The following is a 101527-nucleotide window of genomic DNA, read 5'->3' as shown; positions in this document are numbered from 1 at the left end:
CATTCATCACCGGCCAAACCATCGCCTGCGACGGCGGCTACACCCACAGCAGCTAACCCCACCCCACACGCCACTCACAGGAGAACCCCAATCATCTTCAGGGTGCTGAATTTGGCTGTTCTTGTACATATCTCGTTCTCATTCGATTCTGCACCACGTGCAGAATCGAATGAGCGCTTCAGTCGCATGCTGGTTCAGGGTCCGTCAACGCGTACGGCAGGCATCAAAATGCCATGACCGAGCGGAGCCGGCGGCGGCGTGGGGCGTTGATGCTTCCGGTTTACGAACTCTGCTGGTTCTCCACCAGGCGTTCGGATATGATCGCTGCCGCCTGCTTGACCGCGAGGACAGCTTGCGGGACCTCGACGTCGCGCCGAGCTTTTTCATCCCATGCGACACCGACGCTGCCCAGGGCTGTCTTTTGTTCGTTGAAGATGGGTGCTGCGAGGCCGTAAACGCCTGGGTTGAATTCTCCCATGGTCAGCAGGTGGCCGTCTTTCTTGATCTCGCCCAAGGTCTTGCGGAAGACGCTCCATGTGCCACCCAGTCCGGCCTCCTCGATTTCGGTGCTGTGGCGGGCGTAGATGGCTTTGAGCCGGTGGTGGGGGAGATGGGCGAGGATGACTTTCGATACTGCCCCTTGGAACAAGGGGCGCCGCTGGCCGCGGCTAAACCGGTTGGCCGGGCTCTGCGGGGCGCGTGCTTCTCCGATGCACAGGACGGAGTCACGGAACGCTGTACACAGAAGGGCCGAGTGCCCGATCTTGTCCACCAGGTCCTCGAGGACGCCGTGGCTGGCCAGGAGCAGGGGGTCCGTCTGGCGGATCTGCAGGTCCATCTCGATGATCCGAGGGCCGAGACTGTAGTACCCGTTGCGCACCGTGGTGAGCAGCCCTGCATCATGAAGGGTCTTGATGTACCGGTACCCCGTTGATCTGGAAGTCTCCAGAGCCTCGATAATGTCCGCTGTTGACCAAACAGGCTCGGCTTCGCTGAACAGCTCCAGGACGTTCAGCATCCTGGCCAGACTGCCAGCGCTGTCTGGAGCCGCAGTAGCCTCCGCAACGCCATCCAATGAACCGCGTCCTCCCATGACGTGACTCCCATCCCTTTCCTTGTGTCACCCGGACAACGGGCGATCAGAGTCCACGTTGGCGGGCTACCAAGCAAGCCGACGCGCCAGCTAACTATTGTTCTAAGAGCTCTTAGACGATCGGCGGCTTATACGACGGGTACCGGTAGTGCTGACCATTATACTGCGTAGCTGCGTGATGCCCGCGGACACGGGGACGGGCGATGCCTGCTGCCGCAAGCGAATTGAGGCAGCAGGCATCGGTAGGCCCGCTTGTATCCGCAAGCCCTATGCATGAACCTGCATCGGTAGGTCCGCCCGGTGCCTACAGCTGCATGTAGACGCTTTTGGTGTAGAGGTAGTTGTCCATGTGCGCGGTGGTGCCTTTGTATCCGTAGCCGCTCATTTTGGTGCCGCTGAATCCGACCAGGGGGTCGATGTAGCCGTAGCAGTTCACCCACATGGTTCCTGTGTGCACGCCGTGGACCACCCGAAGGGCGGTGGAGAGGCTTTGTGACCATACTGCTCCGCCGAGGCCGAAGTCGCTGTCGTTGGCGATGGCGATGGCCTCGTCGATGTCGTCGAAGGGCAGGATCGACAGGACCGGGCCGAAGATCTCTTCGCGGGCGATCCGCATTTGGTTGGTCACGCCACCGAAGACGGTGGGCTGCACGTAGTATCCGTTTCCGAGTTCGTCCCCGAGCCGTTGGCCGCCGTGGAGCAGTTCGGCCCCTTCGTTCTTGCCGATATCGATGTAGGACAGGACAGTGTCCAGTTGCTGTTGGGAGATGACCGGGCCCATGGTGGCGGTGTCGTCGAGGCTGTGGCCGACCCGTTGGGTTTTCATGAAGTCCAGCAGCCGCGTGGTGAACTCATCGACGATGGATCGCTGAACCAGCACCCTGGTCCCGGCGAAACAGATTTGCCCGGAGTTGGCGAAAACGCCCATCGCGGCGCCGGGCACGGCTTTGTCCAAGTCCGCGTCGGCGCAGATGATGTCCGCGGACTTGCCGCCCAGTTCCAGCTGCAGCTTTTTGATGTTCGTTGTGGACGCCTCGATGATGCGCCGGCCAGTCTCGGTCGAACCGGTGAAAGCGATGCGGTCCACGTCGGGGTGGGCGGCCAGCGCGTTGCCGGCATCCCTGCCCGGGCCGGTGACGACGTTGACGACGCCTGCCGGAACGCCGGCTTCGTGGAGGATCTCGGCAACCCGCAGCACTGACAGGGAAGCTTCCGAAGCCGGCTTGAGCACGGTGGTGCAGCCGCTGGCCAGAACAGCGCCAATGATCCAAAACTGGCCGCCGAGCGGGCCGTTCCAGGGGATGATGCCGCCAACCACCCCAACGGGTGCCTTCAACGTCATTGTCGCGACGTTGCCGGGGATGCCGTTCATCAGCGTTTCGCCGGAGATGTTGGTGGCCTGTCCGGCGAAGAATGCCAGCATCTTCATCAGGGCGGGTTTGGAGTTGCGCAGCCTTGAGATCGGCGCGCCCATGTCCAGCGCCTCGATCTGGATCAGTTCCTCGAATCTTTCGTCAAGGACCTGGGCGATGCGCGTCAGCAACCCCTGGCGCTCATAGGGTGTCCAGGTGCTCCATGGGCCCTTGAACGCCTTTCGTGCAGCGAGGACCGCACGGTCGACGTCGGCCTCACCGCCGGCAGCAAACCGTGCCAGGATCTCGCCGGTGGACGGGGTGGTGGTGGTCAGTGTCTTCCCCGACGCCGCCGGGACCCGCTGTCCATCGATAAAGAGGTGGTGCACATCGCGGGACAGGAACTCTTGCGCCTGCTCGCTCAAAGCGAAGTTCTGCTCGGTTACGGTCATGATTTTCCTCTCAGATGACCCTTTGGCATTCCGTCAAACAAAATGAAAACGCCGTGGTGATGGGTTCCGGCCGCCGGCCGGAGGGCATGTCAGATTCCTGCTGTTTGGCCACCGTCGATGACCATTGCATGACCTGTTGCAAATGAACCGAGATCAGAAGAGAGCCAGAGTACGGCCGAAGCGATTTCCTCAGGGCTGCCCATCCTGCCGACAGGTTCCTGACCGATTACGTGGGCCCGGCCTTCCGGGGTGCCGCCGGAAAATCTGTCCATCATCGGTGTTTCGATGATGCCCGGGCAAATAGCATTGACCCTGATGCCCTGCGCGGCGTAGTCGAGAGCCGTTGATTTCGTCAGGCCGATCAGGCCATGCTTTGCGGCGACGTAGGCAGCCTGTCCCCGGATTCCGATGACGCCGGCACCTGATGAGGTGTTGACGATGGAGCCACCGCCGTGTTCAAGCATCGCGGGGATCTGGTACTTCATGCAGAGGAAGGCGCTGCTCAGGTCGATGTTGATGATTCTCGACCACTCGTGCTCGGAGATGTCAACGAGGGGTGCTGCGGGTTGTTCGATACCGGCGTTGTTGAATGCAACATCGAGGCGACCAAACTGTTCAACGGTTTGGTTGATGGCGGCCTGGATGTCACTGGAAGAAGTAACGTCGCATTTCACGGCCAGTACTTTCCCGCCATGCTCGGCGGCGAGTCGAGCGGTCTCGTCATTGCCGGCCGTATCGATGTCGGCCAGCACTACGTTAGCGCCTTCGGTCGCGAAGGCCAGCGCTGTGGCACGGCCGATGCCGCTGCCGGCGCCAGTCACGAAGGCAACTTTTCCGGCGAACCTGGGTTCAGTCATTTTAAGAATCACTTTCTGTTGGTGACGTGGGTGAGCTCGGGCGCCGGCTGATTCGACGGCGGGATCGACAGGAGCGAAAGGGGTGGTTAAGGCGTTGCTACCTCACGGCTGTTAGTAGCCGCGCCGCTGTATCGGTCACGCAGCTCCACCTCCAGCTCTTCCAGAGTGCGTCCTTTGGTCTCCGGGATATAGCGGAACGCGAAGAGCGCCGCCAGCACGTTGAGCACCAGGAATCCGGAGAACACGGCGACAGAGCCGAACTGCTCAGCGAGAATAGGGAAAAGGAACGAGATGAGAGAGTTGGCGATCCATAGCCCACCGAGGGCAGCGCCCATGGCGAACCCGCGGATTGGCAAGGGGAACAGTTCCGAGAGCACGAGGAAGCCCGTGGTTCCCAAGAAGGTCACCATGAACGCCGTCACCAAGAGCATGAACAGCAGGATCAGGTACGAACGCAGGTTCGACTCGGGCAGCAGGTAGGTGAAGAGAAGTCCAAGGTGCGAGGCTGCAACGCCACCGAACCCGAGCAGCATCATTTTGCGACGTCCCATGAGCCCGAGAATCCACATGCCGATTACGGTGAAGACAATCATCGCGATTCCGACGGTCACTGAGGCGAGCAGCGAGGCGGAGCGCGTTAGGCCGGAGTCCTCTAGCACCGTCGGCGCGTAATACATGACGACGTTGATGCCTGTGGTCTGCTGGGCGATTGCCAGGATGATCCCGACAAGGATCAAGCGCTTCATCCAGGGTTCACTGCGGAGGGTTGAGAGGATGGAGACTTTGCCCTCGAGGTGGTCGGCTTTGACGATGTCCGTGATCTGCCTGTATTCGTCTTCGACCCTGTCTGCGAGGTGTGCCCGCTGCAGGGTGCGCTTTGCTTCAGCCCACATCTGCTTGCTCGCGTACCACCGGGGCGTATCCGGCAGGGCAAGCATGCCGAGGAGGAGCCCGATGGCCGGAATAAGAGCAATACCAAGCATGTAGCGCCACACGACGGTGTCGTTGATCAGGTTGGCAAGTACTGCGTTAATAACGAAGGCCAGGAACAGGCCGATGACCAGCATGAGCTGGTTCACCGTGACAATGCGACCGCGCTGCGAGGCCGGTGCCATCTCGGCGAGATACAGCGGAACGACGACGGATGCGACTCCGACGGCATAGCCGAGTGCGATGCGCCCGACGACAAGGATGGCGATGTTCGGCGCCAGAGCACATACGACCGTGCCGATTACGAAGATTGCACCGGCAATAACCAGCGATTTCTTTCGTCCAATCCGGTCAGCAATGGGCCCACCCAGGAGTGCACCTGAGGTTGCACCGGGGAACAGCAGTGAAGTAACGACCAGTCCCTCGGTAACGGGGGTCAGTTGGAAGTCCTCTTGCAGATACACCAATGCTCCTGCGATCACCCCCGTGTCGAAGCCAAATAGCAGACCGCCCAAGCTGGCGATCATGGTTAGCCGGAACAGGAACGTCCTCGGGTCCTCCTGGCCGCCCTTTGCGGTTAGACCCTTTGCGGAGAGTGAGCTGTTAGACACAAGATCTCCTAGCGGCTAGCCGGGCTAAGTGCCCGCGTTCCACGCGGGTTCGATCGACATTGTTCGTTCATGCCTTATTACCTTAGGTTTGGGTGTTCCATGCGCAGCGGCGCGAACACGACGGTGTGTTGAACTGGTCCTTCTCGACCCGGGTCGACCGTTTCGATCAAGATCAGCGGTGTGGGCTGCTAGTGCCCGCCAGCTCAATGAGCCGGACAGGTGGGCTGTGACGGTGCACACAGCTCCATGTAAGAATTGACGATATCCTGTAATCTGGGACATAGTCAATTCCGGAAGGTGCGCGTGACCATGCCAGGCCACTCAGCAGGGGGACCTCAACCCCCAATAGGGCAAGGTGGGCCCTTTGCCGGAAGGTTCGCAAAGCCCTCCTTGCGTTAAAAGAACGAGAACACCTCTGGAAAGGACCATCATCATGGTTGGAGAACATCGAGAATTTCAGTCCCGCCTCATCGTTACCGGGCTCGATTCCGATGGCCGGTCGACGTTTGTCAGCGACAGTCCGACGACTGACCGCCTCGTCGCCGACGGTTATACCCGGAACCACCTGTGGCAGGCGACGGAGGTGCCGACGCCGGTGATGGCACCGAACGGCCCCGGTGACGCCTCCATCATCCCGCCACCTCCAGCGGGGTACAACTACGTAATCACTGCCTTTGCTCCCGACAGCGAATGGGACTACGAAGGGGGCTACGCGCGGATTCTGGCCGAGTCGGGTGCCGGCGACGCAGTTGACCCCACGGACGCCCCTGGCATGCACACAACGGACACGGTCGATATCGTCACCATCATCTCCGGGGAGGCGATTGTATTGCTCGACACGGGCGAGACGACCATGAGGCAGGGTGACACCATCGTTCAACGGGGCACCAAACACGCGTGGCGGAACCGGACTGATAAGCCCTGTGTGGTCTCAGCGGTTCACGTCAGCGTGATTCGCTGACACTCTACGTGCGGCAAACAGAGAGGAAGATCTTATGCAACACGAGAGTTTTGACCTGCTTATGGCCCGTCGAGTAATCGTCGGCCTCAACGACAGCTCAACGTCAACGGTTACCTCTGACGACCGTAACCTCCCCTCCACCCGTCTCCCCAACGGAATTGTGCTGCAGGAGTTGTGGCAGCAGCGGAGTATCCCCGCCAAGCCGAACGATCGACCGGAGCCGGGGTGGACCTTGGGGCCGGCGGCGCCGACGGAAGGAGCGGTTGTTCGGATCCTCACCGTACCGGCAGCGGACGGCAAGGAGCCGGCACGACCGGACCTGCATACCGACCCCTCTTTGCACGTGATAACGATGCTCGACGGTGAACTCGACTTCATACTTGAGGACGGCGAGGTGACGCTGGGCTTCGGGGACTCGATCGTTCTGCGTGGCAGTATGCATGACCTGCGAAACCTGCAGCCCCGACCTGCCACGTTCGTCTACACTTCTTTCCCTCTTGCTGAGGGCGAGTTGAAGCACCCCTGAGGTATAGATTCCTGGCCGCACATAGGGGCCGCCCGTTCCCCCAAGCCAACTGGACGCCTTGGGGGAACGGGTCTTTGCCCGTATTATCGCCGGCTACCTTGAGATGGTCTGCGGCGATGGAAGGGCACTGACCACCGGCGGCCCTTCCGGCTCAAGATGAGTGCTGTTCTCCAGGAGGCGTTTGGATATGGTCGTTGCTGCCTGTTCAACAGCAAGCACTGCCTGCTGGACGTCGACGTCGCGCCGCTCCTTTTCATTCCACGCGACACCCACACTGCCCAGGGCTGTTTTCTGGCCGGTGAGAATTGGTGCTGCGACGCCGCAGACGCCGGGGTTGAACTCTCCTCGGGTCAGGAGGTAGCCGTCTTTTTTGATCACGCCCAAGGTCTTGCGGAAGACGCTCCATGTGCCACCCAGTCCGGCGTCTTCGATTTCGGTCCTGTGGCGGGTGTAGATGGCTTTCAGTCTGTGGTGGGGGAGATGGGCCAGGATTACCTTCGACCCTGCTCCTTGAAACAATGAGCGCCGCTGTCCGCGGTTGAAGCGGTTGGCAGGACTAAGTGGGGCGCGGTACTCTCCGATGCACAGGACCGAGTCACGGAACGCTGTAAGCAGAAGAGCGGAGTGTCCGATCTTGTCCACTAGATCCTCAAGCACGCCTTGGCTTGCCAGGAGAAGTGGGTCGGTCTGGCGAATCCGCAGGTCCATCTCGATGATCCGCGGGCCGAGGCTGTAGTAGCCGTTGCGCACGGCAGTGAGCAGGCCGGCGTCATGCAGGATCTTGATATATCGGTATCCCGTCGAGCGGGAGGTCTCGAGAGCCTCAATGAGGGCAGCTGCAGACCAGACGGGCTTTGTGTCGGTAAACAGCTCCAAAACATTGACCATCCTCGCCAGACTGCCAGTGTTGTCCTGGCTTTCTGCCAACTCGTCGGTACTGGTCAGCAAAACGCTTCCTGCCATGACTGCGTCCTATTCCCCTTTTCGTAGTAGCCCGGCTTGGCGTGGTTAGAGCTGCATGTAGACGCTTTTGGTGTAGAGGTAGTTGTCCATGTGTGCGGTGGTGCCTTTGTATCCGTAGCCGCTCATTTTGGTGCCGCTGAATCCGACCAGGGGGTCGATGTAGCCGTAGCAGTTCACCCACATGGTTCCTGTGTGCACGCCGTGGACCACCCGAAGGGCGGTGGAGAGGCTTTGTGACCATACTGCTCCGCCGAGGCCGAAGTCGCTGTCGTTGGCGATGGCGATGGCCTCGTCGATGTCGTCGAAGGGCAGGATCGACAGGACCGGGCCGAAGATCTCTTCGCGGGCGATCCGCATTTGGTTGGTCACGCCACCGAAGACGGTGGGCTGCACGTAGTATCCGTTTCCGAGTTCGTCCCCGAGCCGTTGGCCGCCGTGAAGCAGTTCGGCCCCTTCGTTCTTGCCGATATCGATGTAGGACAGGACAGTGTCCAACTGGCGCTGGGAGATGACCGGGCCCATCGTGGCCGCGTCGTCCAGGCTGTGCCCGACCCGCTGGGTTTTCATGAAGGCCAGCAGCCGCTTGGCGAACTCATCAACGATGGACCGCTGAACCAGCACCCTGGTCCCGGCATAGCAAACCTGCCCTGAGTTGCCGAAAACGCCCATCGCGGCGCCGGGAACGGCTTTGTCCAGGTCCGCGTCGGCGCAGATGATGTCTGCGGACTTGCCGCCCAGTTCCAGCTGCAGCTTTTTGATATTCGTTGTGGACGCCTCGATGATGCGCCGGCCGGTTTCAGTCGAACCGGTGAAAGCGATGCGGTCCACGTCGGGGTGGGCCGCCAGCGCGCTGCCGGCATCCCTGCCCAACCCAGTGACGACATTGATAACGCCTGCCGGGACGCCGGCCTCGTGCAGGATCTCGGCAACCCGCAAAACCGACAGAAAGGCCTCCTCCGACGGCTTGAGCACGGTGGTGCAGCCGCTGGCCAGAACAGCGCCAATGATCCAAAACTGGCCGCCGAGCGGGCCGTTCCAGGGGATGATGCCGCCAACCACCCCAACGGGTGCCTTCAACGTCATTGTCGCGACGTTGCCGGGGATGCCGTTCATCAGCGTTTCGCCGGAGATGTTGGTGGCCTGTCCGGCGAAGAATGCCAGCATCTTCATCAGGGCGGGTTTGGAGTTGCGCAGCCTTGAGATCGGCGCGCCCATGTCCAGTGCCTCGATCTGGATCAGTTCCTCGAATCTTTCGTCAAGGACCTGGGCGATGCGCGTCAGCAACCCCTGGCGCTCATAGGGTGTCCAGGTGCTCCATGGGCCCTTGAACGCCTTTCGTGCAGCGAGGACCGCACGGTCGACGTCGGCCTCACCGCCGGCAGCAAACCGTGCCAGGATCTCGCCGGTGGACGGGGTGGTGGTGGTCAGTGTCTTCCCCGACGCCGCCGGGACCCGCTGTCCATCGATAAAGAGGTGGTGCACATCGCGGGACAGGAACTCTTGCGCCTGCTCGCTCAAAGCGAAGTTCTGCTCGGTGGCGGTCATGACTTTCCTCTCAGATGACCTTTGGCATTGCGTCAATCAAAAATGAAGACGCCTTTGCCGATCTTGCGTTGATCGAACAGCTCGTAGGCCTGCTCTGCTTCGGCCAAGCGGAACTCGTTCGTGAACAGGGATTCAACGTCCAGGCCTCGTTCGGCGATGAACTGGGCGCAGTCTTCCTGCTGGTTCTTGCTGAACGTGAGTGAGCCGAGCACTGTTTTATGCAAATGGATGAGTTCTTCGCTGTCCAGATCGATTTTGCCGAAGACTCCGACCATGCACGCGGTGCCCCAAGGCCGGACTGCTTGTATCGCTTGCCGGCGTACGGCGGGAATGGCACTGCATTCTATTGATTTGTCCGCCCCTTCACTGCGCCGGGTCAGCTCACGTACAGCGGCAACGGGGTCCTGCTCCAGGGAGTTGACCACGTGGTCCGCTCCGAGTTGCTTGGCCATGTCCAGCCGTGAAGGCTCGACGTCGATGGCGATGACCCTGGCGCCGAAGGCTTTTGCCAGCATAGTGACGCTTAGTCCAACCGGTCCTTGACCAAAGACTGCTACGGTCTCGTCGGCGGAAAGTTCGACCCTCTTGATCGCTGCGAACGCCGTTCCGGTGCCACACGAGATGGCCGCTCCGGTTTTGAACGAGAGATTGCCGGGCAATTTGATGAGCGTGTGCGCAGGAACCTTCATGAAGTCCGCATGCCCGCCATCTCCGTTCAGCCCGCCGTAAACGATGCGCGCATTCGGGCAGTACTGCGTCCAGCCTGAACGGCAGTACTGGCAGGTACGGCACCCGTCGTAGTGATGGACCATGACCCGGTCCCCAACCACGGCCTCGGTAGGCCGTACAGCGTCGCCGACAAGCTCGACAACTCCACAGGGCTCATGCCCTTCAATCACCAACTCACTTCCGGTGCGCAGCGGACCGTGAAGGTGATGAAGATCGCTCCCGCACATACCGGAGGCCTTCATACGGATGACCACTTCATCCGGTCCGGGTACCGGGTCCGGATAATCGCGGATCTCGAGCCTGCCCTCGCCCTGGAAAACAACAGCTTTCACAGTTACTGCCCCTCCCGTCGCGGTTGCGTCGGGCACGGGGCGCTGCCGGACGTGGCTCGGGCAGGGGGAGCGACAGGCAGCAATGCCCGTTCCGGGTTGACACCTGAAATACGCGCGTGGCTGGCTGGGCCGAGAGTGCACGTTTTGCACTGGTTCGATCGACATTGTTCGGTCATGCGTCTTACTACCTTCGGCTTGCTGTTCGATGGGCGCGGCGTGAACACTGGGGGAACGTAGCTCAACTGGCTTCTCACGACCTGGACAAATCGTGTCGATCTGAAGTTGCAAGCGGCTTTTTTAGCGGCGTTAGTTCGCAGCTTTGGCAATGTTGTGCATGGTCCCGTTGTGCGTTTTGATGATATCCTGCATTGTGGGACTTGGTCAATGACTGGCTGTTACTCCTAATTCATCATCGAGGATGAAAAGGGAAGACGCGGGCCAGCCAAATCGTCGACGCGGTCGGCGGTAACAAGAGCGCCTTCCCGGCATCTTGTCCACCACAGCTGCGACCTTGTCTTTCCCATTCCTGCGTTTTTATAGCTTCCAAAACGAAAGGTGTCCCATGCCCTTGCTTTCCAGTGATTTGGTTGAACACTTCGCGGACTTCGTCGCTGAGACTAGTTGCGCAAAAACGCCTCCCGATGCAGTTGAGGCGGCAAAGAAGAGCATCCTGGACACGTTCGGGGTCATCCTTGCCGCGAGTGGAACCGAACCGGCCGTTCGCGGGTTGGTGGAGATTGTCCAAGAGAGCGCCGGTCGGCCTGAATCCTCGATACTCGCTTTCGGCGGCATGGCCCCGGCCATCATGGCTGCATTCGCGAACGGCGCCATGGCGCACTGCCTGGATTACGACGATCAAACCCCCTGGGGCCAGCATTCGTCCAGCTCCATCGTCCCGGCGGCGTTCGCCGTTGCCGAACGCATCGGGGGTGTAACAGGTGAGGACATGATCGCCGCAGTCGCCGCCGGACAGGATATCTTCGCCCGCCTGCGCTGCAATGTTGGATGGAAAAAGGACTGGAATCTTTCACCCGTGATAGGAGTCTTCGCCGCTGTTGCTGCCGCGGGCCACCTGCTGCACCTGACGCGGGAAGAGATGATCAATGCCTTTGGCATCGCTACTATGCAGTCGTCCGGGCTTATGGAGCTTGTCGCCGGAACGGGCGGTAATGTCCGCGGAATGTATGCGGGGTTCTCAGCTAAAGGTGCCGTTCTCGCTGTACTGCTCGCCCAGAAAGGCGTGACCGGTGTCCCGACCGTCTTCGAGGGCCAATATGGATTCTTTAACACCTACTTCGACGGCCGATACGATCGCGAAGCCATCCTCGAGGGCTTGGGGAAAGACTTCAAAGGCAGCGGAACCCTGTATAAGCTCTGGCCTACCGTGGGCACAGCCCATAGCCACATCCACGCCACTATTGAGCTGTTGAACGAGAACAACCTTCTGCTCGACGACGTTAGGGAAATCCGTCTCTACGTCGGCGACTATCACGATCTGATGTGTCGGCCGCTGGGGGAGAGGCGCGCTCCGGCAACGCTGGTGGACGCCAAGTTCAGCCTTCCCTTCCTGGTGGCCGTAGCGGCCGTTCATCGGGGCGTGCAGGTGTCACATTTCACTGAAGAAGCGCTGAAAGATCCCAGAGTCCTGGCCGTGGCACAGAAAATTGTCCCCATCGACGACGCAAGTCTTGACTGGAAGCTTGAGCTGCCTCCAGGTCGCGTAGAGCTCGAAATGACCGACGGCAGGAAATTCCACAAGGTGGGGACTGGTGTCCCCGGCAACCCGGAAGCCCCGTTGGACTGGCAGGCCATTACGAAGAAGTTCAAAGACTGTGCAACTGCCTCTGTCACGCGCCCGACAGCCGATCAGCTCGCCGCCGCAGAACGCATCGCGCGAAATCTTGAGACTGTTCCCGATGCCGTTGAATTGGTACGCGCGCTGGCCCCCCGTGGCTAGCCCTTTCTATTTCCAAAGGCAGCACCCCGGGTCCAATGGACCCGGGGTGCTGCCTTTTTTCTTGATCAGGTTCAAGGACGGCCAGCCGTCCCGTGGACACCGCTTAGTTTGCGATTGCACGAGCCGCGGGTCCGGAAGGGTGGGACCCGCGGCTTTGTTAAACTGAACCTGCTTACGGTGCTGCCAACGCGATATTCATATGCTCAGGGGTGAGCAGACTTGAAACAGGGACGCTGGAGGGGATGTCCGGGCTGTTGGTATCAAGCACCGAATCGCTTGAAACGGTTGGAACCCGCACAGGCACCTGGGCGGGAACGTCGCGGCCTTCCCTGATCTTGATCCCGGCGGTGACGCCAAACCGACCAAACCAGACGTGGCTGCTCGCGAGCCAGGACTTGGGCGTGATTCCAGCGTCCTTTGCCTGCTGAATCATGGTGAGCCAGGAGTGGTTCATCACGTCGCTCAGGAAGGCTGGAGGTGTCTTGCGATCGTCGATATAGGGCTTCAGGAAGTCATCAGTCGTGTAGTCGTAGATGATAGCCGCAGGCTCCTGTCCCGAGGCCAGAAGGGCGTTCGCAGCCTGCGCTGCGCCTTGAGCTGTCCATTGCGTAAAGCCCTCCGTGGTTTGGGTCCAGCCGGCACCGTCGAGAACCTTCTTCAAGCAGGGCTGCCATTCCGCGGCGTTGCTGTTGCCGGGTATGCCGGTATACAGCGCGTAGGACTTGTCATTCCCGAGCTCATCGACCAAGGCCTGGGCGCCTTCCGTGTAGAGCTCGCAAAGGGCCAACGGGACCTGGGCAGACACGGACGACGCTGCGTCACCTGGTAGAGGTGTGTTTACCGTGACAACGGTGATCCCTGCCTGCTTTGCCTGCTGCAGGGCGGACGCGATGGCTCCGCCAAAGACAGGGTCGGTCACGATGATGTCGACCTTCTGGGCGATAAGGCTCCGCAGGTTCGCCAGAACCGCCGCCACGTCACCGTTGGCGTTGTTGTAGACGATCCTCTTGACCTGCGGATAGGCCAACGCCTGTGCCGTGGCTTCGCCACGGAAAATGTTGCCCCACGCGTTGCTGCTCTGCATTGCCAGGGCAACAGTCAGGGAGCCGCGCCCGGTGTCGCAGGAACCCTGTTGCAGGCAGGTTTTGAACAGTTCATTCTGCTCGGGTGTCAGCGGCTTCGAGGCAGCTGCCATGGCGTCGGCCACTACCGGATCCAGATCGGAAACGGGGATGTCGGTCAGAAAGGTCTTCTTGATCGTGGCCGCGAGGGCCTGCTGGTCCACACTCTCTGCAGTGATGTCCTCGCCGGAAGCCGTCGCAGGCGCGTTTGCACCGTCGGAGGACCCGGTCGTGGAGCATGCTGCCAGCGACGCTGCCAGCACGAACGCTGACAGTAGCTGTAGAACCGACCGGTTCTTGGGTGGCCCTGAGCGGGCCGGGGATGCCATTTTCATTGGTGTGACTCCTCAATGGATGGGGGTAGCGGCGCACACCGTTCTCCTTTGATGTGGGCGGCCATAACAAGCTGGACACGGGCAGTGCCGGGTAGTGCCTAAGCAATAGGTAGTGACTCAGCACCTGGTGCAAATCCGCTTCTGCGAGCTCAGCGGCGTGCGTTCTCTGCTGTGCAGGAAGCGCAGTGCGCTGCTTCCCAAGAGCCGCGGGTCCCGGAAGGTGAGACCCGCGGCTTGTGAGGGCGATCCCGTGTCTACGGTGCTGCCAGTGCGAGGTTCATCTGCTCGGGCGTGAGCAGGCTGGAAGCAGGAACACGGGAGGGGATTTCCGGGCTGTTGGTGTCCATGACCGAATCGGTTGTGACAACCGGTACCCGGACGGGCACCTCAGCGGGAACCTGATGGCCCTCCCTGATTTTGATTCCGGCCGTTACGCCGAACCGGGGGAACCAGACATGGCTGCTTGCGAGCCAGGACTTCGGATTGATTCCGGCGTCCTTCGCCTGCTGAACAGTTGTGAACCACGAGTGGGTCATCACGTCGCTCAGGAAGGCCGGGGGTGTCTTGCGGTCGGCGATGTAGGGCTTCAAGAAGTCATCGGTCGTGTCGTCATAGATGATGGCGTCAGGCTGTTGACCCGATGCGAGAAGGGCGTTGGCGGCCTGCGCTGCGCCTTGTGCTGTCCATTGCGTGAAGCCCTCCGTGATTTGGGTCCAGCCGGCGTCTTCGAGGACCTTCTTTGCGCACGGCTGCCATGCTGCTGCGTTGCTGTTGCCCGGGATGCCGGTGTAGAGGGCGAAGGTCTTGCCGTTTCCAAGCTCATCTACCAAGGTCTGGGCGCCTTCGGTGTACAGGTCGCAGAGCGCCAGCGGGACCTGCGCAGACACGGAAGACGCTACATCCCCGGGAAGAGGGGTGTTGTATGTGACAACGGTCACCCCTGCCTGCTTCGCCTGCTGCAGCGCGGATGCGATGGCTCCACCGAAGACCGGGTCGGTCACGATGATGTCGACCTTCTGTGCCACCAGGCTTCTCAGGTTCGCCAGCACTGCCGCGACGTCGCCGTTGGCGTTGTTGTACACGATTTTTTTCACTTGCGGGTACGCGAGTGCCTGGGCGGTGGCTTCGCCACGCATGATGCTGGCGAAGGAGTTGCTGTTCTCGAGTGCGATGGCAACGGTGAGGGAGCCGCGTCCGGTGTCGCAGGAACTCTGCTGCAGGCAGGTTTTGAACAGTTCGTTCTGCTCGGGTGTCAGTGGCTTTGAGGCTGCTGCCATGGCGTCGGCCACTACCGGGTCCAGGTCGGAAACGGGGATGTCGGTTAGGAAGGTCTTCTTGATCGTGGCCGCAAGAGCCTGCTGGTCGACACTCTCTGCGGTGATGTCCTCGCCGGAAGCGGTCGCAGGCGCGTTTGAACCGCCAGAGGACCCTGTCGTCGAGCAGGCTGCCAAGGACCCTGCCAGCACGAACGCTGACAGCAGCTGTAGAACCGGTCGGTTCTTGAAAGGCCTTGTGCGGGCCGGGGATGCCTTTTTCATTGTTGTGACTCCTCATGGATGGGTTGGGGCGCCCACGGCTCTTCTTTGATGTGGGCACCTGTGGACAAGCTGTGACATACGGGCAGGCTCAGGAGAGCCTGGGCAAGGCAGTGATAGAGCCTCTGGGGCATTCCGCGTAGTGCGAGCTCAGCGGCGTGTTTTGTCTGCTGCGGAGGAAGCGCCATGCGCTGCTTCCCAAGAGCCGGGGATTCCGGATGATGGGACCCGCGGCTTTGTGAGGACCGTCCTGCTTACGGTGCTGCCAGCGCGAGTTTCATTTGCTCGGGTGTGAGCAGGGTGGAAACGGGGACATTTGAGGGGATGTCCGCGCTGTTCGTCTCGAGCACTGAGCCAGTTTCGACGGTGGGCACGCGCACGGGGACCTCGGCGGGAATTTGCTGGCCTTCCTTGATCTTGACACCGGCGGTGACTCCGAAGCGGCCGAACCAGACATGGCTGCTGGCGAGCCAGGAGGTCACATTGGTACCGGCTTGCTTGGCCTGCTGAACAAGTGAAAGCCAGGAGTAGTTCATGACGTCGCTCAAGAACGCTGGAGGCGTCCTGCCCTCGTCGATGTAGGGCTTCGCGAAGTCGTCGGTGGTGTAGTCATAGATGATCGCTGCTGGCTCCTGGCCGGAGGCCAGGAGTGCGTTCGCCGCTTGCGCTGCGCCCTGAGGGGTCCACTGTGTGAAACCCTCGGTGACCTGGGTCCAGCCGGCACCGTCAAGGACCTTTTTTGCGCACGGCTGCCATGCAGCAGCGCTGCTGTTGCCGGGGATGCCGGTGTACAGGGCGTACGATTTGTCGTTCCCCAGTTCCTTTACCAAGGCTTGGGCGCCCTCGGTGTAGAGGTCACAGAGCGACAGCGGGACCTGAGCGGACACGGACGACGCCGCGTCGTCCGGGAGTTCGCTGTTGACCGTGACGACCGTGATTCCTGCCTGCTTGGCCTGCTGAAGCGCGGACGCGATCGCGCCGCCGAAAACCGGGTCGGTCACGATGATGTCAACTCTCTGCGCGATCAGGCTCCGCAGGTTCGCCAGCACCGCCGCCACGTCACCGTTGGCGTTGTTGTATACGATCCTCTTGACCTGCGGATAGGCCAAAGCCTGCGCCGTGGCTTCACCGCGGAAGACGCTAACCCAGGGATTGGCGTTCTGCATCGCCAAGGCCACGGTGAGGGACCCGCGGCCGGTGTCGCAGGACCCCTGCTGGAGGCAGGTCTTGAACAATTCATTCTGCTCCTGGGTAAACGACCGGGAAGCGGCGGCCATGGCATCGGCCACAACGGGGTCCAGGTCGGAAACGGGGATGTCCGTGAGGAAGGTCTTCTTGATCGTGGCCGCGAGGGCCTGCTGGTCCACGCTCTCTGCGGTGATGTCGTCGCCGGACGCGGCCCCGCTGGTACCCGAGCCGCCTGACGGGCCCGTCGTCGTCGAGCAGCCAGCCAGCAAGGCCGCCAGCAGAAATGCTGCCAGCAGCTGAAGAACCGGGCGGTTCTTATTGGGCCCTGTGCGGGCCCGGGATGCCATTCTCATGGAAGTAACTCCTCATTGGGATGTTTAGTGGCGCGCATGGCTCTCCTTTGATACCGGCGCCCAAGAAATAGCCAGCTGGGACATATGGCAAAAGCATGAACCCCCGCCGAAGGTGACGAAGCATGAAGAGCCTCCCTGGAATGGCGAGAAGTCAGCTTTTGGCGTCATCTCCCTGTCGACAGGAACTCGTTTGTGTCCTTGCTCACGCTTGAACAATATCTCGTAATGTGGGATAGTGTCAATCATCGGGATCGGCTCCTGCGCGGATAAAGCGAACGGGCCGGGAGCCGTTATCCCTGGTTTCGCTGGGGATCGGATGGATAGCTCAGAGGCGGGAGTACCTTGCCCGCTCATCGGCGGGGAAGACTCCCGCCTTGAGCATGAGTTAAACCACTTGTGACATACAACACGTTCGCGCTATGTGGAGGAAAGTGCAGTCAATTTGCGCGAACCAATCCTTCGGTCGCTCTGGCCGAAACTTCAGTGAAGCAATGTTGCTTCTGACCCGGAGGTTCAAAGAAGTGTTGAAAACCCTGCGGAGGAATCCGCGATGACTACCGATGTGACAAGAAACGGCCCGACTTATATTCCGCCGGCTGCCTCCCAAAACCGGCTGACGGATTTGAAGTATCGCTTTCCCGCCCGGTATCTAGCCAGCTGGGGCGCGCTGCTCCTGCTGCTGCTTTTCGCAGTGGTAATTGCCCCCGCCAGCCTGGGCGGCAATTCAGTACGGGTCGTCAGTGCCCTGGCGGGTGTCCTCGCTTTGGCAGCGATGGGTCAGATGCTCGTGGTGATGTTGGGCGCAATCGATCTCTCGGTCTCTGCTGTGGTTGCTGCCTCGGCCGGGGTAGTAGTTCACTACGGTGTGCCGGGAGCGAACCTGTGGCTCGTTATTCCCGCAGCCCTTGTGCTGTCCATGGTGATAGGTATCGTCAACGGCTTCTTTATCTGCGTTCTTCGACTCAACTCGATCATCGTGACACTGGCTACGTACGGAATTGTCACGGGAGGGATGCTTCTGTGGACCGGGGTGTCCTTCTCGCTGACTGGGGAAGCACCGGAGCAGCTGCAGCAAGTAGCCCAGTGGTCCCTTCTAAACATCAACATGTGCTTCATGGCCGCGCTTATCGTCGGCTTGATCCTTGCGGCGGTTCTCTCCTACACCCGTGCCGGGCGCAGGGTCGCTCAGGTCGGATCGAATCCTCGGGCAGCGAACGCCCTGGGGGTCCGGGTCACCCTGGTACAGATGAGCACGTTCGCCGCCGTCGGCCTCCTCTACGGTATCGCCGGGGTACTGGTCGCCGGGTTCATCGGAACCCCGGACATCTCCATCGGCGCGCCCTACCAACTGGCGACGGTGACGGCCGTGGCTATCGCCGGACTCACCTTCAGTGGCGGCCCAACCAGTCTCGCGAGCCTGCTCGTATCCTGTGTCTTCCTGCAGCTGCTCGATCAGGCGCTGGTTGTGGCCGGGTTCCCCACGGGCGCGCGAATCATGATCCAGGGCTTCACCCTTGTCGTCGCAGTGGCGGCAATAACCATCAGCCAATACGGCGTCGCCGGAATTCGGCGAATCGCAGCGCTGCAGCTGGGAAGGCCACTGAAATGACGAGTCAACTCACGCCGCCGCCGTCGCGAAGGACCAAAGGAGAACACGTAGTGGAGAAGATTGTGGACGTTGGGGCTACACGAGCCGGCTCGGTGCCCGGGGAGGCTGGCTCCAAGGAGCCAGCCGTCGTCCTGGCCGGGGTGTCCAAGTCGTATCCGGGTGTGAAGGCGCTGACGGACGTCAATTTTGACTGCCGGCCGGGGGAAGTCCACGCGCTTGTGGGCGAAAACGGTTCCGGAAAGTCCACCCTCATCAAGATCGCCTCGGGTGTACTGACGCACGACACCGGCGAAGTCACGATCGGCGGCGAGCCGCTGGCCGGGGGGTCAGTGAAGCGCGCCCGCAAGCTAGGGCTCATGACCGCTTACCAGGACACATCCCTGGTTGAGGAACTCACCGTCGCCGAGAACATTGCGCTCTCATTCAACGCGATCGGCGAGCCCCGCCCGGCGGATCTGGACCGCCTTCTTGCCCGTTACGACCTGCCGTTCAAACCCACCGACCTTGTTGGCGCACTGGGCCCGGGGGCCCGTCAGCTCCTCGAAGTCGCGAGGGCCATGAGTCACCAGCCACGGGTCCTGATGCTCGACGAACCGACAGCAGCCCTCGACATGCAGTACGCAGCGCATCTGGAGGAGCTGATTCGGCAGTCCCGTGACGAAGGAGTGGCGATTGTCTATGTCAGCCACCGCCTTGAAGAGGTTCGCCGCCTCGCCGACAGGCTCACCGTCCTCCGCGACGGCGTAATCCAGGGCACCTGGAGTGGCAGGAGCTGGGAAGTGGATGAGATAGTCGAGGTCATGGTCGGCGCCCCGACGGACCTCGAGTTCCCGACGCGAACGCCGTCCAAGGCGCAGGGCAACAGGCTCGAGGTTCGAGACCTGGCCGGGCACGGATACGGTCCTGTGTCGATCAGCGTTCGTCCAGGCGAGATCGTCGGCGTCGCTGGCGCAGAGGGCAACGGACAGAGAGCCCTCCTGCGGGGCCTTATCGGCGAAAAGCGCACCTCGGGAGAGATCCTGGTGGACGGCAAACCCGTTGGACGGGGCGGTCCATCGGCGGCTTTAGATGCCGGCATCAGTTTCCAAAGCGGAGATCGCGCCGTGGAGTCGGTCTACAGCGAGCTCTCCGTGATGGAAAACGCTACTGCCCAGCTGGGTCCTGAAAGCGGTCCCTTCGGTCTCGCCTTGCCAGGCCGCTTGCGGGAGGCTTTCGGTAAGGTTTCGAAGCAGCTCGGCATCGTGGCCGCATCGCCCTATCAGCCCATCAGCGGCCTTTCCGGGGGTAATCAGCAGAAAGCAGTCCTGGCCAGGCCTGCTCTGCGGCCCCCCAAGGTCCTGATCGTCGATGAACCGACTCAAGGTGTCGACGCGCGGGCCCGCATGGACATCTACCGCGTTCTGTCCAGTGCAGCCGAGGAAGGAATGGCCGTACTCGTAAATTCCTCAGACTCTGCTGAACTGGCAGGGCTGTGCGACAGGGTTTACGTTATGTCACGGGGCAAGGTGGTCCAGGAGATTGCCAGTCCGATGACGGAGTCCGCCATCGTCCGTGGCTTTGTCAGTGCAGCTGACGTCGACCAAAGCCACGTCGATCAAGTGCCAAGCGACGCGGGGTTCTTGTCCCGACTCATCGCGCGCGCCACTTCAAATTTCCCCATAGTTGTTCTGTTGCTGCTGACGGCGATTGTGGCGGGGTACGCAGGCAGCCAGTCGCCCTTCTTCTGGACCTGGCCCAACCTGGCGAACATGCTGATCATTGCCCTGCCCTTGGCCTTCGTCGCCCTCGGGCAGCAGTTCACCATGCTTTCGAGAGGCTTCGACCTCTCTATCGGATCAACAATAAGTCTTACCGTAGTCCTAGTCTCTATGACGCTACCGGACTTAAGTCCCGCGTCGCTGGCGGCAACGATTCCATTGCTCCTCCTCGTCGCGGCGGCCATCGGCGGATTCAACGCGGTACTGATTGGTTGGCTCAAGATCAACGCAGTCGTTGCCACTATTGCCACTATGGGCATTGTCCAGGGCATCGCGATCATCCTGCGGCCGGCCCCGGGCGGTGTCATTGCGCCTGACCTCGGAACAGCGGTCAGCCTCGGAGTTGCCTTCCTGCCGGCACCCTTTATCGGCCTGATTGTGCTGACGATCGCACTGGAGCTTTGGCTCTTCCGCAGCCGGACAGGGCTGGCAGTGCGAGCTGCCGGGTTCAATCCCGAATCAAGCCGAAGGATCGGCCGGCAGGTCGGCGTCATTCGGGCCGTCGGACTTCTCGTGTGCGCTCTCGGGGCGGTAGTCGGAGGCGTGCTCCTGGCATCGCAGACAGGGATCGGCTCCAACGCCGTAGGTGCTACCTACTCCCTCCCTGCGTTCGCCGCAGTGTTCCTGGGAGGGGCAGTTATGACCGGTGGCAGGGGCTCCTTCGTCGGCGCCCTTCTGGGTGCCGTGTTCCTCTCGCTGCTCGACAATGTCACTCCGCTGCTGAACATTCCGAACGCGACCGAGCAAGTCATTTATGGCATTATCCTGCTCGTTGCAGTGTCGGGTTACACGGTGGCCCAGCGGGTACGGGCCCGTAAATGAGTCGGTAACGAGCGGAGCCAGCTCATTTTGATCCACCTCTTCCAACAAACCTGCTGACCAGAAGGAGTCCGATCTTGCGCGCAAGACAGGAAATCGTTGACCTGCTGACCGAGTACTACGCCGAAATGGAGACTAACGACCCCCACCGGTACGGGAAGTACTTCGCAGACGACATAACTTTGACCTTCGCTCCCGCACCGACGATCACCGGTCGCGATGCGGCGCTCACCGCGATGTCGGGCCTGCTGGGCCGGGTGCAATCACTGCACCACGATTTGGTCAATGTGTGGGAGGAAGATGAAGGCGTCGTGATCTTCGAGTCCCTGGGGGTCTGGCGCCTCCACGACGGGAGGAGCGTGTCCATCAAGGCGTGTTCGGTCTTCACGGTGCAAGAAGGCAAGTTCACGGATCAGCGCATCTATGTCGACAATTCGCCCCTCTTCGCGCTGCTCGATGAACCGGTAGCGGCCCGCCAGTCGTAGCGACGGACCGCTCCGTCTCTACCCGCATGCCGGTAGAACCATAGCCACCCCTAACCACGCCTGTAGCTTGACGGTTTAGCTGGCCGCTTCACAGGCCGTCTGGCTCAGAAGCAGAACGGTCCCTGCGCGCATGTCCCGACACATCCGGCGCAGGGACCGTTTCGCGTTGTAGTCCCACACGGCAACCCAGGACACGACCGGCTGACTCCGTTCCCATCAGAAAAGGACATAGCCCGTGACATCCGACTCCATGGGGGCTGTAACACTAAAGGCCCGAAATTCCTTTGTCACTTTTGTCCTGGCAGGGGGCACGTTCCTCATGGGAACGACCGAGTTTATTGTTGCAGGCCTTCTCCCAACAATCGCTGCCGATTTCGGGGTCACGGTTGCTGACGCGGGCCTGATGATCACCGTGTTCGCGATTGGCATGGTGGTTGGGACGCCTCTCATGGCGGTTCTGATGCTGAAGCTCTCCCAGAGAACTGCGCTCTGCCTCTCACTGGTGATCTTCGCCATTGGACATGTCATCGTTGCCATCTCATCCGACTTCGGCCTCGTGTTGACTGCCCGCGTTGTTACGGCCCTTGCCACCGGTGCCTTCTGGGCTGTCGCGGCGGTAGTGGCGTCACGTGTAGCAGGGCCGGAAGGAAGTTCGCGGGCGGTTGGCATTGTCATCAGCGGGGGAATGCTCGCCAACGTTATCGGGGTTCCTGTCGGTGCCCTTGCCGGTCAATTCATAGGTTGGAGAGGACCGTTCTGGGTCCTCGCTGCTCTCGCCGGACTTGGTCTTATGGCCGTTTACCGGACACTTGGGCACGATTCGCCTGATACAGGCGCCGTCTCGGTTTGGGCGGAGTTCAAAGCCTTGCGGGACGTCCGCGTCTGGCTAGTCCTGGCTTGCTGCGTGATCGTAAACGGGGCCTCGTACTCCGCGTACAGCTTTCTCGTCCCGCTCCTGATGGTCAATACGGGCCTGCCCGAGGTAGTGACCCCCTTCGTGTTGCTCGGTTACGGAGCGGGAGCTTTCATTGGCTCGTATGCTGGCGGCCATCTTGGCGCCAGCCGCCCGTACTCCGTGCTGTTTGCCACTACGACAGGCACCTTCCTGGTGCTCGGTGCCCTCTGCTTTGCGTCGCAGCAACCGGTCCCTACGGTATGCCTAACAGTGCTCCTGGGGCTGTTCGGAGTGTCAACGCACCCCCTCCTAATTTCGATGGCGGTTCGGTTCGCTTCAGCTGCACCGACCCTTGCTTCAGCGCTATGCACGTCCTTCCTGAACCTTGGAACCGCAATCGGGTCATGGGGTGCAGGGGTGGCACTCGAGTCGGAATTGGGCGTAATAGGACCTGTCGTTGTTGGCACGGCGATTGCCGGCCTCTGCTTCATACCATTGGGCTTACTCGTATCCAGGCAGCGGCAGGCTGCATCTTTCTGACGGACGTACTGGGATGGGTGGCAGTGGCATGGATTGTCAATGACCGTATCCCGCATTGTGGGATATACTAAATGTGGTACGACGTCAATGCAGGCATGCCAGCAAGTGCCGAAGGGCCAGCCGTGCTCTCCTGCCGAAGATCCAGCTGATCCAAACCCGCACCATTCTGCATCGAAGAGACGGACCTCAGATAGGTAGTCTGCGTGACCGGAGGCCAGGAGGAATGCATGGAAGACAAACGTAAGCACGCACGCTCTAAAGGGCAGTTCATCGGGTCAGCAGCGGTCGTCGGAGCGTCGTACGGCCAAGGAACCACCCATCTGCAACTTCAGGCGTTCACCGGTGAATACATCGACTACCCGATTGACGCCGTTCCCGACCCCTTGGGAGCAGCCGAGCTCCGCCGTAAAAATTTCCGTCCCATCTCGGTCAAGATCCAGGATGGTGGTGAGCGCTGCAGTATGATCGCGCTGACCTCGGATGGGACTCGACGCGCGAGCGTCACTTTGGGCACGGCCCTGGCCCTGTACTGCTCCGGGGTGCACACCACGGTCGAAGGGGGCCTGCCGGCCGAAGTGTCTTGTTCTAAACCGCAACGGCCTAGAAGCTCCGCGGGGCGCCTCAAACCCCTCGGTGCAGGTGCACTGACGAAGAGGCAGTAGCCGCCGACCATTAGGAACGAAGGTACGCCGAGGCTGCAGGCCGCCCCGACAACGCGACTTCGCAAGCGCTGGGCGGAAAAGATTCATTCAGGCATGGCATTGACGTCCCGTTACGGGGGGAGGGAACGATTGGCCGGGCCTGTGCAAGGCCAACAATCACGAACCAAAAGCCCTTCATCTATTCGAAAGTCGTAGGGTGAATGTCTCCCTCCATCCACTGCCGGCGTACCCGACCCGTTGCTTCCTGCGAGCTGAGGACGGGTAACAGTGCGGTGGGGGAGTGCGTATGCCCCGGGCCGGGGCGCAGACCGGCGGGACCTCGGTTCTGAGGAAGGACGCTGCTTCTCGAGCAGGAGCTGCGATAACTCGTTGCCGCCTGTTTGACGGTGAATACCACCTGCTGCACCTCACGTCGCACCGCCCGCTTTCGTACCGCGTGGCCCCCAAGCTGCCTGAGGCTGTCTCCTGATCGGAAAAAGGGGTGCCCCGGCGCCGTAGACGCCGGGGCAAAAGCGGGCCACTCATCTATACAAGGTCAGCTGTCGGTGTAGGGGAGTTCGCGTTTGGTTGTGAGGTCCCAGACGATGGCTTTGCTGCGGGTGTACATGGCGATGGAGTCGAAGCCGTTTTCTTTGCCGAAGCCGCTTTGTTTCATGCCTCCGAAGGGGACGGTGGGGTGGAAGGAGCGGTAGGTGTTGACCCAGACGGTTCCGGCTTCGAGGCGTTTGGTGAGGTGTTGGATGGTGCGTGCGTCGTTGCCCCATACTTGGGCGCTGAGGCCGAATTCGGAGGAGTTGGCGCGGGTGATGACTTCGTCGACGTCGGAGTAGGACAGGACGCTTGCCATCGGGCCGAAGGCTTCGTTGAGGGCGGCGGGATTGTCGTCCGTGACCTCTGCCAGGACGGTGGGTTGGTAGAAGGCGCCGTTGGCGAGTTCGCCGTCTTCTGCCGGTTTGCCGCCGGCCAGGGCGACCGCGCCGGCGTCGATGGCCTGTTTGACCAGGGCATCAACCCTGGCGCGGTGTTGTTGGGTGATGAGGGTGCCCATTTGTGAGGATTCCTTGGTGGGCAGTCCGACGCGGACGGTTTTCGCTTTTTGCCCGAGCCGGTCGCTGACTTCGGCGTACATCGTGTCCGGGACGAAGATCCGTGATCCTGTCACGCAGCTTTGGCCGCTTTTGGCGAAGTTTGAGTGCAGCAGCGACGGGATGGCGATGTCCAGGTCGGCGTCCGGCAGCAGGATCGCCGGGCTCTTGCCACCGAGCTCGAGGAACGTCGGAACGATGTTGGTCGCAGACTGGTGGATGATGGCCCGTCCTGAGCCCGGCCCGCCGGTGAAGGCGATCATCCCGATGTCGGGGTGCTCGGTGAGCAGTGGCCCGACTTTCTCACCGCGGCCGGTGACGACGTTGACGACGCCGGCCGGGAGGCCGGCTTCCAGTGCGAGTTCGACCATCCGGTAGTTCAGCAGGGGTGCGACTTCGGGTGCCTTGATCACGATGCAGTTCCCTGCCACGAGCGCCGGTCCTGCTTTCAGGGCGACGAAGTTCGCGTTGCCGTTGTAGGGGCTGACGCCGGCGACGACGCCGAAGGGTTCGTCGAGCCCGTAGGAGAGCCTGTCCGGCAGCTGCGCGAAGGTGCGGCCTTCGAGCTTGTCGGCGATCCCGGCGTAGTAGCGCAGGACCCGGGCGCTGTTATCGATGTCAGCGAGGGCTTCGTGGCGCAGGTGGCCGACGTCGGCAACTTCGATGTCGGCCAGTTCCTCACGGTGCCGGACAATCAAATCCGCCCAGGCCGTAAGCATGCCCGCCCGCACCTCAGGCGCCGTCCCGCGCCACACCTTCTCATACGCCGCCTTCGCTCCCGCGACCACCACATCAATCTCTGCCGGGCCGGGTTCATGAAGCACACCAATGACCGTGCCGGTAGCAGGATTATGGATCTCCATCACGTGACCGCCAGTAGGGACCGTCACCCCCTCAGCGGAGATGACCCCGATACGAAAGCGCCTTCCCTCTCGCGTGCCAGCAAAGTCTTCATATGTTGTCGTTGTCATCTTCGCGATCTTCCTTCAGTCAGGGGTTGATTTGATAGGCCATTGGTCCAGTAGCCCCGATATTGCGACGCTCCTCTAGGGCCAAGGCTTGTGCCGCCATACTTCTGGTGTCCTATGGAGCGAGTTCGTCATGGACCTGATGCACTGCTGTCGACTTAGTCGCGCATCGCTGTGCCTGGTTCGAGAGGGACCAGCTTCTCAGGCGGTGCGGTTTCCACCTGGGTCCGGGGTGGCACTTTGACGAAGAGTAACAAGACGAAAGCGAGCGAGAGCGCAACCAGCGGGACAGTCATCCCCACGATGGTGTCGCCGGGGGTGGCCAGCTTGCCAATGAGGAACGGCCCGAAAAAACCGCCAGCGGAAGCCAAGGAATTGATGACTGCGATTCCGACCACGGCCTGCCGCTTGGTAAGGATCTGACTGATCAGGGCCCAGTAGGTAGGGATGTTTCCGATTACGCCGCAGGCAAGCAGGATGAGCCCAATCATGCCCAGTAGCGGGGAGCCACGGAACACTGCGGTCATGAGCAGGCCAATGATCGCGGTGGCGAAGCAGGACAGCACGATGAACTTCCGTCGTCCCGTGATGTCTGCGTAACGGACCAGCAGCAACATCACGACGGCACCACACACGTACGGGATCGCGCCGTAAAGGCCGATGTTGGTCGGAGAGTACGTCGGATTGAGTTGGGACACAACCTGGGGGAGAAAGAACGTCATGCCGTAAGACGCCACACCCGCGAGGGCATTGATTAGGCCCAGGTATAGGATCTTGGGGTTCCGCAAGGCCCGCAGTTCGCTCGCATTGTCGTGCTTGTCTTCGGGCATGGCTGCATACTCTTCAGCTATGGAACCTTCCAACCACTTCTTTTCGTCGGCACTGAGCCACTTTGCCTTGCTAGGGCGGTCAGCCAGCGTCAGGAGGATCCAGATGCCGAGCAGGACTGGCGGCAGGCCTTGAAGGATGAAGATCCATCGCCAGGAACTGAGCCCAAACCAATCCACGTACTCGAGGATCAAGCCGCCACTTATGCTTCCAACAATAAGAGCAGCAGGCATGGCCAGTGCGATGGCACCGATAGCCCGTCCGCGGTCATGGTTCAGGAACCAATAGGTGAGGAACAGAATAAGCCCTGGGAAAAGCCCGGCCTCAGCGATACCCAGCAGGACGCGGGCAAAGTACAACTGGGTAACCGAGTACACGAATCCAGTGGCCATGGTGACCAGGCCCCATGTAATCGCGATACGTGCCAGCCAGAGTCGTGCCCCAACCCTTGCAAGAATCATGTTGCTGGGCACTTCCAGGAGAACGTATGCGACGAAGAAGATTGCGGCGATGGCACCGTATGTCGCAACGTCAATGCCGAGTTCCTTGCCCATTGTTAATTGCGCGTAACTGATGGAGGCACGATCCATATAGTTGAATCCGTATAACAGGAAGGCCACGGGCAGAATTGTTCGTCTGACTTTCCTTATGACCGTCTTACGATCCACGGCCGGCTTTGCCGGTAAAGAATTCGTAGCCACGCTACCTCCTCGTAGGTGTGCCCATATGGGCTGGGTATGCGGCACCCCAGAGGTGCCAGTCTTGGGCCACTGACATTCGTAACTCGAATGTTCCAATGGGTTGAAAGGTCCTGTCCCTGCGGCAACTGCAGTGTTATGGGTAGTACACTGTGGCACTTGAGGGCCGAATGGATGACCTGGGTTCGTCCAAAGAGTTGAGACGAATCCCTAAAGAGCTTCTTGATCAATTTTATCCCGCTATGTGGGATATGGTCAAGCATCTTCTATATCGTGCTGGGGTGAAAGCGTCCAAAACGATCGCCACTTTTGCAAACGTCCTATTGCTCGGACGTGTCAATCAACTGATCAGTGCCAGAACCTCAATGACTTCATCGCAGTTTTCGATGTCCTGAATAAGGTCTTGGACCCTTTTAACATTTTCGAAGGGAACCGAGTGAACGGATGCCTCTGCGCAGTCGCTAAACTTCTGGCGGAGCTCTTCCCATGTCATCGGACGTTCTGGCGTGCCGGGAACTTCTGAACCCAGGCGTTCGATCCGTCGGCCGTCACGCATGAGTACCTCGACTTTGCCGTCGGGCAACTTGAGATTCCAGTTGAAGGCCTCATCGAATACTGGTTCGACTTTATCGGCCAGCGTAAGGATTCTCGCGTCCTTGAGGGCATCTGTTGAGAAATCCGAAATAGACATGTTTCCCTTGACGAGGGCCAGCGCAACCGTAAACGGCAACGAGAATTTCGCATCCATCATCGTTTTGGGTGTCTTTCGTTGATCCAGCGGTGCGGTCATCCGCTGGGCGAAATCTCCAACATATACGCGCACTGTCTCTATTTCTTCGACGTCTATCGGATTTTCTCGTGCCAGCTCAATGGCAGCGTGGATGTAAGTATGGGCGTTGCCCACTGCAGGCCAGTACTTATAGGTCATTCCCGCACAGAGATATTCAGACCCGAGGTTCTCGAGCATCTTCTCGCGGTTATATTCTCCGTTGAAATAGACCTTGAAAATGCCTGCCTCACCTTCGAACAGGTTCTCCATTCCAAGCATCCCTTTCTGGGCAAGGAGAACGGCGTTGACGCAGCTTTGCGCTATGAAACCGGCATAAAGCCCGCGTAGATCACTGCCGATGCCGAAGATCTGTTCCATCGTCCCGCCCGCTGTCAGGCTGACGATCCCCATTGCGTGCGCGATCTGCTGTGAACTCAGGCCCAAAAGCGCTCCGCAGGCCGCGACGCCCGAGTACACCCCGACCGCCCCGGACAAGTTCCAGTCCATATGCCAGCCCACATTGCAGCGGAGCCGGATGAAGAGTTCCTGGCCAATGGCAACTGCTGCGATCAACTCTTCGCCGGTTACTTCGCCTTTGCGCTCAGCCAAGGCTAGGAGGGCAGGTACGAGGGAACTGTCCGGATGCGCGCCCCAGGGTGTCTGGCTGTCGTAGTCGAGTCCATGGGCCAGAGTGCCATTGGCGAGGGCGGCTGCACCGGCTGGAACGCGGCCGCCGAACCCTAGAATGCGTGCTTCTTCCTTCCCGCCGGCTTCCGAGACGAGCTCGATAAGGGGTCTAACTGCCGGTTCCATTCCGCTCGCTCCGAGTATGACGCCGATTGTGTCCAGAAGACTCTTTTTGGCCGCCTCGACCGCCTGCGGCGGCAAATCCGAGAAGCGGGTATCTGACGCGAATCTTGCTAGGTGGTGGGAAAGGTCAATATTGGTAGACATAGCGTGTCTTTCTTTTTTTGTCAGAAAATTTAGGGCAGGCATAAGTACGCCCGATTTATCCGGCAAAGCGGGTTTCTGGAAGGCCCGTCACGCCGAGCCCGTAGATTGCGAACAGGCCACCGGCGCCAGCTTGCGTGGTCGGCACGCCACGCGACGCCTTCGACATGCTTGTGAAGTAGAGAACGTCCAGATTGCGACCCCCGAACATGAGGCTGGTGACGTTCCGAACGGGAACATTGATTTCACGGTCAATTGATCCATCTGGCGCGTAGCGGATGATGCGGCCACCCAGCACTTTGGCATTCCAGAGGAAGCCCTCGGAATCGACTGTCGCACCGTCGACAGTTCGAGCGTAATTTCGGTCGGAAACATGGACGCGCTTGTTCGAAATTTCGCCGGTGGAGATGTCGTAGTCGTAGGCCCAAATGACCTTGTGTTCGGAATCGCCGAAATAGAAAGTCCTATTGTCCGGGCTCCAGCAGGGGGCGTTGGAACAAATCATGCCGGTCTCTATTTCCGACACTGAAAGGTCGGGGTCGAGCCGGTAGAGAGATCCGTTGTCTGCCGGTTTCCGCAGGATGTCCACGCTGAGCGGGTCGAAGTCGTAGCCCATTGACCCTGCAAAGAATCGACCCGCGCGGTCGACTTTACCGTCATTGAATCGATAATCGGATCTATCCGCTAAGGGGTTGGCGATGGGCGTGACTTCCTGCGTTTCAAAATCATAGAAGTTGAATCCGTTTGCAAGGGCGAGAACAGCGCCCCCGCTTTCGCGCAACGCTATGGATCCGATGTAGGTCGGAACATAGTAGGTGCGCACGTCGCTTCCGGCTTCGTCGCAACTCCAAATTTCACACGCCGTGCTGTCGATCCAGTAGAGTCGCTGCTGCCGGGCATCCCAAAGCGGGCTTTCGCCAAGATGGTTCTTGCAGTCGACCAAAAGCTGAATTTCGGTCATTAACTCCACCCGTCACTTTCATGGCGCCCCGGGCGCCTGTATGTACTTCTTCCTTCTGCCGGCCGGTGATCAGTCAAGCATGCGTGTCAGAGGCATGCAGTCTGGCCGCCGTCTACTGAAACAACCGAGCCGGTCATGAAGCTTGCGTCATCGGTCAGGAGAAAAACTATGACCGCAGCAATTTCCTCCGGGTAGCCAATCCGCCCGATCGGATGCTTCGCGTTGATACGGGCGACAGCGGCGGGATCCTCCATCATGTACTCGACCAGGGGTGTCCTGGTCATGCCCGGAGCGACCGCATTGACCCGGATACCAAGGGGTCCAAGCTCCGGCGACATCGATTTAGTAATGCCGGAGATCCCGAACTTCGAAGCGACGTAAGACAGCCGGTTCGGCACACCAAGGACGCCGGCGCCCGAAGATATATTGACGATAGCGCGCGGCCCGCTGTCGTCTTGAACTGCCAGCACGAACGCTTGGCACATATTGATTGTTCCGTCGAGATTCACCGCCATGATCTTCCGGTGTTTTTCCGGATCGGTGTCGACGATGCTGCCCTCGCCCGTAATTCCAGCGCAGTTAATGAGGCCGTTGAGCCCGCCCAACTTCTCACGCATTTCGGCGAGAAGTTCCACCGTCCCAAGGTGATCACAGACATCGAGGACGGCCCCATGGATTTGGTCTTCCTCCGCTGCAATCGACAGAGCGGCGTCGACGCCGGCTTGAGTGACGTCGACAGCCACCACTGTCGCCCCCTCAGCAAGCAACCTCTTAACACTGGCGGCGCCAATCCCGCTGCCGGCGCCGGTTACAACCACGGTTCGCCCTTCGAATCGCTTCATCGAGACTCCTCTTGTATTTCTGCGCACCCTCAAGCTTTTGGACATCTTGAGCGCGGAGGGACGCGCAACGGTTTCGTATGTGAGTCAGAGTTTCATATATGAGTGAGGTGGTCAATAGCAACGCCCTTCTATCGAGGTGAGGGCGTAACAAATTTCCCGTCGCTCTAGCCGAGGGACGGGGAGGTGGCTTTTGGCTTAGCTGAAGCTCCTGGGCACAGTCGGGCAGAATCCCTCGAACTTGATCGGGAATGCTCGGGCAGCTGCTACGCCAGCGGCGGCGCCTGTAGACCTTATCCCTTGGGCGCGAGTCCGAGCCCGGGGGCATGGGGAGCTATGGCCCGCGTTCGCCGGATCCAGGCAGCAGCGAGAACCAGGCTTTCCGGGGCAGCCCTTTGGGGCTAACGCCTCAGGCTGATCCGCGTTTTTCTCGGATGCTCAGTCGCCTTTCGAGGCACCTGCACCCATCCGCCGGGACAATTCATTGCACGCTTCCACGAGTAACGCGCGGGCTTGATCCACCGGGGCATTACCCATGCCATTGAGGCGATGGATGAAGGGCGTGGTCATGGCAGCTACCGCCTTCCCGGTGTAGTCGAAGACCGGCGCTGAGATGTTCGTGACCCCTTCGATGGTGAGCGATTTTCCCTGGCAGAACCCGGCTTTGCGGACCTCGGGCAGATCGGAGAGGAACCGCGACCGCCGCGCACTGGTCTCGTTGCCTGCCAGCATTAGCAGATTCTCGAGTTCCTTGTCCCCCATGAATGCTGCAAGTACTCGGCCAGAGGCGGAATCGTCAATGGGGATCTGTGAGCCCAAGCGAACCGTGTTGATGTTGGTGTCCGGGTTGTCTACTTGAGCGATAACGAGCAGCTTTCCGGAACTAAGGATGCAGAGGTGAATGCTTTGGCTGATGCGATTGGCCAGCTTCTGCATCTCATCGCCGGCAATGGCTGTCAGGCGACGAATAATCGGTTGGCGATGCGCGACTTCAAACAGTTTTGTGGTCAAGTGATAGCGCTCGCCCTCGTCAAGCTCTACATAGCCACGTTCGCGCAGCACCATGAGCACGCGGAAAATCTCCGATGTGGTTCGACCGAGCTTTTTGCCAATATCGACCTGGCCCAGGCCGCTATCCTCAGAGGCCAGGAGTTCGAGGATGTCGAGTCCCTTGGCTAAGGCTGGCGCCCGATACTTGCCCTCACTTGTTTCCGTTTCCACGCCCGCCCCGCTTTTCCTCCCCTCCGCAGTCGAAGGGTTTCAAGTTTTATATATAAAACCTATCTGGTTGCTCCGAATGGGGCAAGCGGTAATCTCCCGCTGTAGAGGCCTCATCGATGTGTCGCCCAGAGGGGGCCGCGCATGTTTGCCTTTGTCCAAAATAGCAGGATATCGTGTGTGCTACTGCCGGTGGGGGCAGGTGGTCCCGGCGGCTCTGATCCGCCTACTCCTGATCCACTGAAAGGCGCCCCCATGGCTCCCCGCGAGAAAAACCCAGGCCGGGCCTCTGGAATCAGTGCTGGACTTACCCTGCTTTTCGCCCTTGTAGGTGGCGTCGGTGTGGGAAACCTGTATTGGGCACAGCCGTTGCTCGGGGACATTGCCGGGGAGCTGGACGTCTCGCCGGGTACTGCTGGACTACTTGTGACGCTAAGCCAAGTGGGATATGCGCTCGGGGTATTCCTCGTCGTGCCCCTTGGTGACACTGTGAACCGGAAGCGCCTGATCCCCATAATCATGTTTCTTTGTTCATTATCTTTGGGGGGCTGTGTACTGGCGCCGAATTTCGCTGTCCTGCTGACCGCCCTGGCTTTGGTGGGTTTTGCAAACGTCGCCGGGCAATTGCTGCTGCCGCTGGCCGGCGATCTTGCCACTGACGAGCAACGGGGACGCGCAGTTGCGACGATAGCGTCCGGACTTTTGGTTGGCATCCTATTGTCCCGTTTGGTCAGCGGAATTGTCGCGGACATATTCGGGTGGCGCATGGTTTATGTTGCCGCGTCGGCAGCGATGCTTTTTCTTGCGGCCCTCATGTGCTTTGCTGTTCCGGCACTGGCCCCTCGGGACCGAATACCCTATGGAGCTCTGCTGCGTTCCGTCCTGGAGTCCGTCGTCCGGCATCGCCCGGTCAGGATCATCGTGGTTTTCGGAGCGGCATTGATGTGTATTTTTATGGCGTTCTGGACCGGACTCACGTTCTTGCTGGCGGCGGCCCCGTTCTCCTTCACGGCCTCCCAGATTGGCCTTGTGAGCCTGCTCGGCGTAGCGGGAGTCATCGGTGCCCAATTCATCGGCCGGGTGTATGGCCGCGGATGGTCCGTCCCGGCCATCGGTATCGGTCTTGCCATCACGTTGGTGTCGATCTCTGTTTCCGGGTTTGGCGGGTCTTCCATTGTCGCCGTACTAATCGCCGTCGCGTTGCTCTCTGTCGGTGTCCAGACCGTGCTGGTGCTCCTTCAGACAATGATTGTCTCGATCGACCCTGCCGCCCGCAGCCGCCTTAACACAGTCCATATAGTTTGCAACTTCATCGGCGGTGCAATCGGATCAACACTTGCCGCCGTACTCTGGCATATCGGCCGGTGGCCCGCTGTCATGGGAGGTTCAGCCGTCGTCGTTGCCTTTGCCCTGGCGCTATGGTTCATCCAGAGAGGGCGGACTCTCTCGGAGTATGCGCAGCCGTTGTCCGAGTCGCCGGCCACGGAAGATATCCGTCTGCAGCAAGAGCGGAAGTGAATGCAGGAAGCGGGCTATGGAACTGGCCGGCTACTTGAATTCGGATGTGGATGCCGGGGGCGAATAATAAGCCGGACGTTCGAACGAGATGTGTCCACTACCAGGGCATGCCGAATGTATCAGCGACAGGCCACGAGTACGCGGGCTCCTCGGATGAAACCCGCGATGATAGCTGCTCCCGTCGCCTTAGCGATGGGGCCGTCCACCACGCAGGCAGCCTCTCCCCTAAAAGTTCCAGGATGTGCAGGATCCCATGTGGGCTTGACGAGTCACGTCCACTCATAACAGGCGTCCCTTCCGGACGAATCGCCCCTAGCACCGTTTTCTGTGCCAAATCTCATAATGCAGGATATCCTGATCTAGCGGCAGGCGCTAGAACTCGTCCGCATACACATAACAAAGGAGCAAACACATGAGTCCCGTAATCGTTGTGGGAGTTGATGGCAGCAAAACGGCGAATAGGGCGGCAGAGTCAGCCAGGGACCTTGCTTCAGCGCTGGGCGCGTCCCTCCATGTGGTATCGGCCTTCGACAGCGACCGGACCGAAGTACTCGGCAGCGGCAGTGACCAGCGTGTTGTCTCCACAGCGGATGGTGCCGAGCATGTGGCACGCGGTGTGGCGGAATCATTGGGGCGGGACATAAAGGTCACCTACTCGTCAGCCCGAGGCCGGCCGGCGGACGCCCTCATCAAGGAAGCTCTCCGTATGGAAGCCCAAATCATCGTTGTAGGTAACCGGAAGATGCGCGGCATCGGGCGCGTCCTCGGCAGCGTGGCCAACAGTGTGGCGCACAACGCTCCTTGTGACGTGTATATCGCAAACACGTACGATGTCGACTGACGGCATCGCCAGTTAAGAGGATGGCCCGTTCATTCACCAGAGATTATGCCCGGACATGCCTCATCTGCCACTGGCCGGGCAGCGGTTTTCAGCATCTGGCGTCCTCCGGCGCACAAGCGTAGCGTCGGAGGACGAGGGAATCGTCGAGCAACGGGGATCTGCAGGTACCGCAGGCCTTGGACCATTGAAATGCATTCCTTCGAGGGAGTCGTGATGGCTGGATGGAATGTTGATACCGCTGCCGGGCCCGTAGGACGTGGGTCGGTCACTCTGGTGGAGGGCTCATCCTTTTGCATTTCCTCGGAAAACGGCGATATCCATCCGGACTATCCTCATGGGGTTTTCCACGAGGACACCCGCATCCTGTCCGGCTGGAGCTTGACCGTCAATGGCAGGTCCTTGGAACCGCTGGCCGCCAAGACCAAGGAACCGTATCGCGGCTTGTTTGTTGGCCGCGTATCGCACTTGGACGGGGATGCGGATAGTCCTCTCATTGTCGAACGCCTCCGTGAAGTTGGCACTGGAATCGTAGAGCGGATTACCGTCCGGAACTACTCGCCGGCTCCGACCGAATGCGAAGTCGGCCTTAGGGTCGAGGCGGACTTCGCTGACCTCTTCGAGGTGAAGGAAGCACGCCTTCAGCGGCGCTGGAAACAGTCCCGCCAAGCGGACCGCGGCGCGCTGACCATCCAGGCTGTCTGGCAGGACGTTCGTAAGGGAGTGGTCATAGCGGGCAGTGGTGCCGAGGCCTCGTCCGAAGCCTTGACGTATCTCGCCGTTGTTCCACCGCACGGACAATGGAGTGCCACCGTGAGCGTCTCGCCCACCGGCAACGGAGCTGATACGGCCATACCCTTCGTCCATCCCGACGAGCGGCAATTGTCTCCTCGGGACCGGCGTCGGCAGGAATGGGTGTCCAAAATCCCGGTGGTGCACGTGGGCAACCGAGCCATAGAGCGGACCCTTCGCCGGAGTTACGACGATCTGGGTGCACTCCGCATTGAAGATCCAGGCCACCCTGAGCGCGTCGTCGTGGCTGCGGGAGCACCGTGGTTTATGGCACTGTTCGGCCGGGACTCGCTATGGGCATCACTCATGGCCTTGCCGGTAGACCCATCCCTCGCATTCGGCACCATCCAAACCCTGGCTGACCGGCAGGGCGAAGTGGTGGATGAAAGAAGCGAGGAAGAGCCGGGCAAGATACTGCACGAGGTCAGGCTCGATGTTTCAAGCGGGCTGGCGCTGGGCGGCAAGTCCGCCTATTACGGCAGCGTAGACGCGACACCTTTGTTCGTTGCCCTGTTTGGGGAAGTAAGCCGCTGGGGATTTTCCACGGATGCGATCTCTGCCCTCATGCCCCATGTTGACCGGGCCCTCGACTGGATCCGGGACTACGGTGACAAGGACGGCGATGGGTTCGTGGAGTATCAGCGCCTCAGTGACCGGGGGCTGATCAACCAGGGCTGGAAGGACTCCGTCGACGGCATCAACTTTGCAGATGGCACTCTGGCCGAACCCCCCATCGCGCTCTGCGAAGTGCAGGCTTATGTCTATGGGGCGTATTTGGCCCGCTCCTGGATAGCCTACGACGCCGGTGACATGGGCGTTGCCACCAGGTACCGGGAGCTCGCGGCACAGTTGAAGAAGCAGTTTAACGAGCAGTTCTGGTTGCCCGACGTCGGTTACTATGCCATCGCCCTCGACGGACAGAAGCGCCCTGTGGATGCATGCGCTTCCAACATGGGGCAGTGCCTGGTGTTTGGCATCATCGATGATGACAAGGCCCCGCTTGTGGCAGAACGTCTCATGTCCCCCGAGATGTTCAGCGGCTGGGGCGTGCGGACACTGGCCAGCAACATGGGTGCCTACAACCCCGCCAGCTACCACAACGGGTCTGTGTGGCCGCACGACAATGCCATCATTGCAGCCGGACTCCTGCGCTATGGTTTCGTGGAGCAGGTGCAGCGTATTTCCACAGCATTATTTGAGGCGGCTGAGTATTCGGAAGGCCGACTGCCTGAGCTGTTTTGCGGCTTCAGCCGTGAGCACTTCGACGAACCAGTACCGTATCCCACGGCATGCTCGCCTCAAGCCTGGGCCGCGACCACTCCAATCATGCTGATCAAAAACCTCATGGGCTACTACGCTGATGTTGCACGCGGTGGCCTTTGGATGGATCCCGCGCTCCCGGAATCCTACGGCGGCCTGCATATCACCAACGCCCCCATGGCGAACAGCAGGATCACCATCGACATCTCTGGTACCAATACGACGGTCACTGGCCTGCCCAAGGGCATGCAATTACACATTGGAACGCGACCGCGGGCGGCCGACCTGGTGGAAAGGGCTAAACTTCGCGAAAGGAGCTGAACCGCGCGTGTTTTCCGTTCGGATCCGCCGGTGGTTATTGGATCCTTCTCCTAGCAGCGGACCAGGTGGCAAGACGTTGGAGGCGCTCCTTGGAGGGGGATCCTGGTTCACCTAGTCGATGTCGATTAACTCGTCGTGCGATCCGGCGCGGCGGCGCTCAATCGTCTTCGGCTCCAAGGTGTGGTCGCGCTGGTGGCCCCGTAAGCCTACACAGTGGACGTCATGGCGATTTCCTTGTTCGTACCGCATGGGGTTCGTTACCCGCCGGGTGCGGCGGGAGGAGCAGGGATGTTCAGGCCGGCAGTCTGCTATGCGCCGCACTGCCGGATGGAACGAACCATCAGACGTAGGCCAGGAATCGTCCTGCGAAGATCACGCCCGTCCACGTCGTCATCGAAACGACCGCCGAGATGCGGGCTGCGATCGGTGTCGCGTGGGCGTCCGCCCACTCGTCGACTCGACGGTGGACGCCGCGGTGGAAGACGAGGACGTTCAGCCCGGCCAGGAGCAGGAGTCCGAGCTTCCACGGTGCAGCACCGGAGCCGGCGACGCCGATGGCCTGCGCGCTGAACAGCAGGATGCCGGTGACGACGGCGATGGCCAGTCCGAGGTGGGACACGGGCAGGAGATAGCGTGCGGCCCTCGTGACGGATACCAGTGAACGCGCAACGCCCAGCAGCCGGAGGTCGAAGGCGAAGGCCGGGCCGACGAGCACGGCTATCCCGAGGATGTGGAGGCTCTCGAGCGTCGCGTACATGAAGGGAGTGGAGCGCACGGCATCACCGAGCGGGGAATCTTGCAGCCAGCGCAGGATCGGTTCGAGCCATTCAGGCATTCGGGCTCCGTTCATCCTGGCGGGTACGGCGGCGCACGTAGAGGACGCCGCCCACGACGGCCATGACGACGGCGGCACCGAACGCCGCCCAGACGACCCACGTCTCTGAGCCGCTGGCATCGGCGATGCCGGCATCCTCCGCCGGAGGGTCCATCTCCACGGGGTCCTCTGCCGCGGACGGCGCGGCGGCAGGCTCAACACTTGCCTGGGTATCGCCCGGTAGCGGTGCCCTGACCGGGAGCGTGTTGCCGATCACCTGGTTGACGGGCGCATTGTCGTCGCCGTACCAGAAGGCGACCGGACGGAAGAGGCCGTCGTCGGTGCTGTTGATGTATCCGACGCCCTGGAAGCGCTCTCCGGCCTCCAGGGAGCGGTCCAATCCGTTGCTGCTCGACCACCACGGCGGAGCGATGATGACCTCGAGTTCGTCGTGGGCGCCGTCATACGCGAGGGCCGCTTCGACCCGGGGGCTGTCCTCCGGGCCCGACAGCTCCTCGGGGATCGGCAGATCGGGCGTGTTGGCCGGGAGCTGGGCATCCAGTGCTACATCGAAAAGTGAATGCGGATCGCCCCAGCTCCCCTCGGATGAGACGGTGCCGGCGATGTAGACGAGGTCGTTGGTCTCGAAGCCGTCCCAGCCGTGGTGCGCAGCGGCCGGTGAGGCCGGGACCAGCGCGATCGCTGAAGCGGCGAGGAGAGCCGCGGCGGCCAGAAGGCCGCGGCGGAGTGGTCGATCGGTGTGTGTGGAGACGCTCAAAGTCGTCGATCCTCTCTGTGGGCGGTGCGGCTCCCGTAGGGCGAGCCTGGGGTAGGGGTTCAGCTTTCTGCGGGGAACGCGACGCCGGTCTGCTCGGCGAAGGCGGCCAGTAGCCGGTCCTGCGCCTGGGTGTCGTGCACGAGCTCGTTCACGCGCGTCTCGATCTGCTGGTGGAAAAGGAACTCGCCGGTGACGTCACTGCCCGGCTCGACGCCCTCGGCCAGCCAGACCTGAGTCATGTAGCCGTCGCGAAGGCTGTCGGGCGTGCTGGTGTTTCCGTTATGGAAGCCCATCAGGGTGGGGATCCAGCCGGGTGCGACGGCGTTCACCTGCCGGTCCGGCCAGAGGCGGGCCGCTGCGGTGGCGATCATCGCCATGTGCAGCTTGCTGTCGCCGTAGCCGATGCCGCCGCCCGAGCGCACCTCGTCGAGCCTTAGGTCTCCGCCGAGGTGCAGGTCCGAAGAGAGGTAGGTCAGCTGTCGCGGCGGGGTCACCAGCGCGGTGAGGAGGTACGGCGAGAGAGAGTTGGAGTTGAGCAGGTCGCCGGCGGGGAGCCCGTACTCGCCGGCGTTGTGAACGATGACGTCGAACTCGCCGAGGGCGTTGATCTGCTCGGCCAGCGCTCTCGTCTGGTCGAGGTCGAGCAGATCGCCGGTCACAACGTCCTCGAGGCCCGGCAGGTCGCGGCGCACGTCGGCGGCGCGCTGCTCGTTCCGGGCGTGCGCGACGACAATGTGCCCCCGCTTGAGGAGATGGGCAGCGGCGAGCTGCCCGGCACCGGCGGCGGAGCCGGTGATGAGGATGCGCTTCGTGGCGCCGTCGAGTGGTTGGACGTTCTCGTCGATCCACACCATCTCGTCGGCGACCTGTTCGGTGTTGTACACGCCGACGCCGTACAGGCCGCCTTGGGCGTGGACGACGTTTTCGGAGGTCTCGGTGCGCTCGCGTGCGGTTCCCGTCGGCGCAGGCGTCGAGGCGTCCTGCGGGGGAGTGCTGGTGCAGGCGGCCAGGGCCACTGCGCCGAAGGAGGTGGTGGTCAGCAGAAGGCCGCGTCGGGTGAGGGTCGTCATCTCGTGTGTCATCCGTGGTTTCTCTTGCGGTCAGTCGCGACCGCTGTGGTGATCTGCTGCCCGTCCAGCAGCTCGATCTGGTCGATGTCCTCGGTCTCGCCGATCCTGGTCAGATCGTGCGAGGCGGTGTTCCCGTCGGTGTTGTCGAAGAAGCCGAAGTTGCCCCACGGCTTGTAGTCGAACGGGTCCTCAATGTCGGGCGCCAAGCCCCCGGGGTCGGTTTCGTGGAGAATTACCGGGTCCCAGGTCGTCATCGCGTTTCCTCAGCGGCTGCGCGTTCGTAAGTGACTCGCCAGCCCTCGGAAGGGTCGACCGGGGTAAGGACGAGGGTGTCGTCTGTCACCTCGAAGTTGCGGCTGAGGGTTTGGCCGATGAGGGCGCGTGCTGCCGCGGACTCGACAACGACGGAGAAAGTGCCGGCGTCGGCGTCGACGCTGGCGTCTCCGTAAAACGCCTCGTACCCCTGGACGGTGTAGGGGGTGTCGGCTGCGGCTGTGTCTGGGTTCATGGCCTGCACGGACACCGTTCCCGCGTCAGTGAAAATAATCTGCCCAGAGAACGGTACCTCCTGCATTTCACCACCGGTACCGAATTCGAGGGTTGTCATAGTCCATTCCCCGATGATCGGATCGGCCTGGGCGGGCGTTTCAGCAGTCGCGGAAGTGCTCTGCGGGGACGGTGCGGTGCAGGCTGTTGTGGTGAGCAGCAAGGCCAAAGCCAGCGCGGGGGCGATGGTCAGCAGCTTGTTCTTATTCATGTTTTGCTCTCTCAAGGTTGGTGGGGACCGCTCGGCGGTGCGTGTTTTTGGCTTCCGCTTATGGTTCCGAGCATTGATGAACCGGCTCTGATCTCTTCATAGATCTGCCGCTGTGTCATACAAGTAGATATCGGAGGGGCTGAACCAAGGGAGTCTCTATCTAGGGGTGGTATTGGCAGGGCCTCCCTGCAGGCCGTAGACGAGGGGGATTGCCGTGACGGGTTCCAACAGGCACTGTTTGTAGGGGCCGGAACATCTAAGGAACCCAAACCCGACGGGATTCCTGTTTTCGCTTCGCCCTCTTGCATCTTCAGCGAAAGCAGCAGCTCCACCATGACCGACGTCACCAGAGGGACACTCCTCCTGTCGACCGCTGTACTCGGCACAGGAATCCTGACAGCCTCCGCTCCGGACGCAACCCGCCGGAACCCGCGGGCCCCGGTTCTGTCCATACCGTCGCTGGAATCCCGACTAGTAGACCGACCCCTCAAGGAGTTCGGAGAGCCTGCCGGCGGCGGGGCGGAGTTCGACCATCCGGCCTTTAGCGGGCTTCGCTGGTTTCCTCAACCGGGCCGGTGGGTGAAGTGAACTCCTCCCCGAGCTCGGCATGCCCCATGGCGAACTATGTTGGCTCGGCCTCCTCACGAGGCACATGCGAAGCACCGGCCATTGGGACGCCTTCCTCAGCATCAACCCGCTGATCATCACCGACGGAACGAGCTCGCCCGCGAACGCTACCGCGTTGACGTGTTCCTGCGCTGGTGAGCCGATCATCGCGGGCTGACCCCTCGGCTCCTGCTGGAGGCCCTCCGGATAGAGGCCCTGGGAGGGACTCCCTCTTCCCCGGCGGGTGGCCTAGCGTGGAAGGCATGGAAAACCGAGCGGAAGTACGCGACTTCCTTATCTCGCGACGCGCCCAGGTTTCCCCGGAGCAGGTTGGCTTGCCTGCCGGGGCGAACCGGCGTGTGAAGGGTCTACGCCGGAGCGAAGTCGCCACCCTGGCCGGTCTGAGCGTGGAGTATTACACGCGCCTGGAGCGCGGCGCGATCAGCGGCGCTTCTCCTCAGGTGCTCGCGAGCATAGCCAGAGCCCTGTGCCTGGACGACGCCGAACGGGCCCACTTGTTCAACCTCGCCAACGCGGCCAGCCCGGCTGCCCGGCCGCCGCGGCGCCGCACGTCCAAGTCCTATGTGCCGCATCAGAGCCTGCAGTGGGCGCTTGATGCGATCACGGCCGGTCCCGCGTTCGTTCGTAACGGCCGAATGGATCTGCTGGCGGGCAATCCCTTAATGCGGGCGTTCTACAAGGACTGCTACGAGATGCCCGGCCAACCTCCCAACCTCGCTAGGTACACGTTCCTGGATGAACGTGCCCATGAGTTCTACCCGGACTGGGATGCCTTCGCGGAGGTGACCGTTTCCATCCTGCGTACGGAAGCCGGCCGGGACCCGCACAATAAGGAACTTCATGACCTTATTGGTGAGCTGGGAACCCGCAGCGAGGAGTTCCGCCGCCGCTGGGGTGCACACAACGTCCGGCACCACGGCACTGGTTTCAAAACCTTCAACCACTCCATCGTGGGCGAAATGATCCTCGCCTTCGAGGGGCTCGAAATGGCCGCCGAGCCGGGACTGACGCTCACGATCTACACCGCAGAGCCCGGGTCACCGTCCGCTGAACGCATGCAGCTGCTCGCCTCGTGGGCTGCCAGCGAGTACGGAAATGCCGTTCTGGGTGCATCCGGTAGGACACGGACGGACAGCTGAAAAACTTCCGACCGACCCCGGCGCTGCCGGATGGGATGGCCGCCGTCGACGGGAATTTACGACGCCTGCGCCACAGGGTATGCCGGGCTGCAGCACCGTCTGACTGCCGGGCCCCTGGCCCCATCAAGGGGGCACCGAATCGATGTACGTCTACGAAAGAAAGAAAAACTGTGAAAACTACTGTCGCGATCATTGGTGCCGGACCCGGCCTGGGGCTTGCCTCTGCCCGCCGCTTCGGAGCCGAAGGCTTTAATATTGCCCTTCTTTCCCGCACCAAGGAACATGTCAATGTACTGGCTGCGGAACTGGCCGGTGCCGGTATCAACGCTCGGGGTTACGCCGCCGATGTCCGTGACCAGGAAGGGCTCGCCGCCGCTCTTGCCCAGGCAGCCGAGGACCTGGGGCCCGTCGAGATTCTCCAGTACAGCCCCGTGCCGTCCAAGGAATATCTCCGGCCCGTTCTTGAGACAACGCCCGAAGAACTGCGCTCAGCGCTTGAGTTCTCAGCTCTGGGAGCCGCCGCCGCCATCAATGCGGTGCTTCCCGGAATGCGGGGACTTGGCCGCGGAACCGCCTTGTTCATCAACGGCTCCAGCGCCGTCCGTCCCAATCACAACTACGCCGGCACCTCCGCCGCGTTCGCCGCCGAATCCGCATACGCTCAGATGCTCCATGACGCCCTGGCGCCGGAAGGAATCCACGTAGCGCAGCTCATTATTCCGTTGGGCATCGGCGGAGGCGACCCTGCGCACGAACCGGCGGCCCTGTCCGAAACTCTTTGGAGCATCTACAGCGATGGGAAGGACTTCCGTTCCTTCGTGGCGCCTCTCGACTGAGGGCACGGGGCTGCTTTCCGTACCTGCCGCCTCCGACGCCAGCCCGGCGACGGCGGCGGCTGCCTTATTTAGGGGTCCCTCCCAGTACCCGTAACAGCAGGGGCTCCTCCTCTTCTTTACCAACTGCTTTGCTGGAATGGACAACTTTTCCAACTGAAGGGGAACCACCTCCCATGCGCCTGAAAAAGCGGGCCCTGGCGGCGATCATCGTGCTTGCCTTGCCCCTGGCCGGGTGCAGCACCTCCTCGAACGGCCCGGCATCGACCACCGAGCCCACGTCCTCCCCGACGGAAACATCTACGGCGGCCGATGGGTCGACGTCGCAACCTGCACCTGTCCCGTCCTCCGCGGGTGCGGCAGACAGCACCCCGATCACCATCGACATCGATGGCGCGACCGTGACAGGCACCCTTTCCAGCAACGCAACTGCACGCTCCCTGATCGGGCAGCTTCCCTTGACGCTCTCCTTCAGGGACTACGGCGGCCAGGAAAAGATCGCAGAGCTGCCGGAGCCGCTTTCGCTCGACGGCGTACCCGCCGGCGACAGCGCAGAACCACTGACCATCGGCTACTACGCGCCCGACCAAGCCCTCGTCCTCTATGACGAGCACGTCGGGTACTCCCGCGGAATTGTGCGGATCGGATCCTTCGATAACCTCGAGCCGATCCGGGACCAAACAAGCAGCTTTACCGCCAGGCTGGCTCCCGCTAACTGAGCGGAATGACACAGCCACTCCGAACATTCTCCACAAAAGAACGGAACAGTCTTGACTCGAGCAACCCTTGAGGATGGCGCCTGCCAAGCGCCCGTCGACACCCAGCCCCACGAAAACATCAACATCATCGAAGAAACAAAGGTTCCCGCCCCGGCAAGCGATCCTTCCGTCCCAGCCGGGTCCTTTCCATGGGCGGCCCTGCTGGTCATGGCCCTGATGGGGTTCCTTCTGATCGCCACCGAAACCATGCCCGCCGGCCTGTTGCCGCAGATGGCTTCGGGCCTGCACGTCACCGAGGGGACCGCCGGACAGTTTGTCAGCGCCTACGCCCTGGGAACAGTCATAGCGGCAATGCCCGCCATCGCCTTAACCCGGGGCCTGCCCCGAAAGCCCGTCTTCCTTGCCGGGATCCTCGGGTTCCTGGCCGCTAACTTCATCACGGCATTCTCCACCGACATCATCCTCTCCCTCGGAGCGCGGCTCCTGGCCGGTGCATTATCCGGCCTGCTGTGGGGAATGACTGCCGGCTACGCCCGGCGCATCACAGCTCCGCACCAGGCCGGCCGCGCCTTGTCCGTTGCGTCAGTTGGAACCCCCGTCGGCCTGGCAGTGGGAACTCCCTTCGGGTCCTGGCTGGGCACGGCATTCGACTGGCGCTGGTCCTTCGGCGTGCTCGCAATCCTCACGGCGGTCACCTTGCTGCTGGCCGTCTTCCTGGTCCCGGACGCACCCGGCCAACAGGCCGGGACACGCGTACCCCTCGTACGGGTCTTCGCCATCCCGGGCGTCGCGGTTGTCCTCGGCGTCATCGTCAGCTGGATGCTCGGGCACAACATCATGTACACCTACATCGGCTCCTACCTCCGCGGGGCAAACCTTAATCTCTCCGTGGACGTCGCGCTCGTAACCTTCGGCGCGGCCGCCATCGCGGGGATCGCCATCACCGGCGCCGTGATCGACAAGGGCCTTCGGCGCCTGATCCTGCTCAGCCTCGGCAGCTTCCTTGTGGCCGGCGCGATCTTCATCGTGGGGCAGGCGTCACTGCTGGCAGTCCTCGTCGCGATTATCCTGTGGGGCATCGCCTTCGGCGGCGCGGCAACACAACTCCAAACGGCCATCAGCGCTGCCAGCGGTGAAAACGCGGACGTTGCCAACTCGATGCTCGGCGTCGCGTTCAACCTCGCGATTTTCGCCGCGGGGGTGGCGGGTGCGGTGGTGATCAGCAGGCTTGGCGGGATGGTCCTGCCAGCGGCCGTGGTGGGCCTGGCCGCCGTCGCGCTTGTTATCGCTGTTGCTGGACGCCGCACAGCATTCCCCACGTAGCCAGCAAAGCAGCTCCTGCATCAGCAGCACAGCAAACATCCTCTACTAATCGGGAGTAAGCCTTGAAAGTTATCCGCACGCCAGCCCTGTTGGCAGTCACTATGGGAGCGGGCCTGATGTTGGCCGCCTGCGCAGCCACCCCGCCGACCACCACCCCGCCAGCATCCCCGCCGCCGGTTGCGTCGGCTGTTCCGTCCCCCGCCCCGCCCTCAGCGGGGACCTCAACGACGCCGGGGAACGCCACCCCGGCCGGCACGCCCCAGGTAGTGGCCGCCGGGCTGGAGGCTCCGTGGTCCTTGGTGTTCCGCAACGGCACCCCGCTGGTCAGCGAGCGGGACAGCGGGCGGATCCTCGAGCTCAGCCCTGACGGCGCCACACGCACCATTGGCGACATTCCCGGTGTGGCCGGCGTCGGGGAAGGCGGGCTTTTGGGCCTGGCTGTTGACAGCCAAGGCCGCCTGTACGCGTACTCCACCGGGGCGGACGGAAACAGGCTCCAGCGCTTCGACGTCGCTGGAGACCCAGGGTCCTTGGCACTGGGGGAGCCTGAAGCGCTCCTCGACGGGATTGCGTCGGCGAGCTATCACGACGGCGGCCGGATCGCCTTCGGGCCGGACGGCATGCTCTACGTAACGATCGGTGATGCGGGCCGGCGCGGCAGTGCCCAGGACCTGGATTCCCTGAACGGGAAGATCCTGAGGATGACCCCCGACGGCGGCGTCCCCGCCGACAACCCCTTCCCGGATTCGCTCGTCTACAGTTACGGACACCGCAACCCCCAGGGCCTGGCTTGGGCGGAGGACGGCACCATGTTCGCCACCGAGTTCGGGCAGAACACCTGGGACGAGCTGAACATCATCACCCCAGGGGCCAACTACGGCTGGCCGGCCGTGGAAGGAATAGGGGCGACAGGGGAATTCACCGACCCGGTGCAGCAGTGGGAGCCCTCCGAGGCCAGCCCCAGCGGCATGACACACATTGACGGGACCCTGTTCATCGCCAACCTGCGCGGACAGGTCCTCCGGGCCGTGCCCGTTGCCGACCCCTCCACCTCGACCACCTACCACAGCCGCGAATTCGGACGCCTCCGCGATGTCACGGAGGCTCCGGACGGGAGGCTATGGTTCGTCACGAACAACACCGACGGCCGAGGTACGCCCGGTCCCGACGACGACCGCATCCACAGCGTGGAGCTGACTGGGGAGTGACCTTGCGGCTGGGTATCGACAAAGTCTTCAACGGCTCCTCAGGGAGCATGCTTGGGCCAATGCCTCGATGTAAATGCGAACTCCCCTCCCGGCTGGGCGGGCAGCCCACGGGTCGAGGCTCATCGGACGTCCGCAAGGGGAGTCTTTCCGACCGCCTGCAACGCTACCTTTGGGCGGCGAGGCGGAATGTTTTGATCTTGTTCCATGGCAGGTGGATGGGGGAGTCCTTCTTGCTTTTCTGATTCGACAGTACCCGCGCATTGGCCTGAACGACGAGGAACCCGGCATTGACGCCGGGTTCCTCGTCATGGCAGGGGGATGCCCGGGTTGGGGGTTGTTAGCCGCGGAGGTTTTCGCTGAAGAACTTCTCAAGCCTGTCGAAGGGGATTAAGTTGGTGCGGTCGTAGAGGTCGATGTGCCGGGCTCCGGGAACAACGATGAGCTCCTTCGGGCCAGTCGCCTTCTCGATGATGGCATCGCTGAACCAACGGGAGTGCGCGTTCTCGCCGGTGATAAGCAGGATTGGCCGGGGTGCGATCTCGGCGATATGTCGGAGTTCGCCGAAGTTGATGTGCGCCGCTCCACTGGTGATGGTAAACCCGCCAATGGACCGCGGATGGTGCCCGCGTTCTTCGACGTAGTACTCGAAGAACTCCCGGGTAATGGGGTCGAGGCCTTCGGACGGCGTCTCTGAAGGGAAAATCGGGGACAGGGCGGGCTCGCCTGCGTCCACATCTGCCCAGCGCTGGGCGGCGAGGGATTCCAGCGTTTTTTGGCGGTCTTCGGGGCTGCTGCTATTGAGCCATCCGTTGCGTTGTACGCCGCTGATGTCGTACATGGCCGAGGTCGCTACCGCCCGGATGCGGGTGTCCACCTGGGCAGCGCTCAGGGCAAAGCCGCCGCTGCCACAGATACCGATGGCACCGATTCGCTCGCGGTTGACGTAGGGCAAAGTGCCAAGATAGTCGACTCCTGCACTGAAATCCTCCGCAAAAAGCTCCGGAGAAGTGATGTGGCGCGGTTCACCGGAGCTTTCACCGTTGTAGGACGGATCGAAACCGAGCGCCACGAAGCCGCGACGGGCCAGTTCCTGCGCGTAGACCCCGGGTCCCTGTTCCTTTACCCCGCCGTGTGGCGGGCCGATGACGACGGCTGGATGCGCGACGGATTCATCGAGGTTTTTCGCCCTGTACACGTCAGCGGCGATCTCGATGCCGTAGCGGTTCTTGTAGCGGACGGGCGTACGGCTGACCTCATCAGAGAGAACAAAGGTGTAGCCGTCTTGCTGCATTGTCATGCTGTGGTTCCCTCCCGGGACTTTGTTGTTGTGTGTCTTATCCAGTAGATACCGGGTGTGGCAGAACAAGGGAGTCTCTATCTAGGGGTGGGACTGGCAGGGCACCCCTAGCGGCCTGAACTAGCGGAGCGTAATGCCCGCACCTCATCAGATGCCGTGGGTTCCACAGCGCAGGACCTTCTGCTGGACGCCTACGCACAGCGCACAGGGGCTGCGCTCAACTGAAAGGACGCGGCGCCGCCATAAGCACGGCGGCGCTGACTAGGGGTTCTGGACGCGCCGGCGGTAGGTCCGCGGGGTTTCCCCGGCGTCGTGCAGGAAATGCCGGTTGAAGTTGGAGAGGTTTGCAAAGCCGACCTCGTAGCAGATCTCCGAGATGGGCTTCTCTGTGCGCTCGAGTAAACGTCGTGCGTGTGCCAGGCGCAGCTTGCGGAGTAGGTCGCTGAAATTCTGGCCGGTGGCGCGCTTGAAGTATTTGGAAAAGGTAGGTTCCGGCATGCCTACCAGGGCGGCCGCCTCGGACATCCTGACGCTGCCGGCGTGATTGCTGAAAACATATTCCAGGACGATATCGACGACGGCGGCGGCTTGGCTGTCCAGCTGGGGCCTGAACCATTCCTCGGCGAGGTAGCGTCGCTCCTCGTCCGGTGCGCGGGCCAGGATCCCGAAGAGCGCAAACAGGTGCTGGAGGCGGGCGAGCCCGGTGGTGGCGCCCATGGCCTCGATTGCTGCCGCTGCCGCCTCAGCTGAGCGTCCCAGGAACTCAATGCCCCGCTGCGACTGCTCCAGCAACGGCTGCACCTCGACCATCTCGGGCACCAGGGCGGCAGTCTGCTCCAGCCATTTCCCGTCGAACTGGATCACCGCGTCCCGGTTTTCCAGCACTTCACCGGGCTCGAGGTCACTGACCCAGTCGTGTGGAAGTCCCGACCCTACCAGGGCAACGTGGCCGGCCTCGAAGGTGCCGATGTGGTCACCGACAATGAATCTTCCGGTGCCCTTGCGGATGAGGTGGATCTCGTACTCGGGGTGGTAGTTCCAGCGCGCCACGGGGCTGGGATAGCTGTGCTGGTGCCACCGGACAGAGTGGTTGGGGTCAGGCGGGATGACCTCCCGGTTGGCCCGCATTCCCAGCAGGCGTTCGGCCAGCCTCGCCGTGGCTCCGTCGGCAGTGTCGGCGGCAGTCATTGTGGTTTCTCCATGGGATTGGGGTTTATGAACTCTGGACTGCTTTCCTTGTCCTGATCCCAGAATAGCGGCCCGTAGCGTGGGGCCAGGAGAAAATAAGTATCAGAAACTGGCAACCAGGGCGCTAGTTGTGACGCACAGCCCCCGCCTAATCTTGAGTAACAGCAGCGAGCTACACCGGAATTTCCGGTCCAAGCCCTCGCCCCGGTCCGGTACCCCGACACGGCAGTCGCGGTGCGGTGACCATGCAACCTCTTGAAGAACAAAGGAGTCCTTAATGCGCCCGAATATGCGTGCTGCGACCCTGGCCGCCGGCGCTTTGTGTGTCGCGCTGAGTGCCTCGGCCTGTGCGGGAGCCGGCGGTGGCAATTCCGCCGGTGACCCGAACAGCATCAGTGTCCTGATGGTTAACAACCCCCAGATGGAGGATCTGCAGCGGCTCACGGCAGAGAACTTCACCCAGGAAACCGGGATCAGGGTCAACTACACGATCCTGCCCGAGAACGACGTGCGGGCCAAGATCAGCCAGGAGTTCTCCAGCCAGGCCGGCCAGTACGACGTCGCTTCACTGTCCAACTACGAGATCCCGTTCTATTCCGCCAACGGCTGGCTCGCCCCGCTGGATGACGTTGCCCAGGACCCGGAGTTTGACCAAAACGACATCCTGCCCGCCTACACGGCATCCCTCACCGGCGAGGACGGCAAGCTCTACGGCGAACCGTTCTACGGGGAGTCTTCGTTCCTGATGTACCGCAGGGACATCCTGGAAGCCAAGGGCCTGACCCTGCCGGCGAAGCCGACCTGGGACGAAGTCGCTGACATCGCCGCAAAGGTCGACGGCGCGGAACCGGGCATGAAGGGCATTTGCCTCCGCGGCCAGCCCGGCTGGGGCCAGGTCTTCGCACCGCTGACCACCGTCGTGAACACCTTCGGCGGGACCTGGTTCGACAAAGACTGGAACGCCCAGGTCAACTCCCCGGAGTTCACCGAAGCCGTGGAGTTTTACACCAAACTGGTCCGCGAACACGGCGAAGCAGGAGCCGCGCAAGCCGGATTCACCGAGTGCCTGAACAACATGAGCCAGGGCAACGTGGCCATGTGGTACGACGCGACCTCCGCCGCCGGCGCCTTGGAAGCCGAAGATTCCCCGGTGAAGGGCAAGATCGGCTACGCCCAGGCACCGGTGAAGGAAACCGCCTCTTCCGGCTGGCTGTGGACCTGGTCCTGGGCCATGCAGGCCGCGTCCAAGAAACAGGACGCTGCCGAGAAGTTCATCACCTGGGCCAGCTCCAAGGACTACGAGGAACTCGTCGCCTCCGAGCTTGGCTGGGCCAAGGTCCCCTCCGGCAAGCGCATCTCCACCTACGAAAACGCCGAGTTCCAGAAGGCCGCACCGTTCTTTGAAGCTGAACGCTTCGCCATCGAGAACGCCGACCCGAAGAACCCCGGTGCGCAGGAACGCCCCGCCGTCGGCATTCAGTTTGTCGGCATCCCCGAATTCGCTGCCCTGGGCACCAACGTCTCCCAGGGCGTCAGTTCCGCCATCGCCGGCCAAGGCAGTGTGGCTGACGCGCTGGCTAAGGGCCAGGAAGCCGCCCAAAAGGTCGGCAACAAGTACAAGCAGCCCTAACCGAAACGCAGGAGAACATCATGACTACCGCAACGGCGCGCATCTCCCGCACGGGACACAATGCAGCCAAACCTTCACGAGACGCCAAGTCGCGCGAACGAGCCCTGGCCTGGGCACGGCGTGCACCGCTGCTCCCGGCCCTGGTCTTCCTCATCCTGGTCACCCAGCTTCCGTTCGTGGTGACGCTGGTCATCTCGTTCATGAACTGGAACAGCCTCAGCCCGGACAAGACCGCCTTCGCCGGCCTGGAAAACTACGTCACCGTCCTTACCGACCCTGACCTGCGGCAGGCGATCTTCACCACCATCCTCCTCACCGTGTCCGTGGTGCTGATCAGCCTGCTCATCGGCCTGGGACTGGCCCTGCTGCTGGACAAGAAGTTCATCGGCCGAGGCCTGGCCCGGACCCTGCTGATCGCCCCGTTCCTGGTGGTTCCCGTGGCAGCGGCCCTGATCTGGAAGCACGCCCTGCTCAACCCCACTTACGGGCTGATCAACGGCGTCCTCACCTGGGTATGGTCCCTCTTCGGCAGCGCCCCGGCGCCGCAACTGGACCTGCTCTCGCAGGCACCCATGATGGCCGTGATCCTCTCCCTGGTGTGGCAGTGGACGCCGTTCATGATGCTCATCCTGCTGGCCGGCCTGCAGTCCCGCCCCATGGACACCGTCGAGGCCGCCCAGATGGACGGCGCAACCCCCTGGGGGATCTTCCGCCACCTGACGCTGCCCCACCTGCGCCAGTACCTGGAGCTCGGCGGACTCCTGGGCGCGATCTACATCGTGCAGAACTTCGACGCCGTCTTCACCCTGACAGCAGGCGGACTGGGCACAGCCAACCTGCCCTACGCGATCTACCAGACGTTCTACTTCGCCAACGAATACGGCCTGGCATCGGCCGCCGGCGTCGTCGTAGTCATCGGCACCATCATCGTGGCTACCTTCGCACTCCGCACCGTCTTTTCACTCTTCAAGAAGGAGGCAGCACGATGAGCACCCTCACCCCCGCTGCACCGCAGAACACACCTCCCGGCCCCACCGCGCTGAACACCGGCCGCACTCCACGTCGTCGCGGCAAGGCACGCATGGACCCCACCCGCAACAACACCGCCGCCGGCATCGCCGCCTGGCTGCTCGCGCTGCTCTTCGCCGTCCCGGTCCTGTGGATGATCCTGACCTCGTTCCACTCCGAGACCGACGCCGCAACGAACCCGCCCTCGATCGCCGCGAACCTGACCCTGGACGCGTACCGGGAGTTCTTCGGCGAAACCTCCGGCGTCAGCCCGTGGCCATCGCTGGTCAACTCCGCCACCGCCTCGATCCTGTCCACGGTCCTGGTGCTGCTCCTTGCCTTCCCGGCCGCGTACGCGCTGTCCATCCGGCCGGTGAAGAAGTGGACCGATGTGATGTTTTTCTTCCTCTCCACCAAAATGATGCCCGTGGTCGCGGCGATCCTGCCGCTGTACCTCTTCGCCCGGACCGTCGGTGCCCTGGACAACATCTGGTTCCTGATCCTGATGTACACGTCCATGAACCTGCCCATCGCCGTGTGGATGATGCGCTCCTTCCTCGCCGAAGTGCCCGAGGAAATGCTGGAAGCCGCCCAAATCGACGGCGCCAACCTGCTGCTCATCCTGCGCAAGATCATCGCCCCCGTGGCGATGCCCGGCATCGCCGCTACCGCCCTGATCTGCTTCATCTTCAGCTGGAACGAACTGCTTTTGGCCCGCGTCCTCACCGGCGTGGTTGCAGGCACCGCCCCGGTGTTCCTCACCGGCTTCGTCTCCGGCCAGGGCCTCTTCCTCGCCCAGGTCTGCGCGGCCGCCGTCGTGATCTCCCTGCCGGTGCTGTTCGCGGGTTTTGCCGCCCAGGACAAGCTGGTCCAGGGTCTGTCCCTCGGCGCCGTGAAATAACCCTCCGGTCCCCATCACACTCGTTCAAGGAACAACTTCGATGACAACAACAACCGCACAATCACCTGCCACCGGTTCCGGACTGCCCGCCACGATGCGCGCCAATATCCTCAAGAGCCAGGGCGACATGGCCATGGAAACCCTGCCCCTCCCGCAGCTCGACGCCGACCAGGTCCTGGTGCAGGTTGCCGCCGTCGGCGTCTGCGGCAGCGACGTCCACTACTACGAGCACGGCCGGATCGGCCCGTACGTGGTGGACCACCCGCTGATCCTGGGCCATGAACTCTCCGGCCGGATCGCCGCCGTCGGCAGCGCCGTGGACCCCGCCCGCATCGGCAAGCGCGTCGCCGTCGAGCCCCAGCGCCCCTGCCGGAAGTGCAAGCAGTGCAAAGCCGGCCGCTACAACCTCTGCCCGGACATCGAGTTCTACGCCACCCCGCCGATCGACGGCGCCTTCGCCGAATACGTCACCATCCAGTCCGACTTCGCCTACGACATCCCGGACAGCGTCAGCGACGAAGCCGCCGCCCTGATCGAACCGCTCTCCGTGGGCCTGTGGGCCTGCGAGCGGGCGGAGATCAGGCCCGGCAGCCGGGTCCTGATCGCCGGCGCCGGGCCCATCGGCATCATCGCCGCCCAGGCCGCACGTGCCTTCGGCGCCACCGAAATCTACATCAGCGACATCGCCGAAGACCGGCTCGCCTTCGCCCTCGAACACGGCGCCACCCACGCACTCAACGCCAGGACCGACACGGTGGAAGGGCTCGACGTCGACGCGTTCATCGACGCCTCCGGCGCACCCCAGGCAGTCCGCTCGGGCATCAAGGCCGTGGCCCCGGCCGGCAGGGTCATCCTCGTAGGGTTGGGGGCCGACGACGTCGAACTTCCCGTCTCGTTCATCCAGAACCGGGAGATCTGGCTCTCCGGCGTCTTCCGCTACACCAACACCTGGCCCCTGGCCATCCAGCTCATCGCCGACGGGAAAGTGGACCTCGACATCCTGGTCACCGGCAGATTCAGACTGTCTGAGTCCGAGGAGGCACTCAAAGCCGGCAAGCAGCCCGGCCAGCTCAAAGCCGTCGTCTACCCGGGCCGCTGAACCGGTAGCCCAAAAGCAGTACCCCGCCACATCAAGCACCGACCTGCGAGGAAGCAGCCATGTCATCACAAGGGACCGGCACGGAACCGAATCTCTCCGACAGCAAAGCCCTGGTCACTGTCATCGGGGAAGCACTCGTCGACATCATCGAAGACCCACGCCAAGGGAGCACAGGACGAAAGACGCACCCGGGCGGCAGCCCCCTGAATGTGGCCGTCGGCTGCGCCCGGCTGGGCCTTCGCACCAAACTCGTCACTCACTTCGCCGAGGATCCGTACGGCCAGTTGATCGCCCGGCACCTGGAGAACAACGGTGTCGAGACCATCGTCGGGGGATCCCAACCCACCTCAACAGCCGTGGCGACCTTAGATAGCACTGGAGCCGCCCGGTACACCTTCGCCATCAGCTGGGACATCAACGGGGCCTCAATCCCAGCCTTGGCCGCCGCGGAAAGCTCCCTGCACGTGCACACCGGATCCATCGCCACGGTTCTGCCTCCGGGCAGCAAATCGGTGATGGGCCTGATCGACGGTGCCCGCCATCACGCCACCATCAGCTTCGACCCCAACTGCAGGCCGGCAATCAGCCCGGACAAAGCAGCCGCCAGGAAACAGGCAGAGGACTTTGTTGCCGCCAGCGACATCGTCAAGGCCAGCGACGAGGACTTGCTCTGGCTTTACCCCGACAGGACTCTGGAGGAATCGATGAACGCATGGCTGGCTCTGGGGCCAGCCCTGGTGGCATTGACCCGCGGCGCCAACGGACCCGTCCTCCTCAGCCGGTCCGGAAGGGTGGACGTCCCCGGCGAAACGGTCACGGTAGCAGACACCGTCGGAGCAGGAGACTCCTTCATGGCCGCGCTGATTTCCGGGCTGGCGCAGCTGGACGCACTCGGCGCAGCAGGCCGGGAGCGACTCCAGAGGATGAGCCAGGACCAGCTCCATGCCCTGGCCCGCTACGCGAACAAAGCAGCGGGCATTACCTGCTCCCGGGCGGGCGCCAACCCACCGGGACCGCCCGAGCTGGGGCCGCTGGCAATCCCGTCGTCCTTCCTCGAAGCGTAGGCACCCATGCAACCCCTGAAAAACTACACCCTGCACGATGTTCCCGGCCCGGTCAGCCAACCTGCATATGACAGGTCAAAACTGACAGAGGGCATTGTCCACTTCGGAGTCGGCGGTTTTCACCGCGCGCATCAGGCCATGTACCTGGACCGGCTCATGAATGCCGGAAAAGCTCTTGACTGGGCCATTTGTGGAGTAGGGGTCCTGTCCGGCGATGTTCACATGAAGAAGGTCATGGACAGCCAGGACTGCCTTTACACTCTCACCGTGAAGCATGCCGACGGCATCAGACATGGCAGGATTATTGGTTCCATCATCGACTACCTCTTCGCCCCGGACGACCCGGAAGCAGTGATTGAGAAGATGGCCTCGCCCGCCATCCGCATCGTTTCGCTGACCGTGACCGAAGGCGGCTACAACTTCCACCACGTCACAGGAGAATTCGACGCGGACAACCCCGACGTGGTCCATGACCTTCAACCGGGAGCCGTGCCCCGGACGACCTTCGGTCTCATCACAGCAGCCCTCGCCCGCCGAAGGCAGCGTGGACTTGCCCCCTTCACCGTGATGTCCTGCGACAACATCCAGGGCAACGGCAACGTTGCCCGCGAGATGTTTACCGCCTTTGCTGCCCTCAAAGACCCGGAACTTGGCGTGTGGGTACAGCGGAATGTCCCATTCCCCAACAGCATGGTTGACCGCATCACTCCCGCCACCACCGACGAGGACCGGCAGGCCGCATCACTCGAATATGGTGTCGAGGACGCCTGGCCGGTCGTCTGTGAACCGTTTGAACAATGGGTTCTCGAGGACCATTTCAGTCTCGGCCGGCCCCCGTTGGAGGATGCCGGTGTCCAACTGGTGGCCGACGTAGAACCCTACGAGCTCATGAAACTCCGCCTGCTCAACGCCAGCCACCAAGGCATGTGCTACTTCGGCCACCTTGCCGGCTACACCTTCGCCCACGAGGCCGCCCAAGAGGCGTTGTTTGCCCGCTTCCTGCTGGACTACATGGACAAGGAAGCAACTCCGACCCTGGAGCCCGTGCCGGGAATAGACCTCGACAGCTACAAGCAAACCCTTATTGACCGTTTTTCCAATGAGCATATTCGGGACACCCTCGCCCGTCTGTGCGCCGAAAGTTCCGATCGCATCCCAAAATGGCTGCTGCCTGTGATCAACACAAACCTGGAACGGAGCGGGGACATACACCGCTCGGCCGCGATAGTGGCCAGCTGGGCCCGCTACGCCGAAGGGGTTGACGAGCAGGGAAACACCATCGACGTCGTCGACCGGCTTAAAATACCGCTGATGGCAGCGGCTGCCCGCCAGCGCAAGGAACCCCTGGCGTTCATCTCCAACCGACAAATCTTTGGAGACCTGATCGACAACGAGCTCTTCGTCCAGGCCTACACCGAAGCGCTGAACAAACTCCACGAGGGCGGGGCACGGGCCACGCTCGAATCTCTTACCTCTCCGCCCTGACCGGAAGACACCAAGCGTTCCTGCCGGCGGACGAGGAAGTGGGCACAATGAGCCACACGAGAAGCAGCCAGTCCCATCTTGAGACGCAGTATGCCACCCAAAATTGGTCGGAACTTCGCGTCGGAGACGATGTGGACGTCCAGTACCCCGACGGGCACGTCGAGAAAACCAAAATTGACGCTAAGTCGCCTGACACAATAATTGTCTGGTTAGTCTCGTATGCCGGGCATGATCGCAGAATGTACGGCGACTGGGAAGGCGTGTGCCTTAGTTCGGCGCCGCGAGACCATGATGGTGACGAGTGACAACCGGTATGCGGCCGGAGTGCCGACGCCGGTTGTTGCCGGCTCTCGTCTTCCTGGTTCCCCTGTGGCTGGCGTGGCAGGCAGATGCGCGGCCCGGAACTGCGTACTGGGATCTGATGTGGGGGAACCTGCCACTCTTCTGCGGATTGGTCTTTTTCGTTCTGGTTCCCTCACCGATTGTGAAGCCTGCCTCTGCGCTGTCGGAAGACCAAATGCGCTGTTTTCGGTATGCCGTCAGGACAGGGATGCTTCCCCTTGCCAGTCTCTTCAGGGACTGGACAACGGAACTGGTCGAGCGGCGGCGCGGTCTGGAAAGAGTACTCACTGCTCTTCCAGCAATCATACTGATTTTCGCTGGGAGCAATGTTTACGCCGCTGCGCTGCTACCCGGGTGCTACGGATACTTCCTGACAAGCGCTGCAGTATCCGTTTTCCTAGGCCTCGTCCTCATGGAACAGACCAGAGCCCGCCTCAGAAACATCTGTTCGTTGGAGGAACAACTCCAACTCCAGAACCACTACTTGAGGACCTCCATCAGCAAACTGTAGCCCGCGCTTTTGCCTTCCAAGCTCCAAGCCCCCAAGTCAGAAAAGCAGCGACAGTGCTTGAACGGGAGTTATCGCAACTCCTTCCTTTGCCCTCTTAAAGGGCCGACAATGGATATTCCGTCAACTGCCTCGGCGGGGCAGACCGATGCCTGCGGATCACCCGGCCGACTGGTAGGCAACTCTGATCCGTCCACGGCTGGTCCCTTCGCCCATTTTGTTGCTGTGTTTTTTGCGGTTGTTGGTTGTGTGTGTCGTTCTGGTAGGGGAGCCTTCGCTGGGTTGAGGGGCCGGAGCGCAACTTGGGGAACCGGCTACGGGGCGAAAACTTCAGCTGCAGGCAATGCTTCGCTGTTCTGGTGCAGAAGTTTTCGGTTCGGGGTCGGCGCGGTAGCGCCCTGGTTGCGCGGAGGTCCCCGCCCAGCGATCATGGGACATATCAGAATGACAAGCAGCCATGTGCCTTTTGCTTGTCCATCGGTTCCAAACGATTCAGCGGCATGACTTCGGGACAGCTATCAGCGCTTGAGCGGGAGGGCGATTTCTACCGCTTCGAAGCATCTCGTGAGTGACGTTCGCGCTTACTACGGTGGGGCCCAGACATATTGCAGCTACAGGTTCTGGTTCAATTCTCGCCGTACGGCCGGACGGGAGCGGCCTGCGTATCCTTCAGCATGAAACAACCCGGCTGAAATTCTTCAAGGCAGTGTGGTCACCAGACGGTCGCCAGATGCTCAGCGGCTGCTTCGACGTAGAGGCCAGCATCGACCGAATCTGTACCGTCTCCCGCGGCGGGCGAGTCAACGTCGTTGTGGATGGACCCCAAAGAATCAATTTTCCCTCCTGGGGGCCAGCCGGCTGAATGCTGAGCGGCAAGTCTCATAAAGCCACTCCGCCTCTTCGGGCGGGTGCCATGATCCTTTGAGCGGGGCCCGTTTACTGCGGGTTTTGCCGAGCCTCGGCGGGAGTCCATCCCAGGGCGGGACCGAGTTTGCCGGCGATGTCGGTGAGGATCTGGATGTAGTCCTCGTGGTCGAAGCTGAAGGGGAGTGCGAACGCCACTTCGTCGACGTCCTGGAATCCAGCGTGTGCGTACAGCTGCTCGGCGATGACATCGCTGGTGCCGATGAGGTCCGGGGCGAACAACATGCCTTTGGGTCCCTGCGGCGCCCGCGTGCGGGGAGTACGTTGATCGACGTACCGCTGGTACTTCTCCCGCTGTCCCGGGGACGCTGAGTCGGTGGGGATCACTACCAAGCCCTGCGACACCCGTGCCGGTCCATGCGCCCGCGCCGATGTTGCGGCGGCTTCACGGAAGGCACGGATCTGCGATTGCTGGACCTGGGCAAAGTCCGGTTCCTGATCCGGTTCGGGGAAGACCACACTGCTGGAGAGCAGATTGAAACCGTTCGCTCCGGCCCAGACAGCTGACTTCGTGCTGCCTGCCCCGTACCAAAGCCGGTCCCGCAGGCCGGGGGAGTGCGGCTCGACGCGGTTGGAGAATTCCTCGACCACACCCTGCCTGCCCGAAAAGTCCCGCACCTTTTCCCCTGCGATCAGACGTGCAAGGCGGTCCACGCGGGCGTAGCTGAATTCCTCCAGCTCTGAGGTATCCGGGTACAGCTCGTGCTTCACTGTGTCGTAGTGCATCGGTTCCCCCACACTCAGCCCGGGATTGATTCGTCCCCCGGCGAGCAGGTCCACGGTCGCCAAGTCTTCGGCCAGACGCAAGGGGTTTTCCCAGCCCAGCGGGGTCACCGCGGTTCCCAACTCGATCCGGGAGGTACGTTGGCTGGCTGCGGCCATCACCGCGATGGGGGAGGAGATCCCGAACTGCAGATGGCGGTGGCGAAGCCAGGCACTGTCGAATCCAAGCCGCTCGCCTCGTTCGATGACTTCCAAGGTGGAGTGATGGCCCGCGGCGGGATCAGCCGGATCGAACAGGCCGATAGTGAGGAATCCAAGCTTGCGCAAGGGGCGTGTGGGTTCGGGCACGAAGCTCCTTCGGATCAGGGTATTGCTTCTACAAGAATATGCGCGGGAACCGGTGGTGCTGCCGGAGAAGGTGAGATGTTGGCATGTGCCCTAACCGCAGGAACTTGCCGGCTCCTACCCATGTCTCGGGTCTGTCTTGGCACCTAGAGTCCTGGACTAGCAGTTTAGGTAGCTGGGTTGGCTCTCCGCATCACATGATCCTGTCGTCTAATGAAGCTCCTGACCGAACGCCGATAATGGATTCGGTCAACCTGCTGGTTCGGATACAAGTGCTTCACGGCAGGTCGAAGGGCAGTGTTTTGTAGGCGGTGTCTTTGTTCATGTTCCAGCCGGCGACGAGGCCGGAGCCGATCATTTGGTCACTTAGGCGGGCGAGGCGGTAGGCGGGGTCGGTGTCGAGTGCGAGTTGGAGGAATTGGTGTGCTTTGCTGCCTCTGCCTTCCCACCAGTTGATGTAGCCAATGGTCGTGAGGACCGGGGCTGCGTGCTCGGCGCTGGTACGGGTGTAGGCGTGCAGGAGCAGTTGCTGGGCCCACTCGATACGTGACCACTTCGGGGCCTGTTCGGTTTGGGCGAACAGGATCTGCTGCATGGGCTCGTCCACCCCTGGGATGTCTGCGATGAGCCGGTCGCGGATCGATGGGAACTGCAGGTTTGCGACGAGTGCGTGGCAGTCGTCGTCGCTGGGGAAGGTTTCGGAGTCGAGCATGTCTGCCCAGAGTTTCCGGCCTTGCTGGAGCGCGGCGCCGGTTGGTTGGGTTCGGATGGTTTCCATGTGGTGTTCGACGGCGGCCGCTTTGGCGGCTTCCTGACCGGTGGTTGGGAGGGTGATGCGGTCGGTGGGTTCGATAAAGCTGCCGCGGTAGATGAATTCGGCGTTGATGGCGCTTGTCTGGGTGGAGTTGACGGGCAGGGCAAGGCTGGTGCCGGGTTCGCCGTCGTATGGGGCGAAGGTTTCGTCGCCGACGAACAGTCCGTCCCGGATCGTGATGCCCTGTTCGGCGAGGACCCCGGTGAGAGCGGCTATGGTGCCGGCGTAGGGTTTGGCCTGCCCTGGCTGGGTGGGTTCGCTGGTGTAGACGGCGAAGAGGATGGATGTGGCGGTGGTGTCGCTGGTGAGGTAGTGGGCGACGGTGCGTGCGTAGGGGAGTTCCTGGCCTGGTTGGCGGGGGAGGTCGATGCGCAGGGTCGCGCCGATGCTGTTCTCGTTCAGGGTGATGCAGACGAGGCTTTCCTGGGGCCAGAAGCCCAGGGTATGCCCGACGAAGCTGAGGACATCTGATGGTGTTGTGATCGTGAGCTTTTCCATGATCCCGTGTTTCCCTTCACCCATTTTGTTGCTGTGTTTTTTGCGGTTGTTGGTTGTGTGTGTCGTTCTGGTAGGGGACCCTTCGCTGGGTTGAGGGGCCGGAGTGCAACTTGGGGAACCGGCGACGGGGCGAAAACTTCAGCTGCAGGCAATGCTTCGCTGTTCTAGTGCAGAAGTTTTCGGTTCGGGGTCGGCGCGGTAGCGCCCTGGTTGCGCTGAGGTCCCGCCCAGCGATCATGGGACATATCAGAATGACAAGCAGCCATGTGCCTTTTGCTTGTCCATCGGTTCCAAACGATTCAGCGGCATGACTTCGGGACAGCTATGAGCGCTTGAGTGGGAGGGCGATTTCTACCGCTTCGAAGCAAGTAGTCAGTGACGTTCGCGCTTACGACGGTGGCCCAGACATATTCTTCGGCCGGTCCCCGGAGGCAATGAGGCTCAGCGAGTCCTTTAGTAAACGGCAGCACGCGCAAGGGCCGCCCCCCAAGGCCTAATCATCGCTGGTCAAAGGCGTTCTTCGTTACTCCATACTTCGGGCCATGAACCCATATTGCTCTGAGCGTCAGTGCGTTTCACTCGTGATTGAACAGCACGCTTACGGGTGGTTTGTTGGAATCACCGGTCTTGAAAGGACAGAACATGACGGAACACTTTGATCTCACTCCGCAGCGCCTGCGCCACGTCCTGGGCCACTTTGCCTCCGGACTAACCGTCATCACCGCAGCCACGGACAACGGGCCCGCGGGCTTCACGTGCCAATCGTTCTCCTCCCTCTCCCTCGACCCGGCACTGGTCACCTTCAGCCCCGCCCGCAGCTCCAGCACCTGGCCGCATCTGCGCAACGCGGGCAGGTTCACCGTGAACATCCTGCCCGCGGAACACCAGCACCTCGCAGTTCAATTTGCCCGTTCCGGCACAGATAAATACGCCGGCGTGGACTACTCAATGTCCCCCTTGGGAAACCCAGTGCTGGACCACGCCCTGGCGTGGGTGGACTGCGAACTGCATAAGGAGTACGACGGCGGCGACCACACCATTGTCGTGGGTGCTGTCCGCGCCCTGGCGGCACGGGAGGACACCGAGCCGCTCCTCTTCTTCAAGGGCAGCTACTTCAACGGAGTAGCTGACCGCACCAGCCGGTTGGAGAGCGTCGCGTGACCCCGGTCAGGTCCGGCTCCCGCCGACGGCTTCAGCGGCCGGCCCGCGCGGACAACGTCGACCAGCACCCGGACGGGTTACCCAACATTCACCCCAGACAGGACTGGTCCTCAATCGCCGTGGGATCAGTAGTTGAAGTCATTCCGGTGACAGGGCCGACGTACAGAGGACGTGTTGACGCAAAGACGCCGGACTCTGCGATTCTCTGGACCGTAGGCTTGGCCGGTACAGGCCGCCGGATGCACGGCCACCAGGAGGGCGTCCAACTACTCGTGGCGGAGGCATGACCGCATGATCGCCGCAGTCGCGCGCAGAATTCAAACGACCTGGGCCAAAGAGCTATCCCTGTTTCACCAACAGATGTACTCGTTGGCGTGGCAGGACATCGGTGAAGGCGGGGTAGAAGGCGCCGCCACCGCGATGGCCCGAAAAGCGTCCTGCATCAATCACGGTGTCAGCGTCGATGTTGTATGTTTCGCCCAGCACGCCGCACCTGGGCACGCGCCTTTCATGCTCTCGGTCGCCATGCATGTGCACCCGTACCGCCGGTCATCCGATGTGTACTGGGAAGAAGCAGACGCCTGGGCGCAAGCCGCCACAAACCACGAATGGTTCACGATGGAACCCCGGGGCGGACTGGACATTATCGACGGCAAAATTTACCACTACGCGCTTTTCGAAAAAACTCAGCAAACCCACGAAGCGCCGGAGGAAGCAGGCGCTTTTTGACCTTGCTGGCCTTACTGGGGGTCGAAATCTAAACGCAAGGCTATATTCTAGGCAGCGCTATCGTTACCGGCGTCCTGTCCAACCTTCCGTGCAGATGCGTCGGCTGGTTCCCCGGGAACCTCCACGAGCTATCCAGGAGCGTCTATGCACGAGTACACGCAACAGGTGATCGCACGGGCGAGGCACCAACACGGGCCCGTGTCGGACATCCAGAAGTACGCGGCCTGGGTCCTGATACAGTACTTCGCCTTGGCGCGGGGATGGCCTCCAAGCTCACCGGCATGGACCGACACCTTAGCGAGCAAGTGGTGGGATGAAGCCGGCCCCTCCATGTACAGAAAAGTCCAGGAAGCGTGGTCCCATCCGGGAATGCGGGCACACATTCGTGAATTGGCAGCGCTCAATGAGCTGAGCTGGGAGCTTTACCCCTCCGGCGAATCTGACCAGCAGCGAAGGGATTTCATCGTGGCTGTGGCGAATGAGCTTGGCGTGTGGAAGGCATGGCCTGGACTTCACGACGTACGGAGTCTCCTGCCCATCCCTTCTGCCCTCATTAGGGAATTCCAAAGCGAGCGGCACGGCCGAGACACGATGGGTGGCTTTTTCGAAAGTCAATGAATGCGCGGGAGATTGACGGCAAGACACCAATGACCCCGCCGCCCGCAGCTTTAGCCCGTCCAGCTAACAGCTATAGCGCTTGCAAGGGCGCCGTATCCAGCGGAAGCAGGACTGTTTCGACGGCTCGATTGGACCAGGTCGCTGGACGCTGGCCACCGCGAGTGGGTCCCTCTGCACCCGGAGCACGGCGACGACGTGATCGTGTCCCTTGGGTGCCAGGACCCAAGCTACCTGTGGGGAACAACTTCCTGCTTCGACGGCAGACGCACCCGTGCCGGTGGCAGCCGTGAGAGTGCGGTGGAAGGCACCCCCAGGCAAGACCCGCTGGGGAAGCAGCAGCAGCTACTCCCGTAAGACACCTCTCAAAACGCATAAAAGATTGGATCGTTGAGGAGACGTGTTCTTCACTCAACGGAATCCCTCGGCTCAGCTTCGCCCGACCCGCCATTTCCCTTGACCTTTCTGGGCATGTGGAGGCGGAGGGGGAGTTGCGCATGATGACGAACCGATTCCCCCTGTTGCTCCGGATTTCGTCCCACAACGACTGATTCCGACACGCTACGACGCCGTTGTTTACGCAGATTCGCACGCGGAAACGCAATGTGCGGTCCGGTCAGGCGCATTTGTACTGTCTGTATTCATCACAGCCGGACATCCGGTCCCGGCTGCTGGAGGCACAGGGAGTATGGGTCATGTCGGATCTTCGTACGTCAATCGAGAGCGGACGGCCGCCTCGCAAGAAGGGGCCTTGGCTTGCCGCCGGTGCCGCAGCGGTCGTGGCGTTGGGCATCACGTGGGGGGTATCGGCGACAGCCGTTCAGTCCACCACGGCCGCCGGAAGTGGCGGGCCTGTCCGCGGCGGCACGCTGGAGTTCGGCCTGCTGGACTACCAGCGCAGCCCCGACACCCAGTGGGGCACCAACTACGCCGAGTCGATCATCGGCAACAACGTCACCGACAAGCTGACCTGGCAGGACCCCAAAACCGGAGACATCACCCCCTGGCTGGCCAAGTCCTGGGAAACCAACGGCGAGCTCACCGAATTCACCTTCCACCTCCGCGATGACGTCACCTTCAGCGACGGCTCTTCATTCAATGCAGCAGTGGTCAAGGCGAACTTCGACCAGTACGTCCGCGGCGACAAGGCCCTGAACATCTCGCCCAACGGTGCCACCCTGCTGCCCGGCTACATCGAGACGCTCACGCCTGACGAATTCACCGCAGTCGTCCGTTTTGAGAAGCCGATCGCGAGCTTCCTGCAGGCCTCCTCCTTCACGGCCAACGCGCAGCCGGGCTTCCTCTCGCTGGCCACCTTGGCCAAGAGCGCCGAGGAGCGGACCGACCCGAAGAACGTGGTGGGGACAGGGCCGTTCGTGTATGAGTCCTGGCAGCCGCAGGCCAAAACCGTCCTGGTCAAGCGCGAGGGCTACAACTGGTCCCCGCCGGCCATCGAGCACGACGGCGAGGCATACCTGGACAAAATCGTCTTCAACACCATCCCCGAAGCCAGCGTCCGCACCGGCTCCCTGAAGTCCGGCACCATCGACGCCACCCTCGACGTTGGCACCACCGACGAGCAACCACTGAAGGACGCCGGGTTCGAAATCATCTCCCGGCAGGTCTCCGGCACCTCCATCTACTTCAACTTCAACGCCTCGATCTTCCCCACTAACGACATCGCCGTGCGCAAGGCCATCCAGCTGGGCTGGAACCGCGAGACGATCGAGAAGACCGTGCTCACGGACTCCTACTCGATCGCGACGTCGGTGCTCGCCTCCTCCGTGCAGGGCCATGTGGACTACAGCGGCTCCGTCCTGAAATTCGACCAGCAACAGGCCGCTAAGATCCTGGACGACGCCGGCTGGGTCCCTGGACCAGACGGCATCCGAACCAAGGACGGCCAGCGCCTCGCCATCAAGCTGCTGGGCATCAACAACCTCGTGGTCAACAAGCCCGCGTACGAGTCGATCCAGCAGGACCTGAAGAAGATCGGCATCGACCTGCAGCTCACCGTGGTTCCCATTCCGGACTACTCCGCCAATGTCGCCAAAGCTCAGACGGACTGGAACGTGGTAGCCGCCAACCGGTCACGCAACGATCCCGGCGTCCTGAACCTGCAGTACAGCCCTACGCTGGGCAACGGCGCCTACCTGACCAAGGACTTCCCGGGCTACGACGAAGTCACCACCAAGCTCGGCGCCCTTGAACTCACCCTGGACCCGGCCAAGCGCACCCAGGCAGCGAAAGACGCCCAGGACGTACTGCTGGACAAGTACGCACTGGTCAACCCCGTATACAACCCCTCCCAGGTGATCGCCCACGCCAAATACATCGACGGCATCATCTTCGACGCCCAGTCCCGGAACCACTTCGTGAACACCTGGAAAAACAAGTGACAGGCCCGCAGCCGGGCCGCGGCCTCCACATCAACGTCAACATCCTCAACGCCGGAGTGTTCGGGGGCTCATGGCGGGTCCCTGAGAACCACCCGCTCTCCGCCTACAGGCTGAAGCACTACGTGGGCATCGCGAAGAAAGCCGAAGAAGCAAAGCTTGACGCCGTATTCCTCGCCGACGGTCCCGTCATTGAAAAGGACCTCGAGTACCGCCCGGGCAACAGCTTCGAGCCCAGTGTCCTGCTGGCCCGGATCGCCGCGCAAACCAGCAACATCGGCCTGATCGGCACCTTCTCCTCCAGCTACAACGACGCCAGCGAACTCGCTTCGAGGCTGGCCTCCCTGGACGCCGTCAGCGGCGGACGGTTCGGTTGGAACGTTGTGACGACCGCGGGTGCGGCTGCCGCTGCCAACTTCGGCCGCGACGGCGAACCCAAGCACGCCGGTCGCTACGCCCGCGCCAGTGAAGTGACGGCCAGCGTCGTTTCAGCCTGGGCAGGCGCCGCGAAAACCGGCGCTTTGCCCGCGTCTCCGCAGGGCCGCCCGGTGGTGGTGCAAGCGGGCGCTTCCAAGGCAGGGATCCGGCTCGCCGGCGAACACGCGGAAGTCATCTTCACGGCCGCCCAGACCCTCGGCGAGGCGCTGGCATTCCGGCGGGACATCAACGCCGCAGCCGCCACCTTCGGCCGACGCCCCAAGGAAATTGCCATCCTGCCGGGCCTGTCCACCGTCATCGGCAGCACCGAAGCCGAGGCCAAGGAACGACGCCGGGTCCTGGCTGAGCTGGTGCCCCTTCCGTACGCGATCGGCAGGCTCAGCGGGCAGCTCGACTTCGACCTGAACAACCTTGACCTGGATGCACCCGTCCGCCGCGAAGGGCTCCCCGAACCGGAGGCCGCCGCGGGATCGCAGACGTTCTACAGGATGGTGCTGGGCATCATCGACCGCGACCAACCCACCTACCGCCAGCTGCTCCACGCTCTGGGCGGCGGCGCTGGCCACCGCATCGTCGTGGGCACCCCCGGGCAGATCGCGGACGACATCGAACGCTGGTACCGGTCCGGCGCCGCCGACGGCTTCAACATCATGCCGGACGCCCTGCCCAGCGGCTTCGACCAGTTCGTCGACCACGTCATCCCCGAACTGCAGCGCCGCGGCCTTTTCCGCACCGAGTACCAAGGAACCACGCTGCGCGAGCACCTGAACCTGCCCGCCCAGCCGGCCGCACGCCGCGAACTGCCGGTACTCGCCGGCGCCCAGCCTTCCCAAGGAGCAGCATGACCACCGCGCCGCCTCTCATCATTGAGTTTCCCGGCACCGCGGTTCCGGACGCCGCAGCGGCCACGACAGTACTGGCGGCAGCCCGCGACGCCGCTGCCGTCGCCGCGGGCCGCTCTGCGCCGCTCCTCCTGCCGGAAACGGCCGACACCGGGCCGGGTTTGGACCCCAGCGTCCTCGCCGGGGTCCTCGCCGCAGACCTTCTCGGCCCGAACACCGCGGGCACCATCACCAGGCCGGCCGGCGCTCCGCCGCGGCTGATCGTCACGGCCAGCACGGCGCGGAATCCGCCCTACAACCTGGCCCGCCGCATCCAGTCGCTGAACCGGATCACCTGCGGCCAGGTGGGCCTGTTCCTCCACGCCGACGGTCTTGACCCCGTCACCGCTGGCGCGTTGACGGCTGGGGGCAATGTCGCGGCCGGGCAGGATCCCTCCCGCCTCCTGGCCGAGTACGTCGAGGTCCTCCGAAAGCTCTGGGTGAGCTTCCCGGAGGAGGCGCTGATCGGCGACCGGGCGGCGGGCAGGTTCGCTGACCAGCGAAGTCTCGTCCCGGCGTCATTCGCCGGAGAGGTCTATTCGGTGGCCGGTGCGCTGAACGTGCCCCTGCCGTCCGCGCACCGCACCCTGCTGCTGACCGACGCGGCGGCCGCCGCCCCGGAAGGAGCCGTCGACGGCATTATCGGCCTGGCTTCCACCACTCCCGATTCCACGGGTTCCGGCCTCACGGGCCGCAACAGGGGAGCGGCGCCGGCCTACCGGACGGTGACCTGGCTCCCAACCAAGGCGACAGCCACAATCACCACCGACACAGAGCGGATCCAGGTGAAGGGAACGGCCGATGACGCCGCCAGGGTCCTGCTCGATGGTCCTCCCCAGCACGTGCTCCTCCGCGTCCGCGCAGCGCCCAGCGACCTGGCCACGTTGCTCAACGCCCTCTTCGAGGTGCTGCCCGCCCACCAAGAAAGCAGGGAGCTGCAAGCCCATGCCCGATAACACCCTGACCTACACCGACCACACCTTCGGGTTCACCACCGAGCAGGTCCACTCAGGCCATCGGGGAGACCCTGGGCACGGTGCCAGCATCGCCCCGCTGTACCTCAGCGCCGGGTTTGTCTTCGACGACTTCGACCACGCCAAGGCCCGCTTCGCCGGTTCAGACCCGGGCTACGTGTACTCGCGGATCAACAACCCCACCAACGCCGCCGTGGAGCAGGCCCTCGCCGCCCTGGACCACGGCGCCGGTGCAACCCTCGTGGGCAGCGGGCAGGCGGCCGTCAGCACCGGACTGCTCGGCGTCCTCAAGTCCGGAGACCACGTCCTGAGCGCTCCCAGCATCTACGAAGGCACCCGGGCGCTGTTCCGCGGCAACTTCCGCCGGTTCGGCATCGACGTGGAGTTCGTGGAACGTCCCAATGACCCCGCAGACTGGCACCGCCGGGTCCGCCCCAACACCAGGCTGTTCTACGGCGAGGCCATTCCCAACCCGAAGAACGACCTGATCGACATTGAAGTAATCGCAGGTGCCGCGCACGCCAACAACGTGCCGTTCGCTATCGACAGCACCCTGGCGACCCCCTACCTGCTGCGGCCCATCGACTACGGCGCGGACATTGTCCTGCACTCCACCAGCAAGTTCCTGGCCGGCCACGGAAACTCGATCGGCGGCGTGGTGGTGGACGCCGGCCGGTTCGACTGGGCCGCCCACCCGGACCGTTACCCGCACCTGCACGAACCCATCCACGCCGGAACCGGGGAACGGACCACCTGGATCGACAAGTTCGGCGCCAAGGCCAACTTCGCCTTCACCCGCGCGGTGGTCGCGGGCCGCCTCGGCCCCAGCCTGTCCCCGTTCAACGCCTTCCTGCTGCAGCAGGGCATCGAGACCCTCTCGCTCCGCGTGGACCGGCATTCACGCAGCGCCTTGGCACTGGCTACTTGGCTGGAACAGCAGCCGGAAGTGTCCAGCGTGGACTATCCAGGGCTGCAGTCCAACGCGTACTACCCACTGGCGCAGAAGTACCTGCCCCGCGGCCAAGGCTCGGTGTTCGCTTTCACCCTCGCCGGAGGTGTGGACGCCGCCCGCACCTTCTACAACGCCGTGGAGGTGTTCACCCGGATGACCCACGTGGGCGATGTCCGGTCCCTGATCCTGCACCCGCCCACCACTACGCACTCGAAGCTCAGCCAAGCTGAACGGGATGAGGCCGGGATCTACCCTGGCCTGATCCGGCTCTCCGTGGGCATCGAGGAGGCGGATGACCTCATCGCTGACCTCGACCGTGCCTTCCGGGTACTGCGCGGCGAAAATCCGCCGGCACTTCGCGGCCGCGGTGAAACTGCCGCCCCAACCCAGGCGGACGGGCTGTGAGCGTGGCGGAGCGGACGACGCCGGGGCAGGAATCCGTGCCCGCGGCATCCGCCGTGACCACAGAGTCAGTCCGGGCAGCCATCGCGCCCATCCTCGCCAGGCTGCGTGACACCTCCGCACGGCGTGACCTCGAGCGGACGCACCCGTTCGCGGAAATTCGCGCCCTCGCCGATGCCGGCATCCTGCGCTACCGCGTTCCGCGGGATGACGGTGGTGCCGGAGCCAGTGTCCGTGAACTCGCCGAACTGATCGTGGATATCGCCGCCGCGGACTCCAACGTGGCCCAGGCGCTCCGCCCCGGCTTCCTCGTGGCGGACGGGCTGGCCACCGGCACGCTGACCGGTGCGAAACGGGAGCGCACGCTGGCCCGCGTGTTGGCGGGAGACCTGTTCGCCGGCACCCGCAACGAAGCCACGGGGAAACCAGGCTCGATCTCCACCCGCCTCACCCGCGACGGCTCCGGTTTCCGGGTCACCGGCGAGAAGTTCTACAGCACAGGTGGCCTGCACGCCCGCTGGTTCTCCGGAAACGCCGTGGACGACGACGGCGGCGTGGTGACCTTCACCGTGCGCACCGACCGCGAAGGCGTTGGACTGATTGACGATTTCGACGCCGTGGGGCAGCGACTCACAGCCAGCGGCACCACCCGCCTGGACGGCGTGCCGGTGGACCCCGAGGACGTGGAAGAGTTCACCGTCCAGGCCAGCCACCCGCACGGCTCCCTGGCCCACCTGATCCTGGCCGCCACCCTCGCCGGGATCGCCGAGGCAGCACAGCACGACGCCGTCCGCCTGGTCCGCGGGGTCACCCGCCCGATCAAACACTCCACCGCCGCCCGCAGCGCCGACGATCCCTACATCCGCCTTGCGGTGGGCAGGATCGCCACGGCCGCGTTCACGGCCAGGGCGCAGGTGGCCAGCGCCGCCGGGCAGCTCGACGCATATTGGGCCGGGCCGGGGGAGGCGCAGGCCCTGCGCGCCACCATCGCCGTCGCCCAGGCATATGTAGGCGCCGGCGAGCAGGCGCTCACCGCCGGGGAACTGCTGTTCGACGTCGGGGGCGGAACGCTCACCCGCCGCGAACACAACCTCGACCGGCACTGGCGCAACGCCCGCACCGTGGCCAACCACAATCCCCGCGGCTGGAAGTCCGCAGCTGTGGGCGCCTGGCTGGTGGCCGACGAGCCGCCGCCCGCCAACGGCCTGTTCTGACGCTCACCTTCACACATCTTCGAGGAGACACCCATGACCGAAACAACAAGCCCGCAAACCACCGACTACGGCTACCTTGGCCGCAGCGGCCTCCGGGTCAGCCGGCTCACGCTGGGCACCATGAACTTCGGCGGCCCCACCGAACGACCGGAATCACTGGAGATCATCAGCGCCGCCCTGGACGCCGGCATCAACACCATCGACACCGCTGATGCCTATAACCAGGGCCGCAGCGAGGAGATCGTGGGCGAGGCCATCGCCGGCCGGCGCAGCGAAGTGGTGCTGGCCACCAAGTTCCACGGACAGATCGGCGACAACCCGCTGAACGCCGGCAACTCCCGGCGGTGGATCTTCGAAGCGGTGGAAGGCAGCCTGCGGCGGCTCGGCACCGACTACATCGACCTCTACCAGGCACACAGGCCTGACCCGCACACCGACCTGCTGGAAACCATCACCGCACTCGATGACCTGGTCCGGCAGGGCAAAATCCGCTACTACGGCACCAGCACCTTCAGCGTGGACCAGGTAGTTGAGGCCCAGCTGCTGGCCCGACAGCACCACCTCACCCCGCCATTGACCGAACAGGTCCCGTACTCGGCCCTGATCCGCCTGGCCGAGCGGACCACGCTGCCGGTGGCCCGCAAATATGGACTCGGCGTCCTCAGCTACGGACCGCTCGCGGCCGGCTGGCTCAACGGCGCCTACCGCGCGGGGCGCCCGCAGCCCGGTTCCATCCGTGCCGCCCGGGTCTGGGAGGGCCGGTTCGACGTCGGCGCCCCGGAGAACACCCTGAAGTTCGCCGCGGCGGAGCAGCTGGGGCAAATCGCGGACGCCGCCGGGATCAGCGTCCCGGACCTGGCGCTGGCCTTTGCCCTCAACCACCCGGCCATCTCCTCGGTGATCATCGGCCCACGCACCCGGGAACACCTGGACGCCTACCTTAAGTCCGCGGCCACGATCCTCAGCGACGGTGTCCTGGACCAGATCGACCAGGCGGTCGCTCCCGGCACCACCTTCCTTGAGCGCGACAACGGCCGCATCCCCGTCGAACTGACCCCCGCCGGCCTGCGCCGCAGCCGGTAAGACCTGGCCGCAGCGGTAAGCCACGCCGTCGTACTCCTTCCCAATCCTCAGAAAGGCACTCCCTTGACCTACCAGCCCTCCGACACCCGCCACGGCAACCTGAACTGGCGCCGCGCCGGTACCAGCGGCCTGACCCTGCCAGAGTTCTCCTTCGGCCTGTGGCAGAAATTCGGCGACCGCACGCCCTACGAGACCCAACGCGAAATCCTGCTGGCAGCGTTCGACGCAGGCATCACCCACTTCGACATCGCCAACCGCTACGGCCCGCCGGCCCGTGCCGCCGAGAAGAACTTCGGCCGCCTCCTCCGCGAGGACCTCGGAGCCTGGCGCGAGGAAATTGTGATCTCCACCAAGGCCGGCAACCCCATCAGCGCCAGCCCGTACCACCGTGGCGGCTCACGCAAGAACCTCCTGCAGAGCCTGGACCACAGCCTCAAGGACCTCGGCGTGGACTACGTGGACGTGTTCTACTCCCACAGCCCGGACCTCGCCGTACCGCTGGAAGAAACGGTGGGCGCGCTGATCAGCGCCGTGCACTCCGGCAAGGCGCTCTACGTGGGCATCTCCAACTACTCCAAGGAGCGGGCGCACCAGGCCGCCGTCCTGCTCAAGGAAGCCGGCGTGCCGCTGGTCCTGCACCAGCCCCGGTACTCCATCTTCGACCGCCGCGTGGAGATCGAGGACATCCTGGGGCAGTCGGCCGCGGACGGCGTCGGCCTCATCACCTACTCACCCCTCGCCCAGGGGCTCCTGACGGACAAATACCTCGACGGGGGCGTCCCGCCAGGTGCCCGCGCCGAGAACAGCGATTTCCTGTCCGTGGACGACATCACCGACGAATACCGCTCCAGGGTCAGCGCGCTGAACAACCTCGCCCGTGAGCGCGGCCAGTCCCTGGCACAGCTGGCGCTGCAGTGGGTGCTCCGCCGGCCGGAAGTCACCACGGCCCTGATCGGCGCCAGCTCCGTGGAGCAGCTGCACCACAACCTGCAGGCTCCCGGGTTTGCCGCGCTCACCGATGAGGAGCTGGAGCTCATCGACGCCCACGGCGTCCACGGCACCGGGCTGCGCACCAAATGAGCACGCTGGGCGATGGCGAACGGACCGGCACCGGGCCAGAGGTCCTGGCCGGCAAGAAGCTCGGGTTCCTGCTCCACCTGGACAGCGACCTCAGCCCCGCCGAATCCTACCGGCAGGCCATTGAACTGTTCGCATGGGCGGAGGAGCTGGGCTACGACTCGGGCTGGGTAATCCAGCGGCACTTCCGCCAGGGCAATGAGCACGTGGCGTCACCCTTGCTGCTCCTGGCCGCCATCGCCCAGCACACCAGCCGCATCCGCCTCGGCACCGGCGTCCTGGTGCTTCCCCTGGAGGACCCGCTGAAGGTTGCCGAGGATGCCGCCACACTGGACGCCCTCTCCGGAGGGCGGCTGGAACTTGGCATCGGCGCCGGCCCGTTCCCCGGCGCCTGGGAGGCTTTCGGCCAGGACCTGGAAAACCGGCACGAGGTTTGGAAGCACAGTGTGAACCGCCTTCATGCGGCGCTTGAAGGCCAGCCGGTCAACAGCCTCGGCGAAGTGCTGCACCCGCCGGGAACCGGTGTCCGCGGCAGGATCTGGCAGGCGACGTCCAGCGCTCCCGAGCATGCCCTCGCCCAGGCCCGGGCCGCAGGTGCGGCGGGCGACGGACTGCAGCTGTCCCGGGCCACGGACTGGAACCGGCAACAAAGTCCGGAGGCCCAGTCCGTCCTGGTAGACGCCTACCGGTCCGCGTTGCCGGCCGGAGTTGAGCCCCGGGTGCTGGTGTCCCGGGCCGTCTACCCGGACCAGGACCGTAAGGAGGCGTTGTCCAAACTCGTGGACGGCGCCCGCCGCTGGCAAAGCTGGTTCGGGGCGCTCGGCCGCACTGGTGTCAAGGATGTTTCCCCTGAGGTGTACCTGGTGCGGGACCACACCCGCTTCGGTGAGCCTGGGGAAATCGCCGCCGGGCTCGCCGCCGACGCCGGCGTGGCTGCGGCCACCGAGCTGCTGGTCAGTTTCCCGCCGGCAGTACCGACGCTCGACGAACACCGCCGCCTCCTCGAAGCCACCGCAAACGATGTAGCTGCGCGACTCGGCTGGCAGCCGGCGGGCGGGTCCCGGGTGCCGGTACTGGAATACGTTGCAGCGGGTGCCCGATGAGCATCTTCCACCTGAACCTTTCCCTGATGACGCCAGGCCACTTCCGCGGTGCCTGGCGCCTGCCTGGCCGGGACCCGCTGGCGTGGGTGGACGTGGGCCGGTACCGCGAACTGGCCCGCATTGCCGAGGAAGCGAAAATCCACGCGGTCTTCCTGGGAGATGCACCCGGCCTGGGCAGCTCCATCGCCGCCCATCCCGAATCGGGTCTGGAACCCACCATCCTGTTTGCGGATCTGCTCGCCGGAACTAAGCACCTGGGCGCGATTGCCACCAGCAGCAGCACCTATAACAGCCCCTACAACCTTGCCCGACGCTATTTGGCCCTGGATCACGTGACAGGCGGACGCTCGGCGTTCAACCTGGTAACGACCTTCGCCCCGCACGCCGCGGCCGCGTTCGGGTATCCCGCAACGCCGGAGAAGGCGGACCGCTACCGCAGGGCGGACGAGTTCGCCCGCGTGGTGCTGTCCCTGTGGGATGGCTGGGACGACGGGGCCGTGGTGGGGGATCCTGTGAACGGACGCTTCGCGGACCCGGACCGGATCGAGCGGGTGCAACATGAGGGGGAATTCTTCCGCGTCGACGGCGCCCTCTCCGTACCGCCGTCGCCGCAGCGCCGCCCCGTGCTGGTGCAGGCCGGCGGTTCAGCGGGCGGCCTTGAGCTCGCCGCGAACTGGACAGACCTGGTGTTCACTGCCGGCCAGGACCTTCACGAGGCCGTGGCGTTCCGGGCAGACACCAAGCAGCGCGCCGCCGACGCCGGACGGGACCCAGGCCAGATCCTCACCTCGCTGGGCGTGATCGTCCTGGTGGGTGACACCGAGGAGGACGTGCACCGCAGGATCGATCAACTCGTGGACACCACGGACCTCCACGCCGCGGCCACCGGGGTCGCAGTCCAGCTGGGTCTGTGCGCCGACGCCCTGGGCCCGGACTCCCTGGTCACCATCGACGCCTTGGACCGGGCACCGCACCCGCCGGCGTCGGCCGGTTTCTTCAGAAGCACCCGCGCACTTATCGCCGCCGGGCCCCGCACCGTCCGCGACCTGGTCATCCGCTCAGCCGGCGGCGCCGGGCACCGGCTCCTTGCTGGCACCCCGGAACAGATCGCCGACGACCTTGAACAGTGGTTCCGCGCCGGAGCAGCAGACGGCTTTACCATCATGCCCGCAGACACCGCTGTGGACTTCGAACGGTTCGCCCGCCAGGTTGTGCCCCTGCTGCAGCAGCGCGGCCTGTTCCAGCAGGACTATGCCGGAACGACGCTGCGCGAGAATCTTGGCCTCGCCCCACTGGTGCCCGGCGCCGACCGCCGCCGCGCTGCCGCCCACCCAACCATCGAAGCCAAGGAGGGATAACCCCATGCTCGGATACGTCCTGTCCAAACTGGGCCGCGCATTGTTCGTGGTCTGGGCCGCGTTCACCATCACGTTCATCCTGCTGTTCGTGTTCCCGGCCAACCCCGTGGACCTCTTGTTCGATCCCGCGGAACTGAACACCATTCCGCAGGAAGTCCGCGACCAGGTGGCCGCCCAGTACGGCTTCAACCAGCCGGTGTTCGTCCAATACCTGGAACGGCTTAGCCAGGCCGCCACCGGAAACTTCGGAAACTCCGTCGGGTCCGGGCGCCTGGTGTCCGAGTCCCTCCTGGAAGTCCTGCCGAATACGCTCATCCTGGCTGCCGGCTCCTTGATTCTGGCTGTGCTGATCGGGTTTGCCATCGCGCTGCTGGCCACCGGAACCCGTCGGCCCTGGCTGCGTAACCTGGTGGAATCGTTGCCCTCGGCCTCGGTCTCCATCCCGGTGTTTATGTTTGCAATCCTGCTGCTCCAGGTCTTCTCCTTCACCCTCGGCTGGTTTCCCGCATTCGGCGACCAGGGCTGGCAAAGCCTGGTGCTGCCCGTCATCACCCTGGCCGTCCCCGTCTCAGGTCCCATCGCACAGCTGCTGGTCCGAAGCTTTGCCGAGGAGTTCCAGGCAGGGTACGTCACCACCAGCTACGCCAAGGGTGCCACCCGGGGCGGCATCATCATTGGCGACGTGTTCCGCAACGCGAGCCTTCCCGCGCTCACCATCGCCGGGATCACCTTTGGCAACCTCATTGCCGGCGCCGTGATCACCGAAACTGTCTTCGCCCGCTCCGGAGTTGGCAGGCTCACCCAGTCGGCCATCAACACCCTGGACGTGCCCCTGGTGCAGGGGATCATCGTGTTCGTCGCGGCCAGTTTCGCGCTCATCAACCTGGTGGTTGACCTGATCTACCCACTGCTCGATCCGCGGCTGAGGGCCACCCTCACCGCCCAGCCCGTCCGTACAGCGTGAGGCAGCCATGACCATCCAGCTCGACCGACCCCAAACCTCCGCCGCACCCGCGCCGCCGAATCCCGGCGCCGTGGCCCGCTCCGCGGGCTCACGGCTGACAGACATCACCCGCCAGCCTGTTCTTGTCCTCGCCTGGATCGTGGTGCTCATTGCCCTGGGCTGGGCCGTCGCGCCCGGGCTGTTCACCTCGAACAGCCCCTACGAAGGCAATCCGTCCCTGAGCTTCGCCCCGCCCAGCGCCGAGCATCCCTTCGGCACCGACCGGCTGGGCCGGGACCTGCTGGCACGCTCCATCTACGGTGCGGGCACCACCCTCACGGCCACGCTGGTGGCGGTGCTCATCGCCTTCGGCGTCGGCTCCATCGTCGGCCTGGTGGCCGGCTACTTCGGCCGCTGGGTGGACACAGCCTTTATGCGCGTGATCGACGTGTTCCTCTCCATCCCCAGCCTGCTGCTGGCCATGGTGATCGTCTCGGTCCTGGGCTACTCCACCCACAACATCGCCATTGCCGTGGGCATTTCGTCCATCGCCTCGTTCGCCCGCGTCATGCGGTCCGAGGTGATCAGCGTGGTGACCCGGGACTATGTCCGCGCAGCCTACGGGCTCGGCGTCGGCCGTTTCGCCGTAGTGCTCCGGCACGTGGTGCCCAACGCGCTGAACTCAGTGCTTGCCCTGGCCGCGCTGGAAGTCGGCACCTCCATCCTCGCCGTGGCTTCCCTGGGCTTCCTCGGCTACGGCGCGCCGCCGCCCGAACCCGAATGGGGGCTGCTGGTGGCCGAAGGCCGTGACTACCTTGCCGTGCACCCCTGGATCTCCATCCTGCCGGGCATCGCGTTGGCCCTTGTTGTCATTGCCACCCACCGGATCAGCACCTCCCTTAGGAAGGACCAACGCCGATGAGCGCAACCATCACCGAAGAGATCGTCCGTGAGCAGGCCGAAGCCGAGCCGCTGCTGCGGATCACTGACCTTTCCATCGATTACCGCGGCCGACGGCGGAACTGGACTCCCGCCGTCGAACGCGTCAGCGTGGAGGTCAAGCAAGGGGAAGTGGTCACCCTGGTGGGTGAGTCCGGCTCTGGTAAAACCACCCTGATCCAGGGCGCGCTGGGACTGCTGCCGCCCACGGCCCGCGTCAGTGCCGGGTCCATCGCGTACTCTGGCGTTGACGTCACCGGCTGGCCGGACCAGCGCCTGGCCCGGGTGCGCGGCAACTACGTGGGGTTCATCCCGCAGGACCCCAACACGTCCCTGAACCCGGTCAAGCGGATCGGCCAGCAGGTGGTGGAGGCGGTCCGCTTCAACGAACCGGCGCCCACCGACCGGGAGCGGCACCGCACCGCCGCACTGGAAAGCCTCCGCACGGCAGGACTCAAGGACGCCGAACGCGTCTTCAACCAATACCCGCACGAACTCAGCGGCGGCATGAAGCAGCGGGCACTGATCGCTATCGCCCTTGCCGGCCAACCGAAAATCATCGTGGCGGACGAACCCACCAGCGCCCTGGACGTCACCGTGCAGCGGGTGATCCTCGACCACCTTGAGGGCCTCCGACAACAGCTGGGCATCGGGATCCTCCTGGTCACCCACGATCTTGGGGTTGCCCTGGACCGTTCGGACCGGATCCTGGTGATGCAGGGCGGCCGGATCGTCGAGGAGGGGCCGGTGCGCCAACTGCTGGCGGCGCCGGGCAACGACTACACCCGTCGGCTGCTGGACGCGGCACCCGCGCGGCACTCCGGCCGGCTTCAGCCCAGCGCCGGCATCCCAGCCCTGCGGGGCGGAGCCGAGGACGCCGACCTGGCAGCAGCCGGCGCTGGGCAGGAAACCGACCCCGTGCTGCGGGCCATGTCACTGGCCAAGACCTACACGGTCCGCACGGGCCGCACCAGCACCCCGTTCGCCGCGCTGGCAGGAGCGGACCTTACCGTCCGGACGGGCACCACGCACGCCATCGTGGGCGAGTCCGGCGCCGGGAAATCAACTCTCGCGGGCATCCTGGCCGGGTTCACCACTGCCGACGCTGGCAGCGTCCTCCTCGGCGACCAGGAAATCACCGGGGCAACCCACTCCCGGCTCCGGGAGCTGCGCCGTGACCTGCAGTTTGTCTTCCAGAACCCGTACACGTCACTGGATCCGCGCTACACCGTGGGGCGGATCATCGCCGAACCCCTGCGCGCGTTCAAGGTTACGGCCACGCGGGAGGAGCTGGCGGCCCGTGTCAGTGAACTGCTGCAGGCCGTTTCACTGGACGAGACGTACCTCAACCGGCTGCCCGCGCAGCTCTCGGGCGGGCAGCGGCAACGGGTTGCCATCGCGCGGGCCCTGGCCCTCAATCCGAAGGTCCTTGTCCTCGATGAAGCCGTCAGCGCCCTCGATGTGTCCGTCCAGGCCCAGATCCTCCAGCTGCTGGTGGACCTCCAGGCAAGGCTCGGGCTCAGCTATGTCTTTGTCACCCACGACCTCGGCGTGGTCCGGCTCATCGCGGACGACGTGACGGTGATGAGGGACGGCCGCGTGGTGGAAAGCGGCCCCGCAGACCGGGTCCTGAACGCCCCGCAGCACCACTACACCCGCACACTGCTCGAAGCCATCCCGGGAACGCACCTCAAGGATGCGGCGGCATGACCGATCCCGTCCAGCTCCTTGCCCTCCTCGGCGACCTTCCGGCCCGGCTCGCAGCCGGGGATCCCGACGTCGTCCATCCTCTTGCGGCGGTTACCGGCACTTTAAGTGCCGCACTCGTTGTGGGTGCAGAGGGCCGCCCCGTCAGGCATGACCCCGGTGCGGTGGCCACGGCACTCACTGTGCGGCTGCCGGGCTGGCCCGTCGTGTCGTTTTCGGACGGCCGCGGAGACCATCCCTACAACGCGGCCCGCCGGTTCCTGTCCGTGGACCATCTCAGTGGTGGCCGGAGCGGGGTGCTTTTCCAGGGCGACGGCGCGGGGGCACAGCACACCGCCGAACGGATCCGCGTGATCCGGGCCCTCTGGAACAGCTGGCCGCGCGACTCCCTGGTGGCAGACCCTGATTCAGGCGTGTACGCGCACACCGGCGGCATCCGGGCGATCGACCATCAAGGCCCAGACTTTACGGTGTACGGGGCCCTCAACACACCTACCAGTATCCAGGGCGAACCGGTGTCTTTCTGGCAGGCCTCCACCGCCGAGGAACTCGACGCGGCGCGGGGCCTGGTGGACCTCGTGATCGTCGACGACCCCGGTCTCCTTGACCGTTGGGCTGCGTCCGAAGGGGAGGGGCGGCCTGGTTTGGTCACCGCAGGCATCACCCACCGAGACGATGCAGCCGCGGAACTCGTTCCGGTCCGCACTTCGGCGGAGCTTGTGGAAGCCGTTGCGGGACTATCGACGGCGGCGCTTCCGACCGCGGCACCCACGCTCCGCGCGCTGCTTGGACTACCTCCGCGGCGCCTCGATCTTTCCAGCAAACCCCTCGCCTTTGGAGCTTCCCGTGACTGAGCGCAACGACCACCTCACTCTCAACGTCAACCTCCAGGCCTTCGGGCAGCGTCCCGCGGCGTGGCAGTTCAGCCCTGGAAACGCAACTGCCCTCGTTGAGCCGGACCACTGGATTGCAGCGGCCCGTGCCGCCGAACGCGGACTGCTGGACGCGGTCTTCTTCGCAGACCAGCCGGCCCTTCACAATCCGAACCCCCGCCCGGGGAACCCGCTGGAACCCATCGCTCTGGCGTCCCTGATCACCAGCGCCACGCAACACATAGGGGTCATTACTTCAGCGTCCACCACCTACAACGATCCCGTGGAGTTGGCCGAACGGCTCCTGAGCACCGATGCTATCTCCGGCGGACGGCTGGGCTGGAACGTGGTGACTACTTACAACAAGGCGGTGTCGGCGAACTTTGGACTGCCGGAGGCCCCGGGCCGGCTGGAGCGCTACCGCCGGGCAGGGGACTTCGTCGACGCCGTCAAAGCCGTGTGGGCAGCGGCCGCAGGCGACGGCAAGTACGTCCACCACGGCGAGTTCTTCCAGCTGGAGGGGAGCACCGCCGTCGAACCTTCCGCTCAGGGAAGTCCGGTGATCTTTCAAGCCGGCGGCAGCGAACAAGGCCGCGACCTTGCGGCGCGGCACGCGGAGGGCGTGTTCGCCGTTGAACTCACCCTGCCCCGCGCCGTCGAGAACTACGCCGACCTCAAACGCCGCGCCGCCGCTGCCGGCCTGCACGCGGGCGTCCCCCGGATCACGCCCGGTCTGTCGCTCGTGATCGGCAGCACCGTGGCGGAAGCCCGGGCCAGGTACGACGAGTTCGAAGCCCGGGTCCCGGACAGCTACGCCCTGCGGTCGCTGGGCAATGTGATTGCCTATGACGCCACCACCCTGGCCCTCGACGAACCGATCCCCGCCGAGATCCTCGATAAGCCGTGGGATCCCGACGCCCACCCCACCTCCACTGGGTACCGGCTGACGTTCCTCGACTGGATCCAGGAACGACGGCACCAGACGATCCGCGAAATCCTGCGCGACTTTGGCGGCTACGGCTCCCGGATTATTATCGGCACGCCGGACCAGATCGCGGACGACATGGAGCTCTGGTTCCGCTCCTTCGCGGCCGATGGCTTCAACCTGATGGTCGACCAGTTCCCGGACGGCCTGCACACCTTCGCCGACCACGTGGTGCCGCTGCTGCAACGCAAGGGCATTCACAAACGTGAGTACGGTTCCCCCACCCTGCGGGAGGGGATCGGTGCGGGAGCCGGCACCGAAGTACCGGCAGACAGGATCCGTGACCTCGTCAGATGATGCTTCGGTCCCGTCCGACTGACGGGGCGCCGTACATAACGACGGCCGGCGGTCGGCCGGCGTCACCTTAGGGCAGCGAGCTGGGCACTCCTCACGGCATTGGTCTGTCCCTGCACCAGCAGGAAATGTGCGCACCGCGAGTAGTACTGCGCGGAATCGTTGCCTTGTAGTGATCGGCCGGCACGTGCAATGAAAAGTGCTTGGGAGATGGTGTTTAGGGCCTCTCCGGCCCGGACGCGGAGCTGGAGCCGTTCCTGATAAAGTTTGGGCGCGTCTTCATGGTCCGCCAAGGAATATGCCATCGTGCGGAGCTCTGCGACTTTGGGTTTCCAGGCTGCAGCCGCATCCCGGGCAAGGGCATGCGGTTCGTTCCGCAGCTCCCCGAGGACTGCTGCTGCCAGGCCGAACAGGTGGGGTTTGGCATCCACCGCGGTCTGTTCGTCTTTTGACTGCCACACAGCCAGAGGGTCAATGCTGAGGACCAGCGCGTCTTCGACGGTGACACCGTCCAGGTCCACCCGCGCGGTCCTGCTTCCGCCCAGGGCCGTAAGGTGCAATGGTGTTGCTTTGACGCGTTCACCGATGGGAACCAGCGCCAGGACCACCTGTTCGCGGGCGGCGTCCACCCCGGCGATGAGGAGGACCTCGTTCAGGCCCCAGCCGCTGGCCCATGACACCGTGCCGCGGAACCGCCAGCCGCCCGGGATCCGCTCAGCAGAAATGAAGCGTTCCGGATAGCGCCGCACATCGCTGAGGGCCGCCCCGGCAAAAATACGCCCGCGGAGCAGATCGTCGAAAAGTTCATGCCCCGGTTCGCGGCCCTGCAGGGACGCCTCGACCCTGGCGGCAATGGAAGCATGCTGCGCCCAGACCAGCCATGTGTTCAGGCAGCCCGCCGCGAGGTGCTCGTGCAACCTCCGGTCCTCCGCCTTTGAAAGGCCCGCCCCGCCATAACGTGGCGATGCCAAATGGTTCAGGGCACCGGCCTCCCGCAACATGCCGATGATTCCGGCTGGAACCCCCTCGGTGTCCGTGAGAAGCATCCGGGACTTCAGTGTTGTACGGGCGAAGCGGGCCACCCTGGATACGAGCGGGTGGGGGTCAGCAGGCTCGGCAGCACTAGGTGTGCAAGTTGGCACCAGTCCGCTCACGCAGAAACCGCGCTGTAGCGGGAAGCCAGTTCTCGGCCCAGGAACTGGGCCACGGCGGTGGTCGCGGCGTTGCCCGTGGCTGCTTCAACATCCGGGTTGTAGTTGGTGTTTGTGTTGATGTCGTAGGGGATCAGGCGGCCGTCCAGGGTTTCAAAGAATTCAACACCGGCCACTTCGATGCCCTGGTCCGCCAGGAACTCGCGCAAGCGAACTATCAGCGGGTGGGCGGCTGTGATGTCCTCGCGTTTGATGAACAGCGGGAGCGTTGCGGCGTCTCCGCCTGCTGTTACCGGAATCTCGCAGGCTGCCGGAGCAAACCCCTGGCGCGCTGGCTGTTCGGCTGCTGATGGTTCCGGTATGGCGCAGGCCTCCGCTGGGCAAAGCTCAAACGATCCGCCCGAGGTGTTGACGCGTACCGCGTACACGAACTCCCCGCCCACGAACTCCGCGCGGGTGATGAAGGGAGCGGCGGTTTGTACATACTCCTGTAGGAGGGTGATGCCGTCGGCCGGCTCTTCGAACTCGGGGCCCTCAACATACGCGTCGAACTCGGAATGCGAGTCGAACCGGCGCACGCCCAAGCCTTTGCCGCCCTGATTGTGCTTGGTGATGAACGGCGCCGGAAATTCCCGCGACCGGCGCTTCAGATCGTCACGTCCCACCACCACAATGGTGCGCGGCACATCAAAGCCGGCTGCGGCCAGTGCGGCATATTGGGCGGCCTTGCTGACCTCGAATTCCACCACGTTGCTGCCGTTCAGCACGCGGCGGCCGGAGGCTTCAAGCCAGCGGAAAAGCGCCCGGGCGTATTCCTTGGCATAGGCATGGCCCCGGGTGTGCGACGAAGCGCTGAGCCGGGACCAAAACACCCCTTGCGGTGGCTGGGCCTTCAAGTCGATAGATCCGCCGGCGAGCGACCACGCTGTATGGGGGAGCCCGGCGGCGTCCAGCGCGGCCTGAAGCGGCGGCAGCCAGTCGGCGTTGTCGTGCAAAATGTGGATCCTTGGACTGCTCACGTTTTCTCGCCTCTCCGCGTTACGGCCGTTGTCTCGATCCCTGGTGCTGGCCGTCATTGTTGTCAGTCGGTCTTGTTAGGCGAGCCTAGGGGGCGGGGAATGGGACTTCCACTCACGCGACTCGGTTCGTCAACGTTGGTCAAGAAAGGATCTTCGAAGGTCATTCCGGAACATATTGCGCAATACAGAGCTGTGCAAAGCCCCCAAATGTTGGCAGACGTTATTGTCTAGTCATAGTGCCGACTCCATGGCGGAATCCCTTCCCGATCCAGTTTCGCGTTACCCTAAGTGGCGTCCTGGCTGCAGCCCCGTCGTTGCACCAAGCTCTGCTCGAAGGATAGGAATCGGGGTGTGGACACTGTCCACAGTCTTGGCTTCAGATCGGTTAATACTGCCCTCGGACTGCTTCCAATTCCGCATGTTTCCGCGGGAGCCCAGTGCCTTCAAGGCCCGGAAGACAGTTCGAGTCCCACCTCGGGCACAGCTTATCCCCTCGTCAGAGGGCTTTTGCTTTAACGTGTTGACATGGCTTGTGGTGGCGTCCCTCTAACGCTAGGTTTGCGGGCTGTGGCCTGGCTGCCGCAGAGCCTATTCAGGTGTGTGGTGTGGCGGGTTCAGGACCCTGGCTGGTGGGCCTTCCGCCTGCTGTGACTGGGTTTGCGCGGTCCTCGTTCCGGTTCTGTCGAGTTGGTCGTGGGTGGCCAACACCAATTCATGGTCCGGCGTTGCGGGCACAACATGACGTCGCCGACTTTTGTAGAAAATTCTTCTTGAGGGGCTCCTCAAAACCGATGCCGGAGCCATATGTGCATCGATTTGTCCTGCCAAAGGGGGTGTGCACAGTGTGCACACCTACGTCTGCTTTGTTGGAATGGCTTGATGGGGAAGGATCGCCGGAGCCTTCAACCCCGCGTGCGGCACGTGCCGTCCTAGAGTCGTGAGAGCGGCGCTGCGCACAAGGTGGGGGGAATGATGAACAGCAAGGTGGCTGCTGGGTTTCATAAGCGTCTAAAGAGGGGCGCCGGTCACGGCCCGGCCCCTGACGTGTCGGGGTGCTTGGACAGACGGCAGGGATAGGGCGTACGGGCCACCCGGCAACCTGTGACACTCCGCTGTGCGGTTTTGCCGGTCCTGCCCTCAGGAGCGTCAATGGTGCCAACAGTGCTGGGTTTCGTCCAAGAGCCTTCGGGGCACAAAAGAATCCGAACCCATTATGAGTACCTCGCGGGGCCGGTTCTCAAAAGTCACGTTTGGGTGTGCCCTACCCGGGTACTCGACGCCGTGATTCTCGATACCCGACACCCGTTGCGATTGCTAGTTAGCTAGCCTGTCCACGCACAGCTTGAACTCAGCAAGCACCCCAAGCACGGAGAGACCGCGTTGGAGTGGTTCCGTGTCGCGGGAGCCGAAGAGCGCATCCGTCGTGACTCCTAGGCAGGAGAACTCTTCCGGCAAGCTTGGCTAGTAGGTTGCGGGCCGTCCAGACGGTGGTGGCGGCGCCTGGGCAACCTGGCTTACCAGCCCCAGCGTGTTTCCCTCGCTGTCGCGGATGAAGGCCCATCCACTCCTCCGTGCCGGCCGGTCCCAGCAGGCCGTCTTTGTGGCTGAAGATCACATGCGGTTCGGTCACTACCTCCACTCCACGGTCTTTGAGTTGCTCCACGGCCCGTCTCACATCGGGAACGCCGAGGTAGAGAAGTGAACTCGGCGCGCCCGGCTCCAGCAACAGCCGCACCCCGTCAAGATCGAAGAACAGCAGCCCCGGCGGATCAAACATGGCTACGGGTTTTGCCGAGAGCAACTCGCTGTAGAACAGGGATGCCCGCTGCAGATCAGTGGCGTGCTGAGCCACCTGAACTAAACGCATAATCCCGCCTTTCAAGGTTCCGTCGACGCGTCCATCCTGCTCGAGAAGCAGGTGGGCGGGCAAGTGTCCTGGGGCGGGGGCGTCGACAAATTACTCCCTGCGAGTTCCCCCAATTGTCTTCGGCTAAAGCGTCACACGGACATCGATGCCTTCCACCGCCTGTAAACCGTCAGGATGAGATCTTAGCTATTCGCACTGGCGTGCCCAGAAATGCGAACGGCGACCCTATTCTGACGCCGTTCCCGCGAGTACCTGACGTCAGTTGTGGGTGTAGCCTTCAGTCGTTCACGTTCGGATATGCCCAACTCTATGAGGTCAGGTCCGGCTGCTGGAGGCAAGCGCCGTACCCTCACCTACCATGAGCGTGGCATGAGCTTACCAACGACTTCATGCGCTGTTAGGAAGCTGAGGCTACTCGCTGTAGATCAGAGATAGACCCAAGCGTGGAATACCCAAAGCTATCCGATGCTGGTCTGGAGCTTCGGGCTTGATCCGCTCGCCAACCAGGTATCTACCTGAGTTGCCAAGAACGACGCGGTTGCTGGCGTTTATTAGGGCGGCGTCTCTTGGGACGGCAAGCAGATTTGGCATGATGAGGGGCTCCAGATCCTTGATCCGAATGTCGCATCCCGCTACCCCCATAAAACTTCCATGGACGGAAAACGGGGCCGTGAATGAGAGGATGTATTCCTCGAAGCCGAGATAGTCCACATACGGGCCGGATAGAGTCTGCTCACGTGTGGAAGCGGCAGTCGAGAAGAACGGCAGCTTCTCGTAGTCGTAGTAGCGACTACTGCCGGGGGTCCGGTCAGCATCAACTCTCTCCATGCCACCGGAGTTGGTGCGGAACCACCATTCGAAAGATCGGCAGCCCTCTTCAACGGATTCTGCGGAGAGACATATCCAAGCGCCGACAGCATAAGGTTTCTTCGCCAAGAACTCCCGCGCGGCTCCGTCCAGTCCTACCAGTGCGGTCTTACTGATCGTGGACTTGCCGACGAGATTTTTCTCCTCCAGGAGCGAGGTAACGTTCCTCGCAAGTTCCTTGGTCTCGGTGGAAACGCCGCTTATCCATGCAGTGAGGGTATTAGCAGCATGTACGACTTCACTGTCAGTGTTCATTGGCCATCCTGGATTAATGCGGCATAAAACGAGATTAGTTTATTGATCAGATGGAAGTTGGTTCGTGCAATCTTCTCAGGCACGAGTTTTTGGGTCTTCGCGGGTTGATCCTGGCAACCACTGCCCTGACGTTCAACAGTTGCCGCTTCCGGGTCGGCTGTATATGTACTGGCTCAATTGACATGGACTCTCCTACTTTTACAGAGCTCTGTGACTTGAAAGCCGTCTACGCCTGGGGTCGCGAGTGGCCACTGAAACCAGGACCTCCCAGTTGCGAGGGTGGGAGGCCCTGGTGGTGTGATACATCCTTCCTAGGCAGGAAGGGGACAGTTAGCCGGCGTAGGGCTCGGCGATGCCGATGTATTGGGTAGTGGTGTATTCGGCGATGCCTTCTGATCCGCCCTCGCGCCCGAGGCCGGATTGCTTGACGCCGCCGAAGGGTGCTGCGGCGTTGGAGATGACGCCGGCGTTGAACCCGACCATGCCGAACTCGATCTGCTCGGCGACGCGCAGGAGACGGTTGAAATCCTTGCTGTAGAGGTAGGAGGCAAGCCCGTATTCGCTGGCGTTCGCCAGCCGGATGGCGTCTTCCTCGGTGGTGAAGGTGGTGACGGGGGCGACGGGTCCGAAAATTTCCTGGCCCAGGATCGCCGCATCATTCGGTACGCCGGCGAGGACGGTGGGCTGGTAGAAGTAGCCGGGTCCGTCCACGGGTCCGCCGCCGGTGACGGCCACTGCTCCGGCCCCGACGGCGGCGGTTACGAGGCCGTGCACGTCGTCGCGGGCGCCGGCGTCAATGAGCGGGCCAACCTGGGTGGCGGGGTCGGTGCCGCGGCCGGTGGACAGGGCGCCCATCGCGGCGGCGAACTTGGCGGTGAACTCCTGTGCCACTGACTCGTGAACGAGGAAGCGGTTGGCGGCGGTGCAGGCTTCGCCCATGTTCCGCATCTTCGCAGCCATGGCCCCTTCGACGGCCTTGTCGAGATCGGCGTCCTCGAAGACGATAAACGGGGCGTTCCCGCCGAGCTCCATCGAGGTGCGCAGCACGTTCTGCGCGGCGTCGGCCATAAGCCGTTTGCCGACGGGGGTGGAGCCGGTGAAGCTCACCTTCCGGAGCCGGGAGTCCTTCAACAGCGGCCCGGAAATCCCCGATGCGGAGGATGAGGCGACGACGTTGAGGACGCCGGCGGGCAGGCCGGCGTCGAGCATGGTCTGCGCGAAGTACTGCGCCGTGAGCGGGGTGAGTTTTGCGGGTTTGAGGACCATGGTGCAGCCGGCCGCCACAGCCGGTGCGACTTTGCGCGTGGCCATCGCCAGGGGGAAGTTCCAGGGCGTGATGAGCAGGCAGGGCCCGACGGGTTTGTGCTGGACGAGGATCTTGTTTTTGCCTTCGGGGGTGGTGAGGTAGCGGCCGTAGTCGCGGACGGTTTCCTCGGAGAACCAGCGCAGGAACTCGGCCCCGTAGGTCACCTCGCCGCGGGCCTCGGCCAGTGGCTTGCCCATCTCCATGGTCATCAGCAGGGCGAAGTCTTCGGCCCGTTCGGTGACCAGGTCAAAGGCCCGGCGGAGGATCTCGGCCCGCACCCGGGGCGCGGTCCGCGCCCAGGACGCCTGCGCGCCGTCGGCCGCATCCAAAGCAGCAATAGCGTCGTCGCTCGTAGCGGAGGCGAGGGTGGCGAGGACCTCGCCGGTGGCGGGATCGTGCACGTCAAACGTGCCGCCGTCGGACGCATCACGCCACTGCCCATCGATCAGTAGGCCGGTGGGGACAGCAGCAAGGAGGGAGGCCTCGCGCTCGGACAGGTTGGCAGGGGATAGTGTGGGGGAAGTGGTCATTGAAGGTCTCCTTTGTAGAAACAATTCCAAGGGCAGGAAGTTAACACGGTGACGGCGGCGGGTGCTCCCGCCGCCGTCACTTGTCTGTCAGTAGTGTTTAGGCCTCACGCTTGAGGATGCGGCTGAGATCGCGCTGCGTCAGCGCGCGGGTTCCCTCAAACTGGGGATCTTTCCTGAGCTCCACCACCAAGCCATATCCGAGGAGGGCAACGATCACGGTGAACGGCAGTGCCGACAGCATGGCCGCCTGCTGGAGTGCGCCCAGGCCTCCGACGATCAGAAGCACCACGGCGCACAGGCCGGTCAGCAGTCCCCAGGTTGTCAGAACCGGCTTGGTGGGCTTCAGGGTCCCGCGGGAGGACATCATACTGAGCACGAAGGTGTTCGCGTCGGCGCCGGAGACGAAGTACATCACCACCAGGAAGATCGCCACCACGGAGGTGATGCCGGACAACGGGAGCTCAGCGAGGGTGGCGAAGAACGCCGAGTTGACGTCGTCCAGGGCCGCGGCACCGATCTGGCCGCCGTTATCCATGTCGAACTTGATTGCCGAGCCGCCGAAGATGGTGAACCAGGCGAAGAACACAACGCTCGGAACGATCATGACGCCCGCGATGAACTGGCGCACCGTGCGTCCCCTGGAGATCTTGGCGAGGAAGACCCCAACGAAGGCGCCCCAGCTCAGCCACCAGGCCATCATGAAGTAGGTCCACCACTGCATCCACTGGACGTCGTCGGGGGTGCTCGGCGTCAGCAGGCTGACGGCGAAGAAGCCGCTGAGGTATTCGCCGAGGGAACGGAAGAACAGGTTTGAGATGAAGTTGGTGGGTCCCGTGAACAAGACGAAGAGGGCCAGCCCGGCAGAGAGGACCATTGTGCCCTGGCTCAGGTACTTGATGCCGCGGTGCACGCCGGAGAGCGCGGAGAGCGTGAAGATCACCGTGATGACGGCGATGATCAGGATCTGGCCCACAAGGCTGGAGGGGATGCCGAAGACCCGGTCCACCCCTTCGCCGATCTGTGAGGCGCCGAGCCCCAGGGACGTGGTTGTTCCGAAGAGGGTGGCGATGATGGCGAAGATGTCGATCATCTTGCCGAACCAGCCGTCCACCAGTTTGCCGAAGACGGGCCGCAGCATCGGCGAGACCAGTCCGGCGTTGTTGCGGCGGTGTGTGGAGTAGGCGATGGCGAGGCCGAAGACCCCGAACACGGCCCAGGCGTGCGGACCCCAGTCGAAGTAGGAGAACTGCATGGCGCGGACCGCGGCTTCCATGGTGCCGGCCTCGGCCAGGCCGTGCGGCGGGGAAGCGAAGTGCGAGATGGGCTCGGCGACGCCGTAGCTGATGAGGCCGATGCCCATGACCGCGGAGAGGATCATCGCAAGCCAGGACCAGGTGCTGAAGTCGGGTTTTGCGTCATCGGCGCCGAGTCGAATGGTTCCGAACCTGCTGATGCCGATGTAGATGAGCAGACCGATGCAGCCGAGGGTCACAAGCAGGTAGCTCCAGCCGACGCTCTCGGCGACCCAGTTCATTGCCGCGGTCATGACCGCGCTCAGGTTTTCGGGGGCCAAGGAAGCCCAGGCGGTGAACGCGCCGATGAGGCCAACGGATGTCCAGAAGACTGCCCCTGGCCGGTGCCGGAGACGGTCGGCTTTGGCCATCGGGGTTTCGGTTGCCTCCTCGGGGGCAGCCGGGGAGTGCGATGCCTTGCTGTTGTCGCCCATGCCGGGGGATGTTTCATCCATCAGATCCTCGGCAGTTTTGATGTGGGTCATGAGTGCTCCAGGTTGCAGTGGGCTGCATAGGTTTGGTTGGGGAGGCCTCCGGGTGGAGGAGGTAGGCGCCCGGACCGGTCCGTGGGGGGCTGGCAGATCCGGGCAGCAGCTCGGTGGTGCGCTCAGAGTTCTTCCAGGCGTGCGCCGTCAAAGAAGTGGCCTGCCTTGTAGATCATGGGGTCTACGTCCGCGACTTCAGCGTGCCGTACCCGGCCGACGAAGATGGTGTGGGTCTTAGCCTGGAACCGTTCCTTGATCTCGGCCTCGAGCGAGGCGGCCGAGCCGTCGATCAGTGGCACACCGTGGGGGCCTGCGTGCCATTCCAGGTTGGCGAATTTATCGGGAGCCTTGGAAGCGAACGTTCGAACGGTGTCGTGCTGATTGTTGCTAAGGATATTGATCCCGAAATGCTCCGACTGGAACAGGGCCGGGTAGGTGGACGACGTCTTCTGGACGCACACCAGAACGAGCGGCGGGTCCAGCGAAATCGAAGCATAGGAGTTGGCCGCAAGGCCCCGGGGTTTGCCGTCTTCGTCGACGGTGGTCACCACGGTGACACCTGTAATGAACTGCCGGTTGAAGCCCTTCATGACGTCCGGCGGAAGGTTGCCGGTCAGTTCATCCACCACGACGTCCGTGGTTTCGTCCTCGAATGCCGAGTGAAGGGACGGAACACCCAGGTCGGCCAGGAGTTCTGCGGCGTCCCAGGTAACCCGTTCGTACGCAATGCGGCCATCGCGCAGGGTGAGGGCGTTTGATCCGCGGGTCTCCACCACGCGCCCTGTGGGCGGGACTCCACCCAGCGGGTGCGTGAAGGTGCCGGTGGTTGTCCAGAAAATGGCTACATCGTCGCCGTCCGCGATGACCTTATCGATGCGGGTGGTGAGGTCCGGGAATGCCGCCCGGACTTCGAGGATTTCCTGCTGGAGTTCCTTCAGACCGGTGATCTTTTTCGTGCCGGCGCTCTCACGCTGGTAGTCGGCGGTGACGATTGCGTCGAAAGCACTGACGTCACCCTCGTCCCAGGCTGCGGTCCAAGCTGCGGTCAAGGTGTGGTTGATTGTCTGTTGCATGCCACAACCGTAAATCTAAGTGTGATCTGCGTCAACACCTTCTTTGAAAAACGGCGACAACTCGCGGCGTAGCAGGATCCCCTTGACGCCCTGCTTGTATGCAACGTACGTTTGATGCATGCAAGAGACGCTTCAGACCAAAACACAAGAGCAGGCGAACGGGAACCAGGGAAGCCTTCTGGATAAGCTCCGCAAGCTCGTTCTCAGCGGCGAGTACCCTCCCGGCGCTCCCCTCCCTGAGCTGTTCCTGGCTGAAGAGTTCGACGTGAGCAGGACGCCGGTGCGGGAAGCGCTCAAGCAGCTGGAAAATGAGGGCCTCGTTGAAATACGCCCGAAGGTTGGCACCTTCGTCCGGATACCCACCCGGCGCGAAATCGTCGAACTGTTCCAGCTGAAGGAAAGCCTGGAGGGCCTGGCGGCCAGCCTGCTCGCCCGGCGCGGCCCCGTGCCGGAGCTGGACCGGCTCAAACGCAATATTGAAGCGTCAGAGGGCGCCGAGCGCAGGGGGGACAGCGCAAAGTATGCCGAACTGGTCCACGAGTTCCACTGGACCATCGTGAACGGCTCCGATAACTCAAAGCTCCGCGAGCACTACGGGCGCCTCATGAACCAGCTTGCCTACCACCGGATCGTTCTGGAAACCGTTGAGCGTCCGGCCCGTATGCGGGCCTCCATCCGTGAGCATCAGTCGGTTCTCGAAGCGATCCTGGAAAAGGATCCCACCGGTGCCGAACTTGCAATGCGCGGCCACGTCAATGCCTCAAGCCTCGCCGCTGCCCGCATCGAACCACCCGAAGCACCCGACGCGGCCGGGAACTGAAATTTTGCTGGATCCACCCCCACGAAAGGGGTGGCCAGCGTGGCATTACCGCCATACCAGCGAACCGCCAGCCTTGCGGCGGAGAAACCGAAAGGACGTGCACTGTGTGCTCCCTGATTGCCCTTTCCTTCCCATGGAAGGACCTGAACCATGTCTGATACAGCCCTGACTTCACGTTCCGCTGACGGAACCGATCCTCACCAGGCGCCCCTCATGGAAGAGCTCGCCCGGAGTGTCGGTGTCCGGAAGATCACCGTGCTCACGGAAGAGCTCCTCCGCGACGGCCAGGGTGCCCTGCCCACCAGCGTGACCAGGGCGGCCGCAGCCGCCATTGTCCGCAACCCCTGGGCCGGCTCGCCGGTCTCGAACGATCTGGCACCCGAGACCGAACGGATCGCTCCGGTGCTCGCGAAGGTCCTCACTGACCGCCTTACCGCATCACTTGGCGGGGCCGGCGAAATTGAGGCGTTCGGCAAGTCGGCCGTAGTTGGGCTGAACGGTGAGGTTGAGCACGCCGCGGCGCTGATCCACACACCGTTCTTCGGCAACCTCGTCCGCGAGTTCCTCGAAGGCACATCGATCCTCTCCTTCTCTGACGACCGCGCCGAACCGGGCACCTCCATTGCCGTGCCAATGTGGCACAAAGAGGCCGCTTCCACCCGAAGCCACTACCAAACCCTGACGCTGAGCCTGAGCGATGCGCCCCACCCGGATGAAATCGTCGTGATCGCCGCCGCCTCGACAGGGTCGCGTCCGCATCCCCGCATCGGCGACCGAACAACTGACCGCCCCGTTACCGCTGAAATACTGGAGGGAATCCTGCCGTGAATATCCGCAAGATCATTACTTTGTCCGAAGAAATCCTGACCGAGGGCGGCCGTCCCGTCACCCCCGGAGCCCGTGTCGCCGTCGCCGTCGCCGTCGTGGAAAACCCCTGGGCAGGCCAGGGCTTCGTCGAGGACCTCAGCCAAGGCATCGATGCAACAGCCTCCGACCTTGGCGCACTCCTTACTCCCAAGGTCATCGAGGCGCTTGGCGCCCCGGTGGAGGCCTACGGCAAAGCAGCCATTGTGGGCATCGAAGGGGAGGTGGAGCACGGCTCGGCACTGATCCACACACTTAAGTTCGGTGACCACTACCGCAAGGCCGCTTCCGCAACCACCCTGCTGCCCGCCGTCGAGAAGCGCGCGCCGGCCGGCACCGTGTTCGACATCCCCATGAAGCACATCACGGATGCGACCATTCGCTCCCACCACCAGACCGTCGAGGTCAGGATCGCCGATGCTCCGCACCCCGGTGAGATCCTCATTGCCCTCGCGGCCTCCGCACAGGGCCGGCCGCAGGAGCGCCTGGCGCCCCTCTCCACAGAGCAATGACACACACGCAGGAAACGCCCGTTGCCCTCCTTCACGGGGTGGGCCTCGATGCAGCCATGTGGGTGCCCGTCCAGGAAGCGCTCGGGCGTGAGTCGATAGCCGTCGACCTGCCGGGGCACGGCCAGCAGCCGCCATTGACGCAACCGGTCACCCTTCAAGAAATGGCCGACGACGTGATGACGCGCCTCCCCGAACGATCCCACCTCGTGGGCTTCTCACTGGGTGCGCTGGTTGCGCAATACATCGCGAGGTTCCATCCCGGCCGGGTCAAGACCCTCACCTGCGTGAGTTCGGTCTGCCAACGTACCGATGCCGAGCGCAGTGCGGTCAGCGCCCGGCTGGCATCGGCCGAAGCCGACTTCCCGGCAACGGTTGAGGCGTCGATCGACCGCTGGTACTCAGGGACGGCCGTGCCCCAAAGCGTCGTGGACGCGACCCGCCGGACCCTCGAGGCAAATGACGTCCAGTCCTTTATCCACGCCTACCGCGTCTTCGCCTTAGGGGACGGGGTGATCGGCAAGGAGCTCAGCCACATCAAGGTGCCGGCGCTGGCCATCACCGGCGAGCATGACCCGGGGTCGACGCCGGAGATGACCAGGCGGCTCGCCGCAGCCATCCCCGGTGCGAAGGCCGTCGTCGTGCCTTGTGCGCGGCACATGCTCCCCGTCCAGGACGCTGACGTCCTGGCCCGGGCCATCAACGAGTTCATCAAAGATTCCGAAGGAGAACGCGCATGACTGTTCGACTCGAGCACTTTATCGGGGGCACCTGGTCTGCTCCCGCCGGCGGGGAATACTTCGCCAGCACCAACCCCGCAACACTCGAGGTCCTCTACGAGGCTGCCCGGGGAACCGAGGAGGACGTGCGCCGGGCCGTGGCAGCGGCGAAGACCGCGTTCCAGTCACCGCTCTGGCGTGACCTCACGGCGACCAAGCGCGGCCACCTGCTGCGCCGCCTCGGTGATCTCATTGGCGAGCATGCCGAGGAGCTCGCCGAGCTTGAGACTCTGGACAACGGCAAGCTGCTGCGCGAGATGCGCGGCCAGCTCGCCGGCCTGCCGGAGTACCTGTACTACTACGCCGGGCTCGCGGACAAGGTCCAGGGCAGCCAGATCCCCACGAATTCACTCGCGATGCTCAACTACACCCAGCGGGAGCCGCTCGGCGTCGTCGGGGCCATCACGCCGTGGAACTCCCCGCTGACGCTGACCACCTCCAAGCTCGCTCCTGCCCTGGCTGCAGGCAACACCCTGGTCATCAAGCCCAGCGAGTACACCTCGCGGACCATCCTCCGCGTCGCCGAACTGGCCTCCCGGGCCGGGTTCCCCGACGGGGTGGTGAACGTCGTCACCGGCTTCGGTCAGGAAGCAGGCGCTGCCCTGGTCAGCCACCCGGACCTGGCAAAGATTTCCTTCACGGGCTCCACGCAGACCGGAGCCCGCATCGCCGCGGAGACCGCGTCACGCTTCATCGGCTCCACCCTTGAGCTGGGCGGCAAGAGCCCCAACATCGTGTTCGGCGACGCAGATGTCTCGAACGCCGCCATGGGCGTCATCGCCGGAATCTTCGCCGCGGCAGGCCAGACCTGCATCGCGGGCAGCCGGGTCTTTGCCCACCGCAGCGTCTACGACGAACTCGTTGAGCGCGTCGCAGAACGCGCCGCCTCCATCATCATCGGCGACCCGCTCCTGGCCAACACCGAGCTCGGGCCCCTGGCCTTCGGCGCCCAGCTGGACAAGGTGAGCTCCTACGTCGACCTCGGCGTCAGCGAGGGTGCAACCGTCCGGACCGGAGGCCGCCGGCCTCAGATCGACCTTCCGGGATACTTCTTCGCACCGACTGTCCTTACCGACGTCGACAACTCCATGCGCGTAGTAAGGGAGGAAATCTTCGGCCCCGTCGCCGCGATCATGCCCTTCGACTCCGAGGACGAGGTGGTGGGCCTGGCCAACGACACCGAGTACGGCCTGGCCGCCGGCGTCTGGACCCAGAACCTCGCACGCGCCCACCGCATGGCGCGCCGGCTTGAAGCAGGAACCGTGTGGGTCAACACCTACCGCGCCATGTCGCCCATGTCGCCGCGGCAGGGTTTCAAGAACTCGGGCGTAGGCATCGAGCACGGACTCGAATCCATGCACGAATACACCCGGCTCAAGAGCATCTGGATCAACACCGACGAAGGACCCGTGTCCGATCCCTTCGTCCTGCGCAGCTGAAGGAGCACCCATGCCTCTCATTGAAGTCTCCATAGCCCGCGGCCGGACTCCTGAACAGCTCCGCGCACTCATCGCCGGGCTTCACCGCGCGGCAGAGGACGCCGTGGGTGCGGTTCCGGACAACACGACTGTCATCATCCGCGAGATCGAGCATGAACACTGGTCCCGCGGCAACCAGACCATCGCCGAACGCAATGCAGCGGCACCGGCAGCTGTACTCAACGAGGCACCGCAGAACGCCGCGGCAGAACAAAGGATTCGATAATGCGCTTTTCACTCTTCGTCCACATGGAACGCTGGGACGAAACCGTCTCGCACCAGGAATTGTTCGAGAACCTGACGGAACTGACGCTCATCGCCGAAGCCGGAGGATTCAGCACCGTCTGGATCGGTGAGCACCACTCCATGGAGTACACCATCTCTCCCAGCCCAATGCCCCAGCTCGCCTACCTGGCCGCCCGCACGTCCACGATCCGGCTTGGAGCGGGCACCATCATCGCACCGTTCTGGAACCCGCTCCGCGTTGCCGGCGAGACCGCGCTCCTGGACGTCATCAGCAACGGCCGGATGGAAGTGGGACTTGCCCGCGGCGCGTACCAGTTCGAGTTCGACCGCCTGATGGGCGGCATGTCCGCGGTCGACGGCGGCAAGCACCTGCGCGAACTCGTCCCGGCAGTGCGCAAGCTCTGGGAAGGTGACTACGCACACGACGGCGAGGTCTGGCAGTTCCCGACGTCCACCAGCGTCCCCAAGCCCATCCAGAAGCCCACCCCGCCCATGTGGATCGCCGCCCGCGACATCTCCTCGCACGAGTTCGCCGTCGCCAACGGCTGCAACGTTATGGTGACCCCGCTGATGAAGGGCGACGAGGAAGTCGAAGACCTCGCCAACAAGTTCGACACCGCCGTGGAGAACAACCCCGGCGTCCCCCGTCCGGACCTCATGGTGCTCCGCCACACCCATGTCCACTCGGAAGACGAGCCCGAGGGATGGCGGCGCCCGGCCGAGGCCATCCAAAAGTTCTACCGGACCTTCGATGCCTGGTTCGGCAACAAGACCACCCCGAAGAACGGCTTCCTCGAGCCCAGCCCTGAAGAGAAGTTCGCCGAGCGTCCGGAGTTCACGCCCGAATCGTTCCACAAGACGGCGATGATCGGGACGCCCAGCGAGGTCATCGAGCGGCTCCGCCGCTACGAGGCACTCGGCGTCACTGAGTTCAGCTTCTGGGCTGACAACAGCCTCACCCATGAAGAGAAAAAGCGCTCACTCGAGCTCTTCATCGAGCACGTCGTGCCCGCCTTCCAGGAACAGCCCGCCACCGCGGCACGCTAATGCCAGTCGGCTGACTGCCACATGGCAAAGCCCGTAGCGCTCAAATCAATAGGGGAAAAGACGCCCGGCCGGGACTGCCCGGCCGGGCGCCTTCGTGACGTCCCTAACCCCCCGATTCTGATCTGGCGGGACCTCGGCGGCCCATAACTGCGACAGACACCTTAGATCAGCCTGAACGAAAGTGAACCGAAGCTATGTCCAACCAAGCCGTGCCGATATGGGCTATCCAGCGGGTCAATACAGTTCTTGCCGCGGAGAATGCTGTGGGCCGTCGCCCAACGAATACGGTTCTAGCCCGGCGCGCAGGGTTAAGCGAGCGTCTTGTACGGCGATGCCTGAGCCAGGCGACGAGGAGCACAACACCCAGGGCATCACGCCGAAGCATCGCACGCCTCTCCTGAACGCCTCTGGCAAAAATGCTAGATGGGCCGAGACCATGGCCCTCAACCACCTGATTTGAAACGCCGATAATTGTGATTCCGTCAAGCTAGCGGACGGTGCCAGTTTGGGGTGTGCTGCAACAGGACGCGGCCATGGAATGTGGCGCATAGCGCTCGTCGTCTCGCAACTAGTGATGACTGTCGAAGCATTTGTTTACGGGATACAGGAACCCTCCGACCTGGATGTGGAACTTCTAGATTTTGCGTTGGATGACATCAAGGAGTGGGCGGACACATCAAGCCCCCTCCTAAGCAGGGGCCGGTATAGACGTGGCCGACTGAATCAGGCGTCGAAGTGGGTCTGGATGCTGGTCCCGGAGAGTTGTTCGATCAGTTCGGTAGCGACGTCGCGCAACTTACGGTTGCGGTTGCTGGAGACCTTGGCGAGAATTTCCATGGCTTCAGCCTGTGAGCACCTGTTCTGCCCCATGATGACCCCGCACGCCAGGTTGATGGCAGTCCGGCTTTGCAGGGCTGCTTCCAGATCGTCTGCCCGGCTCTGGGCTGTGCCGATGCGCACGGCCAGAAGGAGTGTGCTGCGTGCGGATGAGGAAAACCCCATGGCCTTGTCGTAGACGTCGGGGGTGAACGCGCCGGGTTTGGAGGCGAAGAAGTTGAGCGCGGCACTGGCTTCGCTCGTGATTCCCAGAGGCACGCCCAAAGAGCTGTAGACGTTCTTCTCCGCGAATTTCCGGTTTAACTCCGGCCACCTGGAGTCCAAGGTGACATCTTCGATGATGACCGGGGACATCTCGCGCAAGGCCTTGATGCATGGACCGTCACCGATCGCCTGCTCCAGCTGATCCAGTTCCACGGCGCGTTTGCTGCTGCCGGCAGCTGTAGAGGGTTTACGGCTGGCTTTTACGGTGACTGCACACTCGACTTCGTCGCCGGCAGCTTCAGAAACCACGGTCGCTGCAAGTTTGGAGAGTCCGGAAAGGAACTCCACCACATTTTCGGCGCCCACCAGAACGTTGTGAAGCTGCGCTAAGGGCTCGTCTTCCGCTGGGCTCGACATAGGGCAAGCTTACCGTCCTGTCTGCTGTTTCTACCGGCCCAGCACCCTAAGGGAAAGCTGATTCGATGGCCCGGTGTAGCTGTGGGCCGTATCCGGGGGAGTGTCCCACCCGCGCACGTCCCGGTTTCCTGGGATCTAAACGAGTAGGGCCGATGAGGCTCTTTGTCGACCAGAACACGGGACGAGTTGCGGACGTAATCGAGAATGCGGGCGGATGCGCAGCTATTGTTTAGCCGCGTTCGACGGCTGGCTCGGGCAGCTATTCTGGCTGTTGCTGGTCACTGGGCAGCTATTTTCTGGAACCATTGAGTATGTCTCGGGCAGCAGGGACACCAAGTGGGGCGGCATGCGATAACTGAGCCGCATCCAACGAAGGAATTCATGGTGGAAGATCCGCGCCCGACAGCGCGAGCCATGCTCGGGCACGGCGAGGTAGAGCTTTGGGAGCTTTGGCTGAAGTACATGGGCAATGGCGGTTGTGCAACATCGTTCGAGTTTGAGGCTTTCCTGCAAGGGGTGCAGGAACCGAGCGCGTTGGATTTAGAGCTTCTCGCCTTTGCCATTGCCGACCTTATCGACGAGAAGTAGCAGGGGGGACGTTCAAACGTCCCCCCTCCTTCTTCGCATGCAGATACCAGTGACGCCCTGGTCCTTGGGAGAGCGCCGTGCAGGTTTGCCCACCGCTGGCTCTTTTGCAGGCGCTCGCGCGGTCAATATACGGGAATTGTGGTTTGCGTGGTGAGGGTATTAGGAGGGTGCCCGCCGATGTTGTGGAGATAGTTGGCTTGCAAGGCCGCTGAGCAGGATGGACAGTCCCTGGTCGAGTTCGGCGGCGCCGTCGTATTCTGCGAGGACAGGTCCCAGCGTCCGGAGGTGCGGGAAGTCTTTTGGCGGGAGGCGGTGCAGGCCCAGTCGCAGGATGGCTTCGTTTTCCTCGGGGTCCACGATGTATTCCTGAAGTTCATTGAGGATGTGCCCGTAGAGGAATCCGTAGTAGGCCCGGTAGACGTGGAGGGCATCCGCGGGGGCAAAGCCTGCTTCTATCAGGAGCGCCAGGATCTGTTCCAGTGGCCGCAGTGTCCCTAGCGGGCGCATGCCCAGAGGCGTGGAGAGGGGCCGGGTGACCAGCAACGGCACAACGTTGGGGTGCCGCAGCGCCAGGTGCCGGAGGTCGTGTGCGATCCGGCGCAACTGCGCCTGCCAGTCCGGGTCGTTTGGAAAGATGGCCAGTTCGTTCAGCACCGTTTCGGCGACTCCGTCAAGCAGGGCTGCCCGGTTCGCTGCGTAGCGGTAGAGGCTCATGGGATCCCGTTGCAGTTCCTGTGCAAGTCGCCGCATGGTGAGGGCCTCCAGGCCTTCCGCGTCGACCAGCGCAAGCGCGGTGGTGAGGACGAGGTCCTTGCTTAACCGCGCCTTTCGGGCACCAATTTTGTTGTTGGATTTTTCGGGGGAGGCCATGGAGGGTCCGTCCTGGTCGTTGTGTCAGGCCCACCCACTTGGGAGATACGTAAGCTTGCTTATTAAGTAGTCTACGCCTAAAGTCTACAGTGTAGAGAACTTGTCGACATGGTTTCAGCAAAGGGATCAGAGTTTGCATGGCCGTCACGGCCCGCTCACATCACCGTCTCAGGAGAACCACATGACAACGTGCACCAGCATCAAACGCGCCAGCGCCGGTCGCAACACTTTTCAATGGTCGGCCTGATGGTGGCCTGCGGCCTGGCCAAGGCCGGCAACTGTGTTCACAACAACAACGCTTAACCCGCAGGCTTCCGGCTCCCGTGCCGCGAACTGACGGAGCCCGACCCGGCCCCCTCGATGGGCGCGGCGCCTGACCCGCCCTGCTGTACCTGTTTTACCTTGTTTTACCTGCCGGAGCACCTGAATGGATCGTCCGGCAGTTCGCTCAGTGCCCCGTGCAGGGTAGTGGGTTTGAGGCCGCTGTAGCCGAACGGCGGACCATTGCACCTTGTTGAAAAGAGCCATCATGGCGCATTCACAGTTCGACCAGTTCCTGCAGGAAGCCACCTACCCGGACCAGGAGTCCGACTGGACTCTTGACGAGGACACCTTCTACGGCCTGTACACCAGCTGGTGCTTCGTGTCCCACCAAACCCCGCGCACAGAGCATGCCTTCTGGACCGCGATGAAACAACGCGTCAATCCCGGCCAATGCCTGCGGATGACGGGACCGGCGGCCACGGACTACATCTTGTCCAGCTACCGGGCAGTGGTTTGACCCTCACCGTCACCACACCCTCGAACAGTTACGTCCCCAGGTACACCCATCAGCCGCGTGGAACACGCCCCTGGTGTGCCTGCTGCGACACCGGAGTGCACCTGACGGTCGAAACACCAGCCGTGCCCGGCCGGCAGGCAGGCATCCTCGCGGTGGCCGTCAACTGTGCCCTGTGCCGCCAATCCCGGGTGCTGGAGACCACAGCCGAATACATCGCAGCCCTCCCAGCTGCGCCTTCGGCCATGCCCTGCGGAATCACGGCCGGCCTACCTCGCCAATAGAACTCTGCGCCACCGCGGGTTCCAGATTGAATTTCCCCGCCAGCCCCCACCGGCCGCGCCCCTTACAAGACCAAAGGAATACCCGAATGACCAACAACAGCCCAACACCTGCCGCTCCCGTCCTCCGGCAGGCGAGCCGTACCGCCATCAAGGACCTGGACTTCGCACCCGACGGCCTCGCCGGCGGCACGGCCCCGCAGCACAGCGACAGCCTCGTCGGTCCCCGAAGCGGCAAGGAAACGGCCCCGGGGAAGACAACCCTGCGGACCTTTGAATCAATCGTCATCATTTTCAACCCCAACAGCACAGGTGATGCCCCGGACCTCGCCGAGCAGCTGCGGTCCAAGCTCGCCGAGCTTCTTCCCGATGCCGCGGACATCAGGCTCCAACCCACAGAGCACGCCGGCCACGCCGTAGAGCTGGCCCGGGACGCTGCCGGGGCCGGCGGGGACGTGCTGGTCGTCTCGGTCAGCGGGGACGGGGGCTACAACGAGGTCGTCAATGGCGTCATGCAAGCAGGGAACCCGAATGCAGTGTGCGCCGTGATGGCTGCGGGAAACGCGAACGACCACCGGCGCACCACCGGCACTGAGCCGCTGGAGCACGCCATCGCAGGCGGCGCCGTCCGGCACATTGACCTCCTGCGCATCACCAAGGGCGAAGGACCGCACGCCCCGGCCGAGTACGCCCACTCCTACATCGGTTTCGGCCTGACACCGGTCATGGCCATCGACCTGGAAAAGGGCAGCAAAGGCGCGCTCAAAGAGATGTTCTCCGTGATGCGCACCTTCTCGAAATTCAAGCCATTCGAAATTCGCCCAGCAGAGGGCAAGCGCCGCAAGTTCGACAGTCTCGTCTTCGCCAACATCGCCCAAATGGCCAAGTACGCCACACTCAGCGAAGCCGACGACAAGCTGTCGGACGGCAAATTCGAAGTCGTTACATTCCCCCACACATCAAAGGTGCGCGTGCTGCTCACCGCACTCAAGGCGACCACCCAAGGGCTGGGGGACCAGCCCAGCGTCAGCAACTACACGTTCACCACCCTCAAACCTATCCCGTACCAGATCGACGGAGAAGTGAAATCCGTTGACGCGAACACGCTGGTCACCATCGAATGTGCACCAGCCGCCCTCGCCACCTTGGGCTAATAGACCTCACGAGAAGACCCTTACTGAAAAGGAAACCGTTGCACGCCGCAACCAAACAACTGCCTGACACTGGATCAACGCCGTACCGCGGGCTCCTGCCCGGGACGGGCCCGCGGCTGACACCCAGGATCGTCACCACCAGGTCCTTGACCTCACACGTGCACTCCTTGACCTGCCCGCCCGGATCGTCGGGCCCGATTTTCGTGCTGCTGCACGGGATCGGAATGTCCCACCGCTACTACCGGCGGCTCCAACTCCTCCTGGCCCGGCACGGGGATACCCACGCCATTGACCTGCCAGGATTCGGGGGAACACCCACACCGGACCGGCAGCTTTCCGTGGCCAACTACGCACACCACATCGCCGAAACCCTCGAAAAAATGGGTGTGAGCCGCGCCGTGGTCATCGGACACTCAATGGGCACACAGTTTGCCACCGAACTCGCGGTCCAGCACCCCGAACTGGTGTCCCACGTCGCGCTCCTGGGCCCGGTCGTGGACCCCGCACGCCGCACCGTCCGTCAGCAATCCCTGGCCCTGGGTCTTGACGGGCTGAGGGAAAGCCCTCTGGGAAATGCGATCGTCTTCACTGACTACGCCCGCTCCGGGCTGCGCTGGTACCTCACCGAACTTCCCGTGATGATGGCCTACGACCTGCAAACACAGATAGCTCTCGTGGCCCAACCCGTCCTGGTCATCCGCGGCTCACGGGACCCGGTCGCACCCAGCACCTGGTGCGAAAAGCTGGCCGTCGCCGCCCCCAACGGAAGCTTCCTGGAAATCCCGGGAAAACCGCACATCGTCCAGCACAGCGGGGCTGCCAGCACCGCCGCCGGCATTCTGGAACTAGGGCGTGTCTCCTTATTGTCGTAGCCAGATCAGGGAAGCGTAGAGTGCGACGCCTGCCCGATAGGTGATGGCGAGTTTGTCGTATCGAGTGG

At 63.0% G+C, this 101527-nt stretch carries 82 protein-coding genes and 1 pseudogene; 49 read left to right on the top strand and 34 right to left on the bottom strand.

The genetic code is table 11. From position 1 onward, the window contains the following. Positions 1-280 precede the first annotated feature (280 nt). From ACZ9BC_RS21540 to ACZ9BC_RS21525, 4 genes are all read right to left on the bottom strand, one after another. Positions 281-1018 (bottom strand): IclR family transcriptional regulator, encoded by a 738-nt coding sequence (locus ACZ9BC_RS21540; protein ID WP_476247736.1) that lies wholly within the window; start codon positions 1016-1018, stop codon positions 281-283. A gap of 379 nt (positions 1019-1397) precedes the next feature. Continuing rightward, positions 1398-2897, bottom strand: a complete 1500-nt coding sequence (locus tag ACZ9BC_RS21535) for an aldehyde dehydrogenase family protein (protein ID WP_476247735.1) — start codon at positions 2895-2897, stop codon at positions 1398-1400. Between the two features lie 89 nt (positions 2898-2986). Beyond that, positions 2987-3754 carry an SDR family oxidoreductase gene (locus tag ACZ9BC_RS21530; RefSeq protein ID WP_476247734.1) on the bottom strand — a complete coding sequence of 256 codons (768 nt, stop codon included), beginning with the start codon at positions 3752-3754 and terminating at the stop codon, positions 2987-2989. Positions 3755-3840: 86 nt separating this feature from the next. Further along, positions 3841-5295 (bottom strand): sugar porter family MFS transporter, encoded by a 1455-nt coding sequence (locus ACZ9BC_RS21525; protein ID WP_476247733.1) that lies wholly within the window; start codon positions 5293-5295, stop codon positions 3841-3843. Between the two features lie 433 nt (positions 5296-5728). Between ACZ9BC_RS21525 and ACZ9BC_RS21520 the strand changes: the two genes are divergently transcribed. Beyond that, the gene (locus ACZ9BC_RS21520) at positions 5729-6256 is read left to right on the top strand and encodes a cupin domain-containing protein (protein WP_476247732.1); all 528 of its coding nucleotides are present in this window, start codon (positions 5729-5731) and stop codon (positions 6254-6256) included. Positions 6257-6290: 34 nt separating this feature from the next. Further along, positions 6291-6782 carry a cupin domain-containing protein gene (locus tag ACZ9BC_RS21515; RefSeq protein ID WP_476247731.1) on the top strand — a complete coding sequence of 164 codons (492 nt, stop codon included), beginning with the start codon at positions 6291-6293 and terminating at the stop codon, positions 6780-6782. 93 nt (positions 6783-6875) lie between these two features. Here ACZ9BC_RS21515 and ACZ9BC_RS21510 read toward each other — a convergent pair whose 3' ends face one another. Genes ACZ9BC_RS21510 through ACZ9BC_RS21500 form a run of 3 tightly spaced genes read right to left on the bottom strand, consistent with a single transcriptional unit; the run spans position 6876 to position 10387 of the window. After that, on the bottom strand, positions 6876-7745 hold the full coding sequence (locus ACZ9BC_RS21510) for an IclR family transcriptional regulator (protein WP_476247730.1): 870 nt from the start codon (positions 7743-7745) through the stop codon (positions 6876-6878). A 45-nt stretch (positions 7746-7790) separates the two neighbouring features. After that, on the bottom strand, positions 7791-9290 hold the full coding sequence (locus ACZ9BC_RS21505) for an aldehyde dehydrogenase family protein (protein WP_476247729.1): 1500 nt from the start codon (positions 9288-9290) through the stop codon (positions 7791-7793). A gap of 32 nt (positions 9291-9322) precedes the next feature. After that, positions 9323-10387 carry a zinc-dependent alcohol dehydrogenase family protein gene (locus ACZ9BC_RS21500; RefSeq protein ID WP_476247728.1) on the bottom strand — a complete coding sequence of 355 codons (1065 nt, stop codon included), beginning with the start codon at positions 10385-10387 and terminating at the stop codon, positions 9323-9325. 526 nt (positions 10388-10913) lie between these two features. On the opposite strand from ACZ9BC_RS21500, the gene ACZ9BC_RS21495 reads away from it, so the two are divergent. Continuing rightward, on the top strand, positions 10914-12308 hold the full coding sequence (locus ACZ9BC_RS21495; RefSeq protein ID WP_476247727.1) for an MmgE/PrpD family protein: 1395 nt from the start codon (positions 10914-10916) through the stop codon (positions 12306-12308). Between the two features lie 172 nt (positions 12309-12480). Here the strand turns inward: ACZ9BC_RS21495 and ACZ9BC_RS21490 are convergent, their stop codons facing one another. From ACZ9BC_RS21490 to ACZ9BC_RS21480, 3 genes are all read right to left on the bottom strand, one after another. Then, on the bottom strand, positions 12481-13764 hold the full coding sequence (locus tag ACZ9BC_RS21490; RefSeq protein ID WP_476247726.1) for a substrate-binding domain-containing protein: 1284 nt from the start codon (positions 13762-13764) through the stop codon (positions 12481-12483). Positions 13765-14018: 254 nt separating this feature from the next. Continuing rightward, entirely contained in the window at positions 14019-15302 is a 1284-nt protein-coding gene (locus tag ACZ9BC_RS21485) for a substrate-binding domain-containing protein (RefSeq protein WP_476247725.1), read from the bottom strand. A 251-nt stretch (positions 15303-15553) separates the two neighbouring features. Then, complete coding sequence (locus tag ACZ9BC_RS21480; protein WP_476247724.1) at positions 15554-16840, bottom strand: substrate-binding domain-containing protein; 1287 nt, start codon at positions 16838-16840, stop codon at positions 15554-15556. A 550-nt stretch (positions 16841-17390) separates the two neighbouring features. Between ACZ9BC_RS21480 and ACZ9BC_RS21475 the strand changes: the two genes are divergently transcribed. The 5 genes from ACZ9BC_RS21475 (at position 17391) to ACZ9BC_RS21455 (ending at position 23607) form a co-directional block, all read left to right on the top strand. Then, positions 17391-18449, top strand: a complete 1059-nt coding sequence (locus tag ACZ9BC_RS21475) for an ABC transporter permease (RefSeq protein WP_430225961.1) — start codon at positions 17391-17393, stop codon at positions 18447-18449. 50 nt (positions 18450-18499) lie between these two features. Beyond that, positions 18500-21028, top strand: coding sequence for an ATP-binding cassette domain-containing protein (locus ACZ9BC_RS21470; protein WP_476247723.1), 2529 nt, complete (start codon positions 18500-18502; stop codon positions 21026-21028). Between the two features lie 74 nt (positions 21029-21102). Continuing rightward, a complete protein-coding gene (locus tag ACZ9BC_RS21465; RefSeq protein ID WP_476247722.1) occupies positions 21103-21510 on the top strand; it encodes a nuclear transport factor 2 family protein in 408 nt (135 codons plus the stop codon). Positions 21511-21745: 235 nt separating this feature from the next. Next, on the top strand, positions 21746-22945 hold the full coding sequence (locus tag ACZ9BC_RS21460) for an MFS transporter (RefSeq protein WP_476247721.1): 1200 nt from the start codon (positions 21746-21748) through the stop codon (positions 22943-22945). 227 nt (positions 22946-23172) lie between these two features. Continuing rightward, entirely contained in the window at positions 23173-23607 is a 435-nt protein-coding gene (locus tag ACZ9BC_RS21455) for a hypothetical protein (protein ID WP_476247720.1), read from the top strand. A 535-nt stretch (positions 23608-24142) separates the two neighbouring features. Here the strand turns inward: ACZ9BC_RS21455 and ACZ9BC_RS21450 are convergent. The 6 genes from ACZ9BC_RS21450 to ACZ9BC_RS21425 all read right to left on the bottom strand — a co-directional run bounded on the left by ACZ9BC_RS21450 (position 24143) and on the right by ACZ9BC_RS21425 (position 31927). After that, positions 24143-25582: an aldehyde dehydrogenase family protein gene (locus ACZ9BC_RS21450; RefSeq protein ID WP_476247719.1), complete on the bottom strand. Its 1440-nt coding sequence runs from the start codon at positions 25580-25582 to the stop codon at positions 24143-24145. 236 nt (positions 25583-25818) lie between these two features. After that, on the bottom strand, positions 25819-27189 hold the full coding sequence (locus ACZ9BC_RS21445; protein WP_476247718.1) for an MFS transporter: 1371 nt from the start codon (positions 27187-27189) through the stop codon (positions 25819-25821). A 337-nt stretch (positions 27190-27526) separates the two neighbouring features. After that, positions 27527-28909, bottom strand: a complete 1383-nt coding sequence (locus ACZ9BC_RS21440) for an MmgE/PrpD family protein (RefSeq protein ID WP_476247717.1) — start codon at positions 28907-28909, stop codon at positions 27527-27529. Positions 28910-28964: 55 nt separating this feature from the next. Then, on the bottom strand, positions 28965-29867 hold the full coding sequence (locus ACZ9BC_RS21435; RefSeq protein WP_476247716.1) for an SMP-30/gluconolactonase/LRE family protein: 903 nt from the start codon (positions 29865-29867) through the stop codon (positions 28965-28967). An 86-nt stretch (positions 29868-29953) separates the two neighbouring features. Continuing rightward, complete coding sequence (locus ACZ9BC_RS21430) at positions 29954-30709, bottom strand: SDR family NAD(P)-dependent oxidoreductase (protein ID WP_476247715.1); 756 nt, start codon at positions 30707-30709, stop codon at positions 29954-29956. Between the two features lie 435 nt (positions 30710-31144). Further along, positions 31145-31927: an IclR family transcriptional regulator gene (locus tag ACZ9BC_RS21425; protein WP_476247714.1), complete on the bottom strand. Its 783-nt coding sequence runs from the start codon at positions 31925-31927 to the stop codon at positions 31145-31147. Between the two features lie 252 nt (positions 31928-32179). Between ACZ9BC_RS21425 and ACZ9BC_RS21420 the strand changes: the two genes are divergently transcribed. The 3 genes from ACZ9BC_RS21420 to ACZ9BC_RS21410 all read left to right on the top strand — a co-directional run bounded on the left by ACZ9BC_RS21420 (position 32180) and on the right by ACZ9BC_RS21410 (position 36653). Beyond that, on the top strand, positions 32180-33442 hold the full coding sequence (locus ACZ9BC_RS21420; RefSeq protein WP_476247713.1) for an MFS transporter: 1263 nt from the start codon (positions 32180-32182) through the stop codon (positions 33440-33442). A gap of 412 nt (positions 33443-33854) precedes the next feature. Then, positions 33855-34283, top strand: coding sequence for a universal stress protein (locus tag ACZ9BC_RS21415; RefSeq protein WP_430225973.1), 429 nt, complete (start codon positions 33855-33857; stop codon positions 34281-34283). Positions 34284-34496: 213 nt separating this feature from the next. Continuing rightward, entirely contained in the window at positions 34497-36653 is a 2157-nt protein-coding gene (locus ACZ9BC_RS21410) for an amylo-alpha-1,6-glucosidase (RefSeq protein ID WP_476247712.1), read from the top strand. Positions 36654-36993: 340 nt separating this feature from the next. On the opposite strand, the gene ACZ9BC_RS21405 is transcribed toward ACZ9BC_RS21410, so the two are convergent. Genes ACZ9BC_RS21405 through ACZ9BC_RS21385 form a run of 5 tightly spaced genes read right to left on the bottom strand, consistent with a single transcriptional unit; the run spans position 36994 to position 40072 of the window. Then, complete coding sequence (locus ACZ9BC_RS21405) at positions 36994-37488, bottom strand: DUF6644 family protein (RefSeq protein ID WP_476247711.1); 495 nt, start codon at positions 37486-37488, stop codon at positions 36994-36996. Then, positions 37481-38245, bottom strand: a complete 765-nt coding sequence (locus ACZ9BC_RS21400) for a hypothetical protein (protein WP_476247710.1) — start codon at positions 38243-38245, stop codon at positions 37481-37483. The genes ACZ9BC_RS21405 and ACZ9BC_RS21400 overlap by 8 nt, the downstream gene beginning before the upstream one ends. Before the next feature lie 59 nt (positions 38246-38304). After that, entirely contained in the window at positions 38305-39327 is a 1023-nt protein-coding gene (locus tag ACZ9BC_RS21395) for an SDR family NAD(P)-dependent oxidoreductase (protein ID WP_476247709.1), read from the bottom strand. Next, on the bottom strand, positions 39324-39569 hold the full coding sequence (locus ACZ9BC_RS21390) for a hypothetical protein (RefSeq protein WP_476247708.1): 246 nt from the start codon (positions 39567-39569) through the stop codon (positions 39324-39326). Before ACZ9BC_RS21390 ends, ACZ9BC_RS21395 begins: the two co-directional genes overlap by 4 nt. Further along, on the bottom strand, positions 39566-40072 hold the full coding sequence (locus ACZ9BC_RS21385; RefSeq protein ID WP_476247707.1) for a lipocalin-like domain-containing protein: 507 nt from the start codon (positions 40070-40072) through the stop codon (positions 39566-39568). Before ACZ9BC_RS21385 ends, ACZ9BC_RS21390 begins: the two co-directional genes overlap by 4 nt. Before the next feature lie 869 nt (positions 40073-40941). Between ACZ9BC_RS21385 and ACZ9BC_RS21380 the strand changes: the two genes are divergently transcribed. From ACZ9BC_RS21380 to ACZ9BC_RS21360, 5 genes are all read left to right on the top strand, one after another. Beyond that, on the top strand, positions 40942-41838 hold the full coding sequence (locus ACZ9BC_RS21380) for a helix-turn-helix transcriptional regulator (RefSeq protein ID WP_476247706.1): 897 nt from the start codon (positions 40942-40944) through the stop codon (positions 41836-41838). A gap of 170 nt (positions 41839-42008) precedes the next feature. Continuing rightward, positions 42009-42674, top strand: coding sequence for an SDR family NAD(P)-dependent oxidoreductase (locus ACZ9BC_RS21375; RefSeq protein ID WP_476247705.1), 666 nt, complete (start codon positions 42009-42011; stop codon positions 42672-42674). A 173-nt stretch (positions 42675-42847) separates the two neighbouring features. Next, a complete protein-coding gene (locus ACZ9BC_RS21370; protein ID WP_476247704.1) occupies positions 42848-43390 on the top strand; it encodes a cyclophilin-like fold protein in 543 nt (180 codons plus the stop codon). 51 nt (positions 43391-43441) lie between these two features. After that, on the top strand, positions 43442-44713 hold the full coding sequence (locus ACZ9BC_RS21365) for an MFS transporter (protein ID WP_476247703.1): 1272 nt from the start codon (positions 43442-43444) through the stop codon (positions 44711-44713). 116 nt (positions 44714-44829) lie between these two features. Then, a complete protein-coding gene (locus ACZ9BC_RS21360) occupies positions 44830-45921 on the top strand; it encodes a PQQ-dependent sugar dehydrogenase (protein ID WP_476247737.1) in 1092 nt (363 codons plus the stop codon). A 337-nt stretch (positions 45922-46258) separates the two neighbouring features. Here ACZ9BC_RS21360 and ACZ9BC_RS21355 read toward each other — a convergent pair whose 3' ends face one another. Next, the gene (locus ACZ9BC_RS21355) at positions 46259-47218 is read right to left on the bottom strand and encodes an alpha/beta hydrolase (RefSeq protein ID WP_476247702.1); all 960 of its coding nucleotides are present in this window, start codon (positions 47216-47218) and stop codon (positions 46259-46261) included. 261 nt (positions 47219-47479) lie between these two features. Continuing rightward, the gene (locus ACZ9BC_RS21350) at positions 47480-48406 is read right to left on the bottom strand and encodes an AraC family transcriptional regulator (RefSeq protein WP_476247701.1); all 927 of its coding nucleotides are present in this window, start codon (positions 48404-48406) and stop codon (positions 47480-47482) included. 277 nt (positions 48407-48683) lie between these two features. Between ACZ9BC_RS21350 and ACZ9BC_RS21345 the strand changes: the two genes are divergently transcribed. The 6 genes from ACZ9BC_RS21345 to ACZ9BC_RS21320 are packed head-to-tail and all read left to right on the top strand — an operon-like array spanning position 48684 to position 55593. Continuing rightward, positions 48684-50036 carry an ABC transporter substrate-binding protein gene (locus tag ACZ9BC_RS21345; protein WP_476247700.1) on the top strand — a complete coding sequence of 451 codons (1353 nt, stop codon included), beginning with the start codon at positions 48684-48686 and terminating at the stop codon, positions 50034-50036. 20 nt (positions 50037-50056) lie between these two features. Then, entirely contained in the window at positions 50057-51025 is a 969-nt protein-coding gene (locus ACZ9BC_RS21340; protein WP_476247699.1) for a carbohydrate ABC transporter permease, read from the top strand. After that, entirely contained in the window at positions 51022-51945 is a 924-nt protein-coding gene (locus ACZ9BC_RS21335; protein WP_476247698.1) for a carbohydrate ABC transporter permease, read from the top strand. The genes ACZ9BC_RS21340 and ACZ9BC_RS21335 overlap by 4 nt, the downstream gene beginning before the upstream one ends. Positions 51946-51985: 40 nt before the next feature. Continuing rightward, positions 51986-53044 carry an NAD(P)-dependent alcohol dehydrogenase gene (locus tag ACZ9BC_RS21330; protein WP_476247697.1) on the top strand — a complete coding sequence of 353 codons (1059 nt, stop codon included), beginning with the start codon at positions 51986-51988 and terminating at the stop codon, positions 53042-53044. 59 nt (positions 53045-53103) lie between these two features. Next, positions 53104-54108 (top strand): carbohydrate kinase family protein, encoded by a 1005-nt coding sequence (locus tag ACZ9BC_RS21325; RefSeq protein ID WP_476247696.1) that lies wholly within the window; start codon positions 53104-53106, stop codon positions 54106-54108. A gap of 6 nt (positions 54109-54114) precedes the next feature. Then, a complete protein-coding gene (locus ACZ9BC_RS21320) occupies positions 54115-55593 on the top strand; it encodes a mannitol dehydrogenase family protein (RefSeq protein ID WP_476247695.1) in 1479 nt (492 codons plus the stop codon). 1786 nt (positions 55594-57379) lie between these two features. Here the strand turns inward: ACZ9BC_RS21320 and ACZ9BC_RS21315 are convergent. Both ACZ9BC_RS21315 and ACZ9BC_RS21310 read right to left on the bottom strand, forming a co-directional pair. Continuing rightward, on the bottom strand, positions 57380-58438 hold the full coding sequence (locus tag ACZ9BC_RS21315) for an LLM class flavin-dependent oxidoreductase (RefSeq protein ID WP_476247694.1): 1059 nt from the start codon (positions 58436-58438) through the stop codon (positions 57380-57382). Positions 58439-58712: 274 nt separating this feature from the next. Further along, a complete protein-coding gene (locus ACZ9BC_RS21310) occupies positions 58713-59747 on the bottom strand; it encodes a DUF4192 domain-containing protein (protein WP_476247693.1) in 1035 nt (344 codons plus the stop codon). Positions 59748-60389: 642 nt separating this feature from the next. On the opposite strand from ACZ9BC_RS21310, the gene ACZ9BC_RS21305 reads away from it, so the two are divergent. The 16 genes from ACZ9BC_RS21305 to ACZ9BC_RS21230 all read left to right on the top strand — a co-directional run bounded on the left by ACZ9BC_RS21305 (position 60390) and on the right by ACZ9BC_RS21230 (position 79873). After that, complete coding sequence (locus tag ACZ9BC_RS21305) at positions 60390-60908, top strand: flavin reductase family protein (protein WP_476247692.1); 519 nt, start codon at positions 60390-60392, stop codon at positions 60906-60908. 291 nt (positions 60909-61199) lie between these two features. Continuing rightward, on the top strand, positions 61200-61637 hold the full coding sequence (locus ACZ9BC_RS21300; protein WP_476247691.1) for a hypothetical protein: 438 nt from the start codon (positions 61200-61202) through the stop codon (positions 61635-61637). A 1310-nt stretch (positions 61638-62947) separates the two neighbouring features. After that, complete coding sequence (locus tag ACZ9BC_RS21295) at positions 62948-64651, top strand: ABC transporter substrate-binding protein (protein ID WP_476247690.1); 1704 nt, start codon at positions 62948-62950, stop codon at positions 64649-64651. Then, a complete protein-coding gene (locus tag ACZ9BC_RS21290) occupies positions 64648-65931 on the top strand; it encodes an LLM class flavin-dependent oxidoreductase (RefSeq protein WP_476247689.1) in 1284 nt (427 codons plus the stop codon). Before ACZ9BC_RS21295 ends, ACZ9BC_RS21290 begins: the two co-directional genes overlap by 4 nt. Next, entirely contained in the window at positions 65928-66923 is a 996-nt protein-coding gene (locus tag ACZ9BC_RS21285) for a hypothetical protein (protein ID WP_476247688.1), read from the top strand. Before ACZ9BC_RS21290 ends, ACZ9BC_RS21285 begins: the two co-directional genes overlap by 4 nt. Continuing rightward, positions 66913-68298 carry an O-acetylhomoserine aminocarboxypropyltransferase/cysteine synthase family protein gene (locus tag ACZ9BC_RS21280; RefSeq protein ID WP_476247687.1) on the top strand — a complete coding sequence of 462 codons (1386 nt, stop codon included), beginning with the start codon at positions 66913-66915 and terminating at the stop codon, positions 68296-68298. The genes ACZ9BC_RS21285 and ACZ9BC_RS21280 overlap by 11 nt, the downstream gene beginning before the upstream one ends. Continuing rightward, positions 68295-69509: an acyl-CoA dehydrogenase family protein gene (locus tag ACZ9BC_RS21275; protein ID WP_476247686.1), complete on the top strand. Its 1215-nt coding sequence runs from the start codon at positions 68295-68297 to the stop codon at positions 69507-69509. The genes ACZ9BC_RS21280 and ACZ9BC_RS21275 overlap by 4 nt, the downstream gene beginning before the upstream one ends. Before the next feature lie 33 nt (positions 69510-69542). Beyond that, positions 69543-70592, top strand: a complete 1050-nt coding sequence (locus ACZ9BC_RS21270; RefSeq protein ID WP_476247685.1) for an aldo/keto reductase — start codon at positions 69543-69545, stop codon at positions 70590-70592. A 63-nt stretch (positions 70593-70655) separates the two neighbouring features. Continuing rightward, positions 70656-71672, top strand: a complete 1017-nt coding sequence (locus ACZ9BC_RS21265; RefSeq protein WP_476247684.1) for an aldo/keto reductase — start codon at positions 70656-70658, stop codon at positions 71670-71672. Then, positions 71669-72772, top strand: a complete 1104-nt coding sequence (locus ACZ9BC_RS21260; RefSeq protein WP_476247683.1) for an LLM class flavin-dependent oxidoreductase — start codon at positions 71669-71671, stop codon at positions 72770-72772. The genes ACZ9BC_RS21265 and ACZ9BC_RS21260 overlap by 4 nt, the downstream gene beginning before the upstream one ends. Continuing rightward, complete coding sequence (locus ACZ9BC_RS21255; RefSeq protein WP_476247682.1) at positions 72769-74130, top strand: NtaA/DmoA family FMN-dependent monooxygenase; 1362 nt, start codon at positions 72769-72771, stop codon at positions 74128-74130. The genes ACZ9BC_RS21260 and ACZ9BC_RS21255 overlap by 4 nt, the downstream gene beginning before the upstream one ends. Before the next feature lie 4 nt (positions 74131-74134). Beyond that, positions 74135-75094 carry an ABC transporter permease gene (locus tag ACZ9BC_RS21250; RefSeq protein WP_476247681.1) on the top strand — a complete coding sequence of 320 codons (960 nt, stop codon included), beginning with the start codon at positions 74135-74137 and terminating at the stop codon, positions 75092-75094. Positions 75095-75101: 7 nt separating this feature from the next. After that, on the top strand, positions 75102-75995 hold the full coding sequence (locus tag ACZ9BC_RS21245) for an ABC transporter permease (RefSeq protein ID WP_476247680.1): 894 nt from the start codon (positions 75102-75104) through the stop codon (positions 75993-75995). Further along, the gene (locus ACZ9BC_RS21240; protein WP_476247679.1) at positions 75992-77722 is read left to right on the top strand and encodes a dipeptide ABC transporter ATP-binding protein; all 1731 of its coding nucleotides are present in this window, start codon (positions 75992-75994) and stop codon (positions 77720-77722) included. The genes ACZ9BC_RS21245 and ACZ9BC_RS21240 overlap by 4 nt, the downstream gene beginning before the upstream one ends. Beyond that, the gene (locus ACZ9BC_RS21235) at positions 77719-78573 is read left to right on the top strand and encodes a hypothetical protein (RefSeq protein ID WP_476247678.1); all 855 of its coding nucleotides are present in this window, start codon (positions 77719-77721) and stop codon (positions 78571-78573) included. The genes ACZ9BC_RS21240 and ACZ9BC_RS21235 overlap by 4 nt, the downstream gene beginning before the upstream one ends. Continuing rightward, positions 78566-79873 carry an NtaA/DmoA family FMN-dependent monooxygenase gene (locus tag ACZ9BC_RS21230; protein WP_476247677.1) on the top strand — a complete coding sequence of 436 codons (1308 nt, stop codon included), beginning with the start codon at positions 78566-78568 and terminating at the stop codon, positions 79871-79873. Before ACZ9BC_RS21235 ends, ACZ9BC_RS21230 begins: the two co-directional genes overlap by 8 nt. 62 nt (positions 79874-79935) lie before the next feature. Here ACZ9BC_RS21230 and ACZ9BC_RS21225 read toward each other — a convergent pair whose 3' ends face one another. The 7 genes and pseudogenes from ACZ9BC_RS21225 to ACZ9BC_RS21195 form a co-directional block, all read right to left on the bottom strand. Next, positions 79936-80952 (bottom strand): acyl-CoA dehydrogenase family protein, encoded by a 1017-nt coding sequence (locus tag ACZ9BC_RS21225; protein ID WP_476247676.1) that lies wholly within the window; start codon positions 80950-80952, stop codon positions 79936-79938. A 68-nt stretch (positions 80953-81020) separates the two neighbouring features. Further along, positions 81021-82040, bottom strand: a complete 1020-nt coding sequence (locus tag ACZ9BC_RS21220; RefSeq protein WP_476247675.1) for an ATP-grasp domain-containing protein — start codon at positions 82038-82040, stop codon at positions 81021-81023. Between the two features lie 1461 nt (positions 82041-83501). Next, a pseudogene (locus ACZ9BC_RS21215) lies at positions 83502-83907 on the bottom strand (VOC family protein). Between the two features lie 411 nt (positions 83908-84318). Continuing rightward, positions 84319-85029 carry a cache domain-containing protein gene (locus ACZ9BC_RS21210; RefSeq protein WP_476247674.1) on the bottom strand — a complete coding sequence of 237 codons (711 nt, stop codon included), beginning with the start codon at positions 85027-85029 and terminating at the stop codon, positions 84319-84321. A 330-nt stretch (positions 85030-85359) separates the two neighbouring features. After that, positions 85360-86865, bottom strand: coding sequence for an NAD-dependent succinate-semialdehyde dehydrogenase (locus tag ACZ9BC_RS21205; RefSeq protein ID WP_476247673.1), 1506 nt, complete (start codon positions 86863-86865; stop codon positions 85360-85362). 97 nt (positions 86866-86962) lie between these two features. Next, positions 86963-88642, bottom strand: a complete 1680-nt coding sequence (locus ACZ9BC_RS21200; protein WP_476247672.1) for a BCCT family transporter — start codon at positions 88640-88642, stop codon at positions 86963-86965. A gap of 122 nt (positions 88643-88764) precedes the next feature. Next, positions 88765-89715: a flavin reductase gene (locus ACZ9BC_RS21195; protein ID WP_476247671.1), complete on the bottom strand. Its 951-nt coding sequence runs from the start codon at positions 89713-89715 to the stop codon at positions 88765-88767. A gap of 118 nt (positions 89716-89833) precedes the next feature. Here ACZ9BC_RS21195 and ACZ9BC_RS21190 point away from each other — a divergent pair, with 118 nt between their 5' ends. The 7 genes from ACZ9BC_RS21190 to ACZ9BC_RS21160 all read left to right on the top strand — a co-directional run bounded on the left by ACZ9BC_RS21190 (position 89834) and on the right by ACZ9BC_RS21160 (position 95458). After that, the gene (locus ACZ9BC_RS21190) at positions 89834-90535 is read left to right on the top strand and encodes a GntR family transcriptional regulator (RefSeq protein WP_476247670.1); all 702 of its coding nucleotides are present in this window, start codon (positions 89834-89836) and stop codon (positions 90533-90535) included. Between the two features lie 150 nt (positions 90536-90685). After that, positions 90686-91363 carry an amino acid synthesis family protein gene (locus tag ACZ9BC_RS21185; protein ID WP_476247669.1) on the top strand — a complete coding sequence of 226 codons (678 nt, stop codon included), beginning with the start codon at positions 90686-90688 and terminating at the stop codon, positions 91361-91363. Next, positions 91360-91911, top strand: coding sequence for an amino acid synthesis family protein (locus tag ACZ9BC_RS21180; protein ID WP_476247668.1), 552 nt, complete (start codon positions 91360-91362; stop codon positions 91909-91911). Before ACZ9BC_RS21185 ends, ACZ9BC_RS21180 begins: the two co-directional genes overlap by 4 nt. After that, positions 91908-92648, top strand: coding sequence for an alpha/beta fold hydrolase (locus ACZ9BC_RS21175; RefSeq protein ID WP_476247667.1), 741 nt, complete (start codon positions 91908-91910; stop codon positions 92646-92648). The genes ACZ9BC_RS21180 and ACZ9BC_RS21175 overlap by 4 nt, the downstream gene beginning before the upstream one ends. After that, positions 92645-94126 carry an aldehyde dehydrogenase gene (locus ACZ9BC_RS21170; protein ID WP_476247666.1) on the top strand — a complete coding sequence of 494 codons (1482 nt, stop codon included), beginning with the start codon at positions 92645-92647 and terminating at the stop codon, positions 94124-94126. Before ACZ9BC_RS21175 ends, ACZ9BC_RS21170 begins: the two co-directional genes overlap by 4 nt. Before the next feature lie 10 nt (positions 94127-94136). After that, complete coding sequence (locus ACZ9BC_RS21165; RefSeq protein ID WP_476247665.1) at positions 94137-94391, top strand: tautomerase family protein; 255 nt, start codon at positions 94137-94139, stop codon at positions 94389-94391. Beyond that, complete coding sequence (locus ACZ9BC_RS21160) at positions 94391-95458, top strand: LLM class flavin-dependent oxidoreductase (protein WP_476247664.1); 1068 nt, start codon at positions 94391-94393, stop codon at positions 95456-95458. Before ACZ9BC_RS21165 ends, ACZ9BC_RS21160 begins: the two co-directional genes overlap by 1 nt. Before the next feature lie 723 nt (positions 95459-96181). Here ACZ9BC_RS21160 and ACZ9BC_RS21155 read toward each other — a convergent pair. After that, positions 96182-96916, bottom strand: a complete 735-nt coding sequence (locus ACZ9BC_RS21155; RefSeq protein ID WP_476247663.1) for a GAF and ANTAR domain-containing protein — start codon at positions 96914-96916, stop codon at positions 96182-96184. 381 nt (positions 96917-97297) lie between these two features. Here ACZ9BC_RS21155 and ACZ9BC_RS21150 point away from each other — a divergent pair, with 381 nt between their 5' ends. Continuing rightward, a complete protein-coding gene (locus ACZ9BC_RS21150) occupies positions 97298-97504 on the top strand; it encodes a hypothetical protein (RefSeq protein ID WP_476247662.1) in 207 nt (68 codons plus the stop codon). 159 nt (positions 97505-97663) lie between these two features. Here ACZ9BC_RS21150 and ACZ9BC_RS21145 read toward each other — a convergent pair whose 3' ends face one another. Then, the gene (locus tag ACZ9BC_RS21145) at positions 97664-98374 is read right to left on the bottom strand and encodes a TetR/AcrR family transcriptional regulator C-terminal domain-containing protein (protein ID WP_476247661.1); all 711 of its coding nucleotides are present in this window, start codon (positions 98372-98374) and stop codon (positions 97664-97666) included. A 529-nt stretch (positions 98375-98903) separates the two neighbouring features. On the opposite strand from ACZ9BC_RS21145, the gene ACZ9BC_RS21140 reads away from it, so the two are divergent. From ACZ9BC_RS21140 to ACZ9BC_RS21130, 3 genes are all read left to right on the top strand, one after another. Next, positions 98904-99155 carry a hypothetical protein gene (locus tag ACZ9BC_RS21140; RefSeq protein WP_476247660.1) on the top strand — a complete coding sequence of 84 codons (252 nt, stop codon included), beginning with the start codon at positions 98904-98906 and terminating at the stop codon, positions 99153-99155. A 367-nt stretch (positions 99156-99522) separates the two neighbouring features. Then, positions 99523-100587: a diacylglycerol/lipid kinase family protein gene (locus tag ACZ9BC_RS21135; protein WP_476247659.1), complete on the top strand. Its 1065-nt coding sequence runs from the start codon at positions 99523-99525 to the stop codon at positions 100585-100587. A 38-nt stretch (positions 100588-100625) separates the two neighbouring features. After that, positions 100626-101459 carry an alpha/beta fold hydrolase gene (locus ACZ9BC_RS21130; protein ID WP_476247658.1) on the top strand — a complete coding sequence of 278 codons (834 nt, stop codon included), beginning with the start codon at positions 100626-100628 and terminating at the stop codon, positions 101457-101459. Positions 101460-101527 lie beyond the last annotated feature (68 nt).

The sequence above is a fragment of the Pseudarthrobacter sp. TE3704 genome (assembly GCF_056279405.1).
Note: the sequence above shows the minus strand (reverse complement) of the source record. Positions and strands in the feature narration are given on the sequence as shown.

Coding starts and splice junctions, on each gene's coding strand:
- ACZ9BC_RS21245 (WP_476247680.1), top strand. CDS start 75,102: ATGACCATCCAGCTCGACCGACCCCAAACCTCCGCCGCACCCGCGCCG.
- ACZ9BC_RS21540 (WP_476247736.1), bottom strand. CDS start 1,018: ATGCTGAACGTCCTGGAGCTGTTCAGCGAAGCCGAGCCTGTTTGGTCA.
- ACZ9BC_RS21320 (WP_476247695.1), top strand. CDS start 54,115: ATGCAACCCCTGAAAAACTACACCCTGCACGATGTTCCCGGCCCGGTC.
- ACZ9BC_RS21160 (WP_476247664.1), top strand. CDS start 94,391: ATGCGCTTTTCACTCTTCGTCCACATGGAACGCTGGGACGAAACCGTC.
- ACZ9BC_RS21410 (WP_476247712.1), top strand. CDS start 34,497: ATGGCTGGATGGAATGTTGATACCGCTGCCGGGCCCGTAGGACGTGGG.
- ACZ9BC_RS21485 (WP_476247725.1), bottom strand. CDS start 15,302: ATGAAAAAGGCATCCCCGGCCCGCACAAGGCCTTTCAAGAACCGACCG.
- ACZ9BC_RS21330 (WP_476247697.1), top strand. CDS start 51,986: ATGACAACAACAACCGCACAATCACCTGCCACCGGTTCCGGACTGCCC.
- ACZ9BC_RS21200 (WP_476247672.1), bottom strand. CDS start 88,642: ATGACCCACATCAAAACTGCCGAGGATCTGATGGATGAAACATCCCCC.
- ACZ9BC_RS21385 (WP_476247707.1), bottom strand. CDS start 40,072: ATGAATAAGAACAAGCTGCTGACCATCGCCCCCGCGCTGGCTTTGGCC.
- ACZ9BC_RS21175 (WP_476247667.1), top strand. CDS start 91,908: ATGACACACACGCAGGAAACGCCCGTTGCCCTCCTTCACGGGGTGGGC.
- ACZ9BC_RS21455 (WP_476247720.1), top strand. CDS start 23,173: ATGGAAGACAAACGTAAGCACGCACGCTCTAAAGGGCAGTTCATCGGG.
- ACZ9BC_RS21190 (WP_476247670.1), top strand. CDS start 89,834: ATGCAAGAGACGCTTCAGACCAAAACACAAGAGCAGGCGAACGGGAAC.
- ACZ9BC_RS21345 (WP_476247700.1), top strand. CDS start 48,684: ATGCGCCCGAATATGCGTGCTGCGACCCTGGCCGCCGGCGCTTTGTGT.
- ACZ9BC_RS21415 (WP_430225973.1), top strand. CDS start 33,855: ATGAGTCCCGTAATCGTTGTGGGAGTTGATGGCAGCAAAACGGCGAAT.
- ACZ9BC_RS21495 (WP_476247727.1), top strand. CDS start 10,914: ATGCCCTTGCTTTCCAGTGATTTGGTTGAACACTTCGCGGACTTCGTC.
- ACZ9BC_RS21145 (WP_476247661.1), bottom strand. CDS start 98,374: ATGGCCTCCCCCGAAAAATCCAACAACAAAATTGGTGCCCGAAAGGCG.
- ACZ9BC_RS21185 (WP_476247669.1), top strand. CDS start 90,686: ATGTCTGATACAGCCCTGACTTCACGTTCCGCTGACGGAACCGATCCT.
- ACZ9BC_RS21305 (WP_476247692.1), top strand. CDS start 60,390: ATGACGGAACACTTTGATCTCACTCCGCAGCGCCTGCGCCACGTCCTG.
- ACZ9BC_RS21135 (WP_476247659.1), top strand. CDS start 99,523: ATGACCAACAACAGCCCAACACCTGCCGCTCCCGTCCTCCGGCAGGCG.
- ACZ9BC_RS21270 (WP_476247685.1), top strand. CDS start 69,543: ATGACCGAAACAACAAGCCCGCAAACCACCGACTACGGCTACCTTGGC.
- ACZ9BC_RS21520 (WP_476247732.1), top strand. CDS start 5,729: ATGGTTGGAGAACATCGAGAATTTCAGTCCCGCCTCATCGTTACCGGG.
- ACZ9BC_RS21420 (WP_476247713.1), top strand. CDS start 32,180: ATGGCTCCCCGCGAGAAAAACCCAGGCCGGGCCTCTGGAATCAGTGCT.
- ACZ9BC_RS21370 (WP_476247704.1), top strand. CDS start 42,848: ATGCGCCTGAAAAAGCGGGCCCTGGCGGCGATCATCGTGCTTGCCTTG.
- ACZ9BC_RS21300 (WP_476247691.1), top strand. CDS start 61,200: ATGATCGCCGCAGTCGCGCGCAGAATTCAAACGACCTGGGCCAAAGAG.
- ACZ9BC_RS21250 (WP_476247681.1), top strand. CDS start 74,135: ATGCTCGGATACGTCCTGTCCAAACTGGGCCGCGCATTGTTCGTGGTC.
- ACZ9BC_RS21170 (WP_476247666.1), top strand. CDS start 92,645: ATGACTGTTCGACTCGAGCACTTTATCGGGGGCACCTGGTCTGCTCCC.
- ACZ9BC_RS21530 (WP_476247734.1), bottom strand. CDS start 3,754: ATGACTGAACCCAGGTTCGCCGGAAAAGTTGCCTTCGTGACTGGCGCC.
- ACZ9BC_RS21440 (WP_476247717.1), bottom strand. CDS start 28,909: ATGTCTACCAATATTGACCTTTCCCACCACCTAGCAAGATTCGCGTCA.
- ACZ9BC_RS21505 (WP_476247729.1), bottom strand. CDS start 9,290: ATGACCGCCACCGAGCAGAACTTCGCTTTGAGCGAGCAGGCGCAAGAG.
- ACZ9BC_RS21535 (WP_476247735.1), bottom strand. CDS start 2,897: ATGACCGTAACCGAGCAGAACTTCGCTTTGAGCGAGCAGGCGCAAGAG.
- ACZ9BC_RS21140 (WP_476247660.1), top strand. CDS start 98,904: ATGGCGCATTCACAGTTCGACCAGTTCCTGCAGGAAGCCACCTACCCG.
- ACZ9BC_RS21510 (WP_476247730.1), bottom strand. CDS start 7,745: ATGGCAGGAAGCGTTTTGCTGACCAGTACCGACGAGTTGGCAGAAAGC.
- ACZ9BC_RS21350 (WP_476247701.1), bottom strand. CDS start 48,406: ATGACTGCCGCCGACACTGCCGACGGAGCCACGGCGAGGCTGGCCGAA.
- ACZ9BC_RS21295 (WP_476247690.1), top strand. CDS start 62,948: ATGTCGGATCTTCGTACGTCAATCGAGAGCGGACGGCCGCCTCGCAAG.
- ACZ9BC_RS21285 (WP_476247688.1), top strand. CDS start 65,928: ATGACCACCGCGCCGCCTCTCATCATTGAGTTTCCCGGCACCGCGGTT.
- ACZ9BC_RS21380 (WP_476247706.1), top strand. CDS start 40,942: ATGGAAAACCGAGCGGAAGTACGCGACTTCCTTATCTCGCGACGCGCC.
- ACZ9BC_RS21235 (WP_476247678.1), top strand. CDS start 77,719: ATGACCGATCCCGTCCAGCTCCTTGCCCTCCTCGGCGACCTTCCGGCC.
- ACZ9BC_RS21355 (WP_476247702.1), bottom strand. CDS start 47,218: ATGACAATGCAGCAAGACGGCTACACCTTTGTTCTCTCTGATGAGGTC.
- ACZ9BC_RS21360 (WP_476247737.1), top strand. CDS start 44,830: ATGTTGGCCGCCTGCGCAGCCACCCCGCCGACCACCACCCCGCCAGCA.
- ACZ9BC_RS21390 (WP_476247708.1), bottom strand. CDS start 39,569: ATGACGACCTGGGACCCGGTAATTCTCCACGAAACCGACCCCGGGGGC.
- ACZ9BC_RS21240 (WP_476247679.1), top strand. CDS start 75,992: ATGAGCGCAACCATCACCGAAGAGATCGTCCGTGAGCAGGCCGAAGCC.
- ACZ9BC_RS21335 (WP_476247698.1), top strand. CDS start 51,022: ATGAGCACCCTCACCCCCGCTGCACCGCAGAACACACCTCCCGGCCCC.
- ACZ9BC_RS21165 (WP_476247665.1), top strand. CDS start 94,137: ATGCCTCTCATTGAAGTCTCCATAGCCCGCGGCCGGACTCCTGAACAG.
- ACZ9BC_RS21430 (WP_476247715.1), bottom strand. CDS start 30,709: ATGAAGCGATTCGAAGGGCGAACCGTGGTTGTAACCGGCGCCGGCAGC.
- ACZ9BC_RS21435 (WP_476247716.1), bottom strand. CDS start 29,867: ATGACCGAAATTCAGCTTTTGGTCGACTGCAAGAACCATCTTGGCGAA.
- ACZ9BC_RS21210 (WP_476247674.1), bottom strand. CDS start 85,029: ATGAACACTGACAGTGAAGTCGTACATGCTGCTAATACCCTCACTGCA.
- ACZ9BC_RS21205 (WP_476247673.1), bottom strand. CDS start 86,865: ATGACCACTTCCCCCACACTATCCCCTGCCAACCTGTCCGAGCGCGAG.
- ACZ9BC_RS21310 (WP_476247693.1), bottom strand. CDS start 59,747: ATGGAAAAGCTCACGATCACAACACCATCAGATGTCCTCAGCTTCGTC.
- ACZ9BC_RS21395 (WP_476247709.1), bottom strand. CDS start 39,327: ATGACACACGAGATGACGACCCTCACCCGACGCGGCCTTCTGCTGACC.
- ACZ9BC_RS21155 (WP_476247663.1), bottom strand. CDS start 96,916: ATGTCGAGCCCAGCGGAAGACGAGCCCTTAGCGCAGCTTCACAACGTT.
- ACZ9BC_RS21325 (WP_476247696.1), top strand. CDS start 53,104: ATGTCATCACAAGGGACCGGCACGGAACCGAATCTCTCCGACAGCAAA.
- ACZ9BC_RS21480 (WP_476247724.1), bottom strand. CDS start 16,840: ATGAGAATGGCATCCCGGGCCCGCACAGGGCCCAATAAGAACCGCCCG.
- ACZ9BC_RS21150 (WP_476247662.1), top strand. CDS start 97,298: ATGGTGGAAGATCCGCGCCCGACAGCGCGAGCCATGCTCGGGCACGGC.
- ACZ9BC_RS21255 (WP_476247682.1), top strand. CDS start 72,769: ATGAGCATCTTCCACCTGAACCTTTCCCTGATGACGCCAGGCCACTTC.
- ACZ9BC_RS21515 (WP_476247731.1), top strand. CDS start 6,291: ATGCAACACGAGAGTTTTGACCTGCTTATGGCCCGTCGAGTAATCGTC.
- ACZ9BC_RS21280 (WP_476247687.1), top strand. CDS start 66,913: ATGCCCGATAACACCCTGACCTACACCGACCACACCTTCGGGTTCACC.
- ACZ9BC_RS21195 (WP_476247671.1), bottom strand. CDS start 89,715: ATGCAACAGACAATCAACCACACCTTGACCGCAGCTTGGACCGCAGCC.
- ACZ9BC_RS21475 (WP_430225961.1), top strand. CDS start 17,391: ATGACTACCGATGTGACAAGAAACGGCCCGACTTATATTCCGCCGGCT.
- ACZ9BC_RS21340 (WP_476247699.1), top strand. CDS start 50,057: ATGACTACCGCAACGGCGCGCATCTCCCGCACGGGACACAATGCAGCC.
- ACZ9BC_RS21260 (WP_476247683.1), top strand. CDS start 71,669: ATGAGCACGCTGGGCGATGGCGAACGGACCGGCACCGGGCCAGAGGTC.
- ACZ9BC_RS21405 (WP_476247711.1), bottom strand. CDS start 37,488: ATGCCTGAATGGCTCGAACCGATCCTGCGCTGGCTGCAAGATTCCCCG.
- ACZ9BC_RS21490 (WP_476247726.1), bottom strand. CDS start 13,764: ATGAAAATGGCATCCCCGGCCCGCTCAGGGCCACCCAAGAACCGGTCG.